We start from the raw sequence: 84,964 nt of genomic DNA, 5'->3' as shown, positions 1-84,964 counted from the left end.
CGCTGACTGCAGCCCTGCGGGGGACGACCCCCGCGCCCCCAGCCGGAGCCCGTTCGGCCCGCCGCCTCAGAGCCCGAGCCGCCGGTTCCTCAGCTGACTGCAGCCCTGCGGGGGACGACCCCCGCGCCCCCAGCCGGAGCCCGTTCGGCCCGCCGCCTCAGAGCCCGAGCCGCCGGTTCCTCAGCTGGTAGTCGCGCAGCGCCCGCAGGAAGTCGACCTTGCGGAAGGCCGGCCAGTACGCCTCGCAGAAGTAGAACTCGCTGTGCGCGCTCTGCCAGAGCAGGAAGCCGGAGAGCCGCTGCTCGCCCGAGGTGCGGATGATCAGATCCGGGTCGGGCTGGCCGGTGGTGTAGAGGTGCTCGGCGATGTGCTCGACGGAGAGGATCTCGGCCAGCTCCTCGATCGAGGTGCCGCGGCCGGCGTGGTCCTGGAGCAGCGAGCGGACCGCGTCGGCGATCTCGTGCCGGCCGCCGTAGCCGACCGCCACGTTGACCGTGACGCCCCGGATGTGGGCGGTGGCCTGGGCGGCCTGCTTGAGGGTGTCCGCGGTCTGCTGCGGCAGCAGGTCGAGCGCGCCGACCGGGTTGACCTTCCAGCGGCCGTCGGCGGCCAGGCGGCGGACGGTGTCCTCGATGATCCCGAGCAGTGGCACCAGCTCGTCGGCCGGCCGGGAGAGGTTGTCGGTGGAGAGCATCCAGAGGGTGACCACCTGGACGTGGGTCTCGTCGCACCAGCCGAGGAACTCGCTGATCTTGTCGGCCCCGCGCTGGTGGCCGTCGGCCGTCGTCCCGCCGGTCGCCTTCGCCCAGCGGCGGTTCCCGTCGAGGATCACGCCGATGTGGTTCGGGGTGTTGGCGAGGTGGACCTCGACCCGGCGCCCGTACAGCCGGTACGCGTTGTCCAGCAGGGTGCGTAGCCCTGGCGTGCGCTCGACCACGTCGCGCAGACCCATGTCGTACTGCCCCTCCGAGCTCATTACCCCCGGGTGCGAAATCCCCTGGCGCAGCCTACTCCCGTGCCGTGCACGGGAGTAAAGCCGCAGGTACCGAAGGTGTCACAAGCACGTCCCGAAATCGTTCGGATGCGTGTGGTCACGATCACGTCAAGCTCGGACACGGAAAGGTATCCGCTTCCTTAAACGACCCCTAAGCCCGTCGCCGGGTCCTTGACGCCCGGCATTGGTCTAGTCCAGCTTGTGACCCAGGACACGGCGGACCCCACCCGCCGGCCCCCCACAGCACCACTGCGGACCTTCCCTCCCCCACGCGGAGCCGCCGCGACCCCCACCGCGGCGGCTCCCCCTCCTCCCCAGGAGTTCGCACATGGCCCGTACGCTGCAGCAGCCGTCCCACCGGCGCCGGCGCACCACCGTCCCCACCGCCCTCGCGGCCGGCGCCACCGCGCTCGCCCTCGCCGGTACCGGCATGGCCCTGTTCGCGGGCGGCGCCAGCGCGGCGGTCGGCAATCTGGTCGCCAACAGCGGCTTCGAGTCCGGCCTGTCCGGCTGGACCTGTGTCGGCACCGCCCAGGCCGGCGCCCCCGCGCACGCCGGCAGCTCCGCCCTGCGCGCCACGCCGAGCGCCTCGGACACCGCCGAGTGCCGGCAGACCGTCAGCGTGCTCCCCAACTCCAGCTACACGCTGGCCGGCTGGGTCCAGGGCCCGTACGTCTACCTGGGCGCCGGCGGCACCGGCGGCGCCGACCCGAGCACCTGGTCCAGCCAGACCGGCTGGAACCAGCTCAGCTCGACCTTCACCACCGGCGCGAGCACCACCAGCGTCACGGTCTACGTGCACGGCTGGTACGGCCAGGGCGGCTACGGCGCGGACGACATCACGCTGACCGGACCGGGCGGCACCTCCTCGCCCTCGCCCACGGCATCCTCCTCCGCGCCCGCCTCGCCGTCCCCGTCGGTCTCCGCCTCCAGCTCGGCCCCGGCCTCCCCCTCGCCGTCCGCCAGCAGCAGCGCCCCCGCCTCGCCGTCGCCGTCCCCGACCGCGACCTCCACCCAGCCCACCACCGGCCTGCCCAAGCACGCGCTGACCGGCTACTGGCAGAACTTCGACAACGGCGCCACCGTCCAGAAGCTGCGGGACGTGCAGAGCGCGTACGACATCATCGCGGTGTCCTTCGCCGACGCCACCGGCACGGCCGGCGGCATCAGCTTCACCCTGGACCCGGCGCTGGCCACCAAGCTCGGCGGCTACACCGACGCCGACTTCAAGGCCGACATCGCGGCCAAGCACGCGGCCGGCAAGAAGGTCGTGCTCTCGATCGGCGGCCAGAACGGCACCATCACGGTGAACAACTCCACCGCGGCCACCAACTTCGCCAACTCCGCCTACGCGCTGATCCAGCAGTACGGCTTCGACGGCGTCGACATCGACCTGGAGAACGGCGTCGACCCGGTCTACCTGGCGCAGTCGCTGCACACCCTGCAGAGCAAGGTGGGCGCCGGCTTCATCCTGACCATGGCGCCCGAGACCATCGGGATGTACTCGACCTCCGGCAACTACTTCCAGCTGGCGCTGAACACCAAGGACATCCTGACCGTCGTCAACACCCAGTTCTACAACTCGGGCGGTATGAACGGCTGCGACGGCAAGGTCTACACCCAGGGCACCGTCGACTTCATCACCGCCCAGGTCTGCACCCACATCCAGGGCGGCCTGCGTCCGGACCAGGTCGGCATCGGCGTCCCGGCCTCCACCCGCGCGGCGGGCGGCGGCTACGTCAACTCGACCGTGGTCAACAACGCGCTGGACTGCCTGGCCACCGGCACCCACTGCGGCAGCTTCGTCCCGCCGGCCAAGTGGCCGACCATCCGCGGCGCGATGACCTGGTCGACCAACTGGGACGCCGCCAACGGCAACGACTTCTCCACCAACGTGGGCGCCCACGCCCACGCCATGCCGTAACTCCCCCCGGCGCGCCTCCCCTTGAGGGTGGGGCGGACCGCGCCGAACCGGAGCCCGCCCGAGCCGCGACCCCGGCCCGGGCGGGCTCCGGCCGCCCTGGCGCCCCGCTCGCGGCGCCAGGGCGGGTCGGACAAGCCCTAGCCGGCGGCCAGCACCGCGAGCAGGGTGCCGAGCAGCATCCACGGCCCGAGCGGCAGGTCGTCGCGGCGGCCCGCGCGGCGGGCCAGCAGCAGGGCCACCGCCCATACCGCGGCGAGCAGGAAGGTCAGCAGGAAGCCGCCGAACACCGCCCGCCAGCCGTACCAGCCGAGCAGGGCGCCGAGCGAGGGCGCCAGTTTGGCGTCGCCGAGGCCGATCGGCGCGACCAGGGCCAGCAGCAGGTAGCACCCGCCGAGCGCGAGGGCGGCGTACAGGCAGCGCAGCAGGACGCCGCCGCGGTGCTCGGTGAGCGGCAGGAGGGCGGCGGTGCCGAGGGCGAGCGGCAGGGTGAGCGCGTCCGGGAGCCGCTGCACCGCGGCGTCGACGAAGCCGAGCACCACCCCGAACAGGGCGACCCAGACCAGCGGGAGCAGCGGCAGCGGGCCCGGCCGGTGCGCCACCGCACCGATCGCCGCGCCGGTCAGCGCGGCAACCGCCTCGACCAGGGCGACCGGCGGACCGCCGCGGTCGCCGCAGCCGGGGCAGCGGCCGGCCGGGCCGCGCAGTCCGCGGCCGGTGCGGCAGCAGCCGCGCCACGGCTCGCCGGCCGGCACCGCGTACCGGGTGGCGCCCGCCCGCAGCACCGGGGCCGCCAGCAGCCCGACCGCCGCACCCGCCAGTACCCCGGCCCCGAGCACGGTCTCCCCCTCCGTCGACTGGGCCGAGCCTACGGCGGCCGGTGCCTCCCCGGGCGGGTGACCTGTGGCCGATCCCACGTGATGATCCGCGTAACGGCGCCGTAAAGTAGTCGGGTATGCAGGTCATCCAGTCCAGCAAGCTCGCCAATGTCTGCTACGACATCCGCGGCCCGGTGCTCGACGAGGCGATGCGGCTGGAGGACCAGGGCCACCGCATCCTCAAGCTGAACACCGGAAACCCGGCCGCCTTCGGCTTCGAGGCCCCGCCGGAGATCCTCCAGGACATCCTGAAGAACCTCGCCGGGGCGCACGGCTACGGGGATTCCAAGGGGCTGCTCTCCGCCCGCCGCGCGGTGGTGATGCACTACGAGGAGCGCGGGCTGCACGGGCTCTCCGTCGAGGACGTCTTCCTGGGCAACGGTGTCTCCGAGCTGATCCAGCTCGCGATGACGGCCCTGCTGGACGACGGCGACGAGGTGCTCGTCCCCGCGCCCGACTACCCGCTGTGGACGGCCTCGGTCAGCCTGGCCGGCGGCACCGCCGTGCACTACCGCTGCGACGAGCAGTCCGAGTGGTACCCGGACCTGGCGGACATCGAGGCCAAGGTCACCGACCGGACCAGGGCGATCGTGGTGATCAACCCCAACAACCCGACCGGTGCGGTCTACCCCCGCGAGGTGCTGGAGGGGATCGTCGAGATCGCCCGCCGGCACCAGCTGGTGGTCTACGCGGACGAGATCTACGACAAGATCCTCTACGACGACGCCGAGCACGTGCCGCTGGCCACGCTGGCGCCGGACCTCTTCTGCGTCACCTTCAACGGCATGTCCAAGGCCTACCGGGTGGCCGGCTTCCGCTCGGGCTGGATGGTGCTCTCCGGCGACCGGCACCGGGCCCGCAGCTACATCGAGGGCCTGACCGTGCTGGCCTCGATGCGGCTGTGCGCCAACATGCCGGCACAGCACGCGGTGGCGGCGGCGCTCGGCGGCCGGCAGTCGGTCAAGGACCTGCTGCTGCCGGGCGGCCGGCTGCTGGAGTCGCGGGACGCGGCGTACCGGCTGCTGAACGAGATCCCGGGCGTCAGCTGCGTCAAGCCGAAGGGCGCGCTGTACGCGTTCCCGCGGCTCGACCCGCAGGTGTACAAGATCAAGGACGACGCGCAGATGGTGCTCGACCTGCTGCGCTCGCAGCGGATCCTGATCGTCCAGGGCAGCGGCTTCAACTGGCCGGAGCCGGACCACTTCCGCCTGGTCACGCTGCCCCGCGCGGAGGAGATCACCGACGCGGTCACCAGGATCGGCGACTTCCTGGGCGGCTACGTCCAGCCGTAGGCGGCCCGGCCACCACGGCCACCGCGGCCGGCGGCACCACGAACACCGCCGCCCCCGGTCAGGACGGGGGCGGCGGAGGCTCGGATGCGGGCTGCTCAGCCCAGGCGCTTCACCAGGGCGCGGTACTCGTCCCACAGCTCGGTCGGCGTGTGCTCGCCGAAGAGCTCCAGGTGGGACGGGATGAGCCCGGCCTCCTGGCGCCAGATGTCGGCGTCGACGGAGAACAGCAGGTCGAGGTCGGCCGCGGCGATGTCCAGGCCGTCGAGGTCGAAGCCCTCGACGGTCGGCAGCACGCCGATCGGGGTCTCGACGCCCTCGCCCGCACCGTCGAGGCGCTCGACGATCCACTTGAGCACCCGGCTGTTCTCACCGAAGCCCGGCCAGATGAACTGCCCGTCGGCGTTCTTGCGGAACCAGTTGACGTAGTAGATCTTCGGCAGCTTCGCGGCGTCGGCCTGCGCGCCCAGCTTCAGCCAGTGGCCGAAGTAGTCGCCCATGTTGTAGCCGCAGAACGGCAGCATCGCGAACGGGTCGCGGCGCAGCTCGCCGACGGTGCCCTCGGCGGCGGCGGTCTTCTCGGAGGCGACGTTGGCGCCCAGGAAGACGCCGTGCTGCCAGTCGAAGGACTCGGTCACCAGCGGGACGGCGGTGGCGCGGCGGCCGCCGAACAGAATGGCCGAGATCGGCACACCCGCCGGGTCCTCCCACTCCGGGGCGATGGTCGGGCACTGCGAGGCCGGCACCGCGAACCGCGCGTTGGGGTGGGCGGCCGGGGTCCCCGACTGCGGGGTCCAGTCGTTGCCGCGCCAGTCGGTCAGGTGCGCCGGGGGCTCCTCGGTGAGGCCCTCCCACCAGACGTCGCCGTCGTCGGTGAGCGCGACGTTGGTGAAGACGGTGTTGCCCCAGAGGGTCTCGATCGCGTTGGCGTTGGTGTCCACGCCGGTGCCGGGGGCGACGCCGAAGAAGCCGGCCTCCGGGTTGATGGCGTAGAGCCGGCCGTCGGCGCCGAACCGCATCCAGGCGATGTCGTCGCCGATGGTCTCGACCTTCCAGCCCGGGATGGTCGGCTGGAGCATCGCCAGGTTGGTCTTGCCGCAGGCCGACGGGAAGGCCGCGGCCACGTACTTCGCCTCGCCGGCCGGCGGGGTGAGCTTGAGGACGAGCATGTGCTCGGCCAGCCAGCCCTCGTCGCGCGCCATGGTGGAGGCGATCCGCAGCGCGTAGCACTTCTTGCCGAGCAGGGCGTTGCCGCCGTAGCCGGAGCCGAAGGACCAGATCTCGCGGGTCTCCGGGAAGTGCGAGATGTACTTGGTGGTGTTGCACGGCCAGGCCACGTCGGCCTCGCCCTCGGCCAGCGGCGCGCCGACGGTGTGCACGGCCTTGACGAAGTCGCCGTCCTCGCCGAGCTGGTCGATCACGGCCTGGCCCATGCGGGTCATCACGCGCATCGAGACGGCCACGTAGGCGGAGTCGGTGATCTCGACGCCGTAGGCGGCCAGCGGGGAGCCGACCGGGCCCATCGAGAAGGGCACGACGTACATCGTGCGGCCCTTCATCGAGCCCTTGAACAGTCCGTTCGCGCCCGAGAAGATCTCCCGCATCTCGGCGGGGGCCTTCCAGTTGTTGGTCGGGCCGGCGTCCTTCTCCTGCTCGGAGCAGATGTAGGTGCGGTCCTCGACCCGGGCCACGTCCGTCGGGTCCGAGGCGGCGTAGTAGGAGTTCGGGCGCTTCTCGGCGTTGAGCTTGCGGAAGGTGCCCTGGGCGACCAGCAGCTCGGCGAGGCGGAGGTACTCCTCCTCGGAGCCGTCGCACCACTCGATGCGCTCGGGCTGGGTCAGCTCCGCGATCTCGCTCACCCAGGCCAGCAGACGCTTGTGGCGGGTGGGCGCGGATGCGCTGAGAGCAGAGTTCTCGTACGACACGATCGCTCCGTTTCACACCATCTCGGCCAGGAGACGGCATCGCGGGGGTTGAGGGTGGTAGCAGCGTAGCTCCGCCAGGTGCCCCCATTTGGGGCAGAACGGAGCGATCGAGCCGACTTTTAGTACAGTGTGTATATCTACTTGTCAGTAACAAGGCGTTCTCGGCCACCCCTCGGACCGACGACCCCGAGGTCGAACACTCCAGAACGTCTAAAAGTGAGGATCGCCACTTCCTACGGACTAGTAACCTACGGTGCCGTAAGTAGGATGACGGCCATGACAGTGGAGGAGCCCATGACGGCGGAGTCGGCCGAGTCGAGCGTGGTCGAGCTGCTCAAACCCAAGTGGCGCGGCTGGCTGCACGCCGGGATGTTCCCGGCCTCGCTGGCCGCCGGCATCGTGCTGATCTGCCTGGCCGACTCCACCGCCGCCCGGGTGGCCTGCACGGTCTACGCCGCGAGCGCCTGGCTGCTGTTCGGCGTGAGCGCGGTCTACCACCGCTTCGACTGGGGCCCGCGCGGGGACGCGATCCTGCGCCGGCTGGACCACGCGAACATCTTCCTGATCATCGCGGGCAGCTACACCCCGATCACCATCCTGCTCCTGCACGGCACCGCCCAGCAGGTGCTGCTCTGGCTGGTCTGGGGCGGCGCGCTGGCCGGGATCGGCTTCCGGGTGTTCTGGGTCAGCGCCCCGCGCTGGCTCTACACCCCGTGCTACGTGGCGCTCGGCTGGGCCGCGGTGTTCTTCCTGCCGGACTTCCTGCGCGCCGGCGGCGCGGCCGTGGTCACCCTGATCGTGGTCGGCGGGGTGCTCTACACCCTCGGCGGCCTGGTGTACGGGCTGAAGCGGCCGGACCCGTCACCGCGCTGGTTCGGCTTCCACGAGGTGTTCCACGCCTTCACCCTCGGCGCCTTCATCGTGCAGTACGTGGGGATCTCACTGGTCGCGTACAGCGCGGCCGGCTGACACCCGCGCGTCCAACCTCTCCCGGGCCCGACGGCAGCGCTCACAGTGCGCCGCCTCGGGCCCTTCCCCTGCCCAGCGCACGTGCGCCTTGACTTGGAAGCGCACCGCGACGTGCGCCATCACCAGCAGCACCTCGACCGCGGACACCCCCCAGACCAGCCGCGGCCCGCCGAGCAGGTAGCCGACCACCACCGCGAGGGCGGCGGCCACCGCCAGCACCGTGCCCCAGAACTGCGTACGCCTGATCGCCATCGGCACCTCTCCGCCGTATGACCGTGGACCGGAACATCTCCCCACCCAAGGTGACATCCGCACCACGCTCCGGGGCGAACGGGGGATCAACGCAGCATCAATTAAATGTGCGGGAGCGGAAGGGTGCACATTGACACCCACCACCTTTTGAGAGCTACTGTCATTTGACACCAACTCCTGGAGGTCCGTCCGCCATGCCTGCCGCTGTGCCAGCCCCCGCGCCTGCTCCCGCACCTGCCGCCCCCGATCCGCGCCGCTGGCTCGCCCTGGTCGCGGTCGCCCTCAGCGTCCTGGTGATCAGCTTCGACCTGACGATCCTCAACGTCGCCCTGCCGACCCTGGCCGCCGACCTGCACGCCGACACCGGCCGGCAGCAGTGGATCGTCGACGCCTACACCGTGGTGTTCGCCGCCGCGATGCTCCCGGCCGGCCTGCTCGGCGACCGGATCGGCCGCCGTCGCACCCTGACCGTCGGCCTGGCGCTGTTCGGCCTCGCGTCCGCGGTCGGCATGCTCGCCGACAGCCCCGGCACGGTGATCGCGGCCCGCACGGCGATGGGCCTGGCCGCCGCCCTGGTGATGCCGATGTCCCTGGCAGTGATCCCGGGCCTGTTCCCGGCCGCCGAGCAGCGTCGGGCCACCGCCGTGCTGTCCACCGCGCTGGCCGTCGGGATGCCGTTCGGGCCGCTGCTCGGCGGGCTGCTGCTCCAGCACTACTGGTGGGGCTCGATCTTCCTGATCAACCTGCCGCTGGTGGCGGTCGGGATCGCGGCCTGCCTGGTGCTGCTCCCCGAATCCCGGGACCCGGCCGCGCCCCGGATCGACCTGCTCGGCGCCGTGCTCGGCGCGGGCGGGCTGGCCGCCCTCACCTACGGCATCATCGAGGGCCCCGGCCGCGGCTGGTCGAACCCGCTGGTGCTGGGCATGCTCGTCGGCTCGGTGTCGGCGATCACCGCACTGGTCCTGCGCAGCCGCGGACGCCGGCATCCGATGCTGGACCTGACCCTGCTGGCCGACCCGGTGTTCCGCTGGTCGGCGGTGGCCGCGACGCTGGTCTCGATCGTGCTGTTCGGCGCCTTCTTCGTGCTCCCGCTCTACTTCCAGAGCGTGCTGGGCACCGACGCCTTCGGCACCGGCCTGCGGCTGATGCCGATGATGGGCGGCCTGCTGGTGGCCGCCCGGCTGGGCGAGCGGCTGGTCGCCCGGTTCGGCCCGCGCGGGGTCATCACGGCCGGGCTCGCCGTGCTGGCCGCCGCCCTGCTGCTGGGCAGCCGCACCACCCCGGCGGACGGCTACGGCTTCGCCGCCCTGTGGCTCCCGCTGGTCGGCGCCGGCATGGGGCTGGCCATCATCACCGCCACCGGCTCCGCGCTGCTCACCCTGCCGCCGCACCGGGCCGGCGTCGGCTCCGGTCTGATCCAGACCCTGCGGCAGGTCGGCGGCGCGATCGGGGTGGCCGCCTTCGGCAGCGTGCTGGCCGCGGGCTACCGGGGCGCACTGGACACCGCGGGCCTGCCGGCCGCCGCCGCGGACACCGCCGGACAGTCGGTGGTGGCCGCCGATTCGCTCGCCGCCACGCTGGGCGAGTCCGCCCTCGCCAGCTCCGCGCACGCCGCGTACGTGCACGGCATGGACTCCGTGCTGCTCGCGGCCGGGCTGCTGGCGATCCTGTCGGCCGTGCTGATCGCGGCCCGGATGCCGGACCCGGCCGGTGCGCTGCGCCCCGCACCGGCTCCCGGGGAGGTCACAGAGGTAGCAGAATCGTCGGTATGACCCACACGCCCAGCGCCCCCGCCGCCCCCGCCTCCACCGTGGAGGCGCTGACCGAGGCGCCGCTGTCGCTGCGCGAGCGCAAGAAGCTGAAGACCCGCCAGACCGTCCGCCGGGAGGCGTTCCGGCTGTTCGCCGAACAGGGCTACGAGAACACCACGGTGGACCAGATCGCGGCCGCCGCCGAGGTCTCCCCCTCCACCTTCTTCCGCTACTTCGCCACCAAGGAGGACCTGGTCCTCACCGACGAGTACGACCCGGTCATGGCCGCCGCGCTGAAGGCCCGCCCGGCGGACGAGCCGCTGCTGGTCTCCGGGCGGACGGTGATGGTCGGCCTGCTGCGCCGGATCGTCGGGCGGGACCGCGAGGAGATCCTGGCCCGGATGCGGATCGCCCTGGCCGTCCCGGCGCTGCGGGCCAGGATGACCGAGTCCTCGGCCCAGCCCAAGCAGCTGCTGCTGGACGTGATGACCGAGCGGTCCGGCCTGGCCGAGCCGACGCTGGAGATGCGGATCGCCACCGCGGCGTTCGCCGCGGTGGCGGTGGAGACCTCGGTCTACTGGGCCGAGCGGGGCGGCCGGGACGATCTCGCCGACCTGCTCGACCGCGCGTTGGAGCACCTGGGGAGCGGCCTGGCCGGCTGAGCGCCCGGCCGCTCCCGTCCGTCGGTGGCGCCCGCTAGCCGCGCCCGCCGCCCGCCGCGGACCGCCGGCGGACCGCCAGCCCGAGGCCGGCCAACGCGGTCGCGCCGAGCGCCGCGCCAGCCGACAGCAGCGGCAGCCGGCCACCCGCCGGCCGGGCGGCCGCCGCCTCGAAGCCACCGCCGGCGCCCGCCCGGTCGTAGGCGCTGCCGGGCAGCTTGTCGCCGTACCGCTGGTGCACCAGCTGCTGGTACGCCGCCAGGCTCACCCCTGCGGCCCCCACCGAGCGGCGGGCGTCCTCGTCGAGCGGCAGCACCCGGCCGTCGCGCAGCACGTACCAGGCGTCCAGCTGCGGTTCGCGGAAGGCGGTGCCGCCGCCGCTGGCGGCCGCCATCGCCGGGTACTCGGTCTCGTCGCCGCCGGTGGCGATGTTCACCACCCGCCAGCCGCTGCCCGCCCGGACGGACCAGAGCGAGGCGCTCTGCCCGTCGGCCGAGACCGCCCGGCTGGCGACGAAGTCGGCCGAGGCCACCGGGGCACCGGCCGTCCCGGCCACGAAGTCCCGGTCCAGGGTGAACACGGCCACGGTGTCGCCGACCAGCCGCGGCGCGGCCAGGTCCGCGGCCCGCGCCTCGTCGGCCGGGCCGATCGCCGCCCGCTGGGTGGGCGGGACGCCCTTGCGGGCGAAGAAGTGCCCCAGCTGGTCGAGCACGGCGGGGGCCAGGGCGGCACTGCGGGCGGCCGCCAGGTCGGCGGGCGCCACCGGTGCCGGGGCGCTCGCCGGGGTGCCGGCCGCCAGGGCCAGCGGGGCGGCGGCCAGCACCAGGCCCGCGGTGAGGACGGCGCAGGCCGGGGCCCGCCGGAGGTTCTTCCGGTTGTCGGTCATGGCTGTCTCCTCACGCGCCGATCCGGTACAGGGAGTGGGTCCAGGAGAAGGAGCTGTTGCTGACGTAGTACGCGTAGTCCGCCCAGTTGTAGCGGGAGCTGGACGGCCACGGGTCGCCCCAGTAGACCCAGTTGCTGCCCACGTCGTAGCCGTAGATCAGCTGCATGTGGCCGCCGCCCGAGCTCCACTCGATCCGGGTCTCGATCGGCCGGTTGGCGTCGATCTCGGTCTGCACCGTGCTGTAGCGCAGGTAACCCGTCACGTAGGAACCCGGGTTGATGCCGATCCAGTTCAGCGCGGTCTGCACGTTGCCCAGCGTGGCCTGGTTGTTGGGGCAGCTGGAGTTGATCGACCGGTTGAACGCGGCGTTGCAGAACTGGTTCTGGGTGTAGCTGTAGCCGAAGTACGCGGCCACCGTGTTGCCGCTGCCGGCCCAGCACCAGTTGCTCTGCTGCTGTTGCTGCATGGTGATGTTGAGCTTGCGCCAGGTGGCGCTCTGGGCGGCCGGACCGGTGGGGGCGGTCGAGCCGGGGGCTTCGGGGGCGCGGAGGCCGACGCCGGGGGCGTGCGGGTCGACGCCCGGGGTGAGGGCGCCGGCCGGGGTGGCCGCGGCCACCGTCAGGGCCGGCGCCAGGATGCCCAGCGCGATCGCGGCGACCGCGCGGCGCAGGCGTGTCCGGGGTGTTGGCATGGGGGATCTCCTCCTTGCGGCTACGCAGGAGTGGGGATGTGGGGGTTGCCGCGTCCGGACGCGTTGGGAGAGAGCATCGGCCCGTTGACACCCCATGGTCAACGGGCCCGGACAGCACGGGCGCGACGGTGTGAACGACCGCACCGGGGTGTGAACGCGAACGCTCCGACCAGCAGCGATGACCGGGCCCGGTGACAACTCGGGCCCCAGGTGTGAATATTCACGCTTCTTTGGGAGGCAGCCATGCACCGGACCGTCCAACCCGAGCTCGCCACCGCCCTGCGCACGGGCCCGTTCCATCTCGCGCTGCGGACCGCGATCGCCGCCCGGGGCCTGGCCCTGCACCGCGTGCGGCAGCACCTGGCCCAGCGCGGTGTGCAGGTCGGGGTGACCAGCCTCAGCTACTGGCAGCAGGGCCACCGGCGGCCCGAGCGGCCCGAGTCGCTGCGCGCGGTGCAGGCGCTGGAGGAAGTACTCGACCTCCCCTCGCACTCGCTCACCCGGCTGCTCGGCCCCCGGCAGAGCGCCGAACCGTCACCGGCCGGGCCGCCCACCCGCCCGTACCGGGACCTGATCGGCCCGGCCGAGGCGGTCGACGGCCTGCTCGCCACCATCGCCGGGCCGCCCGGCACCGGGCTGCACACCGTCACCCACATCGAGCGGATCAGCATCGGCGCGGACCGCAGACAGGCCCGGCGCAGCTCGCAGCACGTCCTGCGGGCCCACCGCGACGGCATCGACCGCTACCTGGCGATCTACCAGGGCGACCCGGGCTGCGACATCACCCGGGTCACCCTGCGGGCCGAGGAGAACTGCCGCCCCGGCCGGGTCCGGCGCGACCCGGCGGCCGGCCTGCTGGTCGCCGAACTCCTGCTGGACCGGCGGCTGCGGACCGGCGACACCCACCTGCTCGGCTACGGCTTCGAGGACGCGCCCGGCCCGGAGCCGAGCGGCGAGTACGTCCGCGGCTTCAACGCCGGCGCCGGCCAGTACGTGCTGCAGGTCGCCTTCCACCCGGACGCGCTGCCGGTGCGCTGCCACCGCTTCAGCAGCCGCACGCCGGGCGGCCGCCCGTACGAGACCGAGGAGCTGACCGTGGACGGCCACCACCGCGTCCACCTGGTGGCCGGCGGGGTGCCGCCCTGCATCCTGGGCATCCGCTGGGACTGGGAGTAGCGCCCGGTCCAGGTCCCGGGCCAGGTCCAGGGCTAGGCCCCGGGCCCGGCCGGCTTCAGGTCCAGCACCAGGCAGTCCTCCACCGGCCGGTAGCCGAGCCGCTGGTAGAGCGCGTTGCTGGTCGGGTTGGCCAGGTCGGTGTAGAGCAGCACCTGGGCCGCGCCCTCGGCCAGCGCGTGCGCCGAGCCGGCCGCGACCAGCGCGCCCGCGTAGCCCCGGCCGCGCAGACCGGGCGGGGTGTAGACCGGGCCGATCCGGGACATCCCGGCGATCACCGGGCCGACCCCGGCGAGCGAGACCGGGCGGCCGTCGTCCTCCCAGACGTGCAGCTCGCCCCCGGCGGTCCGCCGGTCGACCTGCGCGCCGGTGTCGGCCGGCTGCTGGACCCCGGCCTCCGCGGAGAACTCCTCGATCCAGCGGATCAGCAGCTCGCGGTCGGCGGCCGCCGCGCGCCGGGCCCGGCCACGCGGGCCGGGGTCGGGCGGCGCCAACTCGCCGAGCCGGTGCAGCCGTTCCTCGGCGTGCACCGAGGTGACCGTGCCGGCCAGCCGCTGCCAGGCCTCGGCGAACGCGGCGGCGGCCGGCGCCCCGCCGCTGACCCGGTCCGGCCGGGCACCGTCCGCGTGCAGCGTCCGGGCCAGTTCGGCCGCGGCGGCGGCCGGCATCGGGCCGAGCCGGGGCCCGAACGGCGGGGTCCGGACGAAGGCCCCGGCGACCGGTGCCCCCGCCTCGGGCCGCCACCAGCCGTACTGCGGCGGCTGATCGCCGAAGACGTGCGGGCCGTCGCGTCCGAGGCGCTCGCACAGCGAGAGCAGCACGGTGCTCTCGGCCGGCCTGGCGGCGATGAACTCCCCTGCCCGCGCCAGGAATTGGTCCAGTGATTCGGTCAGGCTCCAGGTCATGGCACCGATCCTGGCCGAAGCCTGCGCGCGGCGCACCCGGATTGCGGCGGATCCGGATCGCGGCGGATCCGGATCGCGCCGCACCCGGCGGCGCTCAGCCCTCCGCGCGGGCCCCCACCCGGGCGGCCAGGTCGGCCGGCTCCGCCGTCGGGGCGTCGCAGCTGAAGTGGCGGCAGACGTACGCGGCGGGCCGCCCGCCCAGCAGCGGGCGGTCGGCGAGCAGCGGGATCTCGGACGGGCCGGGCGCGCCGAGCGCGACCACCGCGCCGGGGGCGGTGGCCAGCAGCGCGGTGCGGTGCAGGGCGGCGGTGGCCGGGTCGTCGGCCGGGCCGACCACCGCGATCTCGCGCGGCCCGTCCAGCAGCGCCTCGGCGACCGCGAGGCCCCAGCCGATGAACCGGGGCGCCTTCGAAGCCAGCGCCCCCACGATGCCGAGCGCCCGTTCGGCGGCGGTGCGGTGGCGCTCGCTGCCGGTGTACGCGGCGTACCCGAGCAGCGCGCCGGCCGCCGCCGTCCAGCCGGACGGGGTGGCGTTGTCGGTCGGGTCCTGCGGGCGGCGGATCAGTTGCTCGGCGTCGTCGGCGGTGTCGTAGAGCGCGCCCGAGTCCGGGTCCAGGAAGTGCGCCAGCACGGTGTCCAGCAGGCCGCCGGCCAGGTCGAGCCAGGAGCTCTCGCCGGTGACGGCGTACAGCGCGAGGAAGCCCTCGGCGGTGTCGGCGTAGTCCTCCAGCACCCCGGCGTTGGCGCCGGGCCGGCCGTCCCGGGAGGTGCGCAGCAGCCGGCCCTCGGGCGTGAGGTGGACGGCGAGCAGCAGGTCGGCGGCGCGCTCGGCGGCCTCGACCAGGTCCGGGCGGCCGAGCAGCGCCCCGGTCTCGGCGAGGGCGGCGATGGCCAGGCCGTTCCAGGCGGCGACCACCTTGTCGTCCCGGGCGGGGGCGGGGCGCTCGGCCCGGGCGGCCAGCAGCCGGGTGCGGATCCGCTCGAAGGCCTCGGGGTCGGCGGGGTCGCGCGGCAGCTGGAGGACGGAGCTGCCGTGCTCGAAGGTGCCGGTCACCTCGAAGAGCTCGACGGCGAGCGCGCCGTCCTCGGCGCCGAGCACGGCGGTGAGCTGCTCGGGCGTCCAGGCGTAGTAGGCGCCCTCGGCGGACTTCCCGGTGGCCTCGTCCAGCGAGTCGGCGTCCAGCGCGGAGGCGAACGCGCCCTCGGGGGTGCGCAGTTCGCGCAGCAGGAAGTCGGCGGTGGCCAGCGCGGTGCGGCGGGCCTGCTCGCCGCCGGTGGTGCGCCACAGGTGCAGGTAGGCGCGCAGCAACAGGGCGTTGTCGTAGAGCATCTTCTCGAAGTGCGGGACCACCCAGTCCGCGTCCACCGAGTAGCGGGCGAAGCCGCCGCCGAGCTGGTCGTTGATGCCGCCGCGGGCCATCGCGCCGCAGGTGCGTTCCGCCATCTCCAGCGCCGCCTCGGAGCCGGTCCTGGCGTGGTGGCGGAGCAGGAACTCGACCACCATGGCCGGCGGGAACTTGGGGGCGCCGCCGAAGCCGCCGCGCTTGTCGTCGAAGCTGCGGCCGAGCCCCAGCAGGGCCTGGTGCAGGTCGGCCTCGGCCGGCGGGTGGTGGGCGCCGGCGCCGTAGACCGAGGCGCGTTCGGCGAGTTCGGCCCGGATCCGGGCGGCGACCTCGCCGACCTCGTCCCGGCGGTCCCGCCAGGCGGCGGTGACGCCCTCCAGCACCTGCCGGAAGCCCGGCATGCCGTGCCGGGGCTGGGGCGGGAAGTAGGTGCCGAAGTAGAACGGCTCCTTGTCGGGGGTCAGGAAGACCGTCATCGGCCAGCCGCCCTGGCCGGTGGCCGCCTGGACAGCCTCCATGTAGACGGCGTCCACGTCCGGCCGCTCCTCGCGGTCCACCTTCACCGCGACGTAGTGCTCGTTGGCGTACGCGGCCACGGCCTCGTCCTCGAAGGACTCGTGGGCCATCACATGGCACCAGTGGCAGGCCGCGTACCCGACGCTCAGCAGCACCGGCACGCCGCGCCGGCGCGCCTCCTCGAAGGCCTCGGGGCCCCAGGGCCACCAGTCCACCGGGTTCTCGGCGTGCTGCAGCAGGTACGGCGAGGTCGCGTCCGCGAGACGGTTCGGCATGCCCCCATCCTTGCGCATCGGCCCGGCCCGGAGGCGGAGGCCGGACGCCCGCGGGGCCGCTACTCCTTGGGGGTCTCGGGCTCCTCGACGAAGTCGATCTTCTTGAACCGGGTGTTCATCGACTTCAGCAGGAACCAGGTGGCCACGCCGAGGGCGGCGAAGACGACGAAGCCCAGCAGGCCGGGGGTCACCTTGGTCTCGTCCAGGGCGAGCCCGGTGGCGAGGTGGGTGAGGTTCATCGGGGTACTCATCTCTCCATGGTGACCCGGCCCTACACGGGCCGGGTCACCGGGGTGGTGCGTGTCGTGCGGGTGCGGCTACTTGCGCAGGCCGGCGAAGAGGTCGTCCTCGGGGAGGTCGGTGTCGATGCGCGACTTGGCGAGCTCGTAGTCCTCGGTCGGCCAGACCTCCCGCTGGACGTCCAGCGGAACGCGGAACCACGGGCCGTCCGGGTCGATCTGGGTGGCGTGCGCGATCAGCGCCTTGTCCCGGATCTCGAACCAGTCGTCGCACTTCACCCGGGTGGTGATCTCGCGCTCGGCGCGGCCGCTCTTCTCCCAGCCCTCGATCCACTCGCCGTACGGGGAGTCGATGCCGTGCTCGGTGAGGTAGGCGTGCAGGGCGCGGATCCGGCCCATCGGGAAGCCGTGGTTGTAGTACAGCTTCAGCGGCTGCCAGGGCTCGCCGGCCTCCGGGTAGGCCGCCGGGTCGCCGGCCGCCTCGAAGGCCACCATGGAGATCTTGTGGGTCATGATGTGGTCGGGGTGCGGGTAGCCGCCGTTCTCGTCGTACGTGGTGATCACGTGCGGGCGGAACTCGCGGATCAGCTTCACCAGCGCGCCCGCGGCCTCGTCCACGTCCTGGAGCGCGAAGCAGCCCTCCGGGAGCGGCGGCAGCGGGTCGCCCTCGGGCAGGCCCGAGTCGACGTAGCCCAGCCAGGCCTGGTCGACGCCGAGGATCTCGCGCGCCGCGTCCATCTCCTTGCGGCGCACCTCGTGGATGTTCTCCTCGACCCACGCGTCCCCCTGGAGCTTGGGGTTGAGGATGGAACCGCGTTCCCCCCCGGTGCAGGTGGCGACCAGGACGTCCACCCCTTGGGACACGTACATGGCCATGGTCGCCGCGCCCTTGCTGGACTCGTCGTCCGGGTGCGCGTGTACCGCCATCAGTCGCAACTGCTCAGTCAACGCCTGGTTCCTTCCAGGTATGTCCGGTTCGTCGGGCGACTCCCCCGCCGCCGTTGGCGCGGACGTGCCCCTCCTATAGTGACGGACCGGAGGGCCCGTCGATTCCCGCTGCCGACCTAGGGCCCCTCAGCGAAAGGACCGAGCCAGCCATGGCCCCCAGTACCAGGACCACCCCGGGCGTGCCCGAGGGCCGCTACAGCCGGCGCACCGACCAGGAGGCGGACCGCAGGCTGCGGATCGCGGCGGTGGTCTGCGGCGTGCTGTTCCTGGGCCTGTTCGGCTGGCTGGGCGCCTCGTACCTGCTGCGCGAGACCACCATGAACGCCACCGTGCCGACCTTCGAGTCGGTCTCCGACAGCGAGCTGCAGTTCCAGCTGTCGGTGAGCAAGAGCGAGGGCACCGCGGGGTCGTGCACGGTCCGCTCGCAGGGCGCGGACGGCTCGGTGGTCGGCCTGTCCGACTTCCCGGTGCCCGCGGCGGGCGACCGCTACAGCGCGGTGGTCACGCTGCGCACCACCGCCCGCGGGACCACCGCCGAGGTACTGGGCTGCACTCCGGCGAGGTGAACGCGGCCCGGCGGGCGGTCTTTGCGCAACTCACCCGTTCGGGCGCATATTCGAGGAGTCGGACGGGAACCAGACCGGGGAGTCCGGGCCACCCCGGCGCAACCGCGCGTTAACGCTCCGTCGATCGCCCTCCCACCGGGAGGCGGAAATTGTTAGGCTCGTGGTTTCGCCCCTTCCCGGCCGCCGGCTCGGAAGCGGGCGTTGCTTTGTAGTACGCCCGATATCGCCACCTGCTGACGAAAAACCCTCAGCACCGCCCAGCACCGACGAGGAGCACCTGTGACCCAGACCAGCGATGACGTGACCTGGCTCACTCAGGCCCATTACGACCAGCTGAAGACCGAGCTGGAGTACCTGACCGGCCCGTGGCGCGTCGAGATCGCCCAGAAGATCGAGGCGGCCCGCGAGGAAGGTGACCTCAAGGAGAACGCCGGTTACCACGCGGCCAAGGAGGAGCAGGGCAAGACCGAGGCCCGGATCCGCCAGCTGACCCAGCTCCTGGAGCGCGCCAAGGTCGGGGAGGCCCCGGCCGACTCCGGCGTGGTGGCCCCCGGCATGCTGGTGACGGTCGCCTTCGACGGCGACCCGGAGGACACCATGGAGTTCCTGCTGGCCTCCCGCGAGGTGACCGACGACGCGCTCGACGTCTACTCGCCGCAGTCCCCGCTCGGCCGCGGCATCAACGGCAAGAAGGTCGGCGCGGACGCCACCTACGAGCTGCCGAACGGCAAGAAGGCCACCGTGAAGATCCTGGAGGCCAAGCCGTACAACGGCTGACCGCACGGACCTGCCGAAGCGGCCGCGACCCCTGGGGTCACGGCCGCTTCGGCGTTCGGGCCGCCGCCCTGCCTACCCGACCGCGGAGCGAGCGCGGTTATCCGACCGCGGACCGGTACTTGCGGACCGACAGCCACGAGAAGACCGCCATGATGACCAGCGACCAGAGCACCGAGACCAGGATCGCGTTCTGCATCGGCCAGGTGTCCGGCGTCGGGCCGACCTGGTTGCCGAACAGCTCGCGGCAGGCCTGCACGGTGGCGCTGAACGGGTTCCAGTAGGCGATCGGCTGCAGCCAGCCCGGCATCGAGGAGACCGGCACGAACGCGTTGGAGACGAAGGTCAGCGGGAACAGCCAGATCAGCCCGGCCGAGGTGGCCGCCTCGGGGCTGCGCACCGACAGGCCGATCAGCGCGCCGATCCAGGAGAAGGCGTAGCCCAGCAGGAGCAGCAGCCCGAACGCGGCCAGCGCCTTGGGGAAGCCCTCGTGGATCCGCCAGCCCACCAGCAGGGCGACCATGGCCAGCACCAGCAGGGTGAAGGCGGTCTGCACCAGGTCCGCGAGGGTGCGGCCGACCAGCACCGCCGAGCGGGTCATCGGCAGCGAGCGGAAGCGGTCGACCAAGCCCTTGGTCATGTCCTCCGCGATGCCGGCGGAGGCGCCGGCCACCGCGAAGGTGACCGTCTGGGCGAAGATGCCGGCCATCAGGAACTGCGTGTACGTCGAGGAGCTGGCCGTGGTGCCGGGGATCTGGATCGCCCCGCCCATGACGTACGAGAACAGCAGCACGAACATCACCGGCTGCATCAGGCCGAAGACCACGATCTCCGGGATCCGGGTCATCCGGCGCAGGTTGCGCTTGGCGACCACCCAGGAGTCGTGGGCCATCGCCGCGATGCCGCTGCGCTGGCGAGGAACGGCGCCGCCGATGGCGTGCGAGGTGGCGGTGGTCATCTCAGGCGTCCTTTCCGTGGCTCTTGTGGCCCGTGGCGGGCTGCTCGTCCTCGTTGTTCTCCACGGCCTCGGTGGCGTGCCCGGTCAGCGACAGGAACACGTCGTCCAGGGTCGGCCGGCGCAGGCCGATGTCGTCGATCTCGATCGAGCGGGCGTCCAGCTCGCGGATGACGTCGGCGAGCACCTTGGCACCACCGCTGACCGGGACGGTGATCCGCCGGGTGTTCTTCTCCACCGCCGGGTCGCCCTTGGCGTACGGCGCCAGGGCCGCGACCGCCTCGGTGACGTCGCCGCGGTCGTGCACCACGACCTCGACCCGCTCGCCGCCGATCTGCGCCTTGAGCTCGTCCGCGGTGCCGCGGGCGATCACCTTGCCGTGGTCGACCACCGCGATGTCGTGCGCGAGGCGGTCGGCCTCCTCGAGGTACTGGGTGGTGAGCAGGAGCGTGGTGCCCTGCTCGACCAGGGTCTCGATGACCTCCCAGAGGGCCAGCCGGTTGCGCGGGTCGAGGCCGGTGGTCGGCTCGTCCAGGAACATCACGGGCGGGCGGACCACCAGCGCGGCGGCCAGGTCGAGCCGGCGCCGCATGCCGCCGGAGTAGGTCTTGGCCGTGCGGTCCATCGCCTCGCTGAGGTTGAACCACTCCAGCAGCTCCAGGGCGCGGGCCTTCGCGTCGCGCGGGGTCATCTGGTAGAGCTCGCCGACCATCTGGAGGTTCTCACGGCCGGTCAGGTACTCGTCCACGGCGGCGTACTGACCGGACAGGCCGATCAGGCTGCGCACCTTGTTCGGGTGCTTGAGCACGTCCACCCCGGCGACCGTGGCCCGGCCCGAGTCGGGGCGCAGCAGCGTGGTCAGCACCCGTACCGTGGTGGTCTTGCCGGCGCCGTTCGGGCCGAGCAGTCCGAGCACGGTGCCCTCGGGCACGTCGAGGCTGACGCCGTCGAGCGCGCGGACGTCCCCGAAGGTCTTCACCAGGTTCTCGGCTTGGATGGCTGGCGGCATGAGCCTGCCTCATCTCCTGTTGCGAAATGACTGAAATGTCCACTGCATGGGGATAGCGATACCCGGGCCGGCCGGTCGGCAAGCTCGCGATACATCGCGAGCTTGGCAGGTCGCGATATATCGCGTCAAGGTCCGGGCCTCCGGCCGTCCGGGTGGCTTGCGACCACCCTCCGCACAGCCTCTCAGGCCCCACCGACAATGCCCCCGGTGCTACTGCGTGACCACGTAACCCGCGTCCCGCAGCTCGCTGATGACGGCTGTGCAGTGCTCCGGGCCCTTGGTCTCCAGGTGCAGGTCCACCTCGACCTCGGTCAGCCCGAGCCGGGGGTCGATCCGCACGTGCGCCACGTCCAGCACGTTGGCGTCGACCTGGGTGAGCACCGCCAGCAGGTCCGCGAGCGCGCCCGGGCGGTCGGCCAGCCGGACCCTCAGCGACAGGTAGCGACCGGCCGCCACCAACCCGTGCCGGAGCACCCGCTGCATCAGCTGCGGGTCGATGTTGCCGCCGGAGAGCACCGCCACCACCGGGCCCTCGAAAGCCCCGGGCTGCTCCAGCAGGGCCGCGACCGGGCTGACCCCGGCCGGCTCGACGACCAGCTTGAGCCGCTCCAGGCCGACCAGCAGGGCCCGCGACAGCGACTCCTCGGAGACCGTGCGGATGCCGTCCGCCAGGGTGTTGATCACCTCGAACGGGATGTCGCCGGGCCGACCCACCTGGATGCCGTCGGCCATGGTGGCGAACCGTTCCAGCGTGATCGGCCGGCCGGCCGCCAGCGAGGGCGGGTACGCGGCGGCGGCCGCCGCCTGCACCCCGACCACCCGAACGTCCGGCCGCAGCGGCTTCACCGCGGCCGCGATCCCGGCCAGCAGCCCGCCGCCGCCCACCCCGACCAGGATGGTGCGCACCTCGGGGCACTGCTCCAGGATCTCCAGGCCCACCGTGGCCTGGCCGGTCACGATGTCCCAGTGGTCGAAGGGGTGGATGAACACCGCGCCGGTGGCCTCCGCATACCGCTGCGCGGCCTGCAGCGCGTCGTCCACCGTGCTTCCGTGCAGCCGCACCTCGGCGCCGTAGCCCCGGGTCGCCGACACCTTGGGCAGCGGCGCCGCGAGCGGCATGAAGACGGTGGAGCGCACCCCGAGCAGGGCCGCCGCCAGGGCCACCCCCTGGGCGTGGTTGCCGGCGCTCGCGGCCACCACCCCGCCCGCCTTCTGCACCGGGGTCAGCCCGGCGATCCGCACGTACGCGCCGCGCAGCTTGAACGAGCCGGTGCGCTGGAGGTTCTCGCACTTGAGGTGGACCGGCGCGCCGACCAGCTCGGCCAGGTACCGGCTGGTCTCCATCGGGGTGACCCGGGCGACCCCGGCCAGCATCTTCTGGGCGCCGCGGACATCGTCGATGGTGATCGGCCAACTGTGCATGCGGTCAGGGTACGGGCGCCGCCCGCCGGAAGCCGGGACGTCGGCGCTGTTCCCGGGCCCGCCCGGCGCGCGTACGCTGCTGGTTCACGAGCCACCCTCACCGCACCCCGATCGTGAGCCGCGATGAAGACCACCTCGCCCCAGGCCACCGGAAGCAACGACCCGCTCCATGCCCAACTCCAGTACCAGGTCGCGGTGTTCGCCCGCAGGATGGAGCAGGTCCGGCTCGGCGCCGTGGGCGCCCTGGACCGCGCCGGCTACCTGCTGCTGGACCACCTGCACCGGCACGGACCGGCCAACGTGAAGTCGCTGGCCGAGTCCCTGGGCATCGACTCCTCCACGGTGACCAGACAGGCCGCCCCGCTGGTGCGGGCCGACCTGGTCGGCCGGGTGCCCTACCCGGCCGACCGGCGCTCGGTCCACCTCGCGCTGACCCCGCTCGGCGGCCGGCGCCTCGCCGAGGTCCGGGCCGACCGGGAAGAACTGATGCGCGCGCTGACGGCCGGCTGGCCCGCCGAGGAGCAGCGCGCCTTCTGCACCTTGCTCGCCCGGTTCAACGACTCGCTGGAGTCGTACTGGGCCGGCCGGCCGGAGTGAGCGTCCGTCAGCGGCGGGGCGTCAGCCCAGCGCCCGCTGGAGGTCGGCCAGCAGGTCGTCGATCGACTCGATGCCGACCGAGACGCGCACCAGGTCGGCCGGGACCTCCAGGGCGGAGCCGGCCACCGAGGCGTGGGTCATCCGGCCCGGGTGCTCGATCAGCGACTCGACGCCGCCGAGCGACTCACCGAGGGTGAACAGCTCGGCCCGGTTGCAGACCTCGACCGCCGCCGCCTCGCCGCCGGCGACCCGGAACGACACCATGCCGCCGAACGCCTTCATCTGCTTGGCCGCGATGTCGTGGCCGGGGTGCTCGGGCAGGCCCGGGTACAGCACCTGGCTGACCTTCGGGTGGCCGCTCAGCAGCTCGACGACCTTCTCCGCGTTGGAGCTGTGCCGGTCCATCCGCACGCCCAGCGTCTTGATGCCGCGCAGCACCAGCCAGGCGTCGAACGGGCCGGAGACCGCGCCCATCGCGTTCTGGTGGTACGCCAGCTCCTCGCCCAGGCCCGCCTCGGCCGCGACCAGCGCGCCGCCGACCACGTCCGAGTGGCCGCCCATGTACTTGGTGGTGGAGTGCACCACCACGTCGGCGCCGAGCGCGATCGGCTGCTGCAGGTACGGGCTGGCGAAGGTGTTGTCCACCACCAGGATGGCGCCCGCGCCGTGCGCGATCTCGGCCAGGCCGGCCAGGTCGGCGATGCCGAGCAGCGGGTTGGACGGCGTCTCCACCCACACCGCGCGGGTGGCCGGGCGCAGCTGGGCGCGGACGTCCGCCAGGTCCTGCATGTTGGCGACGGAGAACTCGACGCCCCAGCGGCTCAGCACCTTGGCGAACAGCCGGAAGGTGCCGCCGTAGGCGTCGTTGGGGATGACGATGTGGTCGCCCGGCTTGAGGACGGTGCGCAGCAGGGTGTCCTCGGCGGCGAGGCCGGACGCGAAGGCGAGGCCCCGGCTGCCGCCCTCCAGCGCGGCGAGGCACTCCTCCAGCGCGGTCCTGGTCGGGTTGGCGGAGCGGCTGTACTCGTACCCGCCGCGGAGGCCGCCCACCCCGTCCTGCTTGTAGGTGGAGACCTGGTAGATCGGCGTGACGACGGCCCCGGTCTGGGGATCTGCTTCCTGACCCGCATGGATGGCGAGAGTCTCGAAGCCCTGGGGAAGCTGGTGCTCGGTCATGGCACGAGCCTAGTGCGCGAACGCCGCCCGGGGCGGCCGAGTGCGCGACCACCGGATTACTCCCTGTCCGACCGGTCCACCGCGCCGCTACGATCTGCACCCGTTGCACACATGATCAGATTGGCTGGTCATCGTCTTCTCGGGGGTGGACGCGCATGGTCGCGACCCAGCAAACCGCCGGCCTGTCCACCTCGGGCAGGGCCGTCCAGGCCGTGGCGCTGCTGCTCGGCTTCTACCTGCTCGCCGCCGCCATCGTGCTCGGCCTGCTCGGCCTCGACCTCGCGCTCTACCTCGGCTCCGACCACCTGCGGCCGGCCCTGTTCAAGATCTGGGCACTCACCGCGGTGGTGATCTACCCGGTGCTCCGGGTGGTCTTCCTGACCAGGCGCCCCAAGGGCGGCGAGAGCGGCGGGCTGCTGGTCGGCCGGGCCGAGCAGCCCGCGCTGTGGGCCCGGGTCGACCGGCTCGCCGAGCGGACCGGGGTCCGCGGGCCGGCGGAGATCCGGCTGACCGCCGAGGTGAACGCGGCCGTCCGCGAGGACACCAGGCTGCTCGGCCTGATCCCGGGCAAGCGGCACCTGGAGATCGGTGTCCCGCTGCTGATCGGGCTCACCGAGGCGGAGCTGGACGCCGTCCTGGCGCACGAGTTCGGCCACTACAGCAACCAGGACGTCCGGCTGGCCGGTATCACCGTGGCCGGCCGCACCGCGATCGTGCACACCATCGGCACCCTGCACGAGCGGGCCGACCGGCAGCAGGCCGAGGACGCCGCCGAGCTCCGGGCCGAGGCCGAGGACCGGCTGGCCCGGGGCAAGCAGCCGAAGGACCGCAGTGCGGGCGACGGCGGCGTCCAGCGGGTGCTGGCCCGCCTGTTCACCCGGTACGCCCGGTTGTACTTCCGGGTCTCCGAGTCGGTCGGCCGCCGCCAGGAGTACGCCGCCGACCGGGCCGCCGCCGAGATCGCCGGCCGGGACGCCACCGCCTCGGCGCTGCGCAAGATCCCCACCCTGGTCGCCGCGCAGAACTTCTACCTCGGCGCCTACGCCACCCTCGGCTGGGACGCCGGGCTGCTGCCCGCCCCCGGCCAGGTCTACGGCGGCTTCGCCAAGCTGCTGGCCGACCCCGGGCGCCGCGCGGAGCTGGCCGCGATGGGCCTCGCCCTGCCCGAGCGGGAGGCCGACCCGTACGACTCGCACCCGCCGATCGCCCAGCGGGTCGCCGCGATCGAGGCCCTGCCGGCCGACGGCCGCGGCACCGAGGGTGCCGGCCCGGCGCTGGACGTGCTGCACGAGCCGGAGCGGACGCTGGCCGAGCTGGAGGCGGTCACCCTGGTGCCCGAGGCCGCCACCAAGCGCCGGGTCGACTGGCCGGAGCTGGTCGCCGAGAGCCACCTGGCGCACGCCCGGGAGGCCGCCCAGCCGATCCTGCGCGCGCTGACCGGCTCCGGCCTGCCCGGCACCGTGGACGCGCTGCTCGACGCCGTCGACCGGGGCGAGGGCCGGCAGCTCGCCGAGCGGTTGCCGAGGAGCGCGGCGGCCACCGCCGCGACCGGCCGGGCCGCGCGCGAGTTCCTGCGCCCCGCGCTGCGGGCCGGGACGGCCCGGCTGGTCGTCCTGGCGCTGGCCGAGTCGGGGCTGGCCCGCTGGGAGCTGTCCTGGTCGGCGGCGCCCGCGCTGGTGCTGCCCGAGGGCATGGCCGAGACCTTCGACGCCGCGCTGGACGCGGTGGTCGCCGACACCCCCGACACCGCCCCGCTCCGCTCCCTGCTCGTGGCCGCCGGCCTCGCGCCGGTCGCCGGCTGAACCGCGAAGGCTCCTGCCATGGCACGTCTGCTCGTGATCATCCCGCTGCTGATCATCATCGGCATCAGGTTCTACCCCTGGTACGCCAAGCGCCGCTGGTACGCCATGCGCCGCGCCGCGAGGCCGGGCGCCGCGGCGGCCGCCACCCGGCCCGCCCCGGCCGCCTTCGGGCTGCCGGCCGACTCCGAGCACCACGCGGTCGGCCTCGCCGAACGCCGGGACCCCGGTGATCGCCGAGGCGACGGCGGCCACGCGGGCGGGTGACCGGAAGCCGTTCGCGGCCTTCCTCGCCGGGGCCGGGTCGGGCTGGAACCTGCGCGGCCACCGGCTCTGGGTGCTGGCCGAACAGGCCGCCGAGGAGGACGGCTGGCTGCGGGCCTGGCAGGCGGCGGACCCGGACTCCCCGGACGCGGCCCTGGTGCACGCGACCTCGCTGATCGAGGTGGCCTGGACGGTGCGCAGCGGCAAGCGGGCCGCGCAGGTCGGCCGCGAGCAGTTCGAGATCTTCCACCGCCTCCTGGGCGAGGCCGTGGACGCCTTCGCGCGGGCCGCCGAACCGGCGCCCGCCGACCCCACCCCGTGGGCCGCCCAGCTGCCGATCGCGCTGGGGCTCGGCTGGTCCCACGAGGAGTTCGACCGGGTCTGGCAGGAGATCGTCGCCCGGGATCCGTACCACTACGGCGCCCACCACAGCGCCCTGCAGTACTGGTGCCGCAAGTGGCACGGCTCGCACGAGCGGATGACCGCTATCGCCGAGCGGGCCGCCGCCGCGGCGCCGCCGCAGAGCCTGCTGTCCGGCCTGCGGCTGGACGCCGTCCACGAGCTGGAGATCACCGAGGACAGCTACCGCGCCTGGACCACGCCCGAGGCGCAGCGGGCCCTGGACCAGGTGCTCGCCGACCTGCGGACGGTGGAGCCCGACGACCCCCGGGTGCCCGGCCTGCGGCACCTGCTGGCCTACGGCCTGACCCGCAACCGCCGCCGGGCCGAGGCCGTCGAGCAGTTCCGCCTGATCGACCGCTGGATCGACAGCCCGCCGTGGTCGTACCGGGCCCGGCCCGCCGAGCTCTTCACCGAGATCCGCGCCCGCGCCCCGACCGGCTGGGACAAGGCCGGCCGGCCCCCGGCCCCCACCACCCGCTGAGACCGCCACGCCCGCCACGCCAGCCGGGCCCGCCAGGTCCGTCGAGCCGGGCCGGGCCGGGCGTCACAGGCCGTGCCGGCGGTCGCCGAGGACGCGCTCGCACACCTCGCGCTCGCGCTGCGGGCCGAACGCCGAGCGGTGCGCGGCGACGGCCAGCCGGGTCTCCTCGGCGATCAGGTCGGCGTTGATCGCCGCGGCGGCCCGCACCCCCGCCGCCGCCGCGCCGATCACCTGATCGGTGAGGGCGGTGACGTTGCCGGCCACCCACACGCCGGGGACGGCGGTGGCACCGGTGGGGTCGGCGACGAGCCGGGTGCCGATCACCTGCCCGCCCAGCTCCTGGCCGGCCGGCTCCAGACCGAGCGGGGCGAGCACGCCGGCCCGCGCGGTGAGCAGCGGGGCGACGGCCAGCGCCTGGCAGCCGATCAGCGCGCCGTCGGCCAGCCGCACCCCGGTGAGCCGGCCGCCGGCCGTCTCCAGTGCGGTCACCTCACCGTCCACCACCGTGATGCCGCGGGCGGCGAGTTGCTCGGCCTCCTCCTCGGTCGGGCGCGGACCGGTGTGCCGGAAGTAGGTGACGCGCTCGCTCCACTGCCGCCACAGCAGGGCCTGATGGACCGCCGGTGGTCCGGTCGCCAGGATGCCGATCGCCCGGTCGCGCGCCTCCCAGCCGTGGCAGTACGGGCAGTGCAGCACGTCCCGGCCCCACAGCTCGGCCAGGCCCGCGACCTCGGGCAGTTCGTCGACCAGGCCGGTGGCCACCAGCAGCCGCCTGGCCCGCACCGCGGCGCCGCCGGCCAGGGCCACCCGGAAGCCGCCGGTGTCGAGGGGCTCGGCCGCCACCGCGCTGCCGGTCAGGAACTCCCCGCCGTAGCGGCGCACCTCGGCCCGGCCGGTGGCCAGCAGGTCGGCGGGCGCGACGCCCTCCAGCCCGAGATAGCCGTGCACGGCCTCGGCCGGGGCGTTGCGCGGCCGTCCGGCGTCGACCACCAGGACCGAGCGCCGGGCCCGCCCCAGGGTGAGCGCGGCGCCGAGGCCGGCGGCACCGGCGCCGATCACCACCACGTCGTAGCACCGCGCGCGGGCGGGTGACGGACTCGGTCCGATGGGTGCCGTCATGTTCGCTACCTCCGTTCTCCGCCGGAGCATCCGCGGGGCCGCCCTGGGCGGGCACGACCCGGTGCTGAGCGCGGGCGAGGCCGCCGAGCTCGACACCCGCACGGCGGCCCCGGCGGGGCGGCGGCGTCAGAGCGCGCTGCCGGCCTTCCACTGGGCCCAGGTCATGTTCCAGCCGTTCAGCCCGTTGGCCGGGTCGACCGTCTTGTCACCGGAGTTGACCACCTCGACCACGTCGCCGATCAGCGAACTGCTGTAGAACTTGGCCGCGTTGGTGTTCGGGTCGGTGCCGCCCTGGACGTCCCGCAGCGAGATGCAGCCGTGGCTGGTGTTGGCGTGGCCGAACTGGGAGGCCGGCGACCAGTAGTTGCCGTGGATGAAGGTGCCGGAGGTGGTCAGGCGCTGGGCGTGCGGCACGTCGGGGATGTTGTACTCGTCGCCGAGCCCCACCGTGGCGGAGTCCATCTTGGTCTGCTGGAACTGCTCCGAGATCACCAGCTTGCCACCCCAGGTCCGGTGGTCGGGGGCACCGCCGATGATCGGGTAGGAGGCGGTCACCCGGCCGTCGGTGGTCACCGTCAGGGTGTCCGCGGCGAGGTCGGCGACGCTGGTCTGGCTGCGGCCGATGGTGAAGGTGACGTCCTTGGACTGGGTGCCGAAGACGCCCTTGGCCCCCTCGACGTCCTTCAGCCGGAGCTTGAGGGTCACCTTGGTGCCCGAGGCCCAGTACTGCTGCGGCCGGAAGTCCAGCCGGGTGCTGTTGAACCAGTGGCCGACGATCTCCACCCCGGGCTCGGCGACCACGGTGATGGCCTCCTGGACCGCCGCGCGGTCGGTGATCACCTTGTTGAACCTGATCGAGACCGGCATCCCGACACCGACCGTGGAGCCGTCCTCCGGCGTGAAGTAGCCGACGAAGGTGCTGGCCGGGGTGGCGGTGGCGAAGCCGGTGTTGGCGACCGCCTCCAGGCCGGCCCGGTCCACGGCGGCCACCGCGACGGTGTACCTGGTGCCGCTGCGCAGCTGCCCGGTCGAGGTCCAGCTGGCCCCGTCCGCGGCCAGCCGCCCGGGTATCGCGGTGCCCGCCAGGTCGGCCAGCACGACCGAGGTCAGGGTGCCGTCGGCCACCGTGACCTTGACCGGCTGGCTGAAGGAGGCGTCGGTGGTGCCGGTGACCGGGAAGACGGCGATCTTCGCCACCGAGGTCTTCGGGCTGCTGCCGGCCGACCCGCTGCCGGCCGTCGGGCCGCCGGAGGAGTCGGCGCCACCGCTGGGGCCGCTCGGGGCGCTGCCGCCCTTGCTGTCGGTGCAGGCCGCCACGAACAGCACCGGCGCGCCCAGCAGGCCACCCAGGACGCCGCGGCGGCTCCATCGGCCACCGAGCGGACGATCCTGCTTCTCCGGTCCGGTCACTGGGCACTCCCTGCTGCTCGATATCGGGACATTACGGCTACAACCGACGCAATCCGATCCGATGCGGTTCCGTGCGAAATGGTCGAGACCGTACGAGAGTACTCAACATCCCACCAGAACGGACAAACGAACGAAAAAGCCGCCCGCCCCGGACAACTCCGGGGCGGGCGGCGGCAAGGGGGGTGACCCGGACGGGCTACTCCACCTCGTGCTCCTCCCAGGTCTCGTCCTCCGGGTCGTAGTCGGTGATCGCCGACTCCCAGGTGGCCGAGGTCAGCTCGACGCCCGGCACCTCGCCGAGCAGCGCGACCGGGTCGACGAAGTGGGCGAGCGAACCCGACGGGTCCACCTCGATGGCGTCGACGGACTGGGCCCGCTCCTCGTCGTCGAGGTACTCGTCGCTGTCGACCTGGGCCAGTGCGGCGGCCTTCAGGGCCTGCTCATCGGTGATCTCCGCGATGAGCTCTATGGTGAGGCGGACGTAACGCGGCGTGTCCTGCCCGGAAAGATCAGTGCTGGTCATGCCTGCGAGCGTAGGCGAGCGGAGGGCCGCACGGAAACGGGGGCGGCGGGCCCGGATGCCGGGCACCGCGAAATCGCCCGGCGGGCCCGGACGGCGCGGGCCGGGCAGCGCGAAATCCCCCGGCGGGGCCGGGAATGCGAAAGGGCCGGCCCCCGGAGTCCGGGAACCGGCCCTGCCGCCCCCGCGAGCTCCCCCACCCGGGAGTCGCGGAGACGCGCCTTTCGGCGCGATGGGTGGCGCGGGGGCCACCACACCCTGTGGCCCGGCCGAAGCCGGACGGACAGGGGCGGGACGACGGCAGCCCCCGCGCGCAGGACACGGTGGGCCGGGTCAGGGCCGACCGACGTGTCCGTGGTGGCTGCGATGCCGGGGAGCCGCTCCCGACCTCCGCTGCCACCATGCTCGGCGTCTTGCCGTTGACCCATACGATGCCGGACGGTTGTTAACCACGTGATGCGCGGACGTGACGTCGGTGTACCAACCGCCACGGTCGACGGATCCTCACCCGTCCGGCCCGTCGGGGGCCCTGACCGGAGGTCAGTGGCCGGCCCGGCTGGTCAGGTAGGACAGCAGGTCCTGCCGGGTGACGATGCCCTGCGGCTTGCCCTCGACCAGCACCACGGCCGCGTCCGCCTTCTCCAGCACGGCCATCAGGCTGGTCACCGACTCGCCGGAGCCGACCACCGGCAGCGGCTTGGACATCACCCTGTCCAGGGTGTCGGAGAGCTGGATGCGCTGGGCGAACAGGCCGTCCAGCAGCTCGCGCTCGACCACCGAGCCGACCACCTCGCCGGCCATGATGTCCGGGTGCCCGGCGCCGGCCGAGACCACCGGCATCTGGGAGACGCCGAAGTCGCGCAGCACCCGGACGGCCTCCGCGACCGTCTCGGTGGGGTGCATGTGGACGAACTGCGGGATGCCCTCGTGCTCGACGGCGTCCTTGCGGGCCAGCACCTCGCCGATGTGCGCCTCGTCGGCGGCGGTGGGCAGGAAGCCGTAGTCGGCCATCCAGTCGTCGTTGAAGATCTTCGACAGGTAGCCGCGGCCGCCGTCCGGCAGCAGCACCACGACCACGTCGTCCGGGCCGAGCCGGCGGGCCACCTCCAGGGCGGCCACCACGGCCATCCCGCAGGAGCCGCCGACCAGCAGCCCCTCCTCCTTGGCCAGGCGGCGGGTCATCTGGAAGGAGTCCTTGTCGGAGACCGCGACGATCTCGTCCGCGACCTCGCGGTCGTAGGCGGTCGGCCAGAAGTCCTCGCCGACGCCCTCGACCAGGTACGGGCGGCCGGTGCCGCCGGAGTAGACCGAGCCCTCCGGGTCGGCGCCGATCACCTTGACGGCACCCTGGGAGGCGTCCTTCAGGTAGCGGCCGGTGCCGGAGATGGTGCCGCCGGTGCCGACGCCCGCGACGAAGTGGGTGATCTTCCCGTCGGTCTGCTCCCACAGCTCGGGGCCGGTGGAGTGGTAGTGCGAGGCCGGGTTGTCCGGGTTGGAGTACTGGTCCGGCTTCCAGGCGTTCGGGGTCTCCCGGACCAGCCGGTCGGAGACGTTGTAGTACGAGTCCGGGTGCTCGGGCGCGACGGCGGTCGGACAGACCACCACCTCGGCACCGTAGGCCCGGAGCGTGTTGATCTTGTCGGTGGAGACCTTGTCAGGGCAGACGAAGATGCACTTGTAGCCCTTCTGCTGGGCCACGATCGCCAGGCCCACGCCCGTGTTGCCGGAGGTGGGCTCGACGATCGTGCCGCCCGGCTTGAGGGCGCCCGAGGCCTCGGCGGCCTCGATCATGCGCATCGCGATCCGGTCCTTCACCGACCCGCCGGGGTTGAAGTACTCCACCTTCGCCAGCACCGTGGCACTGATTCCGTCGGTGACCTTGTTGAGCTTGACGAGAGGTGTGTTGCCGACCAGATCAATGATCGAGTTGTGGTACCGCACGGGGATCCTCCCGGTCTGTGGCTTCTGTGACTGTGGGTACTGAAAGCCTATGGCCACGGATGGCCGATGGGCGCCGATAGCACGCGGGTCCCTGCGGGTACCTAGGAGTACGGAGCCGCCGCACGAGCCCGTGCGGGGCGTACGCACAAGGGGGTGCCGGATGCCAGGGGCACAGGCGTCGAGGGCCCGGGTGGCCCGCAGGATCGCGACCGCGGCGGCCTACGGCGGTGGCGGACTGGGGCTGCTCGGGGTGGGCGTGGCCGGGCTGCTGCTGACCGAGAGCCGGCTGGCGGTGCGCGCGATCGGCCTGCTGGACGGCGATGCGCCGCGGGCCGACGGGGTGTACGGGGAGGCGTTCCTGGAGCCGGGCGACGTCCGGCCGCCGCTGCGACTGGTCTTCCTCGGGGATTCCACCGCCGCCGGGCTCGGCGTGACGCGCGGGCAGGAGACCCCGGGGGCGCTGCTGGCCTCGGGCCTCGCCTCGGTGGCCGAGCGCCGGGTGCGGCTGCGCAACGTCGCCGTCTCGGGCGCCCGCTCCTCGGACCTGGCCCGGCAGGTCGAGCTGGCACTGCCGTACCGGCCGCAGCTGGCCGTGATCATGATCGGCGCCAACGACGTGACCCGGCGCAGCCCTGCCTCCCAGTCGGTGCGCCAGCTCGCGGACGCGGTGCTGGCGCTGCGCGCCGCCGGCTGCGAGGTGGTCGTCGGCACCTGCCCGGACCTGGGCACCATCAAGCCGGTGCGGCCGCCGCTGCGCTGGGTGGCCCGGCGGGTCAGCCGGCAGCTGGCGGCCGCCCAGACCATCGCGGTGGTGGAGGCGGGCGGCCGGACGGTCTCGCTGGGCTCGCTGCTCGGCCCGGAGTTCGCCGCCCGGCCGGAGATGTTCGCGGCGGACCGCTACCACCCGTCCGCCCAGGGCTACGCGACGGCGGCGATGGCCCTGCTGCCCTCGCTCTGCGCGGCACTGGGCCTGTGGCCGCAGGAGGCAGGACCGGCCGCGCCGGTGCAGGGCGACGCGGTGCTGCCGGTGGCCGTGGCGGCCGCCGCGGCGGCCGGGCAGTCGGGCACCGAGGTGGTCGCGGTCGGCCCCGAGGGCGCCCGGCGCTGGGCCCAGCTGCGGCACCGGCTGCGGCTCGGGCTGCCCGGGGCGGGCAGCACGCCGGAGCCGGAGTCCGCGTCGGCCAACTCACACCCGGGGGCGGGTGACGCCGGAGCTACTTAGCGGTAACTTTCCTCCGAGCGCCCCTCGCGCCCCGCCCTGCCCGGTGGGCGCTCGACACCCAGGACACGCAGCGAGGAGCACACCATGCCCGAAGCCGTCATCGTCAGCGCCGCCCGTTCGCCGATCGGCCGGGCCTTCAAGGGCTCGCTCAAGGACGTCCGGCCGGACGACCTGACCGCACAGATCATCGGCGCCGCGCTCGCCAAGGTGCCCGAGCTGGACCCGCGCCAGATCGACGACCTGATGCTGGGCTGCGGCCTGCCCGGCGGCGAGCAGGGCCACAACCTGGCCCGGATCGTGGCGGTCCAGATGGGCATGGACTACCTCCCGGGCGCCACCATCACCCGGTACTGCTCCTCCTCGCTGCAGACCACCCGGATGGCACTGCACGCGATCAAGGCCGGCGAGGGCGACGTCTTCATCTCGGCCGGTGTCGAGACCGTCTCGCGCAGCGTCAACGGCACCTCGGACGGCATGCCCGGCACCCTCAACCCGTTCTTCGACGACGCGCTCGCCCGGACGGCCAAGCGCGCCGAGGAGGGCGGCGGCGAGTGGCACGACCCGCGCGAGGACGGGCTCGTCCCGGACGCCTACATCGCGATGGGGCAGACCGCCGAGAATCTGGCCGCGCTCAAGGGCGTCACCCGGGCCGACCAGGACGCGTTCGGTGTCCGCTCGCAGAACCTGGCCGAGGCCGCCATCAAGGCCGGCTTCTGGCAGCGCGAGATCACCCCGGTCACCACCCCCGACGGCACCGTGGTCTCCGCCGACGACGGCCCCCGGGCCGGGGTCACCCTGGAGGCCGTCTCGGGCCTCAAGCCGGTGTTCCGCCCCGACGGCACCGTGACCGCCGGTAACTGCTGCCCGCTGAACGACGGCGCCGCCGCCCTGGTGATCATGTCCGACACCAAGGCCCGCGAGCTCGGCATCACCCCGCTGGCCCGGGTGGTCTCCACCGGCGTCAGCGGACTCTCCCCCGAGATCATGGGCTACGGCCCGGTCGAGGCCTCCCGGCAGGCGCTGAAGCGTGCCGGCCTGTCGATCGGCGACATCGACCTGGTCGAGATAAACGAGGCCTTCGCCGCCCAGGTCATCCCGTCCTACCGCGACCTCGGCATCGACCTGGACCGGCTCAACGTCAACGGCGGCGCGATCGCGGTCGGCCACCCCTTCGGCATGACCGGCGCCCGGATCACCACCACGCTGATCAACTCCCTTCAGTGGCACGACAAGCAGTTCGGCCTGGAGACCATGTGCGTCGGCGGCGGCCAGGGCATGGCGATGGTCATCGAGCGGCTCAGCTGACCGCGGCGGGGGCCCGGCCACCCGTTCGGACTCACCGTGCGTAATTGAGGGCCGGATCACACTTCGCGTGCGATCCGGCCCTTCCCGTTGTCGATCCGGCCGGTTTCGTCGACACTCCGGAATCGATCAACTGCACAGCGTAGAACGGTATTACCTAACAATTTGAGGACAAGGAGGAAAGTCACAGACAAATCGGACATCAGCCACTGCAGCATCGGGCTTTCATGCGGCAGTGTGGAGACGTAACCCCGTTCCACTCCTCGCAAGGAGTACGTTCCGTGAGCGCCGTCTACACCGTCCTGCTGCTGATCCTGATCTCCCTGTCGACCGCCGTCCTGTTCCAGCTCCGCCGTGTCGCACGGCGGTTGGACGGGTCGGCCGCCCCCGCCACCACCGCCGGCCCGGCCGTGCTCGACGAGGCCGTCATACGCCGCGCCGTGACCGAGGCCCTCGCGGCCGACCGGGAGCGGGAGATCTCCGAGGCCCGGGCGTTCTGGGCCGAGCAGGAAGCCAGGGCGGCCGAGGACGCCCCGCTGTTCGACGCCCCCTTCACCAGCGTCGGCGAGGAGTGGCCGCTGTTCTTCCCGCGGCCGACCGGACCGGAGGAGGCCGCGGACACCACCGGCAACGCCGGCACCATGGACCCGGCCTTCGGCGAGGCGCTGCGCTCCGCACTGGAGGACCTGATCAACGAGGGCGGCCCGGCCCAGGGCGGCGGCCACCCCGCGATGCCGGCCCACCCCGGGCACGGCGGCGGCGCGGTCCACCCCGCCGACACCGGCGAGGCCCGCGCACGGCGCGAGGCGGACCTGCTCGCCACCGGGCTGGAGGCCGGCCTGCTGGACGCCGAGACCGAGCCGGCCCAGGCGCCGGACCCGCGCCGGCACCCCTCGCACCCCGACTTCATCCCCAGCCCGACCCCGTCCCGCGAGTGGACCGACGACCGGCTGGCCGCCCTCGCCGAGGAGCGGATCGGCCTGACCGACGTCCGCCCCGGCCCGCTCGGCACCCTGGACGTGTACGCCTTCGCCGACGGCACCACGCTCTGCGTGGCCCCCGGCGACCGGGAGGCGGCCTACCGGCTGATCGACGCCGTCCGGGCCGGCGAGGACGTCCGGCTGCTCGGCGGCTCGCGCTTCTCCGGTTCGTACTCGCTGACCTTCTCCACCGACGAGGACACCGTCTACGTGCTGGCCGACCGGGTGGTCGCCAGCATCTGAGCACGGCAGCAGCACCGACCGGGGCCGGTCGGACGCCATGGGGTTACGGCGTCCGACCGGCCCCGGCCGTTGCCGGCTCCGGACCGGCTCCTCGTGGTCAGGCCACCAGCTCGGCCAGGGCCGCCACCTCGGCCAGCGCGGCGGCCAGCACCGCCTCGTCCCCGGTCGCGGCGGCCAGGTCGTGACCGGCCACCGCCAGTTGGTCGCCGACCGCGAAGTCCCCGGCCGCCGGGAACGCCCGCGGCGGCTCGCCCTCCAGCTCCAGGGCGGTGGCGGCCAGCCGCGCGGCCAGCGCCAGGGCGGCGGCCGCGCGGGAGGCGTGGCCGGGGACGGCGCCGCGCAAGCGGCTCTGCGGCATCGAGCGGAACCGGTCGGCCAGCCGGTCGACGGCGGCGGTGAGGGCGAGGGCTTCGGACATGCAGCGAGGCTACCCGCACACGCCGCGGGCCCCGGGAGTACCAGACTCCCGGGGCCCGCGAAGGCGTGCGCCGACGGCTAGTCGTCGCCGCGCAGGATGGCGATCAGCCGGAGCATCTCCAGGTAGATCCAGACCAGCGAGAGGGTCAGCCCGAAGGCGGCCCGCCAGGACTCCCGCTGCGGGGCGCCGCCGCGGATGCCCGCCTCGATCTCGGCGAAGTCCAGCGCCAGGAAGAAGGCACCGAGCGCGATCCCGATCAGGCCCACCACGATGCCCAGCGGGCCGGAGCGCAGCCCCAGGTCCGCACCGAGCATCCAGGCCACCGAGTTGATCATCGTCAGGATCACGAAGCCCATGGCCATCGCGATGCCGATCCGGGCGAAGCGCGGGGTGACCCGGATCCGGCCGCTGCGGTAGGCGATGAGCATCGCGGCGAAGACCGCCGCCGTGCCCAGCACCGCCTGGATGACGATGCCGTCCCACATCGTCTCGAAGGCCTTGGAGATCACCCCGAGCGCGAAGCCCTCCAGCCCGGCGTAGGCCAGGATCAGCGGCGGGCTGACGCTCCGCTTGAAGGTGATCACCAGGCCGACCACGAACGCGACCAGCGAGGCGCCGATCGCCAGCCCGAAGTTGCCCACCGGGACGGTGAACCAGGCCACCGCGCCGGCGGCGACCAGCGTCAGCAGGGTGAGCGCCGTCCGCGCGACCACGTCGTCCATGGTCATCCGGCCGGTGTCCAGCGGGCCCGCCGAGGGCGCCTGGTACAGCTCGGTCAGCTGCTCGCCGGTGAGCTCGCCGCCGTGGGGCTGCTGTCCGTAAGGGTTGTTGGCGTAGGGGTTGTTGGCGTACGCGTTCGCACCGCTGGGCTGCTGCGCGGTGTTGAACCCGGCGTAGCCGGTGTCGCGGGTGAAGGACCCCTCCCGCGAGAAGACCGGATTGCTGCTTCTCATGCTCATTCCCTCCGGGGGGCGGCACGGCACCGCCCACCACCGGACCAGAGTAATGTCTTGGCAAAGGGATGCGCGTACGCCGCGAGGATGATCTCTCACGGCGTCGAGGCGGCGGAGCTGGTGCCCGGAGCCGGACTCGAACCGGCACGGCCTTCCGGCCAAGCAGTTTTAAGCTGCCCGTGTCTGCGTTCCACCACCCGGGCGTGAACCGCTCCCGCCCCTCGTCGGGCCACGCCCTGAGCCTAGTCGCCCGACTCCCCGTTTCGCATGTTCCCGGCCCCGGAAGTTGTCATGCTTCCTTGCCATCTGACGAACCGTTCGCGATCCGGCCAACCGATGCACTGTTATCGGCCACCGGTCGGCCTCAGGGGTCGTGTCATACCGCAGGAGGAGAGTGACGGTCCCGTGTACGCCCAGCGGTGGTGTGACCAACCGTCCGCCGGAGCGACGGAAACCGGGGTGGGCCCGGCAGAGCATGGAGTACCGGTCGAGCCAGCTGCCCGGCCGCCCCGCCCGCCCTCCCGATAGGAGCCCTCCGTGAGCACCATGACCACCACCACCGCCGCAGCCCGGGCGGTGGGCCTCAACAAGGTCTACGGCGAGGGCGAGACCCAGGTGGTGGCGCTGGACAACGTCAGCGTGGCCTTCGGCCAGGGCGAGTTCACCGCGATCATGGGGCCCTCCGGCTCCGGCAAGTCGACCCTGATGCACTGCATGGCCGGGCTGGACACGGTCTCCTCCGGCTCCGCCACCATCGGCGACGTCGAGCTGGTCGGGCTGAACGACCGCCGCCTCACCCAGCTGCGCCGCGACCGGATCGGCTTCGTCTTCCAGGCCTTCAACCTGCTGCCGACCCTGACGGCGCTGGAGAACATCACCCTCCCGATGGACATCGCCGGCCGCAAGCACGACCAGCAGTGGCTGGAGCGCGTGGTCGACACCGTCGGCCTCTCCGGCCGCCTCAGCCACCGCCCCAGCCAGCTCTCCGGCGGCCAGCAGCAGCGGGTGGCCTGCGCCCGGGCGCTGGCCTCCAAGCCCGACATCGTCTTCGCCGACGAGCCCACCGGCAACCTCGACTCCCGCTCCGGCGCCGAGATCCTCTCCTTCCTGCGCAACTCCGTGCGCGAGCTCGGCCAGACCGTCGTCATGGTCACCCACGACCCGGTCGCCGCCTCCTACGCCGACCGCGTGGTCTTCCTCGCCGACGGCCGCATCGTCGACGAGCTCGCCCACCCCACCGCCGACACCGTCCTGGACCGGATGCGCCGCTTCGACGCCAAGGGCCGCACCAGCTGACCCTCGGTCACCCACCGCCCCACCGAGCCCAGGCCCACCGGCCGCAGGCCGCCCACCGACTCCCAGGACGCGACACCCACCATGTACCGCACCGCACTGCGCAACGTGCTGGCCCACAAGGGCCGTCTGTTGATGACCGCGCTCGCCATCATGCTCGGCACCGCGTTCGTCGCCGGCACCATGGTCTTCTCCGACACGCTCGGCCAGGCCATGAAGAACAGCTACTCCAAGAGCTACTCCGACGTGTCGGTGCTGGTGTCCGACCGGGCGGCCGGCGCCCTCGTGGTCCGGGCCGACCAGCGCGGCGAGCAGGGCGCGGCCACCCTCACCGACGCGACCGTGCGGGAGCTCGGCGCACTGCCGGGCGTCCAGCAGGCCCGCGGCGTGGTGTCCGGCTTCACCGGCGTGGCCGACAAGAAGGGCAACCTGATCGGCCAGGCCTGGAGCGCCCAGGGGGCCAACTTCGTCCCCGGCGCGAGCGGCCAGGACTCCCGGTACCCGCTGGTCGAGGGCCGCGGCCCGAAGAGCGGCACCGAGATCGCCCTGGACCGCACCACCGCCGAGGACAACGGCTTCAAGGTCGGCGACACCGTCCGGATCGCCGGCAACGGCCCGGCCGTCAACGCCACCCTCACCGGCGTGTTCACCACCGACGACCCCACCGTCACCTCCGGCGGCACGCTGGTCCTGATGGACACCGCCACCGCCCAGCAGACCCTGCTCACCCCCGGCCGGTACAGCAGCGTGGTGCTGACCGCCAAGCCGGGCGCCGACGAGTCCGCGCTGCTCACCGCCGTCCGCGGCAAGCTCCCCGCGGACACCAAGTTCGCCCTGGAGACCGGCCGTCAGCTGACGGACGAGCAGACCAGGGACATCGCCGCCTCCACCAGCGCGATGAAGACCATGCTGCTGGTCTTCGCCGCGATCTCGCTCTTCGTCGGCATCTTCATCATCGCCAACACCTTCAGCATGCTGATCGCCCAGCGCATCAAGGAGCTCGCCCTGCTGCGCGCGGTCGGTGCCGCCCGCGGCCAGGTCACCGGCTCGGTGCTGGTCGAGGCGCTGCTGATCGGCGCCACCGCCTCGGTGGCCGGCCTGGTGGCCGGCGTCGGGATCGGCGCCGGGATGCAGGCGCTGATCACCACGCTCAGCCCGGGCATGCCCACCGGCTCGCTGGTGATCGCACCGGCCACCGTGATCACCGCCCTGTCGGTCGGCGTGCTGGTCACCGTGCTCTCCGCGGTGCTGCCGGCGGTCCGGGCCTCCCGGATCCCCCCGGTCGCCGCGATGAGCAGTGGCGACCAGCCGACCACCCAGAAGGGTCTGATCGTCCGCAACACGATCGGCTCGCTGATCACGGCCGGCGGCCTGGCGCTGATCCTGGCCGGCGCCCGGGCCGGCAAGGCAGGCGGGCGGTCCATGATCGAGGGCGGTGCGCCGCTCACCATGATCGGCATATTCGTCCTGCTGCCGCTGCTCTCCCGCCCGGTGATCGCCCTGGTGGGCCCGCTGCTCGCCAGGCTGGCCGGCACCCCCGGCAAGCTCGCCCGGCGCAACGCGGTGCGCAACCCCCGCCGGACGGCGGCCACCGCCGCCGCGCTCACCATCGGCCTGACCCTGGTCAGCGCCATGACGGTGCTCGGCGCCTCGGTGAACGACGCGGTCGACCGGTCGGTCACCGGTACCATGAAGGCCGACTACGACGTGGCCATGGCCACCCGCGGCGACCTCTCCCCGGAGCTGGCCAAGGCGATCGCCAAGGCCCCCGGCGTGGCCGCCTCCAGCCCGGTCACCAACGCCTTCTGGACCTTCAACGGCGAGCCCTGGTCGGTCAACGGCTTCGACGCCGACACCTTCGACCAGCTGGTCGCGCCGGGCATGCAGAGCGGCTCGGCCGACTCGCTCAAGCAGGGCAAGGTCCTGATCGACACCGAGGTGGCGAAGAGCGCCGGTGCCTCGGTCGGCTCCACCCTCACGGTGGCCTACGACGACGACCGCAGCGGCACCGTCACGGTCGGCGGCGTGTTCCGCAAGACCGACATGCTCGCCCCGGTCCTGATCGCCGACTCCGGGATCCGCGCGCACCTCGAACAGCCCTACGTCACCGAGATCCTGGTGAAGGGCAAGGACGGTGCGACGGCCGCGCTCAAGCAGTCGGTCAAGGACGCCACCGGCAGCAACCCGGTGATCGAGGTCAAGAGCAAGCAGGACATGCGGGACGAGTCCAGCCGGGCCATCGCCTTCGCGCTGAACATGATGTACGGCCTGCTGGGCATGTCCGTGGTGGTCGCGGTGCTCGGGGTGGTCAACACCCTGGCGATGTCGGTGTTCGAGCGGAAGCGGGAGATCGGCATGCTGCGGGCGATCGGGCTGGACCGGCGCGGGATCAAGCAGATGGTCCGGCTGGAGTCGGTGGTGATCTCGCTCTTCGGCGCGGTGATCGGCGTCCTGCTCGGCTGCTTCCTGGCCTGGGCCTCCAACCGCACCCTGGCCGGTGACCTCCCCGGCCTGGTGACCGTGATCCCCTACGGCAAGATGCTGCTCTTCCTGGCCCTGGCCGGCCTGGTCGGCATGTTCGCCGCCATCTGGCCGGCCCGCCGGGCCGCCAAGCTCGACATCCTGACCAGCATCAAGACGGACTGAACCAGGACGGATTGTCCGGGCGGGCACACCAGAAGGCCCCCGGCCGACCCCCCACGGAGGGTGGGAGTCGGCCGGGGGCCTTCTGCTTCGCCACTTGTTCGGACTTCTGTACTCCGCCCGGTCGCACTGCCGGCTGAGCACCACGGAGGTCGTGGTCCGGCGACACTGCCGGGCGGAGAGCCTCCGACTCGTACCCGGGCGTCAAGGCGCCCGGATCTGGTCGCTTACTTGCTGGCCGCGAGCTCCTTCTCGGCCGGAGCGGCCGGAGCGGCCTGCGCGACGATCTTGGGGGCCGGACCGGCAGCCTCCTGGAACGCCACGAACGGCTTCTCCATCTCGGCAAGGCCCACGGTCTCGCGCTTGAGGAACATCGCCAGCGTCCAGTCGGTGAAGACCCGGATCTTGCGGTTCATGGTCGGCACCCGGCTGCCGTGGTACAGGCGGTGGAACCACCAGGCCGGACGGCCCTTCAGCTTGTACTTGCCGAAGAGGATCGCCACGCCCTTGTGCAGGCCGAGACCGGCGACCGCACCGAGGTTCTTGTGCTTGTACTCGGCCTGCGGGAAGCCGCGCATGCCCGAGATGACGTTGTCACCGAGCACGATCGCCTGACGGACCGCGTGCTGGGCGTTCGGCGGGCACCAGGCGCCCTCGCCGACGGCGAGGTCCGGCACCTGGGCGTTGTCGCCGGCCGACCAGACGTAGTCGAAGCCCTTGACCTGCAGGGTCGGGGCGGTGTCCACGTGGCCGCGCGGGCCCAGCGGGAGGCCGAAGTTGGCCAGCACCGGGTTCGGCTTCACGCCAGCCGTCCACACGATGGTGGAGGCGTCCGCCTCGACGCCGTTCTTCAGCACCACGTGCTGGTCGACGCAGGAGTCCATCGAGGTCTCGATGTAGATCTCGATGTTGCGCTCTTCGAGCTTCTCCTTGGTCCACAGACCGAGGTCCGGGCCCATCTCGGGGAGGATCCGGTTGGCCGCCTCGACGAGGATGAAACGCATGTCCTCGCGGCTGACGGTCTTGTAGATCTTCGCCGCGTCGCGGGCCATGTCCTCGACCTCGGCGATGGTCTCGACGCCGGCGAAACCGCCGCCGATCACCACGAAGGTCAGGGCCTTGCGGCGGATCGCCTCGTCCGTGGTGGACTCGGCCTTGTCCAGCTGCGCCATGACGTGGTTGCGGAGGCTGATCGCCTCCTCGACCGTCTTCATGCCGATGCCGTGCTCGGCGAGACCGGGGATCGGGAAGGTGCGGGAGACCGAGCCGGTCGCGACGACCAGGTACTCGAAGGGCAGCTCGTACGGGTCGCCGGCCGCGGGCTGGATGGTGGCGACCTTGCGGGCGTGGTCCACACCGGTGACCGCACCGGTGAGCACCTCCGCCTTCTTCAGGGCGCTGCGCAGCGGGGCGACGAGGTTGCGAGGCGCGACGTTGCCGCCGGCCGCCTCGGGGAGGAAGGGCAGGTACGTCATGTACGGCCGCGGGTCCACGACCGTGACGGTCGCTTCGCCATAACGCATCTTCTTGAGGATGCGCATCGCGGCATACAGGCCGACGTAACCACCGCCGACAATGAGGATGCGAGGACGCTCCGTGGTGCTCATATCGGAAAGTATCCACCCCCGCCCGGAGCGCCCTTCGTGAGGCCCGTCACAGACCTCTGGACACCCTCTGCTACACTACGCCGCCACATCGGGGGCCCCGACGGTGCGCCTCACGGCCGGATCCGTCGGGCGGTGAGCGCCGCGCGGGCAGCGGCCTCGCTGAGCAGCAACGATCCGGGCCGGACGGGGGTTCCCGGGCATCGTTTCGATTCCATCGGCGATCCGGAGGGCCCGCCTGGGATCCGCTGGAGGATCCGGCGACCCGGCCTTCGGTCCCGCATATCGGACGTAGCGGGCCGGCAGGTGCGTCGAAAGGCTGGATCGCCATGTGAAGAAATTCACGAACTTTCTCGCGACACGCCCCCAAGACCTCGGCCCCGGGGCGGCGGATGCCGTCCCGGGGCCGATTCGGTAAGGGGTGAGTGGGCTCAGGAGGCAATACTCCAGGCGATCCCGTCCAGGATGTCGTGCTCGCTGACCACCAGGTCGGCGGCGCCGGTCCGCTCCATGACCTCCAGCAGCACCAGGGCGCCGGCCGCGATCACGTCGACCCGGCCCGGGTGCATCACCGGGATCGCCGCCCGCTCGGCGTGGGTGGAGCTGAGCAGGCGGCCGGTCACCTCGCGCACCTGGTCGAGGGTCAGCCGGCTGTGGTGGATCCGCTCGGAGTCGTACGCGGGCAGCTCCAGCACGATGCCGGCCACGGTGGTGACGGTGCCCGCGACGCCGACCAGGGTGCCGGCGGCGTCCAGCGGGACGCTCTCGGCGGCCAGGTCCAGCGCTGCCCTGATGTCCGCCTTGGCCCGGGAGATCTGACCCAGCGTCGGCAGCTCGGCGGAGGTGAAGTGCCGCTCGGTCATCCGGACGCAGCCGATGTCCACCGAGCGGGCCGCCTGCACGTCCTGGATGCCCAGCACGAACTCGGTGGAGCCACCGCCCAGGTCGACGACCAGGTAGGGGGTCGGCAGGTCGGTGCCGGCGAGCTCCTTGGTGGCGCCGAGGAAGGACAGGTGGGCCTCCTCCTCGCCGGTGATCACCTCCGGCTCGACGCCCAGGATCTCCCGGACCCCGGCGGTGAACTCCTCGGCGTTCTCGGCGTCCCGGGAGGCGCTGGTGGCGGTCAGCCGGATCCGGTCCGGGCCGACGCCGTGCGCGGTGATCAGCGCGGCGTACTCGCGGCAGGCCGCGAAGGTCCGCTCCAGCGCCTCGGGCGCCAGCCGGCCGGTGCTGTCCACGCCCTGGCCGAGCCGGTTGATGACCATCCGGCGGTCCAGGTCGGTGATCTCGCCGGTCGCGGGGTCCAGGTCCGCGATCAGCAGCCGGATGGAGTTGGTGCCGCAGTCGATCGCGGCAACCCTGCTGACGGTCACTGGTCCTCCCCCTCGACCCGGGCCCGCTTGGCGGCGCGCTCGGCGGCCTTCTGCTCCTTGGCCGCGATCACGGCCTCGTGGTCCTCGGCGGCCGCCCGCTGCTCGGCGACCCGGGCGGCGCTCGCCTCGACCTCGGCCGGGGAGACGCAGGGCCCCTTGGCCCACCAGTCCTCCAGCATGCCGATCGCCTCGTCGCCCAGCGGGTTCACCCCGGGCCCGGCCGCCAGCGAGTGGCCGACCAGCACGTGCAGGCACTTCACCCGGTCCGGCATGCCGCCCGCGCTCGGGAAGCCCTCCAGCACCTCGATCGCGTCCCGCCGCGCGATGTAGTCCTCGTGCGCCTGCTGGTACGCGGCGGCCAGCTCCGGGTCCTCGGCCAGCCGGGCCGTCTGCTCCTTCATCACCCCGTCCGCCTCCAGGGTGCCGATCAGCGAGGCCGCCTTGGGGCAGGTCAGGTAGTAGAGCGTCGGGAACGGGGTGCCGTCCGGCAGCCGGGGCGCCGTCTCCACGACGTCCGGGTTGCCGCACGGGCAGCGGTGGGCGACCCCGCGCAGGCCGCGCGGAACGCGGCCGAGCTGGGCGGCGATGGCGGCGACGTCGGAGTCGGCGACGGGGGTGTGCTCAGTGGTCATCAGCGGTCTGTCTTCGGTGAGGGGCGGGGGTGAGGGGGGTGTGCTTCGGCGGCGGGCGGGGCCGGGCGCGGGGCGGCGTCGGCCAGGTCGACCGACTCCCAGAAACCGGCGTACCAGGGCTTGAAGGCCTTCGCCTGGGTGGCGGGCGCCGCACCGGTCGAGGAGGACTTGACGGTCGCCGAGGGCGACGGGTCCACCGACACGAACGGCGTGTCGCCCGGCAGCGCATAGTGCAGCCGCTCGCGGGCCTGCGCCTTCACGTACTCCGGGTCCTGCCAGCGGGCCCGGTCGCGGGTGAGCTGCTCGACCTGCTGCCGGACCTGCTCGGCCTGGGCCCGCTGCTCGGCCAGCTCGGAGCGCTGCGCGATGAACTGCCGCGCGGGGTAGGCGAGTATCGCCACCAGCGAGCACAGGACGAGCACGAGGACGGTGGCCCGGCTGGTGAACCGCGGCCGCGCCGCGAGCCCCGGAATCCTCCACCTGGCCATCTCGTACCCCTCCTGCGAACACTGGTGCCCCGGCCCCCACCCTACGGGGTGAGGACCGGGGCCCAGGTGCAACGGCCGTGTGTCAGCGGTGCTGGTTACTCCGCCGCCGGCGGTGCTGGTTACTCCGCTGCGCGACCGTGCTGGTTATTCCGCTGCGCGACCGTGCTTGTTACTCCGCTGCGCGGAAGCGGGGGAACGCCCCGCGGCCGGCGTACTCGGCGGCGTCGTCGAGGATCTCCTCGATGCGCAGCAGCTGGTTGTACTTGGCGACGCGCTCGGAGCGGGCCGGGGCGCCGGTCTTGATCTGGCCGCAGTTGGTGGCGACGGCGAGGTCGGCGATGGTGACGTCCTCGGTCTCGCCGGAGCGGTGCGACATCATGCAGCGGTAGCCGTTGCGCTGGGCCAGCTCCACGGCGTCCAGGGTCTCGGTCAGCGAGCCGATCTGGTTGACCTTGACCAGCAGCGCGTTGGCGGTGCCGGACTCGATGCCGCGGCGCAGGCGCTCCGGGTTGGTGACGAACAGGTCGTCACCGACCAGCTGGACCTTGTCGCCGAGCTTGTCGGTCATGGCCTTCCAGCCGTCCCAGTCCGACTCGTCCAGCGGGTCCTCGATGGAGACCAGCGGGTACGCGGCGACCAGCTCGGCGTAGTAGTCGATGAGCTCGGCGGAGGAGATCGCCTTGCCCTCGAACTGGTACGAGCCGTCCTGGTGGAACTCGGAGGCGGCGACGTCCAGGGCCAGCGCGACGTCCTTGCCCGGGGTGTAGCCGGCCTTCTTGATCGCCTCGGTGATGAGGTCGAGCGCCTCGCGGTTCGAGTCGAGGTTCGGCGCGAAGCCGCCCTCGTCGCCGAGGCCGGTGGACAGGCCGCGCTCCTTCAGCACGCCCTTGAGCGTGTGGTAGACCTCGACGCCCCAGCGGACGGCCTCGGAGAAGGACTCCGCGCCGATCGGAGCGATCATGAACTCCTGGATGTCCACGTTGGAGTCCGCGTGCGAACCACCGTTGAGGATGTTCATCATCGGGACGGGCAGCACGTGCGCGTTCGGGCCACCGAGGTAGCGGAACAGCGGCAGGTCGGAGGCCTCGGAGGCGGCGTGCGCGACGGCGAGGGAGACGCCGAGGATGGCGTTGGCGCCGAGCGAGGACTTGTCCGGGGTGGCGTCCAGGTCGAGCATGGCCTGGTCGATCAGGCGCTGCTCGGTGGCGTCGTAGCCGACCAGCTCCGGGCCGATCTGCTCGATGACGGCCAGGACGGCCTTCTCGACGCCCTTGCCGAAGTAGCGGTTCTTGTCACCGTCACGCAGCTCGAGGGCCTCGAACGCGCCGGTGGAGGCACCGGACGGGACGGCGGCACGGCCCGTGCTGCCGTCGTCGAGCCCGACCTCGACCTCGACCGTGGGGTTGCCGCGCGAGTCGAGAATCTCACGGGCTACGACGACATCAATGGACGGCACGAGGCATCTCCTTGCGGAAGCGGGATGTGTTGTCGTTTACGACCAGAGCCTAACCGCACCCGGCGGCCCGGCCGCGCAGACCTCGGCTCCGTCTCACCGTGTGACCTGACTACCCGCCGGTAGTTCACCTGAATGCCCGCAAACCAGGCCACTCCGACCGTTCCGGAGCGGCCCGGCCGCCTCCCGCGGGCCCGCCCGGCGCCCGGGCGGACCCGGGCGCGGGATCGACCGAGGGCGCGGGCTCAGCCCAGCCGCAGGACCTGGCCCGGCTCGATCAGGTCCGGGTCCACACCGACCACCGCCTGATTGGCCTGGTAGAGCCGCTGCCATCCGCCCTCGACGCGCTGGGCCTCGGCGATGGCGGACAGCGTGTCGCCCGGCGAGACGGTGTACGAGCCGGCATCCGGCGGTGCGGCGGCCGGCTCGGGCGCGGCCTGCGATTCGGCGCCCCGCGACGCGTTCTCCCTGGTCGCGGTGGGGCGGCTCGGCGCCGCGTCCCGGCCGGAGCCGTCGGCGTCCGCCCGGGCCGCCGGACCGCCCTTGGCCAGACCGGCCCGCAGCGAGCACACCGGCCAGGCGCCGGGGCCCTGCGCGGCCAGCACCCGCTCGGCGACGGCGATCTGCTGCGACTTGCTGGCCTGGTGGGCCTGGCCCGCGTACTGCGTGCCGCCGAAGGAGCGCCAGGTGCTGGGGGTGAACTGCAGGCCGCCGTAGAAGCCGTTGCCGGTGTTGATGCGCCAGTTCCCGCCGCTCTCGCACTGGGCGACCTTCTCCCAGGTGGAGACGGGTGCGGCGACCGCGGCGCCGGCGGTGAGCAGCGGCAGCGCCAGCCCGGCGCCGGCCACGCCGGCGGCGATGGCCTGCTCGGCCCGGGTCCAGCGACGGTGACAGCCCGTACCGGTGAAGAGCATGTGGTTTCCCTCTCCGAACGCCTGCGAGGTGAGCTGTCGGGTTCGGACCGGGAGGTGGCCCGGCCGCTCGGCGAGTCCAGGAGACGACCTGTGCTCGCCGGCGGCTTCACCCCAAGCCGTCGGGGACGGCAACAAACCTGGGTCCCCCGCCCCTGTCCTTGGTCTGGTCGGCTTCCCGGGTGCGGCGGACAGGATTCGGCGTTCCGCATCCGGGGCCCACGGCTGCGGGCTGCACGGAGGTTAGGCAGATCTGTCGGTCAATCACAAGCTCATATCGCGAACATCACGAGGAAATTACGAACATCGCCAGATCGTCCACCAACCATCTAGGTATGTCCTAGTTGATGACGGTTCTGCTGACGGGCCGACACGCGCGTTCGACACGCCGTCAGGGCGCGTCGCCGCGCGGTCGGGGCCCTTGGCCGTCCGCTCAGGAACGCGGGGAGAAGGTCACCGGAAGTTCGCGCAGACCCCGCATGATCAGACCGCCGCGCCAGCGCAGGGTGGCCGGATCCGCGGCGAGGGAGAGGTCGGGCAGCCGGGTCAGCAGGGTGGCGATCGCGAGCTGACCCTCAAGTCGGGCCAGCGGGGCGCCGATGCAGTAGTGGATGCCGTGGCCGAAGCCGAGGTGCGGGTTGTCCCGGCGGGCGAGGTCGAGGGTGTTCTCGGCGGCGAACCTGGCCGGGTCGCGGTCGGCCGCGGCCAGCACCACCAGCACCGGGTCGCCGACCGGGATGTCCACCCCGCCGATGGTCAGCGGGTGGGTGGCGAAGCGCCAGGTGGCCAGCTCCACCGGGCCGTCGTAGCGGAGCAGTTCCTCCACCGCGGTGGCCAGCAGCCCGCGCTCGCCGCGCCCGATCGACTCCTGGAGCAGGGCCCGCTGCTCGGGGTGGCCGAGCAGCGCGTACATCCCGTTGCCGATCAGGTTGACGGTGGTCTCGAAGCCGGCGAAGAGCAGGATGAAGGCCATCGCCGCGGCCTCGTTCTCGCTCAGGTGCTCGCCGTGGTCACTGGCCCGGATCAACCCGGAGATCAGGTCGTCGCCGAGGTCGGCGCGCTTGCGGTGGATCAGCTCCAGCAGGTACGCGCGCATCTTCTTGACCGCCCGGGCCACGCCGCCGCGCGGGCCGCCGCCGTGCCGGATCATCATGCCGGCCCAGTCCCGGAAGTCGTCCTGGTCCTCGGCGGGCACCCCGAGCAGGTCGCAGATGGCGTAGATGGGGAGCGGGAAGGCGAACTCGTGGATCAGGTCGGCCGTACCCCGGGCCGCGAAGTCGTCGATCAGCCGGTCGGTGAGCTGCTGGACCCTGGGCTCGAACTCGGCGACCCGGCGGGGGGTGAAGGCCTTGGAGACCAGGCGGCGCAGCCGGGTGTGGTCCGGCGGGTCGATGTTGAGCAGGTGGGTCATCAGGTCGGCCTGGCGCTCCCCCGGGATGCCGACCCGGCCGCTGCGGTGGGCCTGCTCGCTGTGGTGCGCCGGATTCTTGGAGAGCCGGCTGTCGGCCAGCGCCTGCCGGGCGTCGGCGTACCGGGTGACCAGCCAGGCGTCCACCCCGCTGGGCAGCGTGGTGCGGTGCACGGGGGCGTGCTCGCGCAGCCAGGCGTACGCGGGGTAGGGATCGGCGGCGAACTCCCACGTGAAGAGCTGCGGCTGGGTGGACTCGACGGATTCCGGCATGTCATGACCGTAACCTTTGCCTGCGCGGGCGTGAGTCTGGTCACCTGAGGGGTAATCCCTGTTGCGGAGGGTCGCTGCGTGCCTACGATCCTCCGACAATCATCTGTGGGCGGCTGTGCCGTGCGGTCCACGGGGTTTCGCTCTGAAGGAGGAGCAGGCCATGCGAGTAGCCGGGGCAGTGGTGGTCATCGCGGTGCTCGGCGGAGGATCGGGGGCCGACCTGGCCCGCCGGTTCGCCGCCGCGGGCGCGGCCGGGCTCCTGATCGCGGATCTCCACCCGGGGGTGGCCGAGGACCTGGCCACCGAGCTCGACCGGCCGGGCTGCCCGGTGGTCGGGGTGAGCGCGGACGTCCACCAGCCCAGCGACGTCGCCGCGCTGGTGGAGACCGCCCGCAAGCACCTGGGCCCGATCGACCTGTTCGCGGTGGCCGGGCCGGACGGCGAGCGGATCGTGGCGCTCGCCGACCTGCCCGACCACCTCGACCCGCTGGCCGAGCTGCTCGCGCTGGTCGGCGAGGCGATCAGCGAGGTCGTGCCGGCCCAGCGCCGGGCGCCGGCTCCGCTGTCGGCCGGCCCTGCGCTGGCGGGGCCACCGGCCTGAGCACGCCGTAGCGCTCGGCCGGCTCCCCGGCGGTGCGGGCCTGCTCCGGCCGGAGCAGGCACAGCAGGGTGTAGAGGAGCGCCGCGGCGCCGAAGGAGACCGGCAGGCTGAGGTCCACGCCCGCGGTCAGTTCGGCCAGCGGACCGACGTACAGCGGGTTGTTGACCCACAGCACGCCCAGCACGGCCCCGGCCAGGAAGGCCGCCACCGCCCGGGGGTTGAGCCCCCGGGTGTACCAGTACCGGCCGGCCGGTGCGTCGGCCGGGGCGAGCTCCACCGGGTGGTACCGGCCCCGGTGCAGCAGGTAGCCGGCGATCAGCACGGCGGCCCACGGCGCCACCGCGGTGAGCAGCAGCGAGACGAACGCGGACATCGAGTCCATCGCGTCGTAGACCACCGCCCCCAGGTAGAGCGCCAGGATCGAGGGCACCGCGACGGCCAGCGTCGCGGTCGCCCGTGAGGTGCGCCAGAACAGCGAGTTGACGGAGAGCCCGGCCGCGTACAGGCACAGGCCGCCCTGCGGGAGGGTGCCGACCAGCCCGAACACCACGATCACCGGGACGCTCCAGCCCGGCACGGCGTCGGTCAGGCCCTGCAGCCAGAGCGGGTCGGTGGGGAAGAAGGTCGTCACGTACGCGCCCACCAGCAGGGCGAGCACGCAGGTGAGGAACATGCTGCCGCCGGCCCACAGCAGTACCGGCCGGTCGCCGCGGCGCCCGGTCATGTAGCGGCTGTAGTCGCCCTGGAAGGTGGCGTACGAGAGCGGCGCCGCCGCCGAGGCGGTGGCGGCCAGCAGCCAGGTGGTCCCCGGGCTGCCGAGGGCGAGCTGCCCGCCCCGGTAACCGGGGTCGAAGCCGGGCGCCAGCACCACGACCAGGAAGAGCAGCATCAGGGCGCCGAGCACGGCGGTGGCCTTGTAGGTGCGGACCAGGGCGTTGTGCCCGAGCGCCGCGACCAGGACCACCGCGACCGCCGCGGCGGGCATCGCCAGGGCCAGCGGGCCGCGGCCGACCGGGGTGCCGATCAGCTCGTGCGCCGCCACCATCACGGCGGTGCCGCCGGTCCAGACCGAGATGGCGAAGAAGCCGATCGCCACCGCGATGGTGATCAGGTTGCCGAGCGCCCGGCCCCGGACGCCGAAGTGCGCGCCGCTGGCCATCGGGTCGTTGAGGCCGGTGCGCAGCCCGAAGCGCACCAGCGGCAGGACCATCAGGGTGCCCACCGCGACCCCGGCCAGGATCGCGGTGCAGGCGGCCCACCAGCCCAGGCCGTAGCTGACCGGCAGCGCGCCGAGCACGACGGTGCCGAAGCAGAACTGGGCGGAGGACCAGATCCAGCCGAACTCGCCGGGTCTGGAGGTCCGTTCGGACTCGGGTATCGGGTCGATGCCGTGCTGCTCGACCTGGGGGCCGCGGGCGGCCCCCAGGTCGGACAGTTCACGGCGGTCCGCCGTCACCTCGGCCCGTCGGCCAGGGCGGCGGCCTCGCGGCTGCCGTCCGAGCCGTCCGCGACCACGGCGACCACGCGCAGCGGGTCGCAGGCCGGGCCGGCGGTGCGCCGGCCGGAGTCGAGGTCGAAGGTCGAGCTGTGCAGCGGGCAGCGGATCCGCAGACTCTGCTCGTCCACGTACCCGAACAGCAGCCGGCCCTTGCGGTGCGGGCAGGCGGCCTGGACCAGCACCCGGCGGCCGGAGAGCTCCACCAGGACCAGCTCCTCCGTCACCTGCCGGATCCGGGTGGGGGCGCCGGCGGTCATGACGCCGCCCCCGACCGGGCCCGGGCCAGCGCGATCGCCGCCTCGTTGGCCTCGCCGACCACGGCACTGGTCAGCGTGACGCCCGCCCAGACCTTGGCCAGGTCCGCGCCGAGCTCCTCGTGGTAGGCACGGATCGCGGAGCGCATCTGGCGGCTGTGGTACTGGTCGATGTAGAGGTGCTCGGTGAAGTACTGGTGGTGCTGGATGCCGAGCCGCTTGGCCGCCTGGGCGAAGCCCTGGAAGCCGTACAGCACGCTGGCCTCGAAGTAGGCGTAGGCGCCGAGGAAGTACTCCGGCGACTCGGCCCGGGCGGCCAGCCAGTGGAACAGGTTGACGTAGGCGAGGCCGGCGGCTCCGGTCCCGTCGATGTAGTCCTCCAGCTCCAGGGACATCCCGAGCTCGGTGAGCAGATCCCGGTAGAGCTGGGAGTGCGCCTGGTCCTCGTTGCCGCAGCCGAGCTCGTCGATCAGCACCCGGAAGACGGCCATGCCCGAGCGGTACGGCAGCCGGGGCACCACCGGCAGCAGCGGCTGGGACTCGATCAGGCCGTCCACCGCGAACTGCGCGACCACGGTCTTGAACTCGTCCAGGGTGGCGGACAGCGCCAGGTAGTCCTGGCTCGGCGGGACCTCCGCCTGCTCCGCGGCGTGCAACTCGCCCAGCGCCTTCACCAGCTCCGCGAGGGAGCCGAACTCCGGTGCGGCTGCCACGTGTTCGGCGGCCAGCCGGCCGATCCAGGCCTCCTCGGCGGCCCGCATCCAGCCGTACTCCTCGGCGGTCGGCAGGCTGCGGTTGAGCCGGAACAGCCGGCGCTGGTCCCGGAGAAGAGCCTGCGCCTCGGTCTCCAGGGTGGCGGTCACCGCTCGGCCACCACGTCCGGGAAGGCGATCACCTGGCGGCGGTGCAGCTCCTGCTTGACGTAGCGGTACCAGTCGTCGCGGAAGATGCCGTACCGCTCGCAGGCCTCGTCGACCCTCTTCTGCACGTCCGGCGCGGGGTCGACCAGGACGGCGTTGCACAGCGCCGGGTCCAGGTTGGCCAGCGGGCCGATCATGCCGGCGATGCCGGGGACGTCGGAGAGCAGGTTCTCCCAGCCCTCGAACACCGGGATGTCCAGCGCCTGCGCCGCCCGCCGGGTGTACTCGGCGGAGCCGCTGGACTCCTTGATCCCGACGATGCCCGGGAGCTCGCAGATCCGCAGCAGGGTGTCCAGCTCGATCTTGTTCCCGGAGACCGCCTCCTCGTTGTAGAGGAAGAGCGGGATCGGCACCGCCTCGCGGATCCGGCGGTAGTGCTGGTAGATCTCCTCCTGCGAGATGTCCGACCGGAACGGGGTGGTCACCACGGCGGTGGCCGCGCCCAGGTCGAGGGCGATTCTGGCTCGTTCGACCACCGCCTCGGTGTCGGGGAGGTGGATGCCGGCCAGCACCGGCAGGCCGTCCGCGTACCTGACCGCGTAGCCGACCATGTCCCGCCACTGGGTCTCGCTCAGCTTCCAGCCCTCGCCGGAGCTCAGCGCCGGCATCAGGCCGGTGACCTCGGAGCGGATCGAGGAGATCAACCGGGCCACGCTCGCCTCGTGGACCCGGCCGTCGGCATCCACCGGGGTGACCAGCGGAGCGATGGTTCCGGAGTACGTCATGACTTCTCCTCTGGTCCGGAGTGCGGCACGCGCAGGGCGAGCGAGTCCTGGTAGAGCGGCTCCAGCAGGCCGGGGAAGACCGGCTCACTCGCCGGCGGCCCCAGCACCGTGACCGGCAGGCCTGGGCGGCCCAGCAGCTCCGGATCGGCGGTCACCAGGGTGCCGCCGCGGTTGACCACCTGGCCGAGCAGCAGCCGGCGGGTGAGCGGCAGGCCGGCCAGCTCCTCGCCGGCGGCCGCCGCGAGGTCGCCCTCCGAGTAGCCGATCCGGTCGATCCGCATGTCGGTGTGGAGGTTGTCCATGAACGGGTAGTACGCGTCCTGGACCTGCCGGGAGTACTGCCAGACCAGGTTGTCGCACCAGCCGACCTGCTCCAGGTTCAGCACCACCCGCTCGCCCAGCCGGCTGACGAAGAACTCCTTGAAGCTCCGCCGGACGGCCTCGTCGCTGCTGTGCATCGCCATGAAGGCGGTGCCGTCGATGAAGGTCTCAGAGTTGCTCATGACGCTTCAGCACCTCACGCAGCCGCTCCATCGCCGAGGCGAACACCTTGGGCTCCCGGGCCAGCGCGAGGCGGATGAAGCGCTCGCCGCGGCTGGGCTCGTTCCAGTAGAAGAAGGTGCCGGGCAGCACGTACACCTCGGAGTCGTACAGCTCGGCCTGCAGGGCCGAGGCGGTGAGGTGCTCGGGCTTGATCCGGAACCAGGCGACGCTGGTGTTGACCACCGGCGTCTGGTACTCCAGCACCGCGCCGTCCAGCGCCCACTCGGCGGCCCGGCGGTTCTGGGTGATGATCTCGCGGACCGACTCGAAGCCGTCCTCGATGGAGTCCTCGATGTACTGGGTCACCATGTTGAGGACGAACGGGGAGACGTTCAGCAGGACGCTGGTGTGCAGGTTGTAGACGTCCTCGTGGATGTTGCGGCTGGCGGTGATCATGGCGCACTTGGCGTCCTGGATCGGCCAGGTCTTGCCGGTGTCCTCGATCACCATGTAGGTGACGCCGGAGTCCTCCAGGAGCTGGTAGACGTCCACCCGCCCGATCTCCGGGTCGCACAGGGCGAAGGAGGCGAAGCAGAAGTCGATCATCAGCAGCTTGTCGTGGTCCACGCAGTAGCGGATGACCTCGCGGAAGCCGTCCAGCCCCTGCGCGAGCAGGGTGAAGCCGGTCGGGTTGTTCGGGTCGACCAGGTAGATGGCGTCCGTCCGGACGTTGGCGACCAGGCCGTCGTAGATGTCGGCGGTCTTCGCCAGCGTCTGCTCCGGGAGCGCGCTCAGCGGCACCTGCATGTTGCGCAGCAGGTCGGTGAGGTTGTCGAAGCAGGGCTCGATGAGCGAGACGGTCATGTCCCGCCGCTTGAGGTACATCGCGGCGACCATGGTCGCCACGCTGGCCGAGTAGGAGAGCAGCGTCCGACCCATCGCGCGCGCGGTGGGCTGGCGGTGCAGGCGGAAGAAGGCGTCGATGAACTGCGCCTCGAAGTAGGCCTGCTGGTTCTGCTCCGACTCGTACCAGAGCTCCGGCAGCCGGCCCACGATCTTGTCCTGGCTGGCCGACTGGCGCTGGTGGGTGTGCGCATCAGCCAGGTTGAACCTGGTCTTGAGTGCTTCGATCTCGTGCTGGGTCAGGTCCACGAAGGAGCTGACGTCGGAGGTGCTCGTATTCGACATAGCAATATCCCCCTTGCTGCTGATCGAAATGCGGATGATGAAGATTCGATCACCAGATCGGCCTTCGAATCTTCGAACATCACCCTAGAGGAGGTCCGGCTCGCTCGTGGTAACAGAACGATAACTTTGAATTTACATTCAGCCGCCGAGATTGGTTCGTGATGATCGCAAAAAGGCAGCACGAATAGGCACCCCGAGACTCTCGGGATGCCTATTCTTCGGTCGCTATGGAAATTCGCTCCGACCGGTCGGTCAGGCCGTCGCGGCGCGCTGGAGCAGCTCGTCGAAGGCCTTCGGGTCATCGCTCTCGATGACCGGCCAGCCGATGCCGTAGCCGCCCTCCCAGCGGACCTTGATGCCGGGGTTGGCGTGGTCCGTGCCGTCCGGCAGGAACAGGTGCGGGCTGCAGTTCACCCGGTCGGTCCGGGCGATCGCGGCCTGCGCGGACAGCTCGGCGCGGGCCCGGCCGTCGTCCAGCGCCGCCTCCAGCTCGGCGACGTCGACCACCTCGGCGGCCTTGGCGGCCTCCAGGATCACCTTGCGGTTGCTGATGCAGCGGGACTCCGCCCAGAACGCCCGGCGCAGCGCCAGGTCCAGCTGCTCGGCCGCCCGGAAGCTCTGCGCCTTGGCGGCCTGCACCGCTTCCAGGGCCGGCAGCGTGGTGGACGGGTACAGCCAGTCCTTGGCCTGCCAGAGCTGCCAGCCGGCGGCCGGCTCCAGGCTGGCGTTGCGGGCCACCTCACTGTCGGTGCCGGGCCGCGGGCTGGGCGCGTTGTTGAGCAGCTCCAGCGGGAAGGCCCGGTGGTCGAACCAGACCTTCCCGTCCAGGCCGAGCCTGGTCCGGGCGCTGTGCAGGCGGTGCACGGCGATGTGCGCGAACGAACACCAGATGTCGGAGAAGACCGTGATGACGCCCGGCGGCGGGGTCAGATCGGCTTCGGTCATGGGGTGGCTCCTGTCGGATGGTGCGGGTGCGACGTGCGATGCAGGTGTGTTCGGGGGTGCGGACGTGGCCTGCGGGGCCGGCCGGGGCGCGCCGGGCAGGCGGTGCGGGCCGGGGCTCATGACCGCAGGGCGGACTCGGCCTCGTGCGCGACCAGGGCCGCGTCGAGGTCCAGGTCCGCGTCGGCGAACCAGGCGGGGAGCGAGGGGATCTCGGACATCGCCGCGAAGAGGTCGTCCACCCGCCCCTCGACCGTGGGCCCGTGGGCGCTGAGCAGCCGGGCCGGACGCAGCCCGGCGATCTTCGCCAGGCCGCGCCGGAACTTCTCCTCGCCGGCCACCGCCGTCCACGGGGCGATGGCCCGGTTGAGTATCGAGAATCCGGCGAAGAACTCGTCCTCGGGTATTTCGGAGAGGTGCTGGGCGGACTCGGCGACCACCGTGCCGAAACTGTCCGAGCTGTACAGCGTCCCGTCCGAGTGGTCGAACAGCGCGACCGTTCCGGGGGAATCGTAGGTCGGTGGACGATGGAAGCTGATCGTCCGGTCGGGGAGTTTCCAGGTGCCTCCCGGATTGACCGTCACCACTCGCTCACCGGGGATGTGGAATTCCTCGCCCAGCCGGGTCAGCGATATCGGGTTGGTGATCAGCCGGGCCTGCGGCGCGGCCTCCAGGATCGCCGGCAGGCTGCCGGTGTGGTCGCGGTCGTCGTGCGTGACCACCACCCAGCGCAGGTCGGCCGGATCGATCAGCGACCAGAGCGCCTCCTGGAAGGCGGCCCGGTCCACCGGCATGCCGGTGTCGACCAGGAACGGCTCGGCGCCGCGGACCAGGAAGGCGTTGACCGCCTGCAGGCCGAGCCCGGGGATCGGCAGGTCCGACGGGATCACCTGGATGTCGGGACCGGCCTGGTAACTGTCTCTCATGGGATGGACCTCCGAGCTGGACGTCGACGGGACGGGCCGTCAGGACAACACCGGGCGGTTCAGGACAGCTGGATCGCGAGCGAGCCGCCGATCAGGCAGACCAGGCCGATCAGCCGGGTGGAGTTGAGCGCCCGCTTCGGCAGCCGGAACAGCCCGTTGTGGTCGATCACCGCGGAGGTGAGCTGCTGCCCGGTGACGGTGAGCGCGACCGTCACGGCCGCGCCGATGCTGGGGATGAGCATGAAGGTGCCGGTCACGTAGGCGGCCGCGCAGGCGCCGCCGAGCCAGCCCCACCAGGGCATCTTCTTCAGCGGGGCGACCTTCGGGGCCGGCGTGCGGTTGGTGAACCGCAGGGCCAGCAGGACCACCGCGATGGTCACGGTGGCGACCGTGAAGCTGATCGCCGCGACGGTGATCGGCGCGTTCAGGTCGGCCCGCAGCTTGGCGTTGATGGCGCCCTGGATCGGGAGCACCCCGCCGGCCACGATGCCCAGTGCCAGCCAGCCCACCCGGGCGGCGCCGGTCAGCTGCGCGGCGCCGGGCGCGGCGCCGGCGGCCGCCTTCAGCTGCCCCCGGACGATCACCACGATGCCGGCCAGCACGGCGATGGCGCCGAGCACGATGCCGATCCCGAGGGGCTTCTTCTCCAGCCCGAACAGGCCGAGCAGGTCGATCCCGAGCGAGGCGAACATCTGGCCGGTGACGAAGAGTCCGACGCTGACCAGGGCTCCCAGCCGTGGGAAGAGCAGGATGCCGCTGGTGATGTAGAGCGGGCTTGCCAGGCCGCCGAGCAGATGCCAGGTGTCGACGCCCGAGAGCTTGCCCAACGCGCCCAGGGTGCCGAAGACGGCGGCGATGATGATCAGGATGCCGGTGGCGACGCTGAGCTGGACGGTGGAGGCCCCGTACGGGGTCCCGACCGCGGAGTTCAGCTGCAGGTTCACCGACGCCTGGACGGCCAACAGGCAGCCGACCAGCAGGGCCACGGCGAGCAGCGCGCTGTGCATGACCTCGTCCTCTCGAAGGTAAGCGGACAGTGTGTCCATTTAGAGTACACGCCAACGCCCTAAGTGGACAGTCGCCTCAGTTTCTCCGGAGTCGGGTAGTAAGCTCGAAGACATGCACAGCGGGCAGCACCGACGCGATCTGGCCATGACAACAGGCCTGCCGGTCCCTTCCCCGGCGCAGGCGAAGCCCCGTGAGCGGGCCGACGCCGCGCGCAACCGCGCCCAGATCCTGGCCGCCGCCGAGGAGTTGTTCGCCACCAGAGACCCGGCGACCATCACCATGGACCAGCTGGCCAAGGCCGCCGGCGTCGGCCGCGCCACGCTCTACCGGCGCTTCCCCGACCCGGCCGCCGTCGCGGTCGCGCTCCTGGACGAGCACGAGTACCGGCTGCAGGAGCAACTGCTCAGCGGGCCGCCGCCGCTGGGGCCCGGCGCACCCCCCGGGGAGCGGCTGGCGGCGTTCTACGTGGCCGCGATCGACCTGCTGGAGCGTCATCTCCCGCTGGCGCTGGGCGCCGAGACCGGCCCGGCCCGGTTCACCTCCGGCGCGTACGGCTTCTGGCGGGTGCACGTGCGCACCCTGCTGGTCGACGCCGACGTGCCCGATCCGGACGCCCACATCGACCTGCTGCTGGCCCCGCTGGCGCCGGAGCTGTACGACTTCCAGCGCAACCGGATGGGGCTGAGCAGCGAGCGGATCATCGCCTGCGTGGCGGGCATGGCCCGCCGCTTCATGCGGTAGGCCCGCGGCCGGCGGGCTGTGCGGGCGGTTGCCCGCGGACCCCGCAACGGCGGGCGCCCACCCACGGTGGCACGGCCGCGGGCGGGCGCGAGGGGGTGTTCGCGCGGTTCCCCGCGCCCCGGGAGAGCAGGTCAGACGGGGAGGCCTTCGGCGGTGCGGACCGCGGCGCGGTAGCGGCGGGCGGCGGCGCGCAGCGCGGCGTCGACGTCCACGCCCGCGTCGTAGCCGCGCTGGGCGACGGCCAGCAGGAGGGCGCCGGCCGACTCCTCGGTCAGCTCCGCCGGGAGCTCCCAGGGCTGGTCCGGCACCCCGGTGAAGTCCGCGCGCCGCACCCGGGAGACCAGCTTGGCCGCGTAGGCGAGCGCGGGCAGGCCGGCCGGTACGCCGTCCAGCACGGACTCGCGCTGCTTCTCGGCGGCCTTCAGCTGCTCCCAGTTGGCCTCCACCTGGGAGGTCTCGGTGGCGTCCACGTCACCGAACACGTGCGGGTGGCGGTACATCAGCTTCTCGACGATGTCCCCCGCGACGTCGTCGATGGAGAACGGGTCCTCGGGGTCCTCCTCGGCGATCCTGGAGTGGAAGAAGACCTGGAGCAGCACGTCGCCGAGCTCCTCGCGGAGCGTCTCCCGGTCGCCCTCCTCGATCGCCTCGACCAGCTCGAAGGCCTCCTCCACCAGGTACTTCACCAGGCTGGCATGGGTCTGCTCGGCGTCCCACGGGCAGCCGCCGGGCGAGCGCAGCCGGTCCATCACGGAGGCCAGGTCCAGCAGCCGCGCCCCCGGCAGGTCGTACGAGCCGGGCAGCAGCTCGATCTCGGGCACCGCCCCGGCCTCCTCCACCGAGATCCGGGCCAGCGCGTCGGTCAGCCCGGGATCCCCGTCGGGGCTGCCCAGCCAGAGCACCGGGGCGGCCTCGACCAGCCGCCGGGCCAGCGCCGGCGCGGTGCCGCGCTCGATCAGCTCCACCTCGACCCCGGCCTGCCGCAGGGCGGGCAGCTGGGGGTGGGCCGGGTCGGCGGCCAGCACCCGGGCGGCGCCGCGCAGCGCCTCCCAGGCGGGCCAGGAGAGCAGGCCGGGGGCCACCCGGTGGGTGGTGGTCAGCAGGGTCAGCTTCGGAGTGTCCACACCACCGAACCTACCGGCCCCGCGCGGGCGCCCGGGATCGGTGGCGGGATCAGTAGAGGGTGCTGTTCTGCGGCAGCCAGTCCTCGGTCGCGTCGGTCAGGCCGATCTGCTGCGGGTCCCAGTGGCCGTAGCGGGGGTTGACCTCGATCCGCAGCGCGGTGCCGGCCGTCACCAGCGCCTTGCGGATCGCCTCGTCGCCGCCCGCCGCGCGCGGGTCCTGGCCGGCGGCGGTGGCGAGCTTCTGCAGGCCCAGCTGCTGCCGGTAGAAGTCGTCGATGCCGACCGCCGGCACGCCCTGCTTGGAGAGCAGCTCGCCCTCCAGCTGCGAGGGGCCGCCGAGCAGCTTGGCGTCGGCGGCCCGGGCCTGGGCGACCTCGGTGTCGCTGACCGAGGCCCCCCGGTCGGCCAGCGCCTTCGCGAGCACCCGGTCCAGCACCAGCTCGGCGACCGTGCGGCGGGCCAGCCCGGCCCGCTCGGCGCGCGGCGCCCCGGGCTGGGCGGCGGTGGCCTCCCGGACCGCGGTGATCTTCGCCTCCACGGCGGCGACGGTGATCCGCTCGTCGCCCACCACCGCCGCGGCACCCTGATGGGCCGGGGCGTTCGCGCAGGCGGTCAGCAGCGCGGCGAGGGAGAGCCCGGCGGCCGTCCTGGCGAGTCGGCGGGCGGCGGAGCGGGTGCGGATCACGTGCGGCCTCCAGTGGTCTGGCTGTGGCTGGTGCGGTCTCCGGTGGTTCTCCTGACAGGGACAGACAATAGGGAGCGCCGCCGCGCGGTGCCAGACCTTGCTCCGAACGGGTCACCCGCCCGTGGCGTACGGATTGCCCGGCACCGGCGGCGGGGTCGGGTGGCCGGTGCCCCGTGGATCGGCCCGGTACGGCGGCCGCGGTGGCGGGGCGGCGGCGCCGGTGCTGCGGTGCGCCCGCAGCCCTTCCAGGTGCCGGCGCAGCCGGAGCACGTCCGGGTGGTGCGGCCCGTGCCGGCGCTCGCGGTCGAGCAGCAGCTCCAGCAGGGCCTGCCAGGCACCCTCGTGGTCCCCGGCGGCGGCCCGGCACAGGCCGATCCGCTCGCGCAGCTCGAAGCCGCGGTCCGGGTCGCCGCCCGGCTGCCCGGCGTGCGCCGCGAGCAGCTCCTGGTACTCGGCGAGCGCCTGGCCGCTGCGGCCGAGCTGTTCGAGGCAGAGCGCGGCCCGGTACCGGTGGTCGAGCACCGCGCCGTCGTACGGCTGACCGGCGGCGGCCAGCAGCCGGTACTCGGGCAGCGCCTCGCCGGGCCGGCCGGCGGCCAGCAGGGTGCGGGCGTAGATGGCCCGGATGGTGTGCACCAGCGGTGCGGCCTCGCCGAGTTCGGCCCGCGCCCGGGGCAGCAGTCCGGCGGCCAGGTCGAGCACCTCGGCGTGCCGGCGGGCCGCGACCAGGTCGGACAGCCGGGCGCAGGCCGCGGTCAGCTCCGCCGGTCCGGCGGCCGGGGGCGGGGTCGGGGTGGGTGCCGGAGCCGGGGTGCGCTCCGGGACCGGGGCCGGTACGGCGGCCATCAGCACCCGGGCCGGGGCCGGGACGGGCGCCGGCGCCGCGGCGGTGCCCGGCTGCGGCTGGTGCGGATGGCGGTACGGCCGGGTCGGATCGGGCAGCGGACCGTAGCCGGGCTGCGGGCCGGCCGCGGGGCCGGGCAGCAGCGGCAGCAGCCGCAGCACGACCTGACGGACGTCGGCCGGGCGGTCGTCGGGCCGCTTGGCGAGCAGGTCGAGGACCAGCGCCTCCAGCCCGGCCGGGACGTCCGGGCGCAGCTCGCGCAGCGGCACCGGTGGATCGTCCACGTGGCGGCGCAGCACCCCGAGGGCGGTGGGCGCGGGGAACGGGGTCTGGCCGCAGAGCATCTCGTGCAGCAGGCAGCCGAGCGCGTACAGGTCGCTGCGCGGGTCGGCGCCGGCGGCCAGGGCCTGCTCGGGGGCCATGTACGCGGGGCTGCCGATCGGGGTGCCGGTCAGGGTCAGCCGGGTGGCGGTGGGGTCGAGCGCGGTGGCGATGCCGAGGTCGAGCAGGATCACCCGGCCGTCCTGGCGGACCATCACATTGCTGGGCTTCAGATCGCGGTGGACCACCGGGACGGCGTGCACGGCGCCGAGCGCGCCGCAGATCTGGGCGGCGACGGCGGCCGCCCGGTCGACCGGCAGCGGGCCCTCCTCGGCCAGCAGGTCGGCCAGGCTCAGGCCGGGCACCCGCTGCATCACCAGGTACAGCTCGCCCTGGTCCTCGCCGGCGTCGAAGACCGCGACCAGGCCGGGGTGGTCCAGGGCCGCGGTGGTGCGGCACTCGCGCAGGAAGCGGCGGCGCAGCTCGTCGCGGGGGCCGCTGCCGGAGCCCTCGGCGGCGGCCAGCTGGTCGGTGCGCAGCAGTTTCACCGCGACCTCGCGTTCGAGTCTCCGGTCGTCGCCGGCCCAGACCTGGCCCATCCCGCCGTGGCCGATCTTGTCGGTCAGCCGGTAGCGGCCGTCGATCACCCGGCCCCGGGTCATCCGCGGCCCTCCTGGGCCTGCCGGCGGAGCAGCTCGCCGAGCTGCTGGAGGTCGTCGGCGGTGGCCGGTGCGGGTGCGGGCAGCTGCGCGGGCACCGGTGCGGACATCGGCCCGGGCAGCGGCGCGGGCGCCGGCGGCCACCCCGGCGCCGGTGTCGGCCAGGCCGCCGGCATCGCCGGGGCGGCCATCGGGACCATCGCCGCCATCGGGCCCGTCGGGAGCTGCGGGGCCGGCTGCGGACCGGCGGCCAGCCAGACCCGGGCCCGGTCCATCAGCAGGAAGTGCGCGGGCGCCAGCAGCATCAGCACGAACAGGCACAGCCCGCCCAGCACGCTGTACGCACTGCCCCGGCCGTCGTCCGGGCTGAGCCCGAGGCAGACGTAGACGGTGAGCTGCACCAGGCCGAACAGCACGGCCCCGAGCAGGTCGACGGGTCGGCGCCGCCGCACGGCGAGCACCAGCGAGGGCACCATCCCGAGCAGACCCAGCGTCAGCGGCGGGACCAGGCAGTAGAGGACCTTCACGCCCGGGTGGTGCGGGCCACCGGTGGCGGGGGCGGACTGCCCGTACGGGTGGCCAGACATGCGCGCTCCTGTGCGGACGGTTACGGTACGCCGCACACGGTACCGCCACCGGACCCGCACGGCGTCCGGTTCCACGGACCGGGCTCGGCCCGGCCGACGGCACGTCAGTGCGCGGCCCCGGGCGCCAGGGTGCCGGCGGCCAGGCCGTCGGTGAGGTGCTGGGCGAGGGCGCGGGCGAGCGCCGCGGACTGCCGGACCGACTCGTCGAACTCGTCGATCCGGCGGAACGCGGCGCCGAGCTCGCGCTGGCGCTCGATCGGCAGCCGGGGCAGCTCGACCCGGCGGATGTCGAGCCGGGTCACGGTCGAGGCGTAGCTGCTGGCGCGGCGGCCGCTGCCGGTGGCCCGGAGCAGCCCGGCCAGGAAGTCGGGGTCGAGCTGCTCCGGGTCGGGGCGCAGCAGGTGCAGCCGGGGGCCGAGCGCCGCCCCGGCGGTGGGGCCGCCCTCCCGGACCACCCGGGCCGGCTCCCCGCCGAGCGCCGGCACCAGGACGTCGCCGGCGCGGGTGCGCGGTCCGGCCTGGTCCGGCCCGGCGGCGGCGCTCGGCCCGGTGCCCGCGAGCAGGTCCTGGTCGGTGAGCAGCGGGACGGTGCCCGGGCCGGCGGCGGGGGGCGCGCCCTGGCCGGACGAGTGCACCTCCAGCGCGCCGCCGCGGACCAGTTCGCCGACCGTGACCAGTGGCGGGGCGCCCGGCGCGCGGACGCCCGCGACCGCGGGCAGCGCCGTGTCGAGGTCGGCGAGGGCGGCGTAGCGCTCGGCCAGGCGCAGCCGCAGGTGGCCGAGCGACTCGGCGCCCTCGGCCGGGGCGGCGGGCAGGTGCCGGGCGGGCGAGAGGTCGGTCTCGTCGTCGAGCAGGTCGAGCGCGGGGACGGCCCGGTGGACCCCGGGGCGCCCCTCGGGGAGCGCGGCGCCGGTGCGCGCGGCGGTGTCGAAGGCCTGCCAGGCGTCCAGCACGGTGCGCCGCAGCGCCGGCCACTCGATCCGGCCGCGGCCGCCCTCGGCCACCGGGTGGGCGGCGGCCGCGTCCAGCATCAGCACCTGGCGGAAACCGTCGCCGGGGGCCGGGCGGCGCAGCAGCCACAGGTGCAGCGGCACCCCGTACGGCGGGGCCGCGCCGGGCGGCAGGGCGACCACGGCCCGCAGCGCGCCGGAGCGCACCAGCTCGGCGCGCACCCGGCGGCCGGCCCGGCGGGAGGCGACGGTGGGCGGCAGCAGCAGCGCGGTCAGGCCGCCGGTCGCGGTGTGCGCCAGGCAGTGCAGCACCCAGGCGAGTTCGGACTCCCCGCGCGGCGGCACCAGGCCGGACAGCCAGCGGGCGTCGTACTGGAGCTCGTCGTGGCCCCAGTCCCGTTCGTTGTACGGCGGTTGGCAGAGCACCGCGTCGGCGGCCAGGCCGGGGTGGGCGTCGGCGCGCAGGGCGTCGCCGGGGCGCAGGTCGAGGCCGAGCGGTCCGGGCGCCGTGGCCGGGGCGTGCAGGGCGAGCCGGAGCAGGGCGAGCGACGGGTGGACCGGGTCGCGGTCCTGGCCCAGTCGGACGGTGGCCGAGTCGACCGCCAGCAGCAGGGCGCCCAGCCCGCAGGCCGGGTCCAGGACGCTGTCCGGGCGGCCGGCCAGCGCGGCGAGCAGCTCCGCGGCCTCGGGCGGGGTGGGGCTGAGCTGGCGCGGATTGGCCTCGCCGTGCCGGGTGAGCAGCTGCTCGTACGCGGCGGCGGGGCCGTGCTCGGCGGCCAGCGCGGCCAGCAGCCCGGCGAGGTCGAGGAAGGTGGCGCCGGCCAGGTCGGGCAGGGCGAGCCGGTCGGTGGCGGCCGTGCCGAGCGCCTCGGCGGTGCGCTGCCGCAGCGCCCGGGGCAGGGCGGTGGCGCGGCGGAGCTCGGTTCGGGCGGCGAGTTCGGCCCAGTCGGCGGGGGCCCGGTGCAGCAGCAGCAGGAGGGCGCCGGCGGCGGCCAGCGGGGCGGCGGGGTGGCCGTCGGGGTCGCGCAGGGCCTCCAGTCGCTGCCGGACCCGCTCGATCAGCGGGAGTTCGGCGATCTTCCCCTGGCCGCGGAGCCACCCCTCGACCTGGTCGAGCCGGAAGGTGGGGCTGCTCTCGGTGCCGCCGACCGGCTCCGGGAAGTCGGGGTGGCGGCGGCGCCAGTTGCTGACCGCGGCCCGTCCGACGCCGGCCAGCCGGGCGATCTCGGCAGCGGTCACCTCGGGCTGGTCCGGCATCTGGGGTCTCCTCCGTGCGGGCTGTGACCAGACAGCATAGCCAGCGCGACACCCGAGACCTGTTCACACGTGAACAGAGAGGTTTGATGAATCACTGTTGACACGGTTCACAGTCGATGGTGAGATTCAGTCATCGCCGAGCGGCAGACCGCCGGCCGGCGAATCCGACCCACAGGGGAGTCCGTCATGGCCGTCACCGTCACCGCCCGCCGCAGCGCCGCGTTCCTGCTGGGGGCCTCGCTGCTCGTGCTCGGCGCCACCGCCTGCGACACCGGCACCCAGGCGGTGTCCACCGAGGCCAAGCCGTCCGCCTCGGCCCCGGCGGCCGCCGCGGACGGCGGGAGGACCTCGGCCGCGCCCACCGCCGCCAAGGTCGGCGACACCATCGCGCTCAAGGGCTTCGAGAAGGACGACACCGCCGATGTGACGGTGGTGAAGGTGGCGGACAACGCCGAGGGTGAGGACGAGTACACCAAGCCCGCCGACGGCAAGCGCTTCGTCGCCGTCCAGTTCCGGATCAAGGCCACCGGCGCCAAGGGCTACAGCGACAGCCCGTCCAACGGCGCCAAGCTGCTCGACGGCCAGGGCCAGTCCTTCGGCCCGAACTTCGCGGACACCACCGCGGGCCCCGGCTTCTCCGGCGGCGCCGCCACCGTCGCCGCCGGCGAGAGCGCGCTGGGCTTCATCACCTTCGAGGTGCCCAAGGACGTGAAGATCGAGAAGATCCAGTTCGGCCTGAACAGCGGTATGGCCCCGCAGTCCGGCCAGTGGAAGCTGGCCTGACCGCCCCGGGGTGCCGCACAGGCGCCGAAGCGGCCCCAGGCACCGAGGCCTGGGACCGCTGGGACTACTACTGCTACTGCCAGGACCGCTGAAGCCGCCTGTGGGCCGCTACTTCCGCGCCCCCGCCAGGTCGTCGAACATGGTCCCGAGGAACTCCGAGCTCCACGCCAGCAGTTCCCGGCCGACCAGCGGCTTGCCGCCGATCCGCCCGCCGCTGCTCGGCCGCGGCACCAGCAGCTGGGCCGCGGCCGCCTTCACCTGGCTGCGCGGGTAGATCCGGTTCAGCCGAAGTTGCTGCGACTCCCGCAGCTCGACCGGGCCGAACCGGACGAAGTTGCCCTGCAGGGTGATGTCGCCGATCCCGCACCGTCGGGCGTACAGCCGCAGCGCCGCCACCAGCAGCAGGTTCTCCACCTGCTCCGGCAGCTTGCCGTAACGGTCGGTCAGCTCCTCGCGGACCTGGACGATGTCCTCCTCCGAGTTGACCGCCGCGATCGATCGGTAGGCCTGCAACCGCAGCCGCTCGCCGGGGGCGTAGTCGTGCGGCACGTGGGCGTCCACCGGCAGCTCGATCTTCACCTCCAGCGGCTCCTCCTCCGGCGCGGCGCCACCGCCCGCCAGCGAGTCGCGGAACTCCGCCACGGCCTCGCCGACCATCCGCATGTAGAGGTCGAAGCCGACCCCCGCGATGTGGCCGGACTGCTCGCCGCCGAGCAGGTTGCCGGCGCCGCGGATCTCCAGGTCCTTCATCGCCACGTACATACCGGCACCCATCTCGGTGTGCTGGGCGATGGTGGCGAGCCGCTCGTGCGCCGTCTCGGTCAACGGCTTCTCCGGCGGGTACAGCATGTACGCGTAGCCGCGCTCGCGGCCGCGCCCGACCCGGCCGCGCAGCTGGTGCAGCTGGGAGAGGCCGAAGGTGTCGCCGCGCTCCACGATCAGGGTGTTGGCGTTGGAGATGTCGATCCCGGACTCGACGATCGTGGTGGAGACCAGCACGTCGAACTCCTTCTCCCAGAAGTCGACCACCACCTTCTCCAGCGCGTTCTCCCCCATCTGCCCGTGCGCGGTGGCGATCCGCGCCTCGGGCACCAGCTCCTTCAGCCGGGCGGCCGCCTTGTCGATCGACTCCACCCGGTTGTGGATGTAGAACACCTGCCCCTCGCGCAGCAGTTCGCGCCGGATCGCGGCCGAGATCTGCTTCTCGTCGTACGGGCCGACGAAGGTCAGCACCGGGTGCCGCTCCTCCGGCGGGGTGGTGATGGTGGACATCTCCCGGATGCCGGTGACGGCCATCTCCAGGGTGCGCGGGATCGGGGTCGCCGACATGGTGAGCACGTCGACGTTGGCCCGCAGCTTCTTCAGCTGCTCCTTGTGCTCGACGCCGAAGCGCTGCTCCTCGTCGACGATGACCAGGCCGAGGTCCTTGAAGCGGGTCTCCGAGGAGAACAGCCGGTGGGTGCCGATCACCACGTCCACCGAGCCCTCGAACAGGCCCTCCAGCACCGCCTTGGCCTCGCTGTCGGTCTGGAACCGGGACAGCGCCTTCACCACCACCGGGAAGTTGGCGTACCGCTCGGCGAAGGTGGAGAAGTGCTGCTGCACCAGCAGCGTGGTCGGCACCAGGACGGCCACCTGCTTGCCGTCCTGGACCGCCTTGAAGGCCGCGCGCACCGCGATCTCGGTCTTGCCGTAGCCGACGTCGCCGCAGATCAGCCGGTCCATCGGGACGGACTTCTCCATGTCCGACTTGACCTCGGCGATGGTGGTCAGCTGGTCCGGGGTCTCCGCGTACGGGAAGGCGTCCTCCAGCTCGCGCTGCCAGGGGGTGTCCGGGCCGAAGGTGTGGCCGGGGGCCGCCATCCGGGCCGAGTACAGCTTGATCAGGTCGGCCGCGATCTCCTTGACCGCCTTCTTGGCCCGCTGCTTGGTCTTGGCCCAGTCCGCGCCGCCCAGCCGGTGCAGGGTCGGGGCCTCGCCGCCGACGTACTTGGTCACCTGGTCCAGCTGGTCGGTCGGCACGAACAGCCGGTCGCCGGGGTGGCCGCGCTTGGCGGGCGCGTACTCCAGCACCAGGTACTCGCGGGTGGCGCCCTGGACGGTGCGCTGCACCATCTCCACGTACCGGCCCACCCCGTGCGCCTCGTGCACCACGTAGTCGCCGGCCGCCAGCGCCAGCGGGTCGATCGCGTTGCGGCGGCGCGAGGGCATCCGGCGCATGTCCTTGGTGGAGGAGCGCTGGCCGGACAGGTCGGTCTCGGTGACCACGGTCAGCTTGAGCGCCTCGTCCACGAAGCCGTGCTCGATCGAGCCGCAGGACACGTGGACCACGTCCCGGGTCGGGGCCTCGTCCAGGTCGGCGACCAGCCGGGCCGCGATGCCCTCGTTGCCGAGCACCTCGGCCAGCCGGGCGGCGGGGCCGTGGCCCTCCGTCACCATGACGACCCGCCAGTCGGCGGCCAGCCGCTCCTTGGCGTCGGCGATCGCCCGCGCGGTGTCGCCGCGGTACGCCTCGACCGCGTGCATCCCCAGGGTGAGCGTGCCCGGGTCGAACTCCAGGATCTCGTTCAGTGCGGCGTCGCTGGTGGCGAACGGGCTGACCGACCACCAGGGCAGCCCGATCGCGGCGGCGTGCTCGCGCACATCGGCCAGCGACCACAGCGAGGCGGCCGAGACGTCGATCTGCTCGATGTCGATCGGCCGGTCCGCGCCGGCCGCCGCCGCCACCCAGGAGGCCTGCAGGAACTCCAGGCTGGTCGCCACCAGGTCGGCGGCGCGGGTGCGGACCCGCTCCGGGTCGCACACCACGGCGATCGACCCCTGCGGGAGCACGTCGAGCAGCAGCTCCATCTCGTCCACCAGGACCGGCGCCAGCGACTCCATGCCCTCGACCGCGATGCCCTGCGCGATCTTGTCCAGGATCTCGGCCAGCTCCGGGTGCTGCTGGGACAGCGCGGCGGCCCGGGCCCGGACCTCCTCGGTCAGCAGCAGCTCACGGCAGGGCGGCGCCCACAGGCCGTGCTCGGCGATCTCCAGCGAACGCTGGTCCGCGACCTTGAAGTAGCGGATCTCCTCGACGTCGTCGCCCCAGAACTCCACCCGCAGCGGGTGCTCCTCGGTCGGCGGGAAGACGTCCAGGATGCCGCCGCGGACGGCGAACTCGCCCCGCTTCTCGACCAGTTCGACCCGGGCGTAGGCAGCCGCCGCGAGCCCGCGGGCGACCTGCTCCAGATCGTGCTGCTCACCGCGGCGCAGCGCCACCGGCTCCAGCTCGGCCAGCCCCTTGACCTGCGGCTGGAGCACCGAGCGAACCGGGGCGACCACCACCTGGACCGGCCCGGCGGCCGGGTCGTCGGCCCGCGGGTGGACGATCCGGCGCAGCACCGCCAGCCGCCGGCCGACCGTGTCCGAGCGGGGCGAGAGCCGCTCGTGCGGCAGCGTCTCCCAGGCCGGGAACTCGGCCACCGCGTCCGGCGGCAGCAGCGAGCGCAGGCCGGCCGCCAGGTCCTCGGCCTCCCGGCCGGTGGCGGTCACGGCCAGCACCGGACGGCCGCGCTCCCCGGCCGCCCCGGCCAGCGAACGGGCCAGCGCGGCGATCGCGAACGGGCGGGCGGCGGGCGGGCCGACCAGGTCGAGGTGGGGCCGGCGGCCGGTGGCCGCCGCCTCGATGGCCTCGGCGAGGGCGGCGTCCCGTACGACGACATCGAGCAGTCCGGACAGGCTCATGAAGTCTCTTCTTCGCTCCGTGGCTGGAGTGCCCCGAGGCCGGAGACCCCGGCCGGGCAACGCGAACAGCCCGGCACGCGATGCGCCCCGGGGGTGTCCAGCCTACGCCGGAGCACTCCCCCGTACCCTGCGCACCGGCCCCGGGCGAGGTCGGGTGGGTGGGCCACCAGAGATCATGAAGTCGACATACTCCTGTCACTGCCCGTCCATGGTGGCCGCGCAGGATGGTTCTCGTGCCCGCCGCACCCAACCGTGGGGGATGGCTGCAGCGGTGCCGTGCGTACTCCGATGGGGGTCGGGGTACGAGGCCGGGCGGCCCTGGGTGGGGGCGCCCGTGCCCCCGCGCCGGGACCTCGGTGCCCTTTCCTGGAGGGCGCCGAGGGTCTCGGCCCGTCGGCTTTCCGGGCCCGTTTCGGTTGGTTGGGATGATCCCGCTCTGCCCGTTGTGCACGCGTTTCCGCGAAGCCGCCCGCGCTGCCCCCGCGCTCCGTACCCTCATGTGAAGGCGGTGTGGGGCAGCCCTGAACACGGTGTGGGCGTCACCGCGACGGAGGGGGTACTTCAGTCATGCGCGTGGTCATCGCAGGCCAGGGCTACGTCGGACTGCCGCTGGCGGTCCGGGCCGCCGAGGTGGGGCACGAGGTGGTCGGATACGACGTGGACGAGCGCCGGATCAAGCGGCTGGCGGTCGGCGAGTCGTACGTCGAGGACATCCCCGCCGAGCGGCTGCAACCACTGCTGGACAGCGGGGCGTACCTGCCCTCGGCCGATCCGCAGGACGTGGCCGGCTTCGACATCGCCGTCATCACCGTGCCGACGCCACTGCGGGACGGGGTGCCCGACCTCTCGTACATCGAGTCCTCGGCCCGGCTGCTGGCACGTCACCTGCGGCCCGGCGCCACCGTGGTGCTGGAGTCCACCACCTACCCGGGGACCACCGAGGAGCTGCTGGCCCCGCTGCTGGAGGAGGGCTCGGGACTGCGGGCGGGCGAGGACTTCCACATCGGCTACAGCCCCGAGCGGATCGACCCGGGCAATCCGACCTGGAAGCTGGAGAACACGCCCAAGGTGGTCTCCGGCATCACCCCGGCGGCGCTCGCGGCGGTCGACGGCTTCTACGGCGAGCTGGTCGAGCAGACGGTGCCGGTCTCCTCCTGCAAGGAGGCCGAGCTGACCAAGCTGCTGGAGAACACCTTCCGGCACGTCAACATCGCGCTGGTGAACGAGCTGGCGATGTTCGCGCACGACCTGGGCATCGACGTCTGGGAGGCGATCGACGCCGCCTCCACCAAGCCCTTCGGCTTCCTGCGGTTCACCCCCGGCCCCGGCGTCGGCGGCCACTGCCTGCCGATCGACCCCTCCTACCTGTCCTGGCGGGTGGAGCGCGCGCTCGGCCAGTCCTTCCGCTTCGTCGAGCTGGCCAACGACGTCAACAGCCACATGCCCGACTACGTGGTGCGGCGGCTGGTCGAGGCGCTGAACCAGCGCCGCCGGTCGGTGAACGGCTCCCGGGTGCTGGTGCTGGGCCTGGCGTACAAGAAGAACACCGGCGACGCCCGGGAGACCCCGGCGGCGCGGGTGGTCGAACTGCTCACCCGGATGGGGGCGGAGGTCCGCGCGGCCGACCCGCACGTGGTGGTCGGCGTCCACGTCGCCGAGCCGGAGATCCCCGGCCAGCGCACCGCCGAGCCGGACGGCCACGGCGGCGGACCGCTGGCCGGCGTCCGCCGGGTCGAGGCGACGGCGCAGGAGCTGGCGTCGGCCGACGCGGTCATCCTGCTCGCCGACCACGACGAGTTCGACTACGAGGCGGTGGTCGAGCACTCCCGGTACGTCCTGGACTGCCGCCGCCGCCTCACCGGCGCATCGGTCGAGGTCCTCTGACCTCCCCGGCGGGGCGCACGACCAGCCCCCGGGGGCGCGGGGAACCGCGCGAGTCCGGAGGGCTGCGGCGGTAAACCGCTTCCCGACGGACAGCCCCCGGCGCCACGAGTACGGGTGGCACCGGGGCTCTCGTCGAGGATCGGCCAACCGCTGCTGCGGGTCAGCCTCGGCGGACGGTGCGGGGGGCGTCGTAGTCGGAGCCGTCGTCGATGATCACGATCTTGGGGACGATCTTCGTCTCGGGCTCGGGCGCCGCGTCCTGCGGGGTGTCCCGCACGGGTGTCTCCAGCGGGGCCTTGCGGGCCCACGGCGGCGTCTCCGCTGCCGGCAGGGCCTCCGGCCGCGGCGGGGCCGCGGGCGGCGGCACCGCCTCGACCACCGGCGCCGCCCCGGCCGGCGGCAGCGCCGGCTGCGGCTCGACCGCACCCACCGCCGCGCCGGTCAGCGCCGCCAGGTGCGCCTTGATGTGGTCGAGGTGCTTCTGGACCACGTCGAGGCGGCCCGTGAAATCCTCCTGCTCGCGGTCGCTCCCGGCCTGGATCCGGTCGGCCTCCTCCCGCGCGGTCGCCAGCACCCGGTCGGCCTTGGCCTGTGCCTCGGCCTCGATCCGGCGGATCTCGCCGAGCACCGTCTCCCGGTGCTGCTCGGCCTCCCGCAGCTTGCGCTCCGCGGTCGCCGAGATCTTGGCGTCCTCGCCGTCCGCCTTGCCCTCCGCGGCCGCGAACATCTCGTCGGCCCGGCGCCGCAGCTCGGCGAGCTTGCCCTCGGCCCGCTCGCCCGCCTCGGCGGCCTCGACCCTGATCCGGGCGGCGTCGGCGGTGCCGGCGTCCCGGATCTCCCGGGCCTCGCGGTCGGCCTCGGCCCGCAGCCGCTCGGCCTCGGCCCGGGTGCGCTCCTCGATCCGGCGGGCCGCCTCGTCGGCCTCCCGGCGGGTGGTCGCGTCGTGCTCCTCGGCCGCCCGGGCGGCATCCTGGCCAGCGTCGTAGGCCGAGTCCCGGCTGTCCTCGGCGGCCCGCTCGGCGCCGGTCCGCACCGCGAGCGCCTCGGCGTCGGCGATGGCCATCAGCGCGGCCGCCTGCTGGCTCAGCAGACCGTAGTCGGGCTCCGGGGCGTCGGCGGCGGCCTGCACCACCTCGGCGAGCCGGTTCTCCATCTCCCGCAGGCCGGCGCCGAGCACGCTCAGCCGCTCCCAGGCCCGGTCGCGGTCGGTGCTCAGGGCGGCCAGTGTCCGGTCCACCTGCTCGGGTGCGTAGCCTCGCCGGGCAACGGTGAAGCCGGACGGGGAGACGGCATCGCTCATCGGCTCTTCCCTTCGTGCTCGCGGGCTCCGCAGCCCTCATTCAATGTGATCTTCAGGCCCTCGTACTGCCTATCGTCTTGACCTATTTTGCGCAGATACGCTGGAAAGCCAAAGAAGACGAGGCCGTACCGGACCCCGAAGGGGCCGCACCGTCGAGCGGTACGGCCCCCTCCTACCCGGGTGGGGCGGGGTTACATCAGGCCGTCCCAGAACTGCTCGACCAGGACCGACCACCAGCTCTCCGGCGTGTACAGCGCGGCGGGGTCGACCGAGATCAGCTCGGCCTGCAGGTCGGTGGTCCACCGGCCGGCCTGCTCGGGCGTCAGGCCGTACCGCAGCCGCCACATCCGCCCCAGCACCGCCAGGCTGCGGACGAACTCCGGCACCCCGCTGTTGACGAAGCGCGGCGCCTCGCCCGGGCCCTCCAGATCGACGGCGACCACGGCGGCGGTGCCGTACTGGACGCACAGCTGGCGCCCGTAGTCGCTGCCGAGCACCAGGTAGCCGCCGAAGTCCGGGGCGGCCGGGCGGCCGCGCTCGGCGGCCAGCTCGGCCAGCGTCGGGATCGGCCGGCCCTCCTGGGCCTGGGCCCAGAAGAACGGCGCGAAGTCGCGCGGCAGGCCGGCCCACATCAGGGTCGCCGAGACCGGCTCGGGCACCCCCTGCCGGGAGACCGCGCGCTGCTCGAAGCGGAACACGCCCTGGCCGAAGGCCTGCGCCAGCTCACCCGCCAGCTGCTGCGGGGCGAGCGGCGGCAGCTGCGGGATCACCCCGGGCGCCGGCAGCGGCACCCGGACCGGGCGCGGCCGCCGGGGGGCGGCGGCCAGCTGGTGCAGCTGGTCCAGGTGGTCGTTCAGCTGCGCCATCCCGGCCTGCCGGGCCCGCAGGTCGCGGCCGTACGGGACGGTGTGGCTGATCCGCACGTTCGGCCAGGAGGCCTGGACCATCCGCGCGCAGTAGCCGCCCGGCAGGTCGCACAGCTCCAGGTCGGTGTGCAGCTCCAGCACCTGGTCCGGCGGCACGTTCAGGCGCCGCAGCTCCTGCAGGGCCTTCCATTCCGGGTGCGGGGTGCCCGGCTCGCTGCGGTGCAGCAGGGTCTGCTCGGAGCCGTCCGGGCCGCGGTAGCTGATCACGGCCTGGGTGCCCGGGCCGATCGCGGGCAGCCCGGGCACCGCCGGGGCTGCGGGCGGCTGCGGAAGGCCGTGCGGCACGGCCGGCGGCGCCGCCACCGGGGCCGGGGCGGGCACCGCGCCGGCCACCGGGTAGCCGTAGCCGACCGGCGGCGGGGCCACCGGCGGGATGCCGTGGGCCGGGGAGCCCGGCAGGTCGATGGCCGGCGCCAGCTGGGTCGCCTGGTACGCGACCTCGGCCGCGCCGGGCCGGGGCGGCTCGGCCGGCGGCTGTGCACCGCCGCCGGCCAGGTCGGTGGGGACCGGCGGGGGTGCGCCCGGCCCACCGCGCCCGGTGCCGGCCGGACCTCCGCCCGCGGACCCGTGCAGGTCGGTGGGGGGCGGGGGCGGCGGCGCGGTGGGCGCGCTGCGGCCGGTGGCACCTCCGGCCACCGGCTGGCCGCCGGGGCCGGCGCCCAGGTCGGCCGGCGCGGGCGGCGGCGGCGCGGCCGGGCCGGAGCGGCCGAGGCCACCACCGGCCGGGCCACCGGCACCTGGTCCGCCGGCACCCGGCCGGCCCGGAGCACCGGGCAGGCCCAGCAGCCCGGGCGGGCCGTCGGTGGCCAACACGGTCGGCGCGTACTCGATGGCCGGCGCCGGTGGGGCCGGCTGCGGCGGCAGCCCGTCCGGGGTCGCCAGCATGGTGGCCGCGTGCTCGATGGCGGGCGGGGCGGGCGGCGGCGGGAAGCCGGGGGGCGGGGGCAGCGGGACCGGCCGGGCGCCCGGCGGGGGCGGCGGGGCCACACCCGGCTCCGGGGCCCCGGCGAGGAACCCCTCGGGCATCGGCATGGTGGGGTCGGCGGGCGCCGGGCCCGCGGTGGCGGGCAGCGCGACGGTGAGCCCCTCCGAGCCGGCGGGGGCGGCCAGGCCGTAACCGCCCGGCATCGGCACGGTGAGCCCCTCGGAGCCCACCGGCACCGGCGCGGGAGCCGGAGCCTCCTCCCGGGCGGAGGGCGGCGCCAGCATGGTGGGCGCATCGCCCGCGGGCCGGTCGGAGGCCGGCGGCGTGCTCAGCACCGCGGCCCCGGCAGCGGGCGCGGGCTGGGCGGGCGCGGGCTGGGCGGGGACGGACGGCGCGACGGGCGGCGCCGCGGCGGCGGCCGTCTCCGCCGCCAGTTCCGCGGCCTCGGCCGCCAGCGCGTCGGCCCCCGCCTGCTCGAACCACTGCGGCGGGCTGAGCAGGAAGGAGGTCGCCTCGACCGCGCTGGGCACCGGCTTGGCCGCCCCCGCCGGGTTGGGCTCGGCCCGGCTGCCGTACAGCTCCTCGAACTGCCGGACCACCTCGTTCACCGGCAGCGGCGGCCAGAGCGTGCTGGCCCCGCTGTCCCGGGTGATCACCAGTCGGGTGCCGCCGCCCTCGGCCGGGGAGCCGTCCGTACGGTCCTCGGCCCAGCAGACGAAGCCCAGGTCGAACTCGCGCACCCGGACCTCACGGTGCTGGGAGCGCGGCACCCCGCCGTTGATCCACTCCTCGGCGGTCTCCTGAGCCTGCGCGTAGGTCGTCACCACGCCCCGTCCACCCCTTTCTTGCCGGCCACCGGATACCCCGGCATCAGTTCACCGGGACGGCACGGGCGAACCCGCCGTCCACCATCAGCTCCGCCACCGTCTCCAGCTCCGGCGGGCTGCCGGCCAGCCGGAGCAGGAAGGCGTCGAAGCTCTCGCCGCAGGGCAGCAGCAGCCGGGCCACCCGCTCCTCGGGCGGCTCGGGCACGGCCGAGTCCCGGGCGTCGTCGTACGGGCAGAACCAGACCGAGCCGATCTGCTCGCCGCGCACCTTCACCGCCAGCAGCCCGCCCTGGACGTAGCCGACCGCGAGGTAGTCCTTGGTCAGGTGGTCGCGCAGGCACTTGTTGGCGTAGACCAGGTCGTGCACGCCGTACTCGTCACTGAGCGTCAGGAACGGCTGGTCGAGCAGCACGCCGTACGCGACGTCCAGGGCGACCCCGGCCGGGGCGCGGCCGCCGGCCAGCTTGAGGAAGGTGCGGTAGGCGGCGGGCAGCGGGTGGCCGAGCCGCTGCTCGGCGTGCTGCACCTGGTCCTCGGTGACGGCCAGCGGGTCGCCGCCGTCCTTGGCGAGCGGGAAGTGCGCCGGTCGGTGCTCCTGGAGCGGGCGGGTGCCGCGCCGGGAGTGGTCGGCGGTGGAGCGGGCCAGCCCGCCGTGGTGCCGCAGCAGTGCCTTGACCTCGACCGGGATCAGTTCCATCCGGCGCAGGCCTGGGGCGGCCCGGCCGACCACGTGGTGCCAGGTCCAGCCGGCCGGGGTCGCCACGGCGGTCTCCTGGTCGGCCCACAGCGGGTGGCCCTGGGTGTAGAGCGCGGCGTTGGCCGAGACGTAGTCGGTGAGCCGCAGCTCGTCCACGCCGAAGCCCTCGGGCGGGTCGGCCACCTCGGCGGCGGCGGCCGCGTAGGCGCTGAAGTCCGGGTACCCGTACTCGTCCACGCGCACCCCGGCGGGGTGCGCGGCGGCCCGTACCGGATCCGGGAACTGCACCACCTGACCCGCGTACGCCGAGTTGGGCGCGGCGGCGGTGGCGGGCCGACCTGTCGTCATCTGGGTGCCCCCACACTGGCTGAAGCAGATTTGCTGGGCACCAGCGTAGGGGGTGCGGGCGGGGGGACGTCCCCCCGCCCGGGGGGTTGTGACGGGTCAGATCCGGGCCAGCGCCTTGGCCAGGGTCTCCGCCACCCGTGCCTGCGCGTCCTCGGTGATCTGCGGGTACAGCGGGATGGTCAGGATCTCGGCGGCGGCCCGCTCGGTGACCGGGAAGGCACCCTGCGCGTACCCCAGGTGCCGGAACGCGGGCTGCAGGTGGACCGGCACCGGGTAGTGCACCCCGGCGCCGATCCCGTTGGCCTGCAGCTCCGCCAGCACGGTGTCCCGGCCGCGCTCGATCCGCACCGCGTACAGGTGCCAGACGTGCTCGTTGCCGGGCAGCGTGCGCGGCGTGGTCAGCCCGTCCAGACCGGCCAGCAACGCGTCGTAGCGGGCGGCGGCGGCCCGGCGGGCCTCGTTCCAGGCGGGCAGCCGGCGCAGCTTGGCGCGCAGCACCACGGCCTGCAGGGTGTCCATCCGGGAGTTGAAGCCGAAGCGCTCGTGCACGTACTTGCGGCCGGAGCCGTGGTCCCCGATCAGCCGGACCGCGGTGGCCAGTTCCTCGTCGTCGGTGACCACCGCGCCGGCGTCGCCGTAGGCGCCCAGGTTCTTGCCGGGGTAGAAGCTGGTGGCGGAGATCCGGCCCCAGGAGCCGGAGAGCCGGCCGTCCTGCCGGGCCCCCTGGGACTGCGCGCCGTCCTCGACCACCGGGCGCTCGCCCGCCAGGTCGAGCAGCGGCCGCATCGGCGCGAGCTGCCCGTTCAGGTGCACCGGGATCACCGCGGCGGCCCCGGGCAGCGCCTCGGCGACCTCGGCCGGGTCGATCAGCAGGTGCGCGGGGTCGACGTCGACCAGCACCGGCCGCAGCCCGGCCCGGATCACCGCCTCGGCGGTGGCCACGAAGGTGTTGGCCGGCAGCACCACCCCGGCGCCCGCCGGGAGGTCCAGCGCGCGCAGGGCCAGCTCCAGCGCGTCGGTGCCGTTCGCGACGCCGACCGCGTGCCGGACGCCGGAGAACGCCGCGTACTCCTCCTCGAAGGCCGCCACGTCCGGGCCCTTGATGTAGGCGCCGCTGAGCAGCACCCGGTCGAAGCCCTCCCGGACCTCCTCGGCGATCTCGGCGTGGGCGGCTTGCAGGTCGACGAGCGGGATGTCGGTCACCCGAAGGCTCCTCAGCTGGTTGTCCGGCCCTCGGGCCGGGGCGGTTGGACGGCGTCGGTGGGCTGCTGGAGCGGCTCGACCAGCAGCGCGAGCGCGCCGCCGGAGAGGCAGGCGCCGGTGCCGGCGTCCCACTTCCAGTGGTGGCGCGGGCACTCGACCAGTCCGTCGGCGATCACGGCATGGCTCAGGTCCTCGCCGGCGTGCGGGCAGTAGCGCTGGAGCCGCAGGCCGTCGCGCTCGATGGTCTCGGTCCTGGTGCGCTCGCGGACCAGCCGCCGGGTCTGCGCCGGCTGGTGGCCGTAGCGCAGCAGGCTGAGCAGGGTCAGGTCGAAGACGTCCGGATCCCGGTGCAGGCTCAGCCGCATGGACAGCAGCGCCTCCTCCCAGCCGGTCGCGCCGTCCAGGATCGCCCGCAGCGCGCGGGCGGGCACCCGGATCACGTACCCGGGGTCGACCGGTTCGTCCTCCAGCTCGACCCGCTCGGCCAGCTCGCCCAGGGCCAGGCCCCAGGCGGCGCCCTCGGCCTCCAGCCGCAGGCCCGCCCGGTAGTCGGCCAGCAGCGGGCGGTTGAGCCGCTGGAGCCGGGCGAAGTGGGCCTCGATCTCGGCGGCCGCCACCGGTGCCACCTCGCCCGAGTGGTAGGCCTCCCACTCGGCCCGGCGCCGCTCCCGGTAGTCGGCCAGGTAGCCGTCCGGGTCGGTCAGCCAACGGCCGGCCGGGACGGGCGTCGCGGCGGCGGTGTCGGCGGTGTCAACGGCGTCGGCGGCGTCGGCGGCGTCGGCGGCGTCGGCGGCGTCGGCGGCGTCGGCGGTGTCAACGGCGTCGGCGGTGATCAGGGTGCCCGGAGCGGTGCGGATCACCTCGGTGCCGGGGCAGGCCGCGGCGAACTCCGCGGCGACGTCCTCCCAGTGCGGGAAGATCGTCCGCTGCCGGTCGTTGAAGCGCTCCAGCGCCGGATCCAGGAAGCAGGCCGGGCCGGCCGAGGGCAGGTACGCCCGGGCCCCGGTCAGGTGGACCTTGCGGACCAGGGTGTCCATCAGGTCGGCGCGCACGGCGGCGGTCTTCTCCGCCATCGCCCGCGCCGGGTAGTCGTAGGCGTTCGGGTACCACATGGCGCCGGAGTACTGGGCGGCCAGCAGGTCGATGTCGCCCGGGAGTTCGGACATCGGGGTGTTGCAGTCGTTGAGGTCGAGGAAGCGGTAGCCGTCGAGGTCGAGCAGCAGGCCGCTGTCCTCCTTGTGGCTGGTGTCCAGCAGCATGGTGGCCGTGCACCGGGGCCCGAGCCGGTACTGCTCGCGGTGGCCGAGCCGGACCTGCTCGCCGAAGCCGAGCGCGGCCAGCCGCCGGCCCAGCGCCCGGCTGCGGAAGCGCGGCACCAGGACGGTGGTCTCCCGGGACAGCTGGGCCAGCGTCCGCTCGTCGAAGTGGTCCTCGTGGGTGTGCGAGACGTACAGGTAGTCGTACCGCCCGGCGACCGTGCCGGGCAGCAGGTCGCGGTTGTCCGGGTACGGGAACCAGGCCGCCAGGAAGGCCGGGTGGAACCAGGGGTCGATCAGGATCCGCAGGCCCGCGTGCTCGACCACGAAGCCGGCGTGCCCGAGGTGCCTGATCGACGTCCCGGCCGGCAGGGTCACCCGATGGCCTCGCGGAGCGCGGCGACCACCCGGTCCTGCTGGCCCTCGGTCAGGGTGTGGAACAGCGGCAGGATCAGCGAGCGCCGGGTGATCAGTTCGGTGGCGGGCAGCGGCACCCGTGCGGTGCCCTTGTACGGGGCCTCCAGGTGGGCCGCCATGATGCCGCGCCGGGCGGACACCCCGGCGGCCGCGAGCCGGGTGAGCACCTCGGTCCGGTCCGGGGCCTGCTCGGGCAGCAGCAGCCAGTACGCCTGGAAGTTGCCGGTGCCGTGCGCCGGGTCGGTGACCAGCCGCTCGGCGAGCGGTCCGAGCAGTTCCCGGTAGCGGGCGGCCAGCTCGCGCCGGCGCTCGACCATCGCGGGCAGCTTGCGCAGCTGCACCAGGCCGACCGCGGCCTGGATGTCGGTCATCCGGTGGTTGAAGCCGATCTCGTCGTACGTCTCCACCACCCCGGCCCCGCCGCTGGCGGCGTGCCGGTCGGCGGCCGAGACGCTCATCCCGTGCTCGCGCAGCCGCCGCAGCCGGGCGGCGAGTTCGCCGTCCTGGCAGGTGACCATGCCGCCCTCGCCGGTGGTCAGCAGCTTGCGCGGGTGGAAGGAGTAGGCGGCGATCTGCGCGGTGGCACCGGCCGGGCGGCCCCGGTAGGTGGAGCCGGCCGCGCAGGCGGCGTCCTCGACCACGGTGATGCCGCGCGGCTCGGCCAGGGCGCGCACGGCGTCCAGGTCGATCGGCACGCCGCCCTGGTCGACGGCGATCACCGCCCTGGTCCGCCCGGTCAGCGCCGCGGCGACGGTGTCGGCGGTCAGGTTGCCGCTGGCCGGGTCGACGTCGGCGAAGACCGGGACGGCCCCGACGTAGGTGACGGCGTTGGCGGTGGCGATGAAGGAGAGCGAGGGCACCACCACCTCGTCGCCGGGCCCGACCCCGGCACCGATCAGCGCCAGGTGCAGCGCGGTGGTGCAGGAGGACACGGCCACGGCGTGCGGGACGCCGAGGTGCTCGGCGAAGGCCCGCTCGAACTCGGCGACCCGGGGGCCCTGCGCCACCCAGCCGGAGCGCACGGCCGCGGCGGCGGCCTCGGCCTCCTCCTCGCCGAGCCACGGCAGCATCACCGGGATTTGGGGCATCACAGGATTGGTGGTGGACACGCGCTGCTCCGAAGGACGGGACGGGAAGGAGGGGTTACTGCTCGCGCCACCAGGCGACCAGCTGGCGCAGGCCGTCGTCCAGGCCCAGCTCCGGCTTCCAGCCCAGGTCGCGCTCGGCCGCCGAGATGTCCGCCAGGCGCCGGACCACACCGCCGGCCGTACCGCGGGCCGGGCCGTGCTCCACGTCCAGGTCGGTGCGGTCCATCGCGGCCAGCAGCGCGTCGGCCAGGCCCCGCAGCGAGACCTCCGAGGCGCTGGCGATGTTGTAGACCCGGTCGGTGACCGGGGCCTGCGCGGCCAGCAGGTTGGCCCGGGCGATGTCCTCGGTGTGCACGAAGTCCATGGTCTGGAGGCCGTCACCGAAGATCAGCGGCGGCTGGCCGGCGGCGATCCGCTCCATCCAGCGGATGAAGACCTCGGTGTAGCGCCCGTGCACGTCCATCCGGGGGCCGTACACGTTGAAGTAGCGCAGCGCGACGTAGTCCAGCCCGTACATGGCGTGGAAGCTGCGCAGCAAGCCCTCGTTGAACACCTTGGCGGCGCCGTAGAAGGTGTCGTTGTTGTAGGGGTGCTGGCTCTCGGGGGTGGGGAAGGTGTCGGCCAGGCCGTAGACCGAGGCGGTGGAGGAGGCGATCACCTTCTTCACGCCCTTCTCGGCGGCGGCCTCGACCACGTCGAAGGTGCCGTCCACCATGATCTCCAGGGCCAGCCGGGGTTCGGCGGCGCACTGGGTGATCCGGATCGCGGCGAGGTGGAACAGCAGGTCGGTGTCGTCGCCGAGCAGCTCGCGCAGCAGGGCGCGGTCCCGGATGTCGCCCTCGACCATCCGCAGCTGGCCGGGCGCGGCGGCGGCCCGGGCGGGCGCCAGGTTCTCCAGCCGGCCGCGGACCAGGTTGTCCAGCACGATCACCTCGCGGGCCCCGCCCTGGATCAGCTGGTCGACGACGGTGGAGCCGATGGTGCCGGCCCCGCCCGTGACCAGGCAGCGGGAGCCCTCAATGGCGACTGCGTTCATCGGGCGGCGGCCCTTTCCTGAGCGGTGATCAGTTCGATGTCGTCGGCGCCGCCGACCGGTACGGTGGCGCCGCCCAGCTCCAGGCTGCGCGAGGCGGCGTGCAGCAGCTGGAGCACCCGCAGGCCGGAGCGGCCGTCCGTGAGCGGGGCCCGGCCCTCGGTGATGGCCGCGGCGAACTCGCCCATCACGTTGCGCAGGGCCTCCTGCTCGACCAGCGCGGGGGCGACCATGTCGCCCACCCGGTACGAGATCAGCGCGCGGTGCCGGATGGCGTCGGTCAGCTCGTCCGGCGGGGTGAGGTCGACCCCGCGGTCGTGGACGGCCAGGCGGGCCTGCGGGTTGAGGTCGTCCCAGACCAGGGTGCGGCGGGAGCCGCCGATCAGGGTGGTCCTGACCTTGGTCGGGGAGAGCCAGTTGACGTGGCAGTGGGCCAGCGCGCCGTTGCTCAGGCGCACCGTCAGGTACGCGACGCAGGCCCGGCCGGCCCCGATCGGGTCGGCGCCCTGGGCGCTCACCCCGACCGGCTCGACCCCGGGCGGCAGCACGAAGTCCAGGATCGACAGGTCGTGCGGGGCCAGGTCCCAGAGCACGTCCACGTCCGGCTGGACCAGGCCGAGGTTGATCCGGACCGAGTCGAAGAACTGGATGTCGCCGATCTCGCCGCCGTGCACCAGCTCGCGGATCCGCCGCACCACCGGGGTGTAGCAGAAGGTGTGGTCGCACATCAGGACCAGCCCGCGCTCCTCGGCGAGCTCGACCAGCTCCGCCGCGTCGGCCACGGTGGTGGTGATCGGCTTCTCCACCAGGACGTGCTTGCCGGCCTCCAGCGCCGCCCGGACCAGCTTGTAGTGCGCCGCGGCCGGGGTGGCGATCGCCACCGCCCGGACCCGCTCGTCGGCCAGCACCTCGTCGAACGAGGTGGTGGTGCGTACCGTGCTGTACTCGCCGAGCACCCGCCGGGAGCGCTCCTCGTCCAGGTCGCACAGCCAGTGCAGCCGCAGCCCGGCCGTCTGCTGCGCGTTGCGGACCAGATTCGGCCCCCAGTACCCGGCTCCGACCACCGCCAGGCCGATCCGCTCGGCCGGCTGCGACTCGGTCACCCCGGGAGTCGGCACATGCTCACCCGGCGCCTCGTGCGCCACGTCCTTGGACCCGATCGCCACCGCAAGACCCCCCTTGCCCCGGCCCCGGAAGCCTCCTCGCCCCGGCGGCCTCTGCTGCCCGGCGAGGCACGGGTGCAAGCCGCTCTCCCCACGGCCCGACCCCTCTGACCTCGCAGTGGAACGGTACCGGGCACGGCAGTCGAAAATGGCCCGAATCCGGAAACCCGGCGCAGCTCCCGGACGGCGCGGCAGCCTGGAGCACACGCTCCGTACACCGCCGCCGACCGGCGGCGGAGCACCGGGTTCCGCACCCCGGGGCGCCGGGTGTCGGAGGCGTTTGGCAGGCTGTTCCCACCATCCGCGCGCGGGCGCCGTGCGACCCTGGTGGTCACCGTCCGTCAGCAGACCCCCGGCAGCGGAGAACTGCCGATGCACCGAGCACAGCCGAGGAGCAGTCATGGACCAGCCGGAGCCCGGCCCGGGCACACCGGTGCCCGTGCTGCGCCACCAGCGCGACAGCCTATTGCCGGCCGTCGCCGCGGCACTGTCGCTGAAGGGCGGCGAGGTGCACACCCTGGCGGGCGACAAGGCCGGCCGGGCGCCGTTGCTGCACCCGTTGGTGGCCGAGTTCCTGGCCGCGCTGCCGGTCGAGCACCGGGAGCGGTTCCTCGGCCACTGCCCGGAGCCCGCGCTGATCTCGCAGTTCCTGGCGGGCATCGACGCGGGCCGCTCCAAGCGGGCCGCCCGCAAGCCGCTCACCCTGCCGGAGGCCCGCAAGGCGCTCAAGGGCGCCCGGCTGACCACGGTGCGGATCCGCGAGGAGGGCGATCCGGCGCACGGCACCCACGCGCCGCCCTGCCGCTCCTGCGCCCCGCTGCTGGAGCACCTGAACGTGACGAGCGTCGCCGTCGGGCCCGCCGCCCGCTGAGCCGATGCCCGTCCGGCCACCCTCGGCCCCCTGTCCCCCAGTCACCGGAGCACGCCCTGAACCCGACCGCGGTCCGTACCCAGCCCCGTTTCCCGGCCGATGTCGCCGCCGCCCTCAAGCAGGCCGGCTGGCACCCCGGCCGCTGGGAGATCCGTCAGGCCGAGGAGTGGGCGGACGAGTTGGCCGCCCACGACCGGCCGCCCGAGGCCCGGCACGCGGTCTTCCCGGCCGCCGTCGAGGCCTGGGCCGAGTTCGGCGGCCTGTCCTTCGACCTGTCCGGGGCCGGCCGGGCGCAGGCCAGGACCTCGTTCCTGCTGGACCCGCGCTGCGGGCTGCACCAGCCCCGGACGCTGGCCGACCTCGGCCGCGCGCTGGGCACCCGGCTCGCCCCGCTCGGTGAGGAGGCGTTCGGCCAGGCGCTGCTCGCCATCGACGAGTCCGGCCGGGTCTACAGCCTGGACCACACCGGCGAGTGGTTCCTCGGCCACACCATCGACCAGGCCGTCAGCACGCTCGTGCTGGGCCTGCCCCAGCACCGCCTGCGGGCCGCCGAGGACGGCGGCTGATCCGGCGTCGGACGTCCCGACTCGGCCAATCCCCTCCCGCCGGAGCCGCGTTGCCGCCACACTGTGGCGCATCGGACATGTGGAGCTTCCGAGGGGACCACCGGGAGGAATCGCGATGAGCGTCCAGACGGCTGCCGCGCCCACGACCACCGAACCGCCCGGCCCGGCCGCCCGGCGCCAACCGCTGTTCGACAACGCCAAGTTCGCCGCGGTGGCGCTGGTGGTCTGCGCGCACACCTGGATGCCGCTGCTGGAGGTGGACCGGACGGTCGCCGCCGCGGTGCTCACCATCGCGGCGTTCTCGATGCCGGTGTTCATCACCCTGTGCGGCTGGTTCGCCCGGCCCAGACCGGGCCGCCCGCAGGTGGACGGCGCCCGGCTGATCTCCCAACTCGCCGTCCCCTACCTGGTCTTCCAGCTGCTCTACAACCTGGTCGGGATGGCGCTGGAGAAGCGGCTCGCCCCGATCCGGCTGCTGGAGCCGCGCTGGCTCACCTGGTTCCTGCTCTCGCTGCTGGTCTGGCGGCTCAGCGTGCCGCTCTGGACGGCGCTGCGCCACCCGCTGCCGGTGGCGATCCTGATCTCGGCCGGCTCCGGCGCGATGGCCGCCTTCCCCGAGGAGCTGGCGCTCGGCCGCACCCTGGGCTTCCTGCCGTGGTTCGTGCTCGGCCTGGTGCTGCGGCCCGGCCACCTGGCGCTGCTGCGCCGGCCGGCCGTGCGCCGGGGCGCGCCGCTCGCGCTGGCCGCGGTGTTCGCCACGGTCTGGCTGGCCGCGCCCAAGCTGCTCAACCCCGGCTGGGTGGAGTACACCCAGAGCGCCGCCGAACTGCACGTCGGCTACCCGCTCTGGGTCGGCGTCCGGCTCGCGCTGGCCGCGCTGTCGCTGGTGGCCGGCGCCGCCTTCCTGGCGCTGCTGCCCGACCACCGCACCCGGTGGACGGCGCTCGGCGGCGCCTCGCTGTACGTCTACCTGCTGCACGGCCTGCCGCTGAA

At 73.5% G+C, this 84,964-nt stretch carries 74 protein-coding genes, 1 tRNA gene and 1 riboswitch (1 of these 76 running past the window's edge); of the genes, 24 read left to right on the top strand and 51 right to left on the bottom strand.

Going from position 1 to position 84,964, the window contains the following annotated elements; all coding sequences use genetic code 11:
• Positions 1-157 precede the first annotated feature (157 nt).
• Positions 158-952, bottom strand: a complete 795-nt coding sequence (locus AB0K43_RS18040) for an isoprenyl transferase (RefSeq protein WP_363640773.1) — start codon at positions 950-952, stop codon at positions 158-160.
• A 370-nt stretch (positions 953-1,322) separates the two neighbouring features.
• Between AB0K43_RS18040 and AB0K43_RS18035 the strand changes: the two genes are divergently transcribed.
• Positions 1,323-2,918 carry a glycosyl hydrolase family 18 protein gene (locus AB0K43_RS18035; RefSeq protein WP_363640763.1) on the top strand — a complete coding sequence of 532 codons (1,596 nt, stop codon included), beginning with the start codon at positions 1,323-1,325 and terminating at the stop codon, positions 2,916-2,918.
• Between the two features lie 137 nt (positions 2,919-3,055).
• On the opposite strand, the gene AB0K43_RS18030 is transcribed toward AB0K43_RS18035, so the two are convergent.
• A complete protein-coding gene (locus AB0K43_RS18030; protein WP_363640761.1) occupies positions 3,056-3,754 on the bottom strand; it encodes an A24 family peptidase in 699 nt (232 codons plus the stop codon).
• A gap of 116 nt (positions 3,755-3,870) precedes the next feature.
• On the opposite strand from AB0K43_RS18030, the gene AB0K43_RS18025 reads away from it, so the two are divergent.
• Positions 3,871-5,085: a pyridoxal phosphate-dependent aminotransferase gene (locus tag AB0K43_RS18025; RefSeq protein ID WP_363640759.1), complete on the top strand. Its 1,215-nt coding sequence runs from the start codon at positions 3,871-3,873 to the stop codon at positions 5,083-5,085.
• Between the two features lie 95 nt (positions 5,086-5,180).
• Here AB0K43_RS18025 and AB0K43_RS18020 read toward each other — a convergent pair whose 3' ends face one another.
• Positions 5,181-7,007, bottom strand: a complete 1,827-nt coding sequence (locus AB0K43_RS18020) for a phosphoenolpyruvate carboxykinase (GTP) (RefSeq protein ID WP_363640757.1) — start codon at positions 7,005-7,007, stop codon at positions 5,181-5,183.
• 276 nt (positions 7,008-7,283) lie between these two features.
• Here AB0K43_RS18020 and AB0K43_RS18015 point away from each other — a divergent pair, with 276 nt between their 5' ends.
• Complete coding sequence (locus AB0K43_RS18015; protein ID WP_363640756.1) at positions 7,284-7,976, top strand: hemolysin III family protein; 693 nt, start codon at positions 7,284-7,286, stop codon at positions 7,974-7,976.
• Here the strand turns inward: AB0K43_RS18015 and AB0K43_RS18010 are convergent.
• Complete coding sequence (locus AB0K43_RS18010) at positions 7,947-8,228, bottom strand: hypothetical protein (RefSeq protein ID WP_363640754.1); 282 nt, start codon at positions 8,226-8,228, stop codon at positions 7,947-7,949. The genes AB0K43_RS18015 and AB0K43_RS18010 overlap by 30 nt on opposite strands.
• 206 nt (positions 8,229-8,434) lie before the next feature.
• Here AB0K43_RS18010 and AB0K43_RS18005 point away from each other — a divergent pair, with 206 nt between their 5' ends.
• Complete coding sequence (locus AB0K43_RS18005) at positions 8,435-10,000, top strand: MFS transporter (RefSeq protein ID WP_363640752.1); 1,566 nt, start codon at positions 8,435-8,437, stop codon at positions 9,998-10,000.
• Positions 9,997-10,641: a TetR family transcriptional regulator gene (locus AB0K43_RS18000; RefSeq protein ID WP_363640750.1), complete on the top strand. Its 645-nt coding sequence runs from the start codon at positions 9,997-9,999 to the stop codon at positions 10,639-10,641. The genes AB0K43_RS18005 and AB0K43_RS18000 overlap by 4 nt, the downstream gene beginning before the upstream one ends.
• 34 nt (positions 10,642-10,675) lie before the next feature.
• On the opposite strand, the gene AB0K43_RS17995 is transcribed toward AB0K43_RS18000, so the two are convergent.
• A complete protein-coding gene (locus AB0K43_RS17995) occupies positions 10,676-11,524 on the bottom strand; it encodes a hypothetical protein (protein ID WP_363640748.1) in 849 nt (282 codons plus the stop codon).
• A gap of 10 nt (positions 11,525-11,534) precedes the next feature.
• On the bottom strand, positions 11,535-12,215 hold the full coding sequence (locus AB0K43_RS17990) for a papain-like cysteine protease family protein (RefSeq protein ID WP_363640746.1): 681 nt from the start codon (positions 12,213-12,215) through the stop codon (positions 11,535-11,537).
• Positions 12,216-12,458: 243 nt separating this feature from the next.
• On the opposite strand from AB0K43_RS17990, the gene AB0K43_RS17985 reads away from it, so the two are divergent.
• Entirely contained in the window at positions 12,459-13,391 is a 933-nt protein-coding gene (locus AB0K43_RS17985; RefSeq protein ID WP_363640744.1) for a hypothetical protein, read from the top strand.
• 32 nt (positions 13,392-13,423) lie between these two features.
• Here AB0K43_RS17985 and AB0K43_RS17980 read toward each other — a convergent pair whose 3' ends face one another.
• The 4 genes from AB0K43_RS17980 to mca form a co-directional block, all read right to left on the bottom strand.
• Positions 13,424-14,293, bottom strand: coding sequence for a GNAT family N-acetyltransferase (locus tag AB0K43_RS17980; RefSeq protein WP_363640742.1), 870 nt, complete (start codon positions 14,291-14,293; stop codon positions 13,424-13,426).
• Positions 14,294-14,387: 94 nt separating this feature from the next.
• Positions 14,388-16,427, bottom strand: a complete 2,040-nt coding sequence (locus AB0K43_RS17975) for a thioredoxin domain-containing protein (RefSeq protein WP_363640740.1) — start codon at positions 16,425-16,427, stop codon at positions 14,388-14,390.
• Between the two features lie 59 nt (positions 16,428-16,486).
• Positions 16,487-16,678, bottom strand: a complete 192-nt coding sequence (locus tag AB0K43_RS17970; protein ID WP_350637080.1) for a hypothetical protein — start codon at positions 16,676-16,678, stop codon at positions 16,487-16,489.
• 66 nt (positions 16,679-16,744) lie between these two features.
• Positions 16,745-17,614: a mycothiol conjugate amidase Mca gene (mca, locus tag AB0K43_RS17965; protein WP_363640738.1), complete on the bottom strand. Its 870-nt coding sequence runs from the start codon at positions 17,612-17,614 to the stop codon at positions 16,745-16,747.
• A 149-nt stretch (positions 17,615-17,763) separates the two neighbouring features.
• On the opposite strand from mca, the gene AB0K43_RS17960 reads away from it, so the two are divergent.
• Both AB0K43_RS17960 and greA read left to right on the top strand, forming a co-directional pair.
• The gene (locus AB0K43_RS17960; RefSeq protein WP_363640736.1) at positions 17,764-18,180 is read left to right on the top strand and encodes a DUF4307 domain-containing protein; all 417 of its coding nucleotides are present in this window, start codon (positions 17,764-17,766) and stop codon (positions 18,178-18,180) included.
• Positions 18,181-18,459: 279 nt separating this feature from the next.
• Positions 18,460-18,957, top strand: a complete 498-nt coding sequence (gene greA, locus AB0K43_RS17955) for a transcription elongation factor GreA (protein ID WP_363640734.1) — start codon at positions 18,460-18,462, stop codon at positions 18,955-18,957.
• 97 nt (positions 18,958-19,054) lie between these two features.
• Here greA and AB0K43_RS17950 read toward each other — a convergent pair whose 3' ends face one another.
• The 3 genes from AB0K43_RS17950 to ilvA form a co-directional block, all read right to left on the bottom strand.
• On the bottom strand, positions 19,055-19,912 hold the full coding sequence (locus AB0K43_RS17950) for an ABC transporter permease (RefSeq protein WP_363640732.1): 858 nt from the start codon (positions 19,910-19,912) through the stop codon (positions 19,055-19,057).
• Between the two features lies 1 nt (position 19,913).
• The gene (locus AB0K43_RS17945) at positions 19,914-20,918 is read right to left on the bottom strand and encodes an ATP-binding cassette domain-containing protein (protein WP_363640730.1); all 1,005 of its coding nucleotides are present in this window, start codon (positions 20,916-20,918) and stop codon (positions 19,914-19,916) included.
• Between the two features lie 210 nt (positions 20,919-21,128).
• Entirely contained in the window at positions 21,129-22,340 is a 1,212-nt protein-coding gene (ilvA, locus tag AB0K43_RS17940; RefSeq protein ID WP_363640728.1) for a threonine ammonia-lyase, read from the bottom strand.
• A 123-nt stretch (positions 22,341-22,463) separates the two neighbouring features.
• Between ilvA and AB0K43_RS17935 the strand changes: the two genes are divergently transcribed.
• The gene (locus tag AB0K43_RS17935; protein ID WP_363640726.1) at positions 22,464-22,937 is read left to right on the top strand and encodes a MarR family transcriptional regulator; all 474 of its coding nucleotides are present in this window, start codon (positions 22,464-22,466) and stop codon (positions 22,935-22,937) included.
• A gap of 21 nt (positions 22,938-22,958) precedes the next feature.
• Here the strand turns inward: AB0K43_RS17935 and AB0K43_RS17930 are convergent, their stop codons facing one another.
• Complete coding sequence (locus AB0K43_RS17930; RefSeq protein WP_363640724.1) at positions 22,959-24,113, bottom strand: cystathionine gamma-synthase; 1,155 nt, start codon at positions 24,111-24,113, stop codon at positions 22,959-22,961.
• A gap of 155 nt (positions 24,114-24,268) precedes the next feature.
• On the opposite strand from AB0K43_RS17930, the gene AB0K43_RS17925 reads away from it, so the two are divergent.
• Genes AB0K43_RS17925 through AB0K43_RS17915 form a run of 3 tightly spaced genes read left to right on the top strand, consistent with a single transcriptional unit; the run spans position 24,269 to position 27,059 of the window.
• Positions 24,269-25,915: a M48 family metalloprotease gene (locus AB0K43_RS17925; RefSeq protein WP_363640722.1), complete on the top strand. Its 1,647-nt coding sequence runs from the start codon at positions 24,269-24,271 to the stop codon at positions 25,913-25,915.
• Between the two features lie 18 nt (positions 25,916-25,933).
• Positions 25,934-26,179, top strand: a complete 246-nt coding sequence (locus tag AB0K43_RS17920) for a hypothetical protein (RefSeq protein WP_363640720.1) — start codon at positions 25,934-25,936, stop codon at positions 26,177-26,179.
• Positions 26,142-27,059, top strand: a complete 918-nt coding sequence (locus AB0K43_RS17915; RefSeq protein WP_363640718.1) for a hypothetical protein — start codon at positions 26,142-26,144, stop codon at positions 27,057-27,059. Before AB0K43_RS17920 ends, AB0K43_RS17915 begins: the two co-directional genes overlap by 38 nt.
• Before the next feature lie 63 nt (positions 27,060-27,122).
• Here the strand turns inward: AB0K43_RS17915 and AB0K43_RS17910 are convergent, their stop codons facing one another.
• From AB0K43_RS17910 to AB0K43_RS17895, 4 genes are all read right to left on the bottom strand, one after another.
• On the bottom strand, positions 27,123-28,178 hold the full coding sequence (locus AB0K43_RS17910; protein WP_363640716.1) for an NAD(P)/FAD-dependent oxidoreductase: 1,056 nt from the start codon (positions 28,176-28,178) through the stop codon (positions 27,123-27,125).
• A gap of 126 nt (positions 28,179-28,304) precedes the next feature.
• Positions 28,305-29,588, bottom strand: a complete 1,284-nt coding sequence (locus AB0K43_RS17905) for an Ig-like domain-containing protein (RefSeq protein WP_363640714.1) — start codon at positions 29,586-29,588, stop codon at positions 28,305-28,307.
• Between the two features lie 196 nt (positions 29,589-29,784).
• On the bottom strand, positions 29,785-30,111 hold the full coding sequence (locus tag AB0K43_RS17900) for a hypothetical protein (protein WP_363640712.1): 327 nt from the start codon (positions 30,109-30,111) through the stop codon (positions 29,785-29,787).
• A 537-nt stretch (positions 30,112-30,648) separates the two neighbouring features.
• Entirely contained in the window at positions 30,649-32,049 is a 1,401-nt protein-coding gene (locus AB0K43_RS17895) for a cystathionine beta-synthase (protein ID WP_363640710.1), read from the bottom strand.
• A 160-nt stretch (positions 32,050-32,209) separates the two neighbouring features.
• Here AB0K43_RS17895 and AB0K43_RS17890 point away from each other — a divergent pair, with 160 nt between their 5' ends.
• The 3 genes from AB0K43_RS17890 (at position 32,210) to AB0K43_RS17880 (ending at position 35,796) form a co-directional block, all read left to right on the top strand.
• Positions 32,210-33,271, top strand: a complete 1,062-nt coding sequence (locus AB0K43_RS17890; RefSeq protein WP_363640708.1) for an SGNH/GDSL hydrolase family protein — start codon at positions 32,210-32,212, stop codon at positions 33,269-33,271.
• Positions 33,272-33,355: 84 nt separating this feature from the next.
• Positions 33,356-34,576, top strand: coding sequence for an acetyl-CoA C-acetyltransferase (locus AB0K43_RS17885; protein WP_363640706.1), 1,221 nt, complete (start codon positions 33,356-33,358; stop codon positions 34,574-34,576).
• 278 nt (positions 34,577-34,854) lie between these two features.
• Positions 34,855-35,796 (top strand): hypothetical protein, encoded by a 942-nt coding sequence (locus AB0K43_RS17880; protein ID WP_363640704.1) that lies wholly within the window; start codon positions 34,855-34,857, stop codon positions 35,794-35,796.
• Positions 35,797-35,893: 97 nt separating this feature from the next.
• On the opposite strand, the gene AB0K43_RS17875 is transcribed toward AB0K43_RS17880, so the two are convergent.
• The 3 genes from AB0K43_RS17875 to AB0K43_RS17865 form a co-directional block, all read right to left on the bottom strand.
• Positions 35,894-36,214 (bottom strand): hypothetical protein, encoded by a 321-nt coding sequence (locus AB0K43_RS17875; protein ID WP_363640702.1) that lies wholly within the window; start codon positions 36,212-36,214, stop codon positions 35,894-35,896.
• Positions 36,215-36,291: 77 nt separating this feature from the next.
• Positions 36,292-37,167 (bottom strand): Bax inhibitor-1/YccA family protein, encoded by an 876-nt coding sequence (locus AB0K43_RS17870; RefSeq protein ID WP_363640700.1) that lies wholly within the window; start codon positions 37,165-37,167, stop codon positions 36,292-36,294.
• Positions 37,168-37,285: 118 nt separating this feature from the next.
• Positions 37,286-37,370: transfer RNA gene (locus tag AB0K43_RS17865), tRNA-Leu, on the bottom strand.
• Between the two features lie 343 nt (positions 37,371-37,713).
• On the opposite strand from AB0K43_RS17865, the gene AB0K43_RS17860 reads away from it, so the two are divergent.
• Together AB0K43_RS17860 and AB0K43_RS17855 are read left to right on the top strand one after the other, a co-directional pair.
• Positions 37,714-38,463 (top strand): ABC transporter ATP-binding protein, encoded by a 750-nt coding sequence (locus AB0K43_RS17860; RefSeq protein ID WP_363640771.1) that lies wholly within the window; start codon positions 37,714-37,716, stop codon positions 38,461-38,463.
• An 81-nt stretch (positions 38,464-38,544) separates the two neighbouring features.
• The gene (locus AB0K43_RS17855; RefSeq protein ID WP_363640698.1) at positions 38,545-41,106 is read left to right on the top strand and encodes an FtsX-like permease family protein; all 2,562 of its coding nucleotides are present in this window, start codon (positions 38,545-38,547) and stop codon (positions 41,104-41,106) included.
• Positions 41,107-41,330: 224 nt separating this feature from the next.
• Here the strand turns inward: AB0K43_RS17855 and AB0K43_RS17850 are convergent, their stop codons facing one another.
• The 7 genes from AB0K43_RS17850 to AB0K43_RS17820 form a co-directional block, all read right to left on the bottom strand.
• On the bottom strand, positions 41,331-42,710 hold the full coding sequence (locus tag AB0K43_RS17850) for an NAD(P)/FAD-dependent oxidoreductase (RefSeq protein WP_363640696.1): 1,380 nt from the start codon (positions 42,708-42,710) through the stop codon (positions 41,331-41,333).
• A 428-nt stretch (positions 42,711-43,138) separates the two neighbouring features.
• Positions 43,139-44,080, bottom strand: coding sequence for a Ppx/GppA phosphatase family protein (locus AB0K43_RS17845; RefSeq protein ID WP_363640694.1), 942 nt, complete (start codon positions 44,078-44,080; stop codon positions 43,139-43,141).
• Positions 44,077-44,712 (bottom strand): DUF501 domain-containing protein, encoded by a 636-nt coding sequence (locus AB0K43_RS17840; protein ID WP_363640692.1) that lies wholly within the window; start codon positions 44,710-44,712, stop codon positions 44,077-44,079. The genes AB0K43_RS17845 and AB0K43_RS17840 overlap by 4 nt, the downstream gene beginning before the upstream one ends.
• The gene (locus AB0K43_RS17835) at positions 44,712-45,200 is read right to left on the bottom strand and encodes a septum formation initiator family protein (protein WP_363640690.1); all 489 of its coding nucleotides are present in this window, start codon (positions 45,198-45,200) and stop codon (positions 44,712-44,714) included. The genes AB0K43_RS17840 and AB0K43_RS17835 overlap by 1 nt, the downstream gene beginning before the upstream one ends.
• Before the next feature lie 169 nt (positions 45,201-45,369).
• Positions 45,370-46,656 carry a phosphopyruvate hydratase gene (gene eno, locus AB0K43_RS17830; RefSeq protein ID WP_363640688.1) on the bottom strand — a complete coding sequence of 429 codons (1,287 nt, stop codon included), beginning with the start codon at positions 46,654-46,656 and terminating at the stop codon, positions 45,370-45,372.
• A gap of 242 nt (positions 46,657-46,898) precedes the next feature.
• On the bottom strand, positions 46,899-47,567 hold the full coding sequence (locus AB0K43_RS17825; protein ID WP_363640686.1) for a transglycosylase family protein: 669 nt from the start codon (positions 47,565-47,567) through the stop codon (positions 46,899-46,901).
• A gap of 4 nt (positions 47,568-47,571) precedes the next feature.
• Positions 47,572-47,764, bottom strand: a riboswitch (cyclic di-AMP (ydaO/yuaA leader).
• 233 nt (positions 47,765-47,997) lie between these two features.
• Positions 47,998-49,245: a cytochrome P450 gene (locus AB0K43_RS17820; protein ID WP_363640684.1), complete on the bottom strand. Its 1,248-nt coding sequence runs from the start codon at positions 49,243-49,245 to the stop codon at positions 47,998-48,000.
• Positions 49,246-49,405: 160 nt separating this feature from the next.
• Here AB0K43_RS17820 and AB0K43_RS17815 point away from each other — a divergent pair, with 160 nt between their 5' ends.
• Positions 49,406-49,846, top strand: coding sequence for an SDR family NAD(P)-dependent oxidoreductase (locus tag AB0K43_RS17815; protein ID WP_363640682.1), 441 nt, complete (start codon positions 49,406-49,408; stop codon positions 49,844-49,846).
• On the opposite strand, the gene AB0K43_RS17810 is transcribed toward AB0K43_RS17815, so the two are convergent.
• The 9 genes from AB0K43_RS17810 to AB0K43_RS17770 form a co-directional block, all read right to left on the bottom strand.
• Positions 49,767-51,302 carry a cytosine permease gene (locus AB0K43_RS17810; protein WP_363640680.1) on the bottom strand — a complete coding sequence of 512 codons (1,536 nt, stop codon included), beginning with the start codon at positions 51,300-51,302 and terminating at the stop codon, positions 49,767-49,769. The two genes, AB0K43_RS17815 and AB0K43_RS17810, sit on opposite strands and share 80 nt — an antisense overlap.
• Positions 51,299-51,601 carry a Rieske (2Fe-2S) protein gene (locus AB0K43_RS17805; protein WP_363640678.1) on the bottom strand — a complete coding sequence of 101 codons (303 nt, stop codon included), beginning with the start codon at positions 51,599-51,601 and terminating at the stop codon, positions 51,299-51,301. The genes AB0K43_RS17810 and AB0K43_RS17805 overlap by 4 nt, the downstream gene beginning before the upstream one ends.
• Entirely contained in the window at positions 51,598-52,461 is an 864-nt protein-coding gene (locus AB0K43_RS17800; RefSeq protein WP_363640676.1) for an iron-containing redox enzyme family protein, read from the bottom strand. Before AB0K43_RS17800 ends, AB0K43_RS17805 begins: the two co-directional genes overlap by 4 nt.
• Positions 52,458-53,243: a dihydrodipicolinate synthase family protein gene (locus AB0K43_RS17795; protein WP_363640674.1), complete on the bottom strand. Its 786-nt coding sequence runs from the start codon at positions 53,241-53,243 to the stop codon at positions 52,458-52,460. Before AB0K43_RS17795 ends, AB0K43_RS17800 begins: the two co-directional genes overlap by 4 nt.
• Complete coding sequence (locus AB0K43_RS17790; protein ID WP_363640672.1) at positions 53,240-53,746, bottom strand: DUF6190 family protein; 507 nt, start codon at positions 53,744-53,746, stop codon at positions 53,240-53,242. The genes AB0K43_RS17795 and AB0K43_RS17790 overlap by 4 nt, the downstream gene beginning before the upstream one ends.
• Positions 53,733-54,914, bottom strand: a complete 1,182-nt coding sequence (locus AB0K43_RS17785; protein ID WP_363640670.1) for an aminotransferase class I/II-fold pyridoxal phosphate-dependent enzyme — start codon at positions 54,912-54,914, stop codon at positions 53,733-53,735. The genes AB0K43_RS17790 and AB0K43_RS17785 overlap by 14 nt, the downstream gene beginning before the upstream one ends.
• A gap of 252 nt (positions 54,915-55,166) precedes the next feature.
• The gene (locus AB0K43_RS17780; RefSeq protein ID WP_363640668.1) at positions 55,167-55,859 is read right to left on the bottom strand and encodes a DsbA family protein; all 693 of its coding nucleotides are present in this window, start codon (positions 55,857-55,859) and stop codon (positions 55,167-55,169) included.
• 116 nt (positions 55,860-55,975) lie between these two features.
• On the bottom strand, positions 55,976-56,782 hold the full coding sequence (locus AB0K43_RS17775; protein ID WP_363640666.1) for an MBL fold metallo-hydrolase: 807 nt from the start codon (positions 56,780-56,782) through the stop codon (positions 55,976-55,978).
• Between the two features lie 59 nt (positions 56,783-56,841).
• Complete coding sequence (locus tag AB0K43_RS17770; RefSeq protein ID WP_363640664.1) at positions 56,842-57,789, bottom strand: DMT family transporter; 948 nt, start codon at positions 57,787-57,789, stop codon at positions 56,842-56,844.
• Between the two features lie 145 nt (positions 57,790-57,934).
• Between AB0K43_RS17770 and AB0K43_RS17765 the strand changes: the two genes are divergently transcribed.
• Positions 57,935-58,531 (top strand): helix-turn-helix domain-containing protein, encoded by a 597-nt coding sequence (locus tag AB0K43_RS17765; protein ID WP_363640769.1) that lies wholly within the window; start codon positions 57,935-57,937, stop codon positions 58,529-58,531.
• Positions 58,532-58,662: 131 nt separating this feature from the next.
• Here AB0K43_RS17765 and AB0K43_RS17760 read toward each other — a convergent pair whose 3' ends face one another.
• The 5 genes from AB0K43_RS17760 to AB0K43_RS17740 all read right to left on the bottom strand — a co-directional run bounded on the left by AB0K43_RS17760 (position 58,663) and on the right by AB0K43_RS17740 (position 64,958).
• Positions 58,663-59,655: a MazG family protein gene (locus tag AB0K43_RS17760; protein WP_363640662.1), complete on the bottom strand. Its 993-nt coding sequence runs from the start codon at positions 59,653-59,655 to the stop codon at positions 58,663-58,665.
• Positions 59,656-59,704: 49 nt separating this feature from the next.
• On the bottom strand, positions 59,705-60,340 hold the full coding sequence (locus tag AB0K43_RS17755; RefSeq protein ID WP_363640660.1) for a SurA N-terminal domain-containing protein: 636 nt from the start codon (positions 60,338-60,340) through the stop codon (positions 59,705-59,707).
• Positions 60,341-60,451: 111 nt separating this feature from the next.
• Positions 60,452-62,167 carry a serine/threonine-protein kinase gene (locus tag AB0K43_RS17750; protein WP_363640658.1) on the bottom strand — a complete coding sequence of 572 codons (1,716 nt, stop codon included), beginning with the start codon at positions 62,165-62,167 and terminating at the stop codon, positions 60,452-60,454.
• Positions 62,164-62,751, bottom strand: coding sequence for a hypothetical protein (locus tag AB0K43_RS17745; protein ID WP_363640656.1), 588 nt, complete (start codon positions 62,749-62,751; stop codon positions 62,164-62,166). Before AB0K43_RS17745 ends, AB0K43_RS17750 begins: the two co-directional genes overlap by 4 nt.
• Before the next feature lie 104 nt (positions 62,752-62,855).
• Positions 62,856-64,958, bottom strand: coding sequence for an N-6 DNA methylase (locus AB0K43_RS17740; RefSeq protein WP_363640654.1), 2,103 nt, complete (start codon positions 64,956-64,958; stop codon positions 62,856-62,858).
• Positions 64,959-65,144: 186 nt separating this feature from the next.
• Between AB0K43_RS17740 and AB0K43_RS17735 the strand changes: the two genes are divergently transcribed.
• A complete protein-coding gene (locus tag AB0K43_RS17735; protein WP_363640652.1) occupies positions 65,145-65,741 on the top strand; it encodes a DUF4352 domain-containing protein in 597 nt (198 codons plus the stop codon).
• Positions 65,742-65,849: 108 nt separating this feature from the next.
• On the opposite strand, the gene mfd is transcribed toward AB0K43_RS17735, so the two are convergent.
• A complete protein-coding gene (gene mfd, locus AB0K43_RS17730; RefSeq protein WP_363640650.1) occupies positions 65,850-69,467 on the bottom strand; it encodes a transcription-repair coupling factor in 3,618 nt (1,205 codons plus the stop codon).
• A gap of 567 nt (positions 69,468-70,034) precedes the next feature.
• Here mfd and AB0K43_RS17725 point away from each other — a divergent pair.
• Positions 70,035-71,351, top strand: a complete 1,317-nt coding sequence (locus AB0K43_RS17725; RefSeq protein WP_363640648.1) for a nucleotide sugar dehydrogenase — start codon at positions 70,035-70,037, stop codon at positions 71,349-71,351.
• A 160-nt stretch (positions 71,352-71,511) separates the two neighbouring features.
• On the opposite strand, the gene AB0K43_RS17720 is transcribed toward AB0K43_RS17725, so the two are convergent.
• The 8 genes from AB0K43_RS17720 to AB0K43_RS17685 form a co-directional block, all read right to left on the bottom strand.
• Positions 71,512-72,651, bottom strand: a complete 1,140-nt coding sequence (locus AB0K43_RS17720) for a hypothetical protein (protein WP_363640646.1) — start codon at positions 72,649-72,651, stop codon at positions 71,512-71,514.
• 191 nt (positions 72,652-72,842) lie between these two features.
• A complete protein-coding gene (locus AB0K43_RS17715; RefSeq protein WP_363640644.1) occupies positions 72,843-75,329 on the bottom strand; it encodes an SUKH-4 family immunity protein in 2,487 nt (828 codons plus the stop codon).
• Between the two features lie 43 nt (positions 75,330-75,372).
• Complete coding sequence (locus AB0K43_RS17710; RefSeq protein WP_363640642.1) at positions 75,373-76,374, bottom strand: SMI1/KNR4 family protein; 1,002 nt, start codon at positions 76,372-76,374, stop codon at positions 75,373-75,375.
• Between the two features lie 96 nt (positions 76,375-76,470).
• Positions 76,471-77,577, bottom strand: coding sequence for a DegT/DnrJ/EryC1/StrS family aminotransferase (locus AB0K43_RS17705; RefSeq protein WP_363640640.1), 1,107 nt, complete (start codon positions 77,575-77,577; stop codon positions 76,471-76,473).
• A gap of 11 nt (positions 77,578-77,588) precedes the next feature.
• Positions 77,589-79,211, bottom strand: a complete 1,623-nt coding sequence (locus tag AB0K43_RS17700) for an MBL fold metallo-hydrolase (protein WP_363640638.1) — start codon at positions 79,209-79,211, stop codon at positions 77,589-77,591.
• Complete coding sequence (locus AB0K43_RS17695) at positions 79,208-80,338, bottom strand: DegT/DnrJ/EryC1/StrS family aminotransferase (protein ID WP_363640636.1); 1,131 nt, start codon at positions 80,336-80,338, stop codon at positions 79,208-79,210. Before AB0K43_RS17695 ends, AB0K43_RS17700 begins: the two co-directional genes overlap by 4 nt.
• 55 nt (positions 80,339-80,393) lie before the next feature.
• Complete coding sequence (locus AB0K43_RS17690) at positions 80,394-81,374, bottom strand: NAD-dependent epimerase/dehydratase family protein (protein ID WP_363640634.1); 981 nt, start codon at positions 81,372-81,374, stop codon at positions 80,394-80,396.
• On the bottom strand, positions 81,371-82,537 hold the full coding sequence (locus AB0K43_RS17685) for a Gfo/Idh/MocA family oxidoreductase (RefSeq protein WP_363640632.1): 1,167 nt from the start codon (positions 82,535-82,537) through the stop codon (positions 81,371-81,373). Before AB0K43_RS17685 ends, AB0K43_RS17690 begins: the two co-directional genes overlap by 4 nt.
• Before the next feature lie 397 nt (positions 82,538-82,934).
• Between AB0K43_RS17685 and AB0K43_RS17680 the strand changes: the two genes are divergently transcribed.
• The 3 genes from AB0K43_RS17680 to AB0K43_RS17670 all read left to right on the top strand — a co-directional run.
• Positions 82,935-83,405, top strand: coding sequence for a YwqJ-related putative deaminase (locus tag AB0K43_RS17680; RefSeq protein WP_363640630.1), 471 nt, complete (start codon positions 82,935-82,937; stop codon positions 83,403-83,405).
• A gap of 56 nt (positions 83,406-83,461) precedes the next feature.
• A complete protein-coding gene (locus tag AB0K43_RS17675; RefSeq protein WP_363640767.1) occupies positions 83,462-83,971 on the top strand; it encodes an SUKH-3 domain-containing protein in 510 nt (169 codons plus the stop codon).
• Between the two features lie 115 nt (positions 83,972-84,086).
• A protein-coding gene (locus AB0K43_RS17670; protein WP_363640628.1) for a hypothetical protein crosses the window boundary here: on the top strand, positions 84,087-84,964 show its 5' portion. It continues 211 nt past the right edge of the window; the window shows 878 of its 1,089 coding nt (coding positions 1-878); it begins with the start codon at positions 84,087-84,089; the stop codon falls past the right edge of the window.

It is taken from the genome of Kitasatospora sp. NPDC049258 (assembly GCF_040678895.1).
Classification (GTDB): domain Bacteria; phylum Actinomycetota; class Actinomycetes; order Streptomycetales; family Streptomycetaceae; genus Kitasatospora.
The sequence above is the reverse complement of the archived record's forward strand: the minus strand, read 5'-3'. Positions and strand labels throughout refer to the sequence as shown.

Coding starts and splice junctions, on each gene's coding strand:
- AB0K43_RS18040 (WP_363640773.1), bottom strand. CDS start 952: ATGGGTCTGCGCGACGTGGTCGAGCGCACGCCAGGGCTACGCACCCTG.
- AB0K43_RS18035 (WP_363640763.1), top strand. CDS start 1,323: ATGGCCCGTACGCTGCAGCAGCCGTCCCACCGGCGCCGGCGCACCACC.
- AB0K43_RS18025 (WP_363640759.1), top strand. CDS start 3,871: ATGCAGGTCATCCAGTCCAGCAAGCTCGCCAATGTCTGCTACGACATC.
- AB0K43_RS18015 (WP_363640756.1), top strand. CDS start 7,284: ATGACAGTGGAGGAGCCCATGACGGCGGAGTCGGCCGAGTCGAGCGTG.
- AB0K43_RS18010 (WP_363640754.1), bottom strand. CDS start 8,228: ATGGCGATCAGGCGTACGCAGTTCTGGGGCACGGTGCTGGCGGTGGCC.
- AB0K43_RS18000 (WP_363640750.1), top strand. CDS start 9,997: ATGACCCACACGCCCAGCGCCCCCGCCGCCCCCGCCTCCACCGTGGAG.
- AB0K43_RS17995 (WP_363640748.1), bottom strand. CDS start 11,524: ATGACCGACAACCGGAAGAACCTCCGGCGGGCCCCGGCCTGCGCCGTC.
- AB0K43_RS17990 (WP_363640746.1), bottom strand. CDS start 12,215: ATGCCAACACCCCGGACACGCCTGCGCCGCGCGGTCGCCGCGATCGCG.
- AB0K43_RS17985 (WP_363640744.1), top strand. CDS start 12,459: ATGCACCGGACCGTCCAACCCGAGCTCGCCACCGCCCTGCGCACGGGC.
- AB0K43_RS17980 (WP_363640742.1), bottom strand. CDS start 14,293: ATGACCTGGAGCCTGACCGAATCACTGGACCAATTCCTGGCGCGGGCA.
- AB0K43_RS17975 (WP_363640740.1), bottom strand. CDS start 16,427: ATGCCGAACCGTCTCGCGGACGCGACCTCGCCGTACCTGCTGCAGCAC.
- AB0K43_RS17970 (WP_350637080.1), bottom strand. CDS start 16,678: ATGAGTACCCCGATGAACCTCACCCACCTCGCCACCGGGCTCGCCCTG.
- AB0K43_RS17960 (WP_363640736.1), top strand. CDS start 17,764: ATGGCCCCCAGTACCAGGACCACCCCGGGCGTGCCCGAGGGCCGCTAC.
- AB0K43_RS17950 (WP_363640732.1), bottom strand. CDS start 19,912: ATGACCACCGCCACCTCGCACGCCATCGGCGGCGCCGTTCCTCGCCAG.
- AB0K43_RS17945 (WP_363640730.1), bottom strand. CDS start 20,918: ATGCCGCCAGCCATCCAAGCCGAGAACCTGGTGAAGACCTTCGGGGAC.
- ilvA (WP_363640728.1), bottom strand. CDS start 22,340: ATGCACAGTTGGCCGATCACCATCGACGATGTCCGCGGCGCCCAGAAG.
- AB0K43_RS17935 (WP_363640726.1), top strand. CDS start 22,464: ATGAAGACCACCTCGCCCCAGGCCACCGGAAGCAACGACCCGCTCCAT.
- AB0K43_RS17930 (WP_363640724.1), bottom strand. CDS start 24,113: ATGACCGAGCACCAGCTTCCCCAGGGCTTCGAGACTCTCGCCATCCAT.
- AB0K43_RS17925 (WP_363640722.1), top strand. CDS start 24,269: ATGGTCGCGACCCAGCAAACCGCCGGCCTGTCCACCTCGGGCAGGGCC.
- AB0K43_RS17920 (WP_363640720.1), top strand. CDS start 25,934: ATGGCACGTCTGCTCGTGATCATCCCGCTGCTGATCATCATCGGCATC.
- AB0K43_RS17910 (WP_363640716.1), bottom strand. CDS start 28,178: ATGACGGCACCCATCGGACCGAGTCCGTCACCCGCCCGCGCGCGGTGC.
- AB0K43_RS17900 (WP_363640712.1), bottom strand. CDS start 30,111: ATGACCAGCACTGATCTTTCCGGGCAGGACACGCCGCGTTACGTCCGC.
- AB0K43_RS17890 (WP_363640708.1), top strand. CDS start 32,210: ATGCCAGGGGCACAGGCGTCGAGGGCCCGGGTGGCCCGCAGGATCGCG.
- AB0K43_RS17885 (WP_363640706.1), top strand. CDS start 33,356: ATGCCCGAAGCCGTCATCGTCAGCGCCGCCCGTTCGCCGATCGGCCGG.
- AB0K43_RS17875 (WP_363640702.1), bottom strand. CDS start 36,214: ATGTCCGAAGCCCTCGCCCTCACCGCCGCCGTCGACCGGCTGGCCGAC.
- AB0K43_RS17870 (WP_363640700.1), bottom strand. CDS start 37,167: ATGAGAAGCAGCAATCCGGTCTTCTCGCGGGAGGGGTCCTTCACCCGC.
- AB0K43_RS17860 (WP_363640771.1), top strand. CDS start 37,714: ATGACCACCACCACCGCCGCAGCCCGGGCGGTGGGCCTCAACAAGGTC.
- AB0K43_RS17855 (WP_363640698.1), top strand. CDS start 38,545: ATGTACCGCACCGCACTGCGCAACGTGCTGGCCCACAAGGGCCGTCTG.
- AB0K43_RS17850 (WP_363640696.1), bottom strand. CDS start 42,710: ATGAGCACCACGGAGCGTCCTCGCATCCTCATTGTCGGCGGTGGTTAC.
- AB0K43_RS17840 (WP_363640692.1), bottom strand. CDS start 44,712: ATGACCACTGAGCACACCCCCGTCGCCGACTCCGACGTCGCCGCCATC.
- AB0K43_RS17835 (WP_363640690.1), bottom strand. CDS start 45,200: ATGGCCAGGTGGAGGATTCCGGGGCTCGCGGCGCGGCCGCGGTTCACC.
- AB0K43_RS17825 (WP_363640686.1), bottom strand. CDS start 47,567: ATGCTCTTCACCGGTACGGGCTGTCACCGTCGCTGGACCCGGGCCGAG.
- AB0K43_RS17820 (WP_363640684.1), bottom strand. CDS start 49,245: ATGCCGGAATCCGTCGAGTCCACCCAGCCGCAGCTCTTCACGTGGGAG.
- AB0K43_RS17815 (WP_363640682.1), top strand. CDS start 49,406: ATGCGAGTAGCCGGGGCAGTGGTGGTCATCGCGGTGCTCGGCGGAGGA.
- AB0K43_RS17805 (WP_363640678.1), bottom strand. CDS start 51,601: ATGACCGCCGGCGCCCCCACCCGGATCCGGCAGGTGACGGAGGAGCTG.
- AB0K43_RS17795 (WP_363640674.1), bottom strand. CDS start 53,243: ATGACGTACTCCGGAACCATCGCTCCGCTGGTCACCCCGGTGGATGCC.
- AB0K43_RS17790 (WP_363640672.1), bottom strand. CDS start 53,746: ATGAGCAACTCTGAGACCTTCATCGACGGCACCGCCTTCATGGCGATG.
- AB0K43_RS17785 (WP_363640670.1), bottom strand. CDS start 54,914: ATGTCGAATACGAGCACCTCCGACGTCAGCTCCTTCGTGGACCTGACC.
- AB0K43_RS17780 (WP_363640668.1), bottom strand. CDS start 55,859: ATGACCGAAGCCGATCTGACCCCGCCGCCGGGCGTCATCACGGTCTTC.
- AB0K43_RS17775 (WP_363640666.1), bottom strand. CDS start 56,782: ATGAGAGACAGTTACCAGGCCGGTCCCGACATCCAGGTGATCCCGTCG.
- AB0K43_RS17770 (WP_363640664.1), bottom strand. CDS start 57,789: ATGCACAGCGCGCTGCTCGCCGTGGCCCTGCTGGTCGGCTGCCTGTTG.
- AB0K43_RS17765 (WP_363640769.1), top strand. CDS start 57,935: ATGACAACAGGCCTGCCGGTCCCTTCCCCGGCGCAGGCGAAGCCCCGT.
- AB0K43_RS17750 (WP_363640658.1), bottom strand. CDS start 62,167: ATGACCCGGGGCCGGGTGATCGACGGCCGCTACCGGCTGACCGACAAG.
- AB0K43_RS17745 (WP_363640656.1), bottom strand. CDS start 62,751: ATGTCTGGCCACCCGTACGGGCAGTCCGCCCCCGCCACCGGTGGCCCG.
- AB0K43_RS17740 (WP_363640654.1), bottom strand. CDS start 64,958: ATGCCGGACCAGCCCGAGGTGACCGCTGCCGAGATCGCCCGGCTGGCC.
- AB0K43_RS17735 (WP_363640652.1), top strand. CDS start 65,145: ATGGCCGTCACCGTCACCGCCCGCCGCAGCGCCGCGTTCCTGCTGGGG.
- mfd (WP_363640650.1), bottom strand. CDS start 69,467: ATGAGCCTGTCCGGACTGCTCGATGTCGTCGTACGGGACGCCGCCCTC.
- AB0K43_RS17725 (WP_363640648.1), top strand. CDS start 70,035: ATGCGCGTGGTCATCGCAGGCCAGGGCTACGTCGGACTGCCGCTGGCG.
- AB0K43_RS17720 (WP_363640646.1), bottom strand. CDS start 72,651: ATGAGCGATGCCGTCTCCCCGTCCGGCTTCACCGTTGCCCGGCGAGGC.
- AB0K43_RS17710 (WP_363640642.1), bottom strand. CDS start 76,374: ATGACGACAGGTCGGCCCGCCACCGCCGCCGCGCCCAACTCGGCGTAC.
- AB0K43_RS17695 (WP_363640636.1), bottom strand. CDS start 80,338: ATGCCCCAAATCCCGGTGATGCTGCCGTGGCTCGGCGAGGAGGAGGCC.
- AB0K43_RS17690 (WP_363640634.1), bottom strand. CDS start 81,374: ATGAACGCAGTCGCCATTGAGGGCTCCCGCTGCCTGGTCACGGGCGGG.
- AB0K43_RS17680 (WP_363640630.1), top strand. CDS start 82,935: ATGGACCAGCCGGAGCCCGGCCCGGGCACACCGGTGCCCGTGCTGCGC.